This is a genomic window from Micromonospora musae (assembly GCF_003626635.1).
Classification (GTDB): domain Bacteria; phylum Actinomycetota; class Actinomycetes; order Mycobacteriales; family Micromonosporaceae; genus Micromonospora; species Micromonospora musae.
Window position 1 is genome coordinate 57,014 of sequence record NZ_RAZT01000004.1, and the last position, 112,594, is coordinate 169,607.

At 69.5% G+C, this 112,594-nt stretch carries 103 protein-coding genes, 31 tRNA genes and 4 pseudogenes (2 of these 138 cut by a window edge); 94 read left to right on the forward strand and 44 right to left on the reverse strand.

Features of this window, described 5'->3' with window-relative positions; translation table 11 throughout:
• The 6 genes and pseudogenes from D7044_RS08925 to D7044_RS08950 all read left to right on the forward strand — a co-directional run.
• On the forward strand, positions 1-361 hold the 3' portion of the coding sequence (locus D7044_RS08925) for an anchored repeat ABC transporter, substrate-binding protein (RefSeq protein WP_233564945.1). 1,193 nt of this gene lie to the left of the window's left edge; 361 of the gene's 1,554 nt are visible here — the last part of the coding sequence; the start codon falls outside the window, past its left edge; it ends in the stop codon at positions 359-361.
• A 58-nt stretch (positions 362-419) separates the two neighbouring features.
• Positions 420-1,352, forward strand: a complete 933-nt coding sequence (locus tag D7044_RS08930; protein ID WP_120688744.1) for a choice-of-anchor M domain-containing protein — start codon at positions 420-422, stop codon at positions 1,350-1,352.
• 26 nt (positions 1,353-1,378) lie between these two features.
• A complete protein-coding gene (locus D7044_RS08935; RefSeq protein ID WP_407663316.1) occupies positions 1,379-2,092 on the forward strand; it encodes an anchored repeat-type ABC transporter ATP-binding subunit in 714 nt (237 codons plus the stop codon).
• A complete protein-coding gene (locus D7044_RS08940; protein ID WP_233564908.1) occupies positions 2,092-3,030 on the forward strand; it encodes an anchored repeat-type ABC transporter permease subunit in 939 nt (312 codons plus the stop codon). The genes D7044_RS08935 and D7044_RS08940 overlap by 1 nt, the downstream gene beginning before the upstream one ends.
• Before the next feature lie 392 nt (positions 3,031-3,422).
• Positions 3,423-4,070, forward strand: a complete 648-nt coding sequence (locus D7044_RS08945; RefSeq protein ID WP_411710977.1) for a choice-of-anchor M domain-containing protein — start codon at positions 3,423-3,425, stop codon at positions 4,068-4,070.
• Positions 4,067-4,606, forward strand: a pseudogene (locus D7044_RS08950) (choice-of-anchor M domain-containing protein); the annotation flags it as partial. The gene D7044_RS08945 and the pseudogene D7044_RS08950, both read left to right, overlap by 4 nt.
• Before the next feature lie 218 nt (positions 4,607-4,824).
• Here D7044_RS08950 and D7044_RS08955 read toward each other — a convergent pair.
• Positions 4,825-6,012 (reverse strand): barstar family protein, encoded by a 1,188-nt coding sequence (locus D7044_RS08955; protein WP_147434611.1) that lies wholly within the window; start codon positions 6,010-6,012, stop codon positions 4,825-4,827.
• Between the two features lie 161 nt (positions 6,013-6,173).
• Here D7044_RS08955 and D7044_RS08960 point away from each other — a divergent pair.
• From D7044_RS08960 to D7044_RS08970, 3 genes and pseudogenes are all read left to right on the forward strand, one after another.
• A pseudogene (locus tag D7044_RS08960) lies at positions 6,174-6,274 on the forward strand (ADP-ribosylation/crystallin J1); the annotation flags it as partial.
• Positions 6,275-6,509: 235 nt separating this feature from the next.
• Positions 6,510-7,322, forward strand: a complete 813-nt coding sequence (locus D7044_RS08965) for a hypothetical protein (protein WP_120688533.1) — start codon at positions 6,510-6,512, stop codon at positions 7,320-7,322.
• A gap of 51 nt (positions 7,323-7,373) precedes the next feature.
• Positions 7,374-8,027, forward strand: coding sequence for a HEAT repeat domain-containing protein (locus D7044_RS08970; protein ID WP_120688534.1), 654 nt, complete (start codon positions 7,374-7,376; stop codon positions 8,025-8,027).
• A 77-nt stretch (positions 8,028-8,104) separates the two neighbouring features.
• Here D7044_RS08970 and D7044_RS08975 read toward each other — a convergent pair whose 3' ends face one another.
• Positions 8,105-8,491, reverse strand: a complete 387-nt coding sequence (locus D7044_RS08975) for a hypothetical protein (RefSeq protein ID WP_120688535.1) — start codon at positions 8,489-8,491, stop codon at positions 8,105-8,107.
• A gap of 229 nt (positions 8,492-8,720) precedes the next feature.
• Here D7044_RS08975 and D7044_RS32295 point away from each other — a divergent pair, with 229 nt between their 5' ends.
• The gene (locus tag D7044_RS32295; protein ID WP_158609969.1) at positions 8,721-8,897 is read left to right on the forward strand and encodes a hypothetical protein; all 177 of its coding nucleotides are present in this window, start codon (positions 8,721-8,723) and stop codon (positions 8,895-8,897) included.
• 3 nt (positions 8,898-8,900) lie between these two features.
• On the opposite strand, the gene D7044_RS08980 is transcribed toward D7044_RS32295, so the two are convergent.
• From D7044_RS08980 to D7044_RS09000, 4 genes are all read right to left on the reverse strand, one after another.
• A complete protein-coding gene (locus D7044_RS08980; RefSeq protein ID WP_120688536.1) occupies positions 8,901-9,920 on the reverse strand; it encodes a hypothetical protein in 1,020 nt (339 codons plus the stop codon).
• Positions 9,921-9,978: 58 nt separating this feature from the next.
• Positions 9,979-10,509 carry a hypothetical protein gene (locus D7044_RS08985; protein ID WP_233562942.1) on the reverse strand — a complete coding sequence of 177 codons (531 nt, stop codon included), beginning with the start codon at positions 10,507-10,509 and terminating at the stop codon, positions 9,979-9,981.
• A 223-nt stretch (positions 10,510-10,732) separates the two neighbouring features.
• Positions 10,733-11,251 (reverse strand): hypothetical protein, encoded by a 519-nt coding sequence (locus D7044_RS08990; RefSeq protein WP_199716547.1) that lies wholly within the window; start codon positions 11,249-11,251, stop codon positions 10,733-10,735.
• A gap of 1,143 nt (positions 11,252-12,394) precedes the next feature.
• On the reverse strand, positions 12,395-13,075 hold the full coding sequence (locus D7044_RS09000) for a DUF3885 domain-containing protein (RefSeq protein WP_233564909.1): 681 nt from the start codon (positions 13,073-13,075) through the stop codon (positions 12,395-12,397).
• Positions 13,076-14,920: 1,845 nt separating this feature from the next.
• Between D7044_RS09000 and D7044_RS32110 the strand changes: the two genes are divergently transcribed.
• The gene (locus D7044_RS32110) at positions 14,921-15,331 is read left to right on the forward strand and encodes a hypothetical protein (RefSeq protein ID WP_147434612.1); all 411 of its coding nucleotides are present in this window, start codon (positions 14,921-14,923) and stop codon (positions 15,329-15,331) included.
• 186 nt (positions 15,332-15,517) lie between these two features.
• Here D7044_RS32110 and D7044_RS32300 read toward each other — a convergent pair whose 3' ends face one another.
• Positions 15,518-15,931 carry a contact-dependent growth inhibition system immunity protein gene (locus D7044_RS32300; RefSeq protein ID WP_233562944.1) on the reverse strand — a complete coding sequence of 138 codons (414 nt, stop codon included), beginning with the start codon at positions 15,929-15,931 and terminating at the stop codon, positions 15,518-15,520.
• A 281-nt stretch (positions 15,932-16,212) separates the two neighbouring features.
• On the opposite strand from D7044_RS32300, the gene D7044_RS09020 reads away from it, so the two are divergent.
• Positions 16,213-16,656: a hypothetical protein gene (locus D7044_RS09020; protein WP_147434613.1), complete on the forward strand. Its 444-nt coding sequence runs from the start codon at positions 16,213-16,215 to the stop codon at positions 16,654-16,656.
• Between the two features lie 457 nt (positions 16,657-17,113).
• Here D7044_RS09020 and D7044_RS09025 read toward each other — a convergent pair whose 3' ends face one another.
• Positions 17,114-17,605, reverse strand: a complete 492-nt coding sequence (locus D7044_RS09025) for a DUF1877 domain-containing protein (RefSeq protein WP_120674180.1) — start codon at positions 17,603-17,605, stop codon at positions 17,114-17,116.
• Positions 17,606-17,881: 276 nt separating this feature from the next.
• Here D7044_RS09025 and D7044_RS09030 point away from each other — a divergent pair, with 276 nt between their 5' ends.
• Entirely contained in the window at positions 17,882-18,352 is a 471-nt protein-coding gene (locus D7044_RS09030; protein ID WP_120688541.1) for a hypothetical protein, read from the forward strand.
• A 203-nt stretch (positions 18,353-18,555) separates the two neighbouring features.
• Here the strand turns inward: D7044_RS09030 and D7044_RS09035 are convergent, their stop codons facing one another.
• Entirely contained in the window at positions 18,556-19,011 is a 456-nt protein-coding gene (locus tag D7044_RS09035; protein ID WP_147434614.1) for a hypothetical protein, read from the reverse strand.
• Positions 19,012-19,770: 759 nt separating this feature from the next.
• Here D7044_RS09035 and D7044_RS33260 point away from each other — a divergent pair.
• The 7 genes from D7044_RS33260 to D7044_RS09060 all read left to right on the forward strand — a co-directional run bounded on the left by D7044_RS33260 (position 19,771) and on the right by D7044_RS09060 (position 20,679).
• Positions 19,771-19,902 carry a hypothetical protein gene (locus tag D7044_RS33260; protein WP_267901593.1) on the forward strand — a complete coding sequence of 44 codons (132 nt, stop codon included), beginning with the start codon at positions 19,771-19,773 and terminating at the stop codon, positions 19,900-19,902.
• 73 nt (positions 19,903-19,975) lie between these two features.
• Positions 19,976-20,048, forward strand: a tRNA-Trp gene (locus D7044_RS09045).
• Positions 20,049-20,158: 110 nt separating this feature from the next.
• Positions 20,159-20,233, forward strand: a tRNA-Pro gene (locus D7044_RS32305).
• A gap of 1 nt (position 20,234) precedes the next feature.
• Positions 20,235-20,307, forward strand: a tRNA-Ala gene (locus tag D7044_RS09050).
• Positions 20,308-20,435: 128 nt separating this feature from the next.
• A tRNA-Glu gene (locus D7044_RS09055) sits at positions 20,436-20,508 on the forward strand.
• 14 nt (positions 20,509-20,522) lie between these two features.
• Positions 20,523-20,595: transfer RNA gene (locus D7044_RS32310), tRNA-Gly, on the forward strand.
• A 7-nt stretch (positions 20,596-20,602) separates the two neighbouring features.
• Positions 20,603-20,679: transfer RNA gene (locus tag D7044_RS09060), tRNA-Gln, on the forward strand.
• A 96-nt stretch (positions 20,680-20,775) separates the two neighbouring features.
• Here D7044_RS09060 and D7044_RS33520 read toward each other — a convergent pair.
• Positions 20,776-21,180, reverse strand: a pseudogene (locus D7044_RS33520) (histone-like nucleoid-structuring protein Lsr2); the annotation flags it as partial.
• A 32-nt stretch (positions 21,181-21,212) separates the two neighbouring features.
• On the opposite strand from D7044_RS33520, the gene D7044_RS09070 reads away from it, so the two are divergent.
• The 27 genes from D7044_RS09070 to D7044_RS09190 all read left to right on the forward strand — a co-directional run bounded on the left by D7044_RS09070 (position 21,213) and on the right by D7044_RS09190 (position 24,902).
• A tRNA-Leu gene (locus tag D7044_RS09070) sits at positions 21,213-21,288 on the forward strand.
• 5 nt (positions 21,289-21,293) lie between these two features.
• Positions 21,294-21,369, forward strand: a tRNA-Thr gene (locus D7044_RS09075).
• 1 nt (position 21,370) lies between these two features.
• Positions 21,371-21,443: transfer RNA gene (locus tag D7044_RS09080), tRNA-Gly, on the forward strand.
• Positions 21,444-21,479: 36 nt separating this feature from the next.
• Positions 21,480-21,923 (forward strand): HNH endonuclease, encoded by a 444-nt coding sequence (locus D7044_RS09085; protein WP_120688544.1) that lies wholly within the window; start codon positions 21,480-21,482, stop codon positions 21,921-21,923.
• A 36-nt stretch (positions 21,924-21,959) separates the two neighbouring features.
• Positions 21,960-22,035, forward strand: a tRNA-Gln gene (locus tag D7044_RS09090).
• Between the two features lie 79 nt (positions 22,036-22,114).
• Positions 22,115-22,192: transfer RNA gene (locus D7044_RS09095), tRNA-Leu, on the forward strand.
• A 1-nt stretch (position 22,193) separates the two neighbouring features.
• Positions 22,194-22,269: transfer RNA gene (locus D7044_RS09100), tRNA-Thr, on the forward strand.
• A gap of 127 nt (positions 22,270-22,396) precedes the next feature.
• A tRNA-Thr gene (locus tag D7044_RS09105) sits at positions 22,397-22,472 on the forward strand.
• 1 nt (position 22,473) lies between these two features.
• A tRNA-Met gene (locus D7044_RS09110) sits at positions 22,474-22,550 on the forward strand.
• A gap of 1 nt (position 22,551) precedes the next feature.
• Positions 22,552-22,635 (forward strand) — tRNA-Leu (locus D7044_RS09115).
• Between the two features lie 79 nt (positions 22,636-22,714).
• A tRNA-Ala gene (locus D7044_RS09120) sits at positions 22,715-22,787 on the forward strand.
• 94 nt (positions 22,788-22,881) lie between these two features.
• Positions 22,882-22,958, forward strand: a tRNA-Ile gene (locus tag D7044_RS09125).
• A gap of 1 nt (position 22,959) precedes the next feature.
• A tRNA-Arg gene (locus D7044_RS09130) sits at positions 22,960-23,032 on the forward strand.
• Between the two features lie 5 nt (positions 23,033-23,037).
• Positions 23,038-23,110: transfer RNA gene (locus tag D7044_RS09135), tRNA-Pro, on the forward strand.
• A 5-nt stretch (positions 23,111-23,115) separates the two neighbouring features.
• Positions 23,116-23,204: transfer RNA gene (locus D7044_RS32315), tRNA-Ser, on the forward strand.
• Position 23,205: 1 nt separating this feature from the next.
• A tRNA-Lys gene (locus tag D7044_RS09140) sits at positions 23,206-23,281 on the forward strand.
• A 3-nt stretch (positions 23,282-23,284) separates the two neighbouring features.
• Positions 23,285-23,358: transfer RNA gene (locus D7044_RS09145), tRNA-Arg, on the forward strand.
• A gap of 6 nt (positions 23,359-23,364) precedes the next feature.
• Positions 23,365-23,437 (forward strand) — tRNA-Lys (locus D7044_RS09150).
• A gap of 2 nt (positions 23,438-23,439) precedes the next feature.
• Positions 23,440-23,514, forward strand: a tRNA-Met gene (locus tag D7044_RS09155).
• Between the two features lie 2 nt (positions 23,515-23,516).
• Positions 23,517-23,588 (forward strand) — tRNA-Val (locus tag D7044_RS09160).
• A 6-nt stretch (positions 23,589-23,594) separates the two neighbouring features.
• A tRNA-Glu gene (locus D7044_RS09165) sits at positions 23,595-23,668 on the forward strand.
• A gap of 1 nt (position 23,669) precedes the next feature.
• Positions 23,670-23,742: transfer RNA gene (locus D7044_RS09170), tRNA-Asn, on the forward strand.
• Between the two features lie 4 nt (positions 23,743-23,746).
• Positions 23,747-23,818 (forward strand) — tRNA-Val (locus tag D7044_RS09175).
• Positions 23,819-23,838: 20 nt separating this feature from the next.
• Positions 23,839-23,912: transfer RNA gene (locus tag D7044_RS09180), tRNA-His, on the forward strand.
• A 1-nt stretch (position 23,913) separates the two neighbouring features.
• A tRNA-Tyr gene (locus D7044_RS32320) sits at positions 23,914-23,997 on the forward strand.
• Between the two features lie 86 nt (positions 23,998-24,083).
• A tRNA-Cys gene (locus D7044_RS09185) sits at positions 24,084-24,157 on the forward strand.
• 148 nt (positions 24,158-24,305) lie between these two features.
• Positions 24,306-24,902 (forward strand): hypothetical protein, encoded by a 597-nt coding sequence (locus tag D7044_RS09190; protein WP_120688545.1) that lies wholly within the window; start codon positions 24,306-24,308, stop codon positions 24,900-24,902.
• A 656-nt stretch (positions 24,903-25,558) separates the two neighbouring features.
• Here D7044_RS09190 and D7044_RS09200 read toward each other — a convergent pair.
• Positions 25,559-25,945, reverse strand: coding sequence for a hypothetical protein (locus tag D7044_RS09200; RefSeq protein ID WP_120674202.1), 387 nt, complete (start codon positions 25,943-25,945; stop codon positions 25,559-25,561).
• 360 nt (positions 25,946-26,305) lie between these two features.
• On the opposite strand from D7044_RS09200, the gene D7044_RS09205 reads away from it, so the two are divergent.
• Positions 26,306-26,917 carry a hypothetical protein gene (locus D7044_RS09205; protein WP_120674204.1) on the forward strand — a complete coding sequence of 204 codons (612 nt, stop codon included), beginning with the start codon at positions 26,306-26,308 and terminating at the stop codon, positions 26,915-26,917.
• 169 nt (positions 26,918-27,086) lie between these two features.
• Here the strand turns inward: D7044_RS09205 and D7044_RS09210 are convergent, their stop codons facing one another.
• The gene (locus D7044_RS09210) at positions 27,087-27,791 is read right to left on the reverse strand and encodes a DsbA family oxidoreductase (RefSeq protein ID WP_158609286.1); all 705 of its coding nucleotides are present in this window, start codon (positions 27,789-27,791) and stop codon (positions 27,087-27,089) included.
• A gap of 335 nt (positions 27,792-28,126) precedes the next feature.
• Here D7044_RS09210 and D7044_RS09215 point away from each other — a divergent pair, with 335 nt between their 5' ends.
• A complete protein-coding gene (locus D7044_RS09215; protein ID WP_233563015.1) occupies positions 28,127-29,191 on the forward strand; it encodes an alkene reductase in 1,065 nt (354 codons plus the stop codon).
• Between the two features lie 962 nt (positions 29,192-30,153).
• Here the strand turns inward: D7044_RS09215 and D7044_RS09225 are convergent.
• The 4 genes from D7044_RS09225 to D7044_RS09240 all read right to left on the reverse strand — a co-directional run bounded on the left by D7044_RS09225 (position 30,154) and on the right by D7044_RS09240 (position 34,029).
• Positions 30,154-31,428: a barstar family protein gene (locus D7044_RS09225; protein WP_233564910.1), complete on the reverse strand. Its 1,275-nt coding sequence runs from the start codon at positions 31,426-31,428 to the stop codon at positions 30,154-30,156.
• Positions 31,429-31,600: 172 nt separating this feature from the next.
• Complete coding sequence (locus tag D7044_RS09230) at positions 31,601-31,945, reverse strand: hypothetical protein (RefSeq protein WP_120688748.1); 345 nt, start codon at positions 31,943-31,945, stop codon at positions 31,601-31,603.
• Between the two features lie 52 nt (positions 31,946-31,997).
• Positions 31,998-32,342, reverse strand: a complete 345-nt coding sequence (locus D7044_RS09235) for a hypothetical protein (RefSeq protein ID WP_120688546.1) — start codon at positions 32,340-32,342, stop codon at positions 31,998-32,000.
• A 136-nt stretch (positions 32,343-32,478) separates the two neighbouring features.
• Entirely contained in the window at positions 32,479-34,029 is a 1,551-nt protein-coding gene (locus D7044_RS09240; RefSeq protein ID WP_147434615.1) for a hypothetical protein, read from the reverse strand.
• Positions 34,030-34,662: 633 nt separating this feature from the next.
• Between D7044_RS09240 and D7044_RS09250 the strand changes: the two genes are divergently transcribed.
• Complete coding sequence (locus tag D7044_RS09250) at positions 34,663-35,451, forward strand: hypothetical protein (RefSeq protein ID WP_120674216.1); 789 nt, start codon at positions 34,663-34,665, stop codon at positions 35,449-35,451.
• Positions 35,452-35,482: 31 nt separating this feature from the next.
• Positions 35,483-35,959: a DUF4279 domain-containing protein gene (locus D7044_RS09255; protein WP_120674218.1), complete on the forward strand. Its 477-nt coding sequence runs from the start codon at positions 35,483-35,485 to the stop codon at positions 35,957-35,959.
• Between the two features lie 466 nt (positions 35,960-36,425).
• Here D7044_RS09255 and D7044_RS09265 read toward each other — a convergent pair whose 3' ends face one another.
• From D7044_RS09265 to D7044_RS09280, 4 genes are all read right to left on the reverse strand, one after another.
• Positions 36,426-37,883, reverse strand: coding sequence for an SDR family oxidoreductase (locus tag D7044_RS09265; RefSeq protein ID WP_120674220.1), 1,458 nt, complete (start codon positions 37,881-37,883; stop codon positions 36,426-36,428).
• Positions 37,884-38,655: 772 nt separating this feature from the next.
• Positions 38,656-39,765 carry a 3-dehydroquinate synthase II gene (locus D7044_RS09270; RefSeq protein WP_120674222.1) on the reverse strand — a complete coding sequence of 370 codons (1,110 nt, stop codon included), beginning with the start codon at positions 39,763-39,765 and terminating at the stop codon, positions 38,656-38,658.
• A complete protein-coding gene (locus tag D7044_RS09275) occupies positions 39,737-40,576 on the reverse strand; it encodes a 2-amino-3,7-dideoxy-D-threo-hept-6-ulosonate synthase (RefSeq protein WP_120674223.1) in 840 nt (279 codons plus the stop codon). Before D7044_RS09275 ends, D7044_RS09270 begins: the two co-directional genes overlap by 29 nt.
• Before the next feature lie 72 nt (positions 40,577-40,648).
• Positions 40,649-42,109 carry a multicopper oxidase family protein gene (locus D7044_RS09280; protein ID WP_120688548.1) on the reverse strand — a complete coding sequence of 487 codons (1,461 nt, stop codon included), beginning with the start codon at positions 42,107-42,109 and terminating at the stop codon, positions 40,649-40,651.
• 340 nt (positions 42,110-42,449) lie between these two features.
• On the opposite strand from D7044_RS09280, the gene D7044_RS09285 reads away from it, so the two are divergent.
• Positions 42,450-43,571, forward strand: a complete 1,122-nt coding sequence (locus D7044_RS09285) for a hypothetical protein (RefSeq protein ID WP_199716548.1) — start codon at positions 42,450-42,452, stop codon at positions 43,569-43,571.
• Between the two features lie 583 nt (positions 43,572-44,154).
• Here the strand turns inward: D7044_RS09285 and D7044_RS09290 are convergent.
• The 3 genes from D7044_RS09290 to D7044_RS09300 all read right to left on the reverse strand — a co-directional run bounded on the left by D7044_RS09290 (position 44,155) and on the right by D7044_RS09300 (position 46,673).
• Positions 44,155-44,979: an ABC transporter permease gene (locus tag D7044_RS09290; protein WP_120688549.1), complete on the reverse strand. Its 825-nt coding sequence runs from the start codon at positions 44,977-44,979 to the stop codon at positions 44,155-44,157.
• A complete protein-coding gene (locus D7044_RS09295; RefSeq protein ID WP_120688550.1) occupies positions 44,976-45,938 on the reverse strand; it encodes an ABC transporter ATP-binding protein in 963 nt (320 codons plus the stop codon). Before D7044_RS09295 ends, D7044_RS09290 begins: the two co-directional genes overlap by 4 nt.
• A gap of 129 nt (positions 45,939-46,067) precedes the next feature.
• Positions 46,068-46,673, reverse strand: a complete 606-nt coding sequence (locus tag D7044_RS09300) for a response regulator transcription factor (RefSeq protein WP_120674231.1) — start codon at positions 46,671-46,673, stop codon at positions 46,068-46,070.
• Positions 46,674-46,958: 285 nt separating this feature from the next.
• Between D7044_RS09300 and D7044_RS32115 the strand changes: the two genes are divergently transcribed.
• From D7044_RS32115 to D7044_RS09315, 4 genes are all read left to right on the forward strand, one after another.
• Positions 46,959-47,147 (forward strand): hypothetical protein, encoded by a 189-nt coding sequence (locus D7044_RS32115; protein ID WP_147434616.1) that lies wholly within the window; start codon positions 46,959-46,961, stop codon positions 47,145-47,147.
• Position 47,148: 1 nt separating this feature from the next.
• Entirely contained in the window at positions 47,149-49,407 is a 2,259-nt protein-coding gene (locus D7044_RS09305) for a TOMM precursor leader peptide-binding protein (protein ID WP_120688551.1), read from the forward strand.
• A gap of 35 nt (positions 49,408-49,442) precedes the next feature.
• Positions 49,443-50,141 carry a hypothetical protein gene (locus D7044_RS09310; protein WP_147434617.1) on the forward strand — a complete coding sequence of 233 codons (699 nt, stop codon included), beginning with the start codon at positions 49,443-49,445 and terminating at the stop codon, positions 50,139-50,141.
• A gap of 167 nt (positions 50,142-50,308) precedes the next feature.
• Positions 50,309-51,457 (forward strand): sensor histidine kinase, encoded by a 1,149-nt coding sequence (locus tag D7044_RS09315; protein ID WP_158609287.1) that lies wholly within the window; start codon positions 50,309-50,311, stop codon positions 51,455-51,457.
• An 18-nt stretch (positions 51,458-51,475) separates the two neighbouring features.
• Here D7044_RS09315 and D7044_RS09320 read toward each other — a convergent pair whose 3' ends face one another.
• A complete protein-coding gene (locus D7044_RS09320) occupies positions 51,476-52,084 on the reverse strand; it encodes a response regulator transcription factor (protein WP_120688552.1) in 609 nt (202 codons plus the stop codon).
• Positions 52,085-52,201: 117 nt separating this feature from the next.
• Positions 52,202-53,722 (reverse strand): class I adenylate-forming enzyme family protein, encoded by a 1,521-nt coding sequence (locus tag D7044_RS09325; protein ID WP_120688553.1) that lies wholly within the window; start codon positions 53,720-53,722, stop codon positions 52,202-52,204.
• Positions 53,723-54,025: 303 nt separating this feature from the next.
• Between D7044_RS09325 and D7044_RS09330 the strand changes: the two genes are divergently transcribed.
• The gene (locus D7044_RS09330; protein WP_120688554.1) at positions 54,026-55,531 is read left to right on the forward strand and encodes a SagB family peptide dehydrogenase; all 1,506 of its coding nucleotides are present in this window, start codon (positions 54,026-54,028) and stop codon (positions 55,529-55,531) included.
• A gap of 232 nt (positions 55,532-55,763) precedes the next feature.
• On the forward strand, positions 55,764-55,940 hold the full coding sequence (locus tag D7044_RS09335) for a thiazolylpeptide-type bacteriocin (RefSeq protein WP_120674243.1): 177 nt from the start codon (positions 55,764-55,766) through the stop codon (positions 55,938-55,940).
• Positions 55,941-55,947: 7 nt separating this feature from the next.
• On the opposite strand, the gene D7044_RS09340 is transcribed toward D7044_RS09335, so the two are convergent.
• Together D7044_RS09340 and D7044_RS09345 are read right to left on the reverse strand one after the other, a co-directional pair.
• A complete protein-coding gene (locus D7044_RS09340) occupies positions 55,948-56,169 on the reverse strand; it encodes a hypothetical protein (RefSeq protein ID WP_120674245.1) in 222 nt (73 codons plus the stop codon).
• Positions 56,166-56,741 carry a hypothetical protein gene (locus D7044_RS09345; RefSeq protein ID WP_199716549.1) on the reverse strand — a complete coding sequence of 192 codons (576 nt, stop codon included), beginning with the start codon at positions 56,739-56,741 and terminating at the stop codon, positions 56,166-56,168. Before D7044_RS09345 ends, D7044_RS09340 begins: the two co-directional genes overlap by 4 nt.
• A 254-nt stretch (positions 56,742-56,995) precedes the next feature.
• Between D7044_RS09345 and D7044_RS09350 the strand changes: the two genes are divergently transcribed.
• From D7044_RS09350 to D7044_RS09385, 8 genes are all read left to right on the forward strand, one after another.
• The gene (locus tag D7044_RS09350) at positions 56,996-58,057 is read left to right on the forward strand and encodes a hypothetical protein (protein ID WP_199716550.1); all 1,062 of its coding nucleotides are present in this window, start codon (positions 56,996-56,998) and stop codon (positions 58,055-58,057) included.
• On the forward strand, positions 58,054-60,636 hold the full coding sequence (locus tag D7044_RS09355; protein WP_120688555.1) for a lantibiotic dehydratase: 2,583 nt from the start codon (positions 58,054-58,056) through the stop codon (positions 60,634-60,636). Before D7044_RS09350 ends, D7044_RS09355 begins: the two co-directional genes overlap by 4 nt.
• The gene (locus D7044_RS09360; protein ID WP_120688556.1) at positions 60,633-62,261 is read left to right on the forward strand and encodes a hypothetical protein; all 1,629 of its coding nucleotides are present in this window, start codon (positions 60,633-60,635) and stop codon (positions 62,259-62,261) included. Before D7044_RS09355 ends, D7044_RS09360 begins: the two co-directional genes overlap by 4 nt.
• On the forward strand, positions 62,251-64,173 hold the full coding sequence (locus D7044_RS09365) for a TOMM precursor leader peptide-binding protein (protein WP_120688557.1): 1,923 nt from the start codon (positions 62,251-62,253) through the stop codon (positions 64,171-64,173). The genes D7044_RS09360 and D7044_RS09365 overlap by 11 nt, the downstream gene beginning before the upstream one ends.
• Before the next feature lie 8 nt (positions 64,174-64,181).
• Positions 64,182-65,660 carry a hypothetical protein gene (locus D7044_RS09370; protein ID WP_199716551.1) on the forward strand — a complete coding sequence of 493 codons (1,479 nt, stop codon included), beginning with the start codon at positions 64,182-64,184 and terminating at the stop codon, positions 65,658-65,660.
• Positions 65,661-65,730: 70 nt separating this feature from the next.
• Positions 65,731-66,648 (forward strand): thiopeptide-type bacteriocin biosynthesis protein, encoded by a 918-nt coding sequence (locus D7044_RS09375; protein ID WP_120688558.1) that lies wholly within the window; start codon positions 65,731-65,733, stop codon positions 66,646-66,648.
• Positions 66,645-67,817, forward strand: a complete 1,173-nt coding sequence (locus tag D7044_RS09380) for an FAD-dependent monooxygenase (RefSeq protein WP_120688559.1) — start codon at positions 66,645-66,647, stop codon at positions 67,815-67,817. The genes D7044_RS09375 and D7044_RS09380 overlap by 4 nt, the downstream gene beginning before the upstream one ends.
• Positions 67,814-68,983 carry an FAD-dependent monooxygenase gene (locus D7044_RS09385; RefSeq protein WP_120688560.1) on the forward strand — a complete coding sequence of 390 codons (1,170 nt, stop codon included), beginning with the start codon at positions 67,814-67,816 and terminating at the stop codon, positions 68,981-68,983. Before D7044_RS09380 ends, D7044_RS09385 begins: the two co-directional genes overlap by 4 nt.
• Positions 68,984-69,114: 131 nt before the next feature.
• Here D7044_RS09385 and D7044_RS09390 read toward each other — a convergent pair.
• Positions 69,115-69,675, reverse strand: a pseudogene (locus D7044_RS09390) (transposase family protein); the annotation flags it as partial.
• A gap of 29 nt (positions 69,676-69,704) precedes the next feature.
• On the opposite strand from D7044_RS09390, the gene D7044_RS32915 reads away from it, so the two are divergent.
• The 8 genes from D7044_RS32915 (at position 69,705) to D7044_RS09420 (ending at position 82,232) form a co-directional block, all read left to right on the forward strand.
• Positions 69,705-70,184, forward strand: coding sequence for a zinc metalloprotease (locus D7044_RS32915; RefSeq protein WP_233564911.1), 480 nt, complete (start codon positions 69,705-69,707; stop codon positions 70,182-70,184).
• Positions 70,172-70,729, forward strand: coding sequence for a hypothetical protein (locus tag D7044_RS09400; RefSeq protein ID WP_120688561.1), 558 nt, complete (start codon positions 70,172-70,174; stop codon positions 70,727-70,729). Before D7044_RS32915 ends, D7044_RS09400 begins: the two co-directional genes overlap by 13 nt.
• A 200-nt stretch (positions 70,730-70,929) precedes the next feature.
• On the forward strand, positions 70,930-71,100 hold the full coding sequence (locus D7044_RS32325) for a hypothetical protein (RefSeq protein ID WP_158609288.1): 171 nt from the start codon (positions 70,930-70,932) through the stop codon (positions 71,098-71,100).
• A gap of 194 nt (positions 71,101-71,294) precedes the next feature.
• Positions 71,295-71,516, forward strand: a complete 222-nt coding sequence (locus D7044_RS09405; protein ID WP_120688562.1) for a hypothetical protein — start codon at positions 71,295-71,297, stop codon at positions 71,514-71,516.
• Positions 71,517-71,583: 67 nt separating this feature from the next.
• Complete coding sequence (locus D7044_RS09410) at positions 71,584-71,865, forward strand: hypothetical protein (RefSeq protein ID WP_233564912.1); 282 nt, start codon at positions 71,584-71,586, stop codon at positions 71,863-71,865.
• A 963-nt stretch (positions 71,866-72,828) separates the two neighbouring features.
• Positions 72,829-75,783 (forward strand): ATP-binding protein, encoded by a 2,955-nt coding sequence (locus tag D7044_RS09415; RefSeq protein ID WP_120688563.1) that lies wholly within the window; start codon positions 72,829-72,831, stop codon positions 75,781-75,783.
• A gap of 98 nt (positions 75,784-75,881) precedes the next feature.
• Positions 75,882-76,028 (forward strand): hypothetical protein, encoded by a 147-nt coding sequence (locus tag D7044_RS32330; protein ID WP_158609970.1) that lies wholly within the window; start codon positions 75,882-75,884, stop codon positions 76,026-76,028.
• A 15-nt stretch (positions 76,029-76,043) separates the two neighbouring features.
• Entirely contained in the window at positions 76,044-82,232 is a 6,189-nt protein-coding gene (locus D7044_RS09420; RefSeq protein WP_120688564.1) for a S8 family serine peptidase, read from the forward strand.
• Positions 82,233-82,357: 125 nt separating this feature from the next.
• On the opposite strand, the gene D7044_RS09425 is transcribed toward D7044_RS09420, so the two are convergent.
• The 5 genes from D7044_RS09425 to D7044_RS09445 all read right to left on the reverse strand — a co-directional run bounded on the left by D7044_RS09425 (position 82,358) and on the right by D7044_RS09445 (position 87,005).
• On the reverse strand, positions 82,358-83,227 hold the full coding sequence (locus D7044_RS09425; RefSeq protein ID WP_120688565.1) for a DUF6745 domain-containing protein: 870 nt from the start codon (positions 83,225-83,227) through the stop codon (positions 82,358-82,360).
• Between the two features lie 104 nt (positions 83,228-83,331).
• Positions 83,332-83,901, reverse strand: a complete 570-nt coding sequence (locus D7044_RS09430) for a DM13 domain-containing protein (RefSeq protein ID WP_120688566.1) — start codon at positions 83,899-83,901, stop codon at positions 83,332-83,334.
• Positions 83,902-84,071: 170 nt separating this feature from the next.
• Positions 84,072-85,253, reverse strand: a complete 1,182-nt coding sequence (locus tag D7044_RS09435) for a lactonase family protein (RefSeq protein WP_120688567.1) — start codon at positions 85,251-85,253, stop codon at positions 84,072-84,074.
• 172 nt (positions 85,254-85,425) lie between these two features.
• Positions 85,426-86,505, reverse strand: a complete 1,080-nt coding sequence (locus D7044_RS09440; protein ID WP_199716552.1) for a glycoside hydrolase 5 family protein — start codon at positions 86,503-86,505, stop codon at positions 85,426-85,428.
• A 17-nt stretch (positions 86,506-86,522) separates the two neighbouring features.
• Positions 86,523-87,005, reverse strand: coding sequence for a peroxiredoxin family protein (locus D7044_RS09445; RefSeq protein WP_120688568.1), 483 nt, complete (start codon positions 87,003-87,005; stop codon positions 86,523-86,525).
• A 225-nt stretch (positions 87,006-87,230) separates the two neighbouring features.
• On the opposite strand from D7044_RS09445, the gene D7044_RS09450 reads away from it, so the two are divergent.
• Positions 87,231-87,905, forward strand: coding sequence for a sigma-70 family RNA polymerase sigma factor (locus D7044_RS09450; protein WP_120688755.1), 675 nt, complete (start codon positions 87,231-87,233; stop codon positions 87,903-87,905).
• The gene (locus tag D7044_RS09455; protein ID WP_120688569.1) at positions 87,902-88,126 is read left to right on the forward strand and encodes a hypothetical protein; all 225 of its coding nucleotides are present in this window, start codon (positions 87,902-87,904) and stop codon (positions 88,124-88,126) included. Before D7044_RS09450 ends, D7044_RS09455 begins: the two co-directional genes overlap by 4 nt.
• Before the next feature lie 25 nt (positions 88,127-88,151).
• Here D7044_RS09455 and D7044_RS09460 read toward each other — a convergent pair whose 3' ends face one another.
• Positions 88,152-88,481 (reverse strand): hypothetical protein, encoded by a 330-nt coding sequence (locus D7044_RS09460; protein ID WP_233564914.1) that lies wholly within the window; start codon positions 88,479-88,481, stop codon positions 88,152-88,154.
• Between the two features lie 358 nt (positions 88,482-88,839).
• On the opposite strand from D7044_RS09460, the gene D7044_RS09465 reads away from it, so the two are divergent.
• The 4 genes from D7044_RS09465 to D7044_RS09480 all read left to right on the forward strand — a co-directional run bounded on the left by D7044_RS09465 (position 88,840) and on the right by D7044_RS09480 (position 91,003).
• Positions 88,840-89,436, forward strand: coding sequence for a sulfite oxidase-like oxidoreductase (locus tag D7044_RS09465; RefSeq protein WP_120674276.1), 597 nt, complete (start codon positions 88,840-88,842; stop codon positions 89,434-89,436).
• Positions 89,406-90,146 carry an FAD-binding oxidoreductase gene (locus D7044_RS09470; protein ID WP_120688570.1) on the forward strand — a complete coding sequence of 247 codons (741 nt, stop codon included), beginning with the start codon at positions 89,406-89,408 and terminating at the stop codon, positions 90,144-90,146. Before D7044_RS09465 ends, D7044_RS09470 begins: the two co-directional genes overlap by 31 nt.
• 2 nt (positions 90,147-90,148) lie before the next feature.
• On the forward strand, positions 90,149-90,442 hold the full coding sequence (locus D7044_RS09475) for a DUF6510 family protein (RefSeq protein WP_120674280.1): 294 nt from the start codon (positions 90,149-90,151) through the stop codon (positions 90,440-90,442).
• Between the two features lie 150 nt (positions 90,443-90,592).
• On the forward strand, positions 90,593-91,003 hold the full coding sequence (locus D7044_RS09480) for a GNAT family N-acetyltransferase (RefSeq protein WP_120688571.1): 411 nt from the start codon (positions 90,593-90,595) through the stop codon (positions 91,001-91,003).
• A gap of 204 nt (positions 91,004-91,207) precedes the next feature.
• Here D7044_RS09480 and D7044_RS09485 read toward each other — a convergent pair whose 3' ends face one another.
• On the reverse strand, positions 91,208-92,125 hold the full coding sequence (locus D7044_RS09485; RefSeq protein WP_120674284.1) for an NADP-dependent oxidoreductase: 918 nt from the start codon (positions 92,123-92,125) through the stop codon (positions 91,208-91,210).
• A 409-nt stretch (positions 92,126-92,534) separates the two neighbouring features.
• On the opposite strand from D7044_RS09485, the gene msrB reads away from it, so the two are divergent.
• The 7 genes from msrB to nhaA all read left to right on the forward strand — a co-directional run bounded on the left by msrB (position 92,535) and on the right by nhaA (position 98,551).
• Positions 92,535-93,086 carry a peptide-methionine (R)-S-oxide reductase MsrB gene (gene msrB, locus D7044_RS09490; protein WP_222864453.1) on the forward strand — a complete coding sequence of 184 codons (552 nt, stop codon included), beginning with the start codon at positions 92,535-92,537 and terminating at the stop codon, positions 93,084-93,086.
• Between the two features lie 9 nt (positions 93,087-93,095).
• Positions 93,096-93,602, forward strand: a complete 507-nt coding sequence (msrA, locus tag D7044_RS09495; RefSeq protein WP_120688572.1) for a peptide-methionine (S)-S-oxide reductase MsrA — start codon at positions 93,096-93,098, stop codon at positions 93,600-93,602.
• Between the two features lie 187 nt (positions 93,603-93,789).
• On the forward strand, positions 93,790-93,963 hold the full coding sequence (locus D7044_RS32335; protein WP_158609971.1) for a low temperature requirement protein A: 174 nt from the start codon (positions 93,790-93,792) through the stop codon (positions 93,961-93,963).
• 18 nt (positions 93,964-93,981) lie between these two features.
• Complete coding sequence (locus D7044_RS09505; protein WP_158609972.1) at positions 93,982-94,494, forward strand: low temperature requirement protein A; 513 nt, start codon at positions 93,982-93,984, stop codon at positions 94,492-94,494.
• A gap of 282 nt (positions 94,495-94,776) precedes the next feature.
• Positions 94,777-95,433 (forward strand): TetR/AcrR family transcriptional regulator, encoded by a 657-nt coding sequence (locus tag D7044_RS09510; protein WP_120674290.1) that lies wholly within the window; start codon positions 94,777-94,779, stop codon positions 95,431-95,433.
• A gap of 527 nt (positions 95,434-95,960) precedes the next feature.
• Positions 95,961-96,389: an OsmC family protein gene (locus tag D7044_RS09515; protein ID WP_120688575.1), complete on the forward strand. Its 429-nt coding sequence runs from the start codon at positions 95,961-95,963 to the stop codon at positions 96,387-96,389.
• A gap of 248 nt (positions 96,390-96,637) precedes the next feature.
• Positions 96,638-98,551 (forward strand): Na+/H+ antiporter NhaA, encoded by a 1,914-nt coding sequence (gene nhaA / locus D7044_RS09520; RefSeq protein ID WP_233564915.1) that lies wholly within the window; start codon positions 96,638-96,640, stop codon positions 98,549-98,551.
• Between the two features lie 54 nt (positions 98,552-98,605).
• Here the strand turns inward: nhaA and D7044_RS09525 are convergent, their stop codons facing one another.
• The gene (locus tag D7044_RS09525) at positions 98,606-99,214 is read right to left on the reverse strand and encodes a helix-turn-helix domain-containing protein (protein ID WP_120674294.1); all 609 of its coding nucleotides are present in this window, start codon (positions 99,212-99,214) and stop codon (positions 98,606-98,608) included.
• A 107-nt stretch (positions 99,215-99,321) separates the two neighbouring features.
• Here D7044_RS09525 and D7044_RS09530 point away from each other — a divergent pair, with 107 nt between their 5' ends.
• Entirely contained in the window at positions 99,322-100,755 is a 1,434-nt protein-coding gene (locus D7044_RS09530; protein ID WP_120688577.1) for an MFS transporter, read from the forward strand.
• Positions 100,756-100,908: 153 nt separating this feature from the next.
• Positions 100,909-101,646: an SDR family NAD(P)-dependent oxidoreductase gene (locus tag D7044_RS09535; RefSeq protein ID WP_120688757.1), complete on the forward strand. Its 738-nt coding sequence runs from the start codon at positions 100,909-100,911 to the stop codon at positions 101,644-101,646.
• Positions 101,647-101,670: 24 nt separating this feature from the next.
• On the opposite strand, the gene D7044_RS09540 is transcribed toward D7044_RS09535, so the two are convergent.
• The 3 genes from D7044_RS09540 to D7044_RS09550 all read right to left on the reverse strand — a co-directional run bounded on the left by D7044_RS09540 (position 101,671) and on the right by D7044_RS09550 (position 105,434).
• Positions 101,671-103,518: a glycoside hydrolase family 15 protein gene (locus D7044_RS09540; protein WP_120688578.1), complete on the reverse strand. Its 1,848-nt coding sequence runs from the start codon at positions 103,516-103,518 to the stop codon at positions 101,671-101,673.
• A gap of 168 nt (positions 103,519-103,686) precedes the next feature.
• Positions 103,687-104,319, reverse strand: a complete 633-nt coding sequence (locus tag D7044_RS09545; protein ID WP_325050885.1) for a response regulator transcription factor — start codon at positions 104,317-104,319, stop codon at positions 103,687-103,689.
• An 8-nt stretch (positions 104,320-104,327) separates the two neighbouring features.
• Positions 104,328-105,434 (reverse strand): sensor histidine kinase, encoded by a 1,107-nt coding sequence (locus tag D7044_RS09550; RefSeq protein WP_147434619.1) that lies wholly within the window; start codon positions 105,432-105,434, stop codon positions 104,328-104,330.
• Positions 105,435-105,574: 140 nt separating this feature from the next.
• Here D7044_RS09550 and D7044_RS09555 point away from each other — a divergent pair, with 140 nt between their 5' ends.
• The gene (locus D7044_RS09555; RefSeq protein ID WP_120674304.1) at positions 105,575-106,168 is read left to right on the forward strand and encodes a CDP-alcohol phosphatidyltransferase family protein; all 594 of its coding nucleotides are present in this window, start codon (positions 105,575-105,577) and stop codon (positions 106,166-106,168) included.
• Positions 106,165-106,635 (forward strand): VTT domain-containing protein, encoded by a 471-nt coding sequence (locus D7044_RS09560; protein WP_158609290.1) that lies wholly within the window; start codon positions 106,165-106,167, stop codon positions 106,633-106,635. Before D7044_RS09555 ends, D7044_RS09560 begins: the two co-directional genes overlap by 4 nt.
• A 46-nt stretch (positions 106,636-106,681) precedes the next feature.
• On the opposite strand, the gene D7044_RS09565 is transcribed toward D7044_RS09560, so the two are convergent.
• From D7044_RS09565 to D7044_RS09575, 3 genes are all read right to left on the reverse strand, one after another.
• Positions 106,682-107,218 (reverse strand): GNAT family N-acetyltransferase, encoded by a 537-nt coding sequence (locus D7044_RS09565; protein WP_120688581.1) that lies wholly within the window; start codon positions 107,216-107,218, stop codon positions 106,682-106,684.
• A 113-nt stretch (positions 107,219-107,331) separates the two neighbouring features.
• Complete coding sequence (locus tag D7044_RS09570; RefSeq protein WP_120674308.1) at positions 107,332-107,709, reverse strand: PPOX class F420-dependent oxidoreductase; 378 nt, start codon at positions 107,707-107,709, stop codon at positions 107,332-107,334.
• Positions 107,706-108,122 carry a hypothetical protein gene (locus D7044_RS09575; RefSeq protein ID WP_120688582.1) on the reverse strand — a complete coding sequence of 139 codons (417 nt, stop codon included), beginning with the start codon at positions 108,120-108,122 and terminating at the stop codon, positions 107,706-107,708. The genes D7044_RS09570 and D7044_RS09575 overlap by 4 nt, the downstream gene beginning before the upstream one ends.
• 224 nt (positions 108,123-108,346) lie before the next feature.
• Here D7044_RS09575 and D7044_RS09580 point away from each other — a divergent pair, with 224 nt between their 5' ends.
• Positions 108,347-108,898, forward strand: coding sequence for a TetR/AcrR family transcriptional regulator (locus D7044_RS09580; protein WP_120688583.1), 552 nt, complete (start codon positions 108,347-108,349; stop codon positions 108,896-108,898).
• A gap of 241 nt (positions 108,899-109,139) precedes the next feature.
• On the opposite strand, the gene D7044_RS09585 is transcribed toward D7044_RS09580, so the two are convergent.
• On the reverse strand, positions 109,140-109,697 hold the full coding sequence (locus tag D7044_RS09585; RefSeq protein ID WP_120675229.1) for a hypothetical protein: 558 nt from the start codon (positions 109,695-109,697) through the stop codon (positions 109,140-109,142).
• Positions 109,698-109,943: 246 nt separating this feature from the next.
• Between D7044_RS09585 and D7044_RS09590 the strand changes: the two genes are divergently transcribed.
• Positions 109,944-110,549, forward strand: coding sequence for a TetR/AcrR family transcriptional regulator (locus tag D7044_RS09590; protein ID WP_120674314.1), 606 nt, complete (start codon positions 109,944-109,946; stop codon positions 110,547-110,549).
• Between the two features lie 111 nt (positions 110,550-110,660).
• Here the strand turns inward: D7044_RS09590 and D7044_RS09595 are convergent, their stop codons facing one another.
• On the reverse strand, positions 110,661-111,584 hold the full coding sequence (locus D7044_RS09595) for a cupin domain-containing protein (protein WP_120674316.1): 924 nt from the start codon (positions 111,582-111,584) through the stop codon (positions 110,661-110,663).
• Between the two features lie 71 nt (positions 111,585-111,655).
• Here D7044_RS09595 and D7044_RS09600 point away from each other — a divergent pair, with 71 nt between their 5' ends.
• Positions 111,656-112,594 carry the 5' portion of an FAD-dependent oxidoreductase gene (locus tag D7044_RS09600; protein WP_120674319.1) on the forward strand. The gene runs 438 nt beyond the window's last position, so 939 of the gene's 1,377 nt are visible here — the first part of the coding sequence; the start codon lies at positions 111,656-111,658; its stop codon lies off the right edge, out of view.

Sequence of the window (112,594 nt, forward strand, 5' to 3'; positions counted from 1 at the left end):
GATCGCCCAGATCCCCCCGTCACGACGGCATCTGGTCACCACTCACGACGCGTTCGGCTATCTGGGCCAGGCGTACGGCATCCAGATCTCCGGCTTCGTCACCCCGAACCCCGCCACCGAACCGAGCCTCGCCGACCGTCGCCGGCTCACCGAGACGATCCGCAACCTGCACATCCCCGCCGTGTTCCTGGAACCGAACCTGGCGGCCCGCTCCACCACCCTGACCGAGCTGGCCGATGAGAAGGGGCTACGGGTGTGCCCGATCTACGGCGACACCTTCGACCGCAAGGTCACCAACTACCTCGACATGATGCGGTTCAACGCCGAATCGCTGCGCGACTGCCTGACCACGGCGAAGTAAGGGAGAAACAGTGACGGCAGGACAGGCGCGACCGCCCATCCGCACCACCACCGCCATCATGCGCTGCGCGCTCGCGACGCTGATCATGCTCTTGGTTGCCCAGACCCCCGCGGCAGCCCAGGAGCCGACACCCGACCTGAGCCAGTCGATCGCCGCGGACCAACCCCTCGCCACCGGCCGGGCCACGCTCACCACCGGGCATGTCGACATCGGCCCGCGCTACGTCGACGATCGGTGGGCGCTGCTGCTGCACGACGGCACCCAGGCGCAGCTGGCGTGGCGTGATCCTGACGAGACTCTGCTCCGGGTCTCCGACGCCGCGCTGCAGACCGTGCCGGACGATCCGACGTACGCGTTCCTCGGCGTCGACGCCGGCAAGCGGGTGTACGTGGTGCCGCAGACGCAGAACCAGGACGTGGTCTGGCTCGGCTGGAACACGCAGGATCCCCGGGTGATGCAGACCATCGACCGCGGCGTCACGCTGACCATGCTCCGTGTAGACGGGCCGGGAACCCTGACGACGTACCTCCAGTCGGGTAACTTCGGCGCGCCTCAGCCGCTGTGGCGATCCGCGGACTCCGCGGCTCAGCCCTTCTGGGCCGAGGTCAACACCCACACCCACGCCAACTGGGTCTTCACCGAGCCCGGCGTCTACCTGGTCGCGGTGCAGGTGTCCGCCGATCTGATCACCGGTGAGAAGGCGTCAGCGACCGGCACACTGCGCTTCGCGGTGGGCGACGCGACCAGCGCGGACGAGGCCTTCGCCGCCACGGCGGAGATTCCCGTACCCGACGGCCAGGCAGCACCCGGCCAGGACCGGGCAGATGCCGACGATTCGGCCGGTGGCTCCCAGCCGCTGCTGATCACGGCGTTGACCGGAACGGCCGTTGTGCTCGCGCTCGGTCTGATCGTCCTCGTGCTGCGCGGGCGCGGCGCGAGACGGCGGGCCGAGCAGGAACGTCGTACGTCGCCGTCAGGAGACCAATCGTGAGAGCTCTAGAAATCGAGAAGCTGGATGTGGACCTCGGCGGTCGGCCGGTCCTGCGGGATGTACAGCTGCATCTCGATCGCGGCGAACTTGTCGGGCTGCTGGGCCCCAACGGCGCCGGGAAGACCACCCTCCTGCGCGCCATCCTGGCGCTGATCCGCACGCGCGGCGGCCGAGTGCTGGTGGAGGGCAAGCCGACGCGCCCCGGCCGGGCCGGGATCGGCTACGTACCCCAGCGCCACGAGTTCAGCTGGGACTTTCCGATCTCGGTGGAACAGGCCGTGATGAGCGGTCGTACCGGTCGGATCGGTCTGCTGCGCCGTCCCGGCGTGGCTGACTGGCGGGCGGTCGGCGACGCGCTGGACCGGGTGCAGCTCACCGAGCTGCGGCGCCGGCCAGCCGGTGAACTCTCCGGTGGCCAACGCCAACGCGTCCTGGTCGCGCGCGCTCTCGCGCTCGCACCGAGCATCCTGCTGCTCGACGAGCCGTTCACCGGACTGGACATGCCCACCCAGGAACTGCTGGGCGACCTGTTCACTAGCCTCGCGCAGGAGGGTCGCGCGGTGCTGATGACCACCCACGACCTCGTCGCGGCCGTGGACTCCTGCACCCGGTTGGTCCTGCTCAATCGCCGAATCATCGCCGACGGACGCCCGGCGGACCTGCAAGACGCCGAGCTGTGGACGCAGACCTTCGGGGTGAGCGCGACCTCCCCGCTGTTGAAGCTCGTGAGGGCAGCCTGATGTCGATCACCGACTTCCTCACCGACCTGTTCAATCCCGACCTCGCGTTCCTGCCCAAGGCGCTGGCGATAGCGGTCATGTCCAGCATCGTCTGTGGCGTCGTCGGCTGCTACGTCGTCCTGCGGGGAATGGCATTCATCGGCGACGCCGTGGCGCACGCGGTCTTCCCGGGCGTCGCGGTCGCCTTCGTCCTGCAGGGCAGCCTGGTGCTCGGTGGTGCGGTCGCCGGGACCGCCACCGCGCTGCTGATCGCGATCTTCTCGCAGAACCGGCGCGTCAAGGAGGACTCACTCATCGGCGTCTTCCTCGTCGCCGCGTTCGCCCTCGGTATCGTCATCATCTCGCAGGCACCCGGCTACGCCGGATCGCTGCAGCAGTTCCTCTTCGGCTCCATCACCGGCATTCCGGATCGCGACCTTTACCTGGTCGGGGGGACCGGCCTGGTCATCCTCAGCCTCGTGCTGGCCCTGCACAAGGAATTCGTCGCGGTCTGCCTCGACCGGGAGATGTCCCGCTCCATGGGACTACCGGTCTTCTGGCTCGACATCGCCCTCTACGTCCTCGTCACCCTGGCTGTGGTGATCTCCCTGCAGACCATCGGCAACATTCTGGTCCTAGCCCTGCTGATCACCCCCGCGGCGGCCGCCCGTCTGCTCACCGACCGGCTCGCCGTGATGATGCTGCTCGCGCCGACGATCGGCGGCGTGTCCGCGCTCGTCGGGCTGTATCTGTCCTGGAGCTACGACACCCCGGTCGGGGGCACCATCGTCCTGGTCGCCACCGCCGTCTTCCTCGCCGCCTGGCTCTTCGCCCCACGACACGGCTTGGTCATTCGGCGTTGGCGACGCCCCGCCGGACATGATCTCGGCGACGACACGGATCCGGGCCGCCAACTCAGTCCCGCTCGGACGCCCGACGCGGCACCGGCCGTACGGTAGGCGGACGAGGGCGCCCCGCAAGGGCGACGGCGCTGCGCCGTCATCCGCGGATCAGGCGCGGACTTCCGCGGGTGACCGATGCCGGCGCTGAACGCCGGGTGCCGGGTGCCGGGCTGACCGGCAGGAAGCACGCCGGTCTCGGCCTCGGAGGCTCGGCCGCCACAGCCCGTTCTCCGCGGTGTTTCCGATGCCGTCGGGCGGGCTCGATCCCGGATCATCGGGGTTGACCGTCCGGCCCACCGCCCGGCCCGGGGCGGTGGGCCGGACGCCCAGTCGAAAACACATCGCGTCGTTTCCTCCCAGCTCTATCGCGAAGAATCCGAAACGACTATCGCTTCCATTAAGCGCCACTAGGGACCGCCGCCGAGAGGAGTTTCTTCGTGCATAGCACCATGCGTCATCTGCTGGCGTCGGGTGTGCTGGGCGTAGCACTGGTCGCCACTGCCCTGCCCGCGCAGGCCGCCACCACCACGTCCAGCGTGGTCTTCAAGAAGGGCCACCTCGACGTCGTCGACGTGGCCTACGAGGACGGTGCGCTGGAGATCGGTGTCCATGACGAGGAGAACGACGTCGAGTACGGCACCGACGAAGTCAACCTGATCGTCAAGCGTCAGGCCGGGGTCACCGTTCCCGCTGACCCCGCCTTCGCCTTCCTCGGCACTCCGGGCGTGTCCAAGGTATGGATCCTGCCGGAGATCCAGAACCCCGACCTGATCTGGGCGGGCATCGCCGCGGAGGAGATCGAGGCCGGCGTCTTCACCAACGACGCACTGACCCTGTCCGTGCAGTCCGTTACCGGCCCCGGCCAGTTCGCCATCTACACCGAGAACGCCGTCGGTCAGCCGGGCGTCCTGGCCGACAGTGGCGACGGCCTGCCCGACAACATCGCGCTGACCGCCGGTGACCACACCCACGCCAACTGGGCGTTCGACAAGGCCGGCACCTACCGCGTGACCGTTCGCGCCACCGGTACTCTGGCCGCCACCGGCCAGCAGGTGACCTCCGATCAGGCCACGCTCCGCTTCACGGTCAAGGGATGAGCGCGATGCGTACCCACAACCGGTTCTTCACCGGTCTCATCCTGACCGCGGCACTGCTCACCGGCACCGCTACGCCCGCCATCGCCGCACCGGTGGTGCTCTCCAGCGGCCACGTCGACGTGATCGACGTCGACTACGCCAGCGGCGCTCTTACCGTCAACGTCCTCGACGGCACCGGCACCACCGACGTCGAACGCAACCCCGCCGACGTGCTTTTCCGGGTACCCAACACTGCCAAGATCACTGTGCCTGGCGGTTCCGCGTGGTCCTTCCTCGGCACGGACGGTCAAGCCTGGGTCCTGCCCCAGGCAAGCGCCGCCGGTCTGCTCTACGCCGGCTGGAACACCACCGAAGTGCCCAACGGCGTCTTCCAGAACAACCGGGTCACGTTCAAACTCACCAGCGTCTCGGGCCCAGCCGGCTTCAGCGTCTACACCGTCTCCGGCGGCGCTCCCACCGTGCTCTTCGACAGTGGCAACGGCCTGCCCGACAGCCTCAATGTCAACCGCAACGTCCACGCCCACGTCAACTGGGGCTGATATGCAGCTGGGCGACCCGGAACTGGATGCACTTATCGCCCAAGCTGAGCAGTGGGTTGCTGCTCCGCAGTGACAGGTCGGTAGCTGGCCTCTGGGCGAGCACCTGGACTGCCGATGAGCTGTGCCGTCGAGCTGTGTGGCCGGCTTCTGCGGGTCCCTATACCTGCTGTACCGGTCAGATTGGCAGCATGCTCTGATTCACCGATGGTGTTACATCAGCGTAGTTCTAGCTGAACGCCGTCCTCGGTGAGGTAGCGGACGAGGTCGTCGAAGGTGACGGCGGGCAGCCAGCTCTTTCGGTCGTAACCGGAGACTAAGTGGGTGCGCGCGACCTCGGAGTTGTGCCAGATCAGGCGGAAGCCGGGGGTCGCGCCGCCGCCGCCGGTGGCGGCATTCTCGTGTAGCCAGAACAGGTCGCCGCCGAACCAGCCTCCTGGGCCGTTGACGGCCTCCCCGATCGCGCAGAAGAAGGCGTCAAAGTCAGTGACGTATTGTCCGTCCAGGTGATACGCCGTGTCCGCGGGCTTGTCTGGAGCATGGTTCCGATGGACCGCAGCTGCCCGTACCCAGAGGTAGCGGTCACTGCGGTTGAGCTTCGCCCACAGGTTGGGTTCAGTCGGGCCGCCGGCGCGCCACATGTCCCAGAGTGGGCGGTCATTGGTCGCCAGCGGCTCCGGGATCCGCGCATCCACCATGACATCAACAAGGTCGTCACCGAGGTTGGACGGGCGCGTGGCTATGACGCTTCCGAACACGCGTTGTCCCCAGCCCATCGTGTGAGCCGTGCCGTCGACGCGCACGTGGGCCAGCTCGGCCTGGAACGACCCGCTGAGCCGGCGACGGCAGCCCAGCAAGGTCAACGGCGGACCCGGCGGCCAGCTGTCCGGCCGCTCGTGGAACAGGCCGGCGATGCCACGGCACTCGCCGGCCGGCGTTTCCTCGCTGGATCCGTTCGCCGTCGACCACGCGAGCAGCCGGTAACCGAAGACAGCGGGCATGATGGTGCCGCCACGATTGTTGTCGCTGTCGCGGCGATGGCCTTCGAGATCGATGTCGAGCAGGCCGGACCTGTCCGCGGCGGGCCGGTGACCGACGACGCGGACATTGAGCAGCTCTTCCATGTTCTCGTAGCACTCCTGGCACGAGGCCTCGCACCTCTCGCTCGCCGGACGGCCGGGGACGTGTGCGCCCTCGAGAACGAAGTTGCCGAACCAGGTCGGCCCCGTGCCGTCGATCGCGGTGAGAAGCGGTCCGGACGGCGCGCAGCTCAACAGGGTGTAGCGCTCGTGCAGCGGCTCGTGCGGGAACACGCGGTCGACGAAGAGCCCGTCGATGTCCGTGCATTCGGTGATGGTGGCGCCGGTTTCCTCGTCGAGCAGGCGCCAGCGCATGGGGATTGACACGTGGTGACCTTAATCGGCGGGCACGCTTTGCGGCCGACGTGCAAACCGGCGGTGTACGACGCGGATCTGCAAGATGTCCGCTTCTGCCGGCCTTTGGTGTGCGACGGCAGGCGTTTGCACCATCACTCACCGCAGTGACGCCCGCGTTTGCTCAGCATCCGAACATCCTCAAGCTGTGGGTGCCGGCCGAGGAATTCGATGAGTTCAACCAGCACATCGTCGGCTGATCGACGTTGTCCAAGAGTTCTGGCCTGGCAGCTGAACGGGCTCGCGTGACCGGCGTGGACTCGTTTTGAACGGCCGGTGAGGGGTCCAGCATCCACTGGGCAGGGAAGTCGAGTGCCGGTGTCAAGTCGACTGCAGTGCGGGGTCGATGACTGGGCCGAATCTAGTTCGATCGGGATTGTCGGCTCGGGCAGGATGGCGGGGTGATCTGGGGGAGACGGGGCAGTGGGGTTCAGTCGTCGGCGGTAGCGGAAGGCACCCCTCTCGGGGCGGTGCACGTCGCGGTCGACGGTGCCGCCGCCGGCGGGTGGGAGGCGTTGAACCATCTGGTCGAGGTGCTGATCGAGGTCGATGCTGCCGGTGACGAGGTAGTGGCGCGATCGGCGTTGAAGCTGGTGGCCGGCGTTGCGGGTTTGGTGGCCCGGCTGGACCGGCACGCGCGGCAGGCGCCCTGGTACGGCCCGTACCAGGAGGGCGCGTTGCGGCGGGTCGGGGCGCGTTTCTCGGTCTCGACGTCGGGGCCTGTCGCGATGGCGCTGGCGAGCATGCACGGTGACGGGCAGATCCGGGAACGCGCGGTCACGGCGATGGTCGGTCGGCCGTGCCCGGAGGTGATGCCGTTCCTGGTGCTGCCTACCGGTGATTGGGTCAAGCCGGTACGGGATCGGGCGCGCGCCGGGCTGGCGTTGTTGCTCGCCGACGATCCGGGTGGCTATCTCCCGGCGGTGCTGCCGATGGCGTTGCGCCTCGACGCGCGCCTGCGAGGTGGCTTCGCCGTCACCCAGATACGGGCGGCGTTGCTGTCGGCAGCTGACGAGGTGTGGCGCGGGCTGCTGGGATCGGGTGGCCGCCGGCAACGCCGGTTCGTGTTCGACATCGTCCTGGCTCAGGGCTGGCTGCGTCTGCCCGACTACGTCACCTGTGCCGAGGCTGACTCGGATGTGGGGATTCGGGTCCGGGCGGCGGACGCGGCCTGCCGTGAGGCGGTCTGGACCCGCCGGCATGACGTTCTGCGTCGCCTGGCCCGGTCGGTTCGTGCCGAGGTGCGGGTGGTGGCGTTGACCGGGTTGGTCCGGGTCGGTTAGGACAGCGACGTTGTCGCGTACCTGGACGACGACGCGCCGCTGGTCCGGGCGGTGGCCCGGGACGCGGCCCGGCGGCTCGGCGTCGACGCCCGGGAGCATTACCGGACCACGGTCAGCGCCGGAGAGCCGGCGCCGGGTGCGATCGCTGGGCTTGCCGAGACCGGCTCGGCAGCGGATGCCCCGCTGCTGCGGCCGCTGCTGACCCACCCGCAAGCCAGGGTCCGCGGCCAGGCGGTACGAGCCCTGCGCCTGCTCGACGCGGTTGTGGCACGGGAGGTGCTTGCGCTGCTGCGGGATCCGTCGCCGGCGGTGGTCCGGGAGGTGACCGCCGCGCTGGGGCCCTTGCCCGGTGCCCTGCCGCCGGGCCTTCCGTGGCAGCTGCTCGGGGACGCCCGGATGGAGTTGCGTCGGGCCGGCTATCGCCTCCTGCGTGGCCACGGCGTCGACGTCCAGTTGCGCGCTGGCCTGGTCCTCACCCTCGACCCGGACTCTCGCCTGGCCCAACGTGGCAAGGCCGACGTGACCCGCCTCGCCCGTGACGGCGTACGAACCACTTGGCGCCGCAATCCACCACCGGAGCTGCCGGTCACCGCCGCGCAGCACGGCGAGCTCGCCGCGTTGGCGGCACGAGCGGCGGCGGCACTCGGCGAAGACACCAGCCTGATGCTCACCAGCTGGCTGGCGCGTACCCGCCCCGGGGCATGAGTGCACTCCCCGCCTCACAATGGTCCGTGACTCATCCCAGGCCGGCGGATCTGCTCGTGCGCCTGCGTACGGACATGTCAGGTGTTGAGGCTTGCCCATTGCGCGCAGGTCGGCAGCCCTCCGTAGTCCAGCCGGTAGGCAATCGCGCGCTCGGTGGCCGAATCCAGGGTCTCGGGCAGGTGATCGAACGAGGCGGGCCAGACATCCAGCAGCGAGAAGACTTCCTGGCCGTCCCGCATCGCCAGCAGCAGCATGCACCGCCAGTGCGGGGAAAACTCAGGCCGCCGCCCCGCCCGGTGCACGACCACGGGGCGTAGGTAGTGCACGGCCTCAAGGGCGGCGTGTTCGGCGAGCCAGCCAGCGCCGTGGTTGCGGTTGAACCCGTACGCAATCGCCTCGGCATCCAGCCGGATGAGTTCGGCGGTGTCGATCGCCTTGACGGTTCGGGGAACGCCGGACAACACACCCAGAGTCTTCCACGCGCCCGGACCAGGCTCCAAGATCCCCTGATCGGCGAGTGCGGGAGGTGCGGTCCGGCATGCTGGCCGGAGGGCGCATGAGGCCGTGCGTGGCGTGGCCTGGCCGTATCCCGACAACCGGTTCCCGCAGCACCCCGGGGCGCTCCAGCGCACTGTGCTCGAAGGCACGGAGCCGGCCAGATCAGTAGCCCATGACGCTGAGGGTGACTGGCTGGTGTCCGACGATGTGAACGATCCGTACGGCAACGCCGTCCTGGTCTGCGTGGAGCATCTGGTCGCGGCGGACGGCACGATCGCCGAACTGGCCGCGATGCCGCCAAGCATCGAGGCCTTGCGGCCCAACCCGGGCGAGCCCTGGCGTTTACAGCCGCTCACGTACGCCGACGCGTAGGCCTCATCCGGTGCCGGTGGATCCGTCATCTGATGCCGCGAGGTCGTGCATTACTGCTTCGGGAAGGGACGGATTGGCTGCCGCAGCGGCGGCAACGCTGGTGTCGTCGGCCATGGCCCGGATGAGTGCTTCGTCGATGGCCGGGTTCGCAGCTACATCGGCGCGGATGCCGGGAGTCGGATCCTGCGCGAGGGCGCGGTAGGCGCCCTGCGGCAGGTCGGTTCGGACGGCAAGCCGCCAGTGCACGTGTATCGACGGATGCGCGGTGAAGCGGCTGACGGTCTCGGCGGGCGTGCGTGGATTGAGGGTGAGCGCGTAGTCCAGGTCGTGCAGTGCGTCCTGGTGCCCGCCGTCGCAGCTCCACTGCTCTGCCAGCCGATGGCCGGAGCCGTCACATGCCGGGCACAGTTCTGCGGCCGGCGCGCGGCGCTCGGCAAGCGCGACGAGAAGGTGACTCGGTACGTGTTCGTTGCAGGCCAGTGCTCGGCGCACGCTCAGATGCGGATGGGTTGCGAGCCGCTGCGCCAAGGGGTCGCTGATCCTCGGCGATCTGGCGGCCTCGGCGACCACCTCCAGGTCCGGGTCGTCGGCGAGGGCGGCAACAACGTCGGCTGGCAGATGCGTGGTCGCGGCGAGAGCCCCACGGATGGCCGGGTCTGCGCTGGCGGCGAGCCGCCATGCCCAGTCCTCAGGGATCGGCGCGATGTCCGCCATGGCGATCACGACCGGTGGGTCGAAGCGGTCAACCTCGTCCGGCGGCAACAGCCCGCGCGACAGCAGACGAATCACAACATGGGCGTCACCGCGGCGAGCCAGGAGGCGGATCTGGTCTCCGCTGAGATCGTCTCGCTCGGCCAGCTCAAGCCACACCGACGGGTCGCCCAGCGCAGTCAGCTGTTCAACAAGGGAGGCGGGCAGGGCAGGGTTACGCGCCAAGCCGGAGCGCAACTCCCACAGTCTCTCCTCCTCGCCGAGCGCGCCTGCTGGTCGCTCGGTCCTGCGCCCCGGCGGATCGCTAGTCATCGGAGCGCCTGACGGCGAGAACCTGCACGGGCCCGCCAACTGATCAGCTGTGACCGCATCAAGCTGGCCGTTGTCTTGCCGTTCGGCGGGCCGGACCGCCGTACAGATGCACACGCTGATCGACGTCACGGTCAGCGACGGCGCTGAGGAACAGGTCCGGTCGAGGTGACGCGGATGCGACGTGCACCGTCCAGGCCTCGTAGTACCAGCGGGCGGAGCAGGCGCAACCGGTGAACCGGAAATTGGCCCGGAATCGGCCGTACTGACCAGGTCGGAGCGTGAACATCCGGTACGACGTGCGCCAAGCCGGGTACGCAGCCCCGGCGGGGAGACGCTTAATCACCACGCCGTCTGCGGTGAGGTCGACACGTAGCCCGACCGCCCGCACCGCCTGAACACCCGAACCGACGGACGACGCAGGCCGGTAGCCGTCAGCCTCGTCAGCCAGAACATCGTGCACGACGAGCGTCTCGCCCGCCGGCAGCGGCGGAAGTTCATACGCCTCCGCGACCGACCGACGTCGCACCGCGTGCGTCGCCCCGCGGGCGTGGGCACCCCAGCGGACCCGGACACGTTGCACGACGAGCACGGCGACCAGGATGCTGGACGACGCTGGGTAGCGCCACCACGTTTCGGCCGTTCGACCCCCGAACGGAGGTGCCGGCGGGCCCGAGGGGGTGAGCCCGGCCGGGCCGCGAGAATATCGGCCGTCATAGCTGCCCTACGGAGCCACGATCGCTATGGCGTGCGGGCGGCGGGGGAGAGCCGCTCGTACTCCGAGACGCACCAGTGGCTGTGATCCCGCATCACGTTCACGTCTGGTCGACGTTCCACGCCTGCGGCAGATCGCTGCCACAGACGTAACAGATGAAGTCGCCGTCCTTGACCACGCTCAGTTCCTTGCAGTCAGGGCAGCGACGGAACACGAACTCGCAGGTAAACCCGCCCGGGTTTTCAAGCCCCACCTGTTTCAGAGCCGCCGCCACCGCTGGCCAACAACGCGGTTCGGGACAGTAGCCGGTGGACTGGTTGCTGACCTCGCTGACCGACCACCCGTCCGGCCGCCGCACCAGAGCGATCTCTCCGGCTGCGAGCACCGTACCGCCACCAGCGCATGCCACGTGTTCGCTGCGTCGGGCCGCCAACCGCAAGACACCAGCGGTGTCAACCACGTACGTGAACGGCTCTGCCAACTCTCGCGCATCCACCGAGGCCACCCAGTCGGCGAACTCCTCCGCCGACCGGATCAACCGCCCCTCATCACCCTGCAGCGCGACCACAGCGATGTCCGCAGGCCCTACATAGCGGTAACGCTGCTGCTCAACAACCACCACTCGACCGTAGCGCCCTTCTGAAACACGGCCTAAGTCTGTTCCGGCAGCGTTCGTACGTGCGTCAAGGTCCACTTGACGTCGCGGGCCGGGCAGCGCTCCTCGGAGGAAGGGTCGGCGGCATGCGGAATGGCTAGCGAGCGCAGGCGAGGAGCGAACTGGTGAAGGCCATCTAGGCCAAGTCCTCGGGCTTCACCTATCCCTTCCTGAGAAGGTTCCTAGCGAGGAGCAGGCGGCCGAGGATGGCCGCGTAGACGTTGCTCATCAACACCAGGAATGCTGCGCCGAAGTCGCGCTGACCGGCCAACATCAGGGCAGGAAGACCCGCGAACAGCAGGACGGGCAACATGAAGAGCCACAGAGGGAACCGCAGGTAGTAAAGAAGGGAGGGGGCAGAGGGCTTAGACGAAGCCATTAGAACCTACAGAGACTAGGAGGCCGGAAGCCCGCCCGCGGACTGAGTGACCAGGTGGGTGACGACCGGAGCGGCCGACGCCGGTTGCCCATGGACGATGATGGAACGTTCCGCAGGTCAGCCCAACTACGCGCCCAGCTCAGTCACGCCTGATCATTCCTCCGGGACGAAGAAATCAGTGTGCGGTATCGGCGTGTGGATCGCCAAGCCACCAGACATCGTGTGTTGTCCATGCTTCGGCGACACCGGAGACGCAGAGTGTGGAGCCACCGTCGAAGTCGAGGACCAAGCCCCCATCTGGTCCCACTGTCACTACGGCGACCGTCAGGTTCAGCAGCTCAAGCAGCGCATGCAGCGGCCCGGCGGGATCGTCGGGATGCCAGGTCGAGAGTGTGCGACGGTGGTGGGCGAACCTCACAGGTCGTATCTATGGACAGACGCAGCTCCGTTGGCCTGCCGATCTCCTCGTCACTACTGAACGTGATGAAGGGCCAGGCTTGCCTAACGCCGATCTCGACGACAAGAAGGCCGGCGAGAGAGTACGGGTCGTGGGGCACGGCCTCAAGGTACCGGCCCAGGCAGGGTGACAAACCGAGTGACAACAGATGTGGACGGCGCCGGACGCCCGGGGACGTTCATGGATTGTTTCCACAGCTCCGGGTAGATGGAGCCGGAGGTGACCACGCCGTCATGGTTGCCTGGGGTCAAGGGCGATGGCTCGGCGGCATCTAGAGCCCGGACGATTGCTGGGAAAGCCATTCCGGGTGCTGTGCCTTCAGCGCGTCCCGTTGCTCGCGAGTGGGCAGAACGACATCGGCTCCACCGTCGTAGGGGTGATACAGCCATCGGAGATCGGTCGGCGCGAGGATCACGTTCGCCAACTCGTCGTCGGCGACGGCCCTCAACAGGACGTCAATCGCGCCCCGTCGCCAGGGAATCGTCTCTGCATAGAGCTGTGTATAGGTGCGGTGCTCGGGCTCTTCCTCGGGGTCTTCTAGCAGGGTCTGCCAGTGCCATGCCGACGGCGCGATTTCTGAACGCCTCGGCCAGATCTGGGGGGTGGTTGCCGGGCCCTCTGTCCATTCGCTGGTTACAACAAGAAGGACGGCACCTGGATCGAGCTCTGACAGCACCGCGTGATGTCGGTCGAGCACTATCGCGTACTCGGTCTCGTTGTCTGCGTACCGCTTCGATCCTGGCAGGCTGTGGAACCTCACCCAACGATCCGGGTATCGGCCGCGAAGCCAGTGGGCGAACGGCGGACACTCGGGCCAAACACTGTCCCACAGCTCGCTCAGGGCCGGCGGGTTCAGCTCCTGGCTCGGTGTCATCGCCTTGTTGTACCTCAGGTCTAGGAGGGGCGCTCGCCCGGGGATCAGGGGTGGACTACCGCGGATCTCGTCGCGCACGAAGGCTAGCCACTACGTCATGCACGAGGGTGTAGCGTGACCGGTGGGTGCCCGTCGGTCAATGAGTCGAGCACCGGTGTGACGACGGAGGTTGCGCGTTCGAATCCCGTCGACCGCCCACCCGTACGGTGCCGCCGTGAGCCGTGCCCGTTGCGTGCCCGACACAGCGGTCAACACCAGCCAAAGGTGGTCCGTGCACGGCTCCGAGGCGTGGCCGATGGTTTGGCGACCAGCCAGCACATCCTCTGAGACTGCAAACCAACCCGATTCCCAAGCTGACAGTTCAGTTGGGTCAGGACCAGCTCGCCGGCTCTAGCTGGTTCGGGCGGACCCGGAACCGAGTGGTTCCGTCCTCGGCTTCCACGTGGTCGAGAGCAGTGCTAACGACAAGGACCTGGTCCTCCTGTTGACCGACGACATGGCACCTCACGAACGCCGGCCGGGGCGGAGCAGCGCCAGGACGGCTGTCGTCATCCATGAAGAAGATAGGCATCATGTCCAGCTCCGACCCCGGGAGCCGGGTCCGTGGCCGGGCGAGGTTGGGTCAACTGCGCCACTGTGGCGGTGTCCGCCGTGGGTGCGGTCCGCGACACGAGAGCCGACTCGGGCTGTTCAGGCAGCGCCGTACGTGCCGTCAAGGCCCGCTTGACGTGGCGGGCCGGGCGGCTGCCTGCGCCCGCGGCGGGCCGACGGCGGAGATGAAGGTGCCTACTTGGCCGTCTGCATCGGCTGACCGGTCAAGGCGCTGTAGCAGACAGTAACTAAGATCATGGCGCCGGCGACTGCGAAAGCTACGCCCATCACCCGTCCTAGCAGGATGAAGCGCGCTAGACGCTCCCCGTGTGGAACGTCGGGGAGCCAGCGCCACGGCGGGACTCGCTGTAGCACGCTTGCCGCGGACGACGATCGCCGCACGTGCCACTCCGTTACCCCGCGAAAGTTGGAGGCCAGGGCGACGCCTACGAGGCTCACAGCCGGGCCGATGATGACAGCGGCCACGACACGCCAGGTCTCCATCTGACCCCTCCCGGTGTGGTTACTGGATCTTAGTTGGCCACCCCGGCAATTGGGGGCCAGCGAGTGTAGCCGGTGACAGCAGTGTCTCGGGCTCGGGGCACACATGGGGCGCAAGACAGCGTGAAACGTCGGCAACCAGCGACCAATGGTGTGAGCCACGGACAGGCCGTGACCAGGATGCAGAGCAGCTTGATGCAGGTCAGGCCAAGGCGGCGCTCAGTTCCGCTTCAACGTCTGATTCTCGGGCTGGGTGACCAACTGGGTGACGGCCGGGGCGGCCGACACCGGACGCCCACGGACGTCCACGGACGATGGGAGACTGTTCAGGCGGCTCACCCCGGCTACTCGCCCAGCTCATCGACGATTGACCATCCTTTCGGGACGAAGAGGTCAATCAGCCCGAAGCGTTCACGTTACTGCTTGCCGCCCCACCACACGGCCAGCAGTCCCACGAGCCCTACGAGGACGACGCAGCCAAGCCCGACGCAAATGAGCAGAGCGGCGGCGGCAAGAGGCCCAAGTTCCACCCCCGGACACTAGGCGGCTGGCAAGCCTGTGCCCGAACGGTGCCCGATGCAGTGGTTAACAGGGGCATGGGCCGACGTGGCAGATCTATGCAAGTCGACGTTGCGTAGCGTTTTTCGGTCAGACAGTTACCGAGGGTGCGGATCAACGCGCGTCCCAAGCTGACAGTCTGGGAGCCACCCCATCTCCCGGGTGCCCGACTCCCCGCTGGGTAGCCGGTCGAAGCAAATTGTGTGCCGCTAGCGTGCCATTGGGGAGAGCAGTGGGGGAAGCCGACGGCGGACATCGACACAAGGCGAGTACATGAATAAGGGAAAGACCGTGCTTGTGGCCGCTGGCCTTCTGGCAGCGCTGTTGCCAGGTGCCCTTGCCTGGCGGGCACTGTGGCCGGTCCGCATCGACACTCTGTGCGGGGTCTTCCAGTCCCGCCAGGGTGGGGTCATCCAGATCACGCCAGATCACGCCTTCACGGTGTCTGAGGCCCTGTTCGGGCCCAACGCGGACGGGTCTACGGACACGATTTCCGGTAGCGGCCAACTTGGTCCGGACGACCTCGCACCTGATGGTCAGGTAGTTCTGCGGATGAAGGATGCAAGAGCACAACTTGAATTGAACACTCAGCGCAGATGGCGGGGTGAGGTGAGCTTGTGGCAGTGGGCCGACGACCCGGGCACTGGTGAACGCGAAACCTTTGTCCAGAAGTCTGCCTGCTAGGCGCGGACGGGTCCGCCTTCAGTCCGTAAGAGGTCACGGAGGGTGGGGGAGCGGTGAGAGATGACGGAAGGCATTTCCGCTGCTCGGCCACCATGTGTCCAGATCGGCAGGGCGGGCAGTTGATCTCGTAATGCGTAGGTCGGGGAGGCTGCACGGTCTACGACTGCCCGGCGGGGAGATTCCCTCTCATCGAGCCAGAAACCGCAGGATGGCGTCCCGAAGCAGTCGGTCCGGGTCGCGAGGCCTGAGGTCAGGATCGGAGAAGGGATGGCCGGCAACGAGCTCAGCCAGAGACGACGCCAGTCGCTTCCGTTCCGCTCGTAGGCTCGACCATGCCGAGTCGGGTAGCCGCAGCACGTTGGAGAGCAGGTCGCCCGGGTAGTAGTCGCCCTCGGCCAAGGGATCTCGGAGCAGGACCTGAACTGCGAGGGGCAACAAAGCCGGCACGCCAATCTCTTGACCCAGCATGATGCGCAGGTCTTCGACCGTGAACTCAGCCAACGGCTTGCGTCGCAGCTGCGTACAGAGTGTCACGAGAGCCGAGGCGTCCGAGCCGGGGTCCGGCCAAACGTTCCGCTCAAGCTGCTCGATGGTCGTCACTGCGGTCAGGATAGTCCGCATGGCAACTCTCGGTCGCGATGAGGTTGGCGGACCATCCACGAGTCGGTAGCCACACGGCCCAGCGGGCGAGAGCGGGCACGAGGCGTAATCAGATTGGCCGCTAGCAGCAGGCGTTCCGGGCATCACGACCGGCCGCGGTGCCCTCCCAAACTGGCGGTCCTGCGGAGCAACGGAAACCAAGCCCCGCCCGCTGCGGTATGCAGGGTCTACTCCGCGACGAAGATGCCCACGCCATCTTCCAGGCAACACAGCTACTCACGGTGCGAATCAACCTGATTCCGAAGCTGACAGTACGCTCCGACAGCGACTTACAGCTTCTCGCTGGTTTGATTGAGGTGCGCGTGTCAGAGCCGTTCGGTGCTTTAGAGCCGCGCGAGTCCAGCCGCGGCCGGCGACTGGTCCTGGCTGGCATTGGTCTGGCTGTCCTGGGGCATCTGCTGGCTCTCGTCGCTGTCGTGGGCGCTGCACGATCAGCCGGAGGCGGTCGGGGCAGCGATGTCGACTTGGAGGCCGGCGGTCGCTTCGGCGTCGCTTATGCAGTGCTGTGTACGTACCTCGGCACGCAGACAGTCCTGTTGGCTGGCGTGGTCATCGCGTCCGCATACGGGGGCCAACGGTTGAAGGTAGGGCTGATCGCAGGCTGGGGTGGTGGCTTGGTGTTGACCGTCGGCGTTGTTGTCGCCTGGTTTGTACTCGGTGCGTAGCCGTCGACAGCAACGAACCTGGACGCCCGCAGCCAGCGCCACCCGCAGCCGGAAGGTCCTTCGAGGTCATGGATGCGAACGGACGCCGCTGGACGACGCGTCTAGAACTTGTAAGCGAGAGGTCGCCGGTTCGATCCCGGCCGGGGGCTCCGATTCCACCAGGCGAATCCCGGCGGGCGTCGCCGCGAGTGAGCGGGTCGACAGCAATGCGGTTCATGACAGCCGTCCGTCGAGCTGTCGAGCGCCTGACGCATCGCGTCAAGGTCGACGTTCGACCGACGGAGCCCGACCAGCTCACCTCGTCGAAGACCGATCGTGTTCAAGGTGGCCCTTGACAGGCCGTGAGTCCGCCGACGGAAGCGGATTGGCCGGCTGCCTGCCGTGTCGGGTCTCAGGACCTCCGTGACAACCCGGTCGGGATGTGGGTGACACGTCCGGCTAGACGATCTTGTAATGATCAGTCCCACCAAAGAGCAATCGCGAGCCGTTGCCGAGCGGCGTACAGGTAGAAGTCACGCACCGCGGCGAGGTGGTGGTGCAGGTATGCCCGCGGGTGTCCGTCGAACCTGGGCATTCTGAGGGTCGCCAATGCGGCCGCAGCCTCGAGAGGCACTGCGGCCAGTGCCACTCCCGGATCCATGTTGCCGAGCAACTTCGCGACGTCAGCGACGGCGTCAGGTTCGAGCGCCGTTACTGGGTGCTCCTCGCGGTAAGCCGGATTGATCTCCGCATCGCCCGTAAACGCCCGTCGCAAGGTAGTGAGGCTTGCACGGGTGACGTGGCTGATTTCGCAGGCCCGCAGGATGGGAGCCGGGGACCAGTCGAGGTCCAGGTGGTCGGACGAAGGGATCAGCTCAAACGAGCAGAGGTTGTCCAACTCCTCAGCCGACCTGCGGCACGCGGCAAGCTGGTCCGCAGAGAGTCGTGCCAGTTGCTGCGTTACGGCCACGGACGAAGTGTCTCAGGCCCGAACCCGCAGGTGTGCCCCGGCTTGATCGAAGCGACCGCCGGGCGCAGCGGGCCATCCCCGCTCGCAGCAGGCGCATCGGCCGGAAGGTGTAGCGCAGGTCTTGATACCGAGCTGCCACAGATCCCGAGACCCGACAGCCGGTTGCCGGCCTGTCTAGTCCCACCACATGGTTGACGAATCCGTCCCAGGACGTGCTTGACGTCTAGATTTTGGGTCCTGGGCTTGCGGCCACGGCAACCAACCAGAGGAGCAGGCATGGGCTACACGCTTGAGGCGGTCATCGCCTCCTCGAGTCTCTTACGAGTGGCGGTGCAGGCTCAGCCAACCGCCGTGGTTGTCGGCCTACCGCAGCCCCTGGCGATCGTGCCGATCACGGACGGGCTTTTCGATGCGGTCACCACCACGACGTCCGACCGGTCGCTGGGATTCTGGAAGCTTCCTGGCGGGTTCGATCGCGTGCTGGCGGACTGGTCGTCCACCGGCCCGGTCAGCTACGTCGAGGCGGAGTTCTTCGGCGGCGTCGGTAGACAGCGGGCAGCGCTATGGGTGAACGGAGAACTGACGGTTGGGCCTCTGTCGGTCGAGGAGGGCCAGCCGTTCGCGGAGGCCGGAAGTCCGATCTCGCAGGTCCTGAGAGAGCTCGGCGTTGATCGGGCTGGCTACCGCGACGAGTTTGAGGCGGTCGGCCTGACGCGCCGCCGAGACAAGGCGGACTGGCTGCCGTAGTCAGGACCGCTGATACCGAACGCGAAGTAGATCATGTCAAGCATTTGGTGGGACGCGAGTGTCAAGCTTGTCCCGTGACGAGACAAGGCGACTGCCGGCCGTGTTGGGTCTCAGGACCTCCGTGACAGATCAGTCTCGGGACGTGTGTGACACGTCCGGCTAGACGATCTTGGGTTGAAGGGTAGCGCTTGCGTGTGCCCTGGCTAGTCGGGGTTCGCAAGAACCTCGATGTGGATCGGCTCTTGACTGTTGAGGTAGAGGACGTAACCCGCTTCTTGATCCTCGATCGCGTCGACAGGAACGACCTCAAGCGCGTAGTCCGGCCGGGGTAGGAATCCGAAGTCGGCGGGAGGGTCGAACCTCTCGATGGAGGTAACCCGCACCTCCGTCGGTGGGATGCCGACGAAGCAAGGGTCACCGGCCTGGAGTTCTGAGGCGTCAGGCTCCAGGCGCCAGGGTGTGTTGAGCCAGCCGTACGCGTCAGGGTCACGAGGAAAGCCCACGGTGCCGTCCCATGAGTTGGTTGACTCGGGGTCGGCTTCCCACCATGGCCAGTCGATGAGCAGGCGCTGGGGCGTGGTCCTGACGATCCGCGCGTCGACCGCCTCGGCTGAGATCATGAGCAGGTCGCCGACGGTGTAGCCGAGTGCCTTCGTCAACCTGGTGCTATCCATGGTCTGATCTGCCGGCTTCGTTGCTCCAGTTCATGAGCGACAAAGCTAGGAATGGCACCGCCAGGCGTCAAGCTTCACCCCGGTGCTGCGGACTTTGAGCCGGGCGATCGGCTTGGTGGTGGCGCGGGCGACCTCGGTGACGAGTTAGTCGCGGTTGTGGACGCGGAAGGTGGTGTCGGCGGCTTCGACGGTGAGGGTCGCTCCGGCGTGCCCCTGGGGATGCCGCCCAGACGGCGGCTTCCTCGACGACGTCACTGCCCCCGGCTGCTGCGGCGCGCCGGCGTGATCGGGCCAAGACCGTGCCGGCCAGCCAGGACGTCGCTCACGCTCGCTCGGCCATCAAGTCCTCGTCGAACCCTTCCAGCTCCAACGCCCGCCTCGCGACCGCACGACTAAACCCGCCCCAAGCCGGCGTATTGAGTGTTGTACGCGGTTCTCCAGGTCGAATCGCGCGGGACCACGCGATACAAGACCTGACCCTCGCCTACCCCGAGGGTCAGGTCGTCGCCGTAGAGCTCGTGCGAGGTGACCGGCATGACCAGGGCACCACGAGGAAGCCCGGTGGCAGAGCTCACCTGGTTGCCCGTCGCGTACGCCTCGTCCTCGTCGGACGTCCACCTCAACGACTGACCGGCCGTCGCCACAAGGTACGCGAATGTGGCTTCGGAATATCCATTGCCAATCGCGGACGCCGCCCTTACCTTGAAATGGCAAGGTCATCCGGACCAACCCGAGGAGTTCCCGGTGTTGCAATACGCCTCCACCGAAACCACGCGGTTCATGCCGCGCGGCGGTGTCGTGCTGCCCTCGATCGGGCGAGCCCACGACCTCTGCGCACGCGAGCAGAACTGGGAGCCGGGGCGGCGGCACGAATAGCGTCAGCGCAAGCTGCGAAAGCCGCCCACCCCGACAGGGATAGGGCGGCTTCTTCGTTACCGAACAACTTCATAGGGGCGTAGCTCAACTGGTAGAGCACCGGTCTCCAAAACCGAAGGTTGCAGGTTCGAATCCTGTCGCCCCTGCTTCTCGTCCCGGCTTTGGCCGGGGACGTTGTCGATTCTCAACTCCACAGTGGATGGCATAAGCAAGACCCCGGCCGGCGCCAGCACGGGCCGGCCGGGGGCAACACCCTCCGGGACGAGGGAGACGGCAACCCGCCTGCTTTGGGAGCAGGAGACACGGGGTTCGACACCCCGGTCCCGGACCATGGGGATGTAGCTCAGCTGGTAGAGCGTCGGCGTGGCACGCCGAAGGCCAGGGGTTCGAGTCCCCTCTTCTCCACGTACCGACGCCCTCCTGGCGTAACTGGTAGCGCACGGGAGTGAAGTCCCCGAGGACTCCGTTCAAGTCGGGGGGAGGGCACGTTGGCGGGTTCGTGGGCGCGCGACCACGATTCCCGCCGGCTCCATGGGTCGTTGGAGCAATTGGAAGCTCGCCGCGTTCTCAGCGCGGAGGTTGCGGGTTCGAACCCCGTACGGCCTACGCACGAATGCCATGCGGTCGTGGTCAACTCGGCGGACACGTCGGTCTTCCAAACCGAAGAAGCGGGGTCGGTGCCCGCCGGCCGCTCAACCGTTCCGGGGTGCTCTGCTGGCAGGGGCGACGGGACTTTGGATCCCGGTACAGACGCAGGTTCGATTCCTGCTCCCGGAGCTCACGCGCCAGCGGAGAACGTCGCCGCTGGTACCGCTCGTTCGGCATTTCTTTGGTCGTGCCAGCAGGGGCCCGCTGCCGGTTGTTGTACGCGTCTTCAACGGCCGCCGGGATACGCCCTCGGTCGGTCACCGGCTGGCCAACCACCTTTTCGTTGGCTGCCCACCACTCGCGGATCAGCCAGCGACGTTCCCGCTTCGCGGAGGCCGACTCAACCGGCTCACTGACGGTACGCCCCACCGCGGTCCGGATCCGCCGGCCGGCAGCCATGAACGGCTCCAGCTTTCGCTGCAGAGCCGTCGCGCTCTTGTCCGCCAGGTCGACTTGGTACTCGACGCCGTCGAGGCTGAACCGCACCTCCCGGGCACCAGAATCTCCGGTCAGGTCGTCCGTGATCTCCACGATGGTGCGGAGCGCCACGGTCCCTCCCCGATCGTCGGCATTAAGCACGTTGGGGCGAGTCACAGGCACGGAACTCCGCCCCGGACCTGAGTCGATCATCAGCGAACCGGCTCCGCAACTTGCGGACCCTTGCCCCGGTAGCCCAACACGGCAGGAGGCAGCGCCTTCAAAACGCGCACAGTGCGGGTTCGAATCCCGCTCGGGGCACTCACGCCGTCGTAGCTCAGTTGGTAGAGCAGCGCCATGGTAGGGCGCAGGTCGCCGGTTCGATCCCGGCCGACGGCTCCATGCGGACGTAGCGCAGTTGGTAGCGCGGCACCTTGCCAAGGTGCAGGTCGCGGGTTCGGTCCCCGTCGTCCACTCTCACGATCATCGGCCACGACAGGAAGGAGGGCCCGGTGGACGCCGTTCTCGTCCTCAACGCCGACCTGGGACCGTTGCACCGGGTCCCGATCAAACACGCGATCCGGATGCTCATGCGTCAGGTCGCCGAGATCCACGAAGCCGAGCCCGGCCGGCACCTCGGCATCTTCCCGATGCCGAAGGTTCTCCGGCTCGTCCGGTACGTCGTTACCCGGTGGCGCTTCACGAACGGGCCCGCCTGGAGTAAGAGCGGCGTCCTGCGCCGCGACGGGCAGCGGTGCGGTTACTGCCCCGCGCTGGCGACCACGGTCGACCACATCCTTCCCCGCTCCCGTGGTGGGCCGAACACCTGGCAGAACACGATTGGCGCCTGCTACGCGTGCAACCAGCGCAAGGCCAACCTCATCCCCGCCGAGGCGGGTATGCAGCTGCTCCGGCAGCCCACGGTTCCCACCTGGTCGAGCATGATGCAGCGCTGATCACGGCCGGCGGGACCGCGGACCGCCGGCCACCCTTCCCGGGTCGTCTAGTCGGGTAAGACGTCGCACTCTGGATGCGAAGAGCTGGGCTCGAATCCTGGCCCGGGAGCCACGCCAGGGTGCGCAAGCGGGTCGGCACAGGGTGTACCCATCGGCGCCGGCGAACCGGAAGGTGACCCTGCCGCGAACATGCCCTCGTAGCCCAACGGTAGAGGCACGGTCGTGAGGCGGCCGAGAGGTGGCGCGTTCGAATCGCCCCGAGGGCACCACGCCGGCGTAGCTCAGATGGCAGAGCACGCGCCTTGTAAGCGCGAACGCGCCGGTTCGAGTCCGGCCGCCGGCTCCACACACCCCGGCGGGCCCCTCGCGGGCCGGGAGGCCAGGAAGTAGGCAGGGATGTCGCGCCCCTGCCGGTGATCCGTCGGTGGAAGGGCGGCACCGTCCCGGCCGGCGAGAGAGGCACCGGGAACCATGCCAGCGCAGCACGACGGACGGTACACCGGCTTCGTATCCCGGAGGTAGGGCGTTCGAGTCGCCCCGCTGGCCCCATGCCGACGTAGCTCAGGTGGTCAGAGCGCTCCGCTCATAACGGAGAGGCCGCGGGCTCGACTCCCGCCGTCGGCACCACGCGCTCGTGGTGGAACTCAGGTAGACCCGCACGGCTCAGACCCGTGTGCCGAAAGGCGTGGGGGTTCGACTCCCCCCGAGCGCACGCAAGGTTGAAGGCGGAGTGGAGCCGCCGCCCCGGGGCACCCGGGGAGAACCGGTTCGACTCCGGCCGGCCAAGCCATGGGGACGTGGCGCAGGTGGTAGCGCGCTGCTTTCGCAATGCAGAGGTCAGGGGTTCGACTCCCCTCGTCTCCACTTCCCGGCCGCTGGCCGGGACCATGCTGGCGTAGCTCAGAGGCCAGAACACCCGGTTGTCAGCCGGGGGTTCGAGTCCCTCACCTTCCGCCATGTCGTCGTGGCCAAGCTGGTTAAGGCACCCGGCTGATAACCGGGAGATCGTGGGTTCAACTCCCTCCGACGACACCACGCCCCCGTGGCTCAGCGGATAGAGCACCAGATAACGAATCTGAGGGTCGCGCGGTCGAATCGCGCCGGGGGCACGCATCGGGATGTGGCGCAGTTGGGAGCGCGCTCGCTTCGGGAGCGAGAAGTCGTCGGTTCAAATCCGGCCAGCCCGACTCATGGTGAGGCCACCCGATAGGTGCCGGGCGCCGTCTCGAAAACGGTCTGGGTTGAAAGGCCTTGGGGGTTCGACTCCCTCCCTCGCCGCCATGCGCCGTTAGCTCAGTTGGCAGAGCTTCCGACTCTTAATCGGAATGTCACTGGTTCGATCCCAGTACGGCGTACCAATTCCCCCGGTAGCTCAGAGGATAGAGCGCTGGTTTCCTAAACCGGGTCGTCGCAGGTTCGAGTTCTGCCCGGGGGACGTTTCGGGCCGCTAGCTCAGTGGTAGAGCCGCCGACTTTTAATCGGAGGTGTCCAGAGTTCGATTCTCTGGCGGCCCACTTGCGGGATGGCGCAGTTATGGAAGCGCGCTGGGCTCATAACCCAGAGGCCCCGGGTTCGACTCCCGGTCCCGCTCCCGCCCCGGTAGCTCAGCGGGAGAGCGTCCGCTCGACAAGCGGAAGGCCGTTGGTTCGACACCAGCTCGGGGCACGCAGACGCGCGTTCGGTTATGGGTAGGCCCCTAGCCTTTCAAGCTGGTGAAGCGGGTTCGAGTCCCGCACGCGCGACCATTCCGGCGTCGCCCAATCGGTAGGGCAGCGGACTGTTAATCCGTAAGGTACTGGTTCGAGTCCAGTCGCCGGAGCCGAGCCCGTGTAGCTCAGGGGGAGAGCGTCGCTCTTACAAAGCGAGGGTCGGGAGTTCAAATCTTTCCGCGGGCACTGGCCTAATGGCCAAAGTTGTGACTGTAGCTCAATGGTAGAGCGCCGGGTTGTGGTCCCGGATATGCGGGGTCAGTACCCGCCAGTCACCCCAAGGGAGCGCGCCACCGATGGTGAGGTGGGCCGGGCTGTAACCCCGGTGCGTCCGCGCTTAGGGAGTTCGAATCTCTCCGCTCCCACGCACGCCCGCGTAGCTCAGCGGATAGAGCACCTGCTTCCGGAGCTGGGTTGTCGGGTTCGATTTCCTCCGTGGGCGCTTAAACTTGGTCGTGTGCCCGAGTGGTCAGGGAGCGGTCTGCAAAACCGCGCAGCGGGGTTCGATTCCCCGGGCGGCCTCCATAGCCATCCACTGCGGATAGCGAGCGGAACGCCATCCCGATAGGGGAGCCGGTAGGCTATCAACCTGCGGTTGACGGCGCCGTCGCCTTGACTACCGGCCCGGTACACCTGTCGAAGATGCTCCCCCGAACACCAGGGGTTGAGCCCAATGTCGAAGTTCAACGCGACCCGCATCCGCCCGGCCGTCACCTTGCTGGTCACCACGACCGCGCTGGCCGCCAACGCCCACGGCCTCCCGGGACACGTCCGCGACGAGCGCTCCGAGCTGTTCCTGCTCGGCGTCTCCCTGCGCGACGTCAGCAAGGACACCTTCTACGAGCGCGCAGGCGCCCGCGTCGAGCGGTTCTGCGCCCTCGTCCGCGGCCTGGCCGTGAGCGGCCCGGGTTGGCTGACCGATGTCCTTCGCTGGCTGCGCGCCGATGGGAATCTGCGTACGGCGCCGCTGGTCGCCGCAGCCGAGTTCGCGGCCGCCCGCCGCAGTACGCCGGACCCGGACCAGCTCGTCGCCACGGTTGTCGACGCGGTGCTTCAGCGCGCCGACGAGCCGGGCGAGCTGGTCGCGTACTGGACCACCCCGTACGGCATGGCCCCGAAGGGCGTGAAGAAGGGCATCGCGCGGGCCGTGATCCGGCTCTACGACGAGTACTGCCTGTCGAAGTACGACCGTGACGGCTTGGGCTTCCGGTTCCCGCGCGCCGTGGAGTCAGCGGCTGTCGCAGGTCACGCACAAGGACGACGGCACTGAGGAAGACGCCTACTGTGGCTACAGCCCGCACACCGACGTCGAGCAACTGACCGACGAGACCGGAGACACCGATTCCACCTACGGCTACACCGTGTACGGCAAGAACGACGACGCCCAGTTCACCGGCGTTGACAAGCCGGACGCGGCGGATCCCACCAAGGAGCCGTATAACGCTACTGGTTCAACGCCAAGCGGTGGGACCAGAGCAGCGCGGCGCAGGGAAGCGCACGCCGGCTGAGCCGTAAGGTCCGGTTGACGTGGCGGGAAGGGCGGAGCCTGCGCGAGAGCCGCCCACCACTGTGTTGTCGCATCGCCTGACCGGTGACGTGTCCACGTGTTCTCGACGCGACCGAGAAAGGCGGACCTCACCAGCATGGGAGCGAAACGATCGGTCATCGGTGGTGTCGACACCCACCGCGACCCCCATCACGCGTCGGTCATCGGCAGCAGTGGCGGTCTCCCGGGCGACGCCGAGTTCCCCGCGACTTGAGACGGTTATGCGGACCTGCTGGCCTGGATGCGGTCCTTCGGAGCCGGCCGCGCTCGGACAGTCAGTTTGGAAGAGCGTGCTCAACCGGCCGTGATGCCCGAACGCCTGCGGCCGGCGGCGGAGCTGAACGCCGCTCGTGCCCGCTCATGACCGCAGCGCAGCCCGTTTACTGGCCCGTGGATGGCCCGGCCTGCAGCTCCTCAGGAGCGGGCCGAAGCAGACCTAGCTGCGGGTCGAAGCAGACAAGGCCGTGCTCGGCCGCAATTCGTGCAGCACCGGCCGACACCTCTTCACAGCGGCTGTACACCATCGGGAAATAAACGATGGGTCCCGATGCCTCCCTGATCAGTGGCCCGGTCGACCACGGACTCCGCTCATCCTCAGTAAGGTCGATCCATCTCTCGAGAAGGGCCTCGACGTAGGCTTGGATACGCGGGGTCGCCGGCGTTCGTCCCTCGCCGGTGTACCGCTCGCGGAGCGCCTTTAAAGTCGCCAGCGCCACGGCGTTGTCAGCGGGCCTGTCACCTTCCCACACCGCCAAGTCGTAACTCACGAGCGGAGTGTGCCAGTCAGCGCTGACCCTGTCGCGCAGTGGCTACGGGGTGAGCGATGAAGAGCGGATCTCCCGTCCGGGGAGGCTGGTAGCCCTCGTGGTGCCGGCGAGGTGATCTGCGGCGGCATCTATGAGGAGGGTCGGGGTTCGGGGCAGCGCCCGAGGCCTTCAAGCTCCTGTTGTCCGTCAACGTGGGCGGCCGGCCCGGCCGATGCCGCCCGGAGGTCGCCAGCAGCCCGGCGCCGGGCCGGCGCGGCCTGCTTTGCGGGCCGCCTTGATCCTCTGGAGGGCAATTCGGCAGTCTCACCAGCACGCAAGTTGTCGTGTCACGGGACATGCCTGACACTCGCGTCCCACCAGATGCTTGACATGATCCATATCGGTTGGTCGGGTGGCTTCCTGAGCCGGGAGACGGCTACCGCAGGGAGGGCTGAGGACATGGAGGTGCTCGACGTCCTGGCGGCGTTCGGCTCAACCGGCCGGGTCGGCCTTCTTCATCCCGGCACCCGTTTACAGGAGGTCGTCGCCGCCTACGACATGCCATGGGACATCGGGCGGATCGACAAACGCCACAGATGGCCGCACCTGTACTCCTACGGCGACGTCGAGCTCGTCGTATGCCGCTGCCGGATCATCACCTCAGTGACAGTCCAGACCTGGCGAGGGACGGTTGAGCTGCCGAGCCCGGCACAGTCTGGCGAGGTCGTCGCCGTACCCGCGCGACTGACCTTCGCTCAGGTGGCCGACGCCCTGGCCGCCGCGGACTGCCAGTGGGAACGACTCAAGCCGATCGAGGGACAGTGCGGGCTGCGCACCCTGCCTGAACGCGTCGACTTCACCTTCGTCACCGACGACGGACCCGATCCCGTGCTGCACGTTGCAGGCACCTGGGCCCACGAACACGACTGCATGGCGGCGTCAGCCGTCGACGCTGCCTTCGCCGACGACTTTCCTCCCGAGCAGGACAACTGACCACGTGATTAAGGCTTGGACCTGTTGCCCCGGCAGGATTTGAACCTGCGACACACGGTCAGGAAGTCCACTCGCAGTCAAAGGGATGGGAGCTACCGCAAAGCTAATCGTCTTGCTCCGAGCTAGTACCGGCTCGGAGCAAGACGATCTCTCTTGGTACATCTGTCACTCAGACGGCGCAGGCTCCGTCCGGTCCGCACTGCTCTCCTTCTCCAAAAGGCATGCGCAACGCGGGAGTGGGGTGGCTTTCGTCCCAGGCCCGACGCAGGGCGCGGGTGAAGGTGGCGCGGTCCACGCCGCCTCCGATGCCGTACTTCTGATCGATCACGATGAAAGGGGTGCCGTGCGCGCCCATCCGCTGGGCACGGTACTGCTCCTCCTCGACACGCGTCTTGTACCTGCGGGAGACGAGCACCTCGCGAGTCTCGTCCTGATCGAGGCCGATCTCACCGGCGAACTCGATCAGCTGCTCCATCGTCCACAGCTGTCGGTTGTATCCGAAATGTGCGTTGAACATCTCAGTCCACGCCTCGTGGTGCTTGCCCTGATCGGTGGCGTACGCGAGGAGCTCGTGGGTGAGGTCCGTCGGGCCGAGGGTGCGGTCGATGGCGTGGTACCCGCCGAAGCCCTCCTCGTCGGCGGCGATCTCCACCGGTCGCAGCACGTTGTTCATCTGCGCGATGGTCATCCCCGCGTTCAGGCTCAGCTGCGTCTGGGTGATGCCCTCAGGCGGGATGCCGGGGTGCACCTGGAACGAACGGTGGATGATCTCTACCTCGTCGCCGTGCTCGAAGTCGGCCACGGCGTTGCGCAGGCGCTGCTGGGTCATGCCGCAGATGGGGCAGATGATGTCCGACCACATCTCGATCTGCATCATGCTTCCTTTCTTGCGATTTGTGCGTGACCCCATGATGAGTCAGATTCGAAACACTTACAAAAGGCACATCCATGTGCGCGAGGAGGTCTCATGACAGGCGCTCACACCGGTGTACGCGCAGCCGTCAGGCAGGTGCCCGGCCCCTGCGCGCACTGGAACGACGATGACGCGGACGTAGGCGCAGCGCTCATTGCCGGCGACGCCTTCGCCCCACCTCGCATTACGAACATGAGTGAGTGTTTTGTAGGCACGGTGCGGTGCTGAGACGATTGGCCCCTGGCGGGCGGCTCGGGCCATACGAGCGTCCCTGGAAAAAGGAAATGATGTTGGACATGTTCTCCCCGGCGACGTTCGGATCGGTTCATCTTGAGAACCGGATCGTGCTCGCCCCGATGACGCGTCTTCGCGCCCACGCGGACGGTTCGCCGAGCCTGGACATGGCGACGTACTACGCCCAACGTGCGAGCTTCGGGCTGATTGTCACCGAGGGTGTCTTTCCCTCCCTGGAAGGACGCGCGTACTTGAATCAGCCAGGTATCGCGACGAAAAGGCACGCCCAGGGGTGGCGTCGGGTGACGGATGCGGTGCATGACCGTGGAGGCAGCATCTTCATGCAGATCATGCACGCAGGCATGGCTACACATTCAGCGGTCACCGGCGGTTCGCGGCCGGTCGGGCCAAGCGCGACATCAGCAAAAGGGCTGGCCCGCACACAGGGCGGCAAAGTGGCTATGCAAGCCGCTCGATCCTTGTCTGAAGACGAACTGCGAGGCATAGCCGCATTGTTTGCTGAAGCCGCTGAGCGTGCAGTTTTCGCAGGCTTCGATGGAGTGGAGGTTCAGGGAGCCAACGGGTACCTGCTCCATCAGTTCTTCGCGCCCAGCACCAACAACCGATCCGATAGATACGGCGATTCTCCGGTCAATCGAGCCCGTCTTGCAGTGGAGGTCGTCTCAGCAGTTTCGAGCGCGATCGGTGCTGAGCGCACCGCCCTGCGAATATCACCTCGGCACCATTCGCATGGGATCAACGAGTACAACGATGACGCCACGAACGACACCTATCACGCGGTGGTCTCGGGTATCGCCCCACTGAACATGGCCTATCTGAGCTACTTACCGGAAGTCACGTCTCCGTTCGCGCAGGAACTGCGTGAACTGTTTGGCGGTCCCTTCGTTGTTAACACCGGCCCTCGAACAGAAACGACTTACCAAGAGGCCGACCGCCTGGTGAGCGGAGGTTTCGCTGACGCTGTCGCAGTCGGCCGCGCCGGGCTCGCAAATCCTGACCTGGTTCGGCGATGGCGACACGGGCTCGAGCTGAATCGCCCTCGGATGCAGCACTTCTACGTCGGTGGCGCGAACGGGTATACGGACTATCCCGAACTGGCAACTTGATCCGCGGCTCATTCAGTTGATCGTCCGGCCCCACCAAAGACGCGTCGCACCCATGACGGAGAATCCGATGTTCCGGGTGGCGAACGGATGGGCGAGCACGATCTTCGCCGTTGTCGTCCAGCGCCAGGGGGCGAGCTTCTGCTTTGGCGAACATGTTCCGAGGCTCTGAGTGGCGCATCGAGTGGCTGTGAGGAATTCAGCAGCGCTGGCTGACCACGCTCGTGATCTCTGCCTGGCTCCGATCATTGCCGGGTGTTGCCGATCTTCGCTCCGAGTTCGAGTTCGGAGCGGGTAAGTTCTGCCGGGGCTGGCCGGGGCTGGCCGGGGCTGGCCGGGGCTGGCCGGGGCTGGCCGGGGCGGGGCTGGGCGACGGGCGACGGGTCGCCACAGGGCAACTACGGCCACAGGCGGACGGACTCGCGCGCCGGTGGTAGCGGAGAGTTAGAGGGTTCAGGGCGTTGACTTTGGCTTCGGGTGATGGGGTTGAGATGAGCGAGTGGAAGCCGGTGGTGTATCGAGGGGACGGGGCGTGGATTGGGATCATGCCTGACGGCCGTCTCGGCGTTGGTGTGGAGTCGGAGGGCCGCGCCACTCTCACAGGCTCGGGGTTTGTTCCCATGTGGCCGTACCTGGAACGCGATCTTCCTGCGGTCTTGGCTGAACTCTCCCGAGCGTGGGCGGATCTCGGGCAGGGAGGAGTGTCCTCTCCGGAGGAGCTTTTTGAGTTGACGGTCGAGTCGGCATGGAAGTCCGGTCGTTCGTACTGGATGCAGCTGGCCGCTCCATGGGCTATTGAAATGTCTCGCCGAGACGGCTTCGATCAGGATGTCGTTCTGAGACTCCTTGCCGAGATGGCGGCCTCTGATGTGTTGTCGTCCGGAGTGCGGAAGCAAGCGCAGCGTGCTTGCGAATAGACGCGCAGGGCCGACCGTTCTTCGGGCGTGGCGAGTTGTCTTGCTCTTCTAGCGCAGGTCGACGTTGACCTGGTGCTCCGCGAGCATGTCTAGTAGGTAGTCCATGGTGGTCGATGCGCTCAGCAGGTGCCGGTCGTAGCCGGTGACGAGGTGGGCGCGCGCGGTGGCCGAGTCGTGCCACACCAGCCGGAATGGTGTCCGTGCGCCGAACCCTCCAGTGAGGCAGTCGTGGAGAGCATTGAGGTTCCAGCCGAAGTATCCGCCCGGCCCGTTGATCGCCTCGCCGATGGCGCAGTAGAACCCTTCGATGTCAGTGACGAATCGGCCGTCGAGGTTGTACGTGGTGCCTGCGGGCCGGTCCGGCGTACTGGCTCGGTGGGCGAGCGCTGCTCCGGCCCAGTGGTGGCGCAGGTCGCGGTCGTAGCCGGCCCAGACGTTCTTCTCCGTGGGCGGACCGGCGTACCAGTGCTCAAGAACGCGGAGCGCCCCTGCTGGTAGTGGCTCCTGCGGGTCGCTGTCGATGGTCATGTCGAGGAGCCCGGCACCGAACCGCGATGGTTCGCTGGCCTGGATCGTTCCGGACACCCCGGCGCCGATCACCTGGCTGGTCGAACCGTCGGCGGTGACCATGCGAACGTCGGCACGGATCCGGCGTCGGCGGAGGCTCGCCTTGGTCGACTGCCCGACCGTCTCCAGCGCGGCGAGTAGCAGTGGTTCCGGTTGGCAGCCGAGCAGCCGGACCTGCGGCACCGGCGGTGCGGCTTGCTCGCGGAACACGCCTGTGACGTCTCGGCAGGACCCGTACGACCGCTCGTCCGAGCCAAGGAGGACGAATTCGGTGACGTCGCCGGGAGGCATCACTGCCTCTGTGCGGTCGTAGACGTAGACGAACCCGTCGAGGTCGATATCCACGGTCTCCGGCACCGTCATGTTCGGTCGTTGGGCGGTGACGACGACGTCGGAGAGGTACTCACCCCGCCACGGTGGTGGGATGCCTGGCGATGGGGGAGGTGCCGTTATCGAGACGTTGCCGAGCCAGGCGTGTTCGGTGCCGAGCGCCTCAGCGGGCAGCCGGTCGAGCAGCTCGGCGAGTGTGCCAGCCGCGGTGCAGCCGACGAGCGTGAACCGTTCCCGCGGCCGGGGCGGCAAGTCGACGAAGAGCCCTTCGACCTCCCGGCACAGCGCCAACGGGGTGTCGAACTCGTAGGACCAGTCGGAGCCGACCTCGCCGAGGAGCAGCCAGCGCGGACCGACGGGATGCTTCCACTCCCACCGCCGCTGCTCCGGCTGAAGGTCGGGACCGGGACCAGCACTCGTCGACACGTCGCGACCCTACAAGCCGGATGCGTCCTGGCCGACAGGCCTTTCGTCGTAAGGCGAAGCATGCATCCGTACCGCGTCCGGCTGCGACTACCGGTCGCCGGCAACGGTCGGCGATGGTCCGGACCGGATGGGTACTGCTAACGCCAGGCCGGTCGTGCCGAGCGGATATTGGCTAGGTGTGCTCCCCGTCGAACGGTTCGTCGCTCCACCGCCACCACGCCTCGTTGCCGTCGATGTGAAGCAGGAATTCAGGAACCTCGTGCCCCTCCGGAGACCGAAGCGTCACGGCGCTCCGGATTTCCTCGTACGCGCGCTCCCAGGACTCGACGTCCACATCACCAGCATCAAGCAGGCGCAGCTCCTCGGCGAAGAGCGGCCGCACCTCCGCGAGCCCTTCCCTCTGGTCGACCCGAGCGTTCAACCACGGAAAGTCGCCGCCGGTCACGACGAGATCGGCAAGTACCCGGCCGTCGTCGCGCCGGTGCAAGGTCCAAGCGCTACCGTGATGATCGCCCACGATGACGACGCTAGTCAGAGCCACCACTTCTCGTGGGTACGCCCGGGCGGCTTCAGGCCGGATCTTCGGATCGGACGCCGGCGCTGACTATGTCCCCGCTGCGAACGAGTTCTCGGATAGCTGTAGTCATGGCGGGCAGGCCCGGTTCCGGCACGATCAGCTGGTCAGCGGCCCAGAAGTAGCTGCCGTCCGCGACTTCGCCGGTCTCCTTCCATCTCGCGAGCAGGCGGCGGACCTCGTCGAGGGTGAGGATCGTCAGCGCCCAACTGGAGCCGTCAGGAAGGTCGACGAAGGTGTCTACGTTGGCTGCGGACTCCTCGGTCGTGTCGGGACCGAGAAGGAACCGGGCCACGAATGTCGGCTCCGTGATGGTCACGTACGTATCGGCTGCGCCCATGAGCGCTGATCATGCCGGCCACGGATCGGTGCGCCAACCAGAACTTTGCCCCGTGGGTTGTGGCACGGGTGGCCGTCGAGCGGTACGTGCTCAACAGTCACTCTCACGCGTTCAAGCGGCAGGTGGGCGCGGATCGCTAATCCAGCGGGCGGCCTTCCAGAGCCGCGCTCATTCGTTGCTTCACGTCCTGTTCCGGCTCGGCGCTGATCGCCTGCCGCAACCGGGACTCCGCGTCGCTGGGCCAGGCGCTTCGGGGCCAGGCAGCCAACGTCCGCACGGACATGTTCCGGTTGCGAATGACCGGGCTGGCTATTGACGCGGCGATCAGTGGCCAGCCGACACCGGGCCACTTGTCGAGATCTTGAACGAGGAAATCGAGACATTGGTGGGCAGCCCACTGCCGCCCAAGCCCGAGCTCCCCGCCGGGACCCGAGGCGATCTCCTCCAACGGGAGGACTTCGACCGCGAGATCGATCACCTCGCCGATGCTGTCTCGGTCCACCTGCCGGATGGCGCTGAACCACTTGCCCGACTCCAGGGGCTCTACCCGCAATTGCTGCAGCAACGTGTGCAACGTCGAGATCCCCAGGATGTTACAGGCTCGTTCGGCCCGCCAGAACATCACCGGATCGGCCGACTCCAGGGCCTCAAGGGCCATCGGCGGCCACCCGGCGCGGCCGATGAGTTGCTGGCACTCGGCAGCGAACTGCAGGCGGGCTGCTTCGTCCCAGCCGCCGTCGGGCCACCCCTGGCTCGGCGCGGAGTCGGAGACGAAGTCTCGGATCGCGCCGACTGCCAGCAGATGCTGCAGATCCGAAGCGCGGTCCCGCATCAGCGTCAGGTAGATGCGGGTGACCGCGGCACCGTCGGTGTAGTCGTGGATGTCCTGTGCCGGCCCGCCAGCGAACAGAGCCATCAGGAGATCACCTGTGGCACGCAGCAGTTGGTCGTCCACCTCGTCGGCACTCAACGCAGCCAGCAGATCGCCCCGGGACGCGGCCAGGTACGCCAGGTACTCGTCCATGACCGTATTGCGGAACCCCTCGCGCAGAACCCAGTCGAGAATCTCGCGCCGTTCGGTGCCGGCGAGACGTTCGACCAAGTGAATTCGCCCCCAGCCACGCACCTGCTTGGCGAGGTGCCAGAGATCGTCGTCGGCGTGGTCCTGCCCGTTGTCGAGCGCGACTGCGGCGTAGAGGGTGAACTCCTCGTGACGACCCAGCGTCAGCAGCACCTCGCGGTGCAGGTCGGCCGGAAACAACCCGAGCAGAGCGATCCCCAGCTTCACCGGTCCTCGATGTGCGGAATCCGTGGCGAGGTGCATGGCCACCTTGTGGAGACGGCCTCCGTCGATGCTGCTTTCGCGGATGCGGCCGAGCAGCGAGTCGATTGCGCTCAACAGGTCATCGGTGCTCTTCGCGCGTTCGTAGAGACGGGCAAACTGACGGCGCGCGAGCCATCCGCCCGCAGCCACAGCCTTGACCGCGGCGAACAAGCTTCCGGCGACGTCAGTCTCGCGGATGGCGACGTGGTGGCTGACCACGCCGTCCCAGGCGCCGGAGGCGAACTTCAGCTGGCCCGCGACGTGCTCCTCGTCCGGGAGCACCACGTCGTCGAGTTCGCTGCCCTCCGCCAGCTGCACCTGCAGAAATCCGTAGATAGAACGCGGATCGGGATCGTGACTCACGGCCGGGCACGATACCGGCCTGATCATGCAGCGGCCGACTCATTTCCGCCCCTGTGAGCCCGAGCGTGCCTCTTCAAGCGCCTGAACTACGCCCTGCACCCCTGCCCGATGAGATACCGGGTGTTCGCCGCGCGCGGCGCGCGCCAGATCGCACCTTGTCGTGGGCGCGGGCCAGGTCGGCGACGGCCATCGTCGAGACCTGTGCCAGGACCCGTATCCCGTGCGCCGTGCGGAGGTGTGGAATCTGTACGTTGTCGACATCGACCTCGACGTCAGCGACCGGGGACCGTTGGAGAGCCTTCCTGCCATGCGTCAACGCGTGACCAGCCGCATGCTCAGACGGTGCGGAGTGTCCGGTGATTGGCCCAATATGGTGGATGGGTCGCTCAACGCACTCCAGAATGATCGCGTGACAGCAGGGGATGTGTGTGCGGAGGACTCGAGGCTGGGAAATCATGTCCACGTATCGCCGCAGTTCGCGACACGGGTAGTCCGCCTGAGTTCCATCGAGCCACGTGCGAACGACATCAAGTTAATCGGCAGTGATGACGACGGTGTGGGGTACAGCCTCGGGTTCCGTCCAAGGGCGATGGCCCTGCGGGTTCAGTCCGCCTCCCTGCCGGACGAGGCTGCGTGAGCCGGCTCATCGCTCACGAGCTGATGACGCTCGGTACCACAAGCCCCCGGCTCGGGATCGACGGGTCCACAATGCCGAACCGCTACCTGACCGTCGACGGTGTTCCTGCCTACCAGATCGGCTATTCGTGTGGCACCTGCGGGCTGGTCCTGCGCCGCCAGTCCGGTGTTCCGAGGGGATCACTATCGGCGGCCGCCGTACGAGATCGTCTCAACGCCGGGCTGGACGGGCTCGACATGGAAGTCATCGACGCTTTCGCTGCCCGACTGCCGCGCGGTGACTACCAGGTGATGCTGGTGGACACACTGCCGACGCTCGTCGCGCCGGGCTCAACCGGTGACTACTTCGCGTTCGACGGGCCGGCCGGCTGGCGCAACGAAGAGTTCGAGGACTCCATCGACCCCGCCAACAGGAGCTACTACCGACTCGATCGTCAGGGTATCGGCGACCATGAGGAACTGTTCGAGTTCGCTGTCCCGATGGGCGACCCGGCCGCGCTGGACGCCGATGTCGTCGCACGGTACGTCCGCGCGCCCGGCCGACCGACTGCCGTCGCCTTCGGGCTGCTTGACATCGAGAGCCCCTGGTTCAGGCGGGAACGGCACTGGGGCCTGTTCCACTTCCTGCTCGACGGACATCACAAGACAGCAGCTGCAGCGTCCAGCAACGCGCCAATCAGGCTGCTCACCTTTGTCTCGGCCGGTGAGTCGCTGGCTTCCGGCGACGAACTGTTGAGTCTCCCGGAGATCATCCGCGTCGGCGGCCAGAGCAGGGCGGACCGATGACAGCCACGGACGTTTCGGATCGGGTCACTCAGTGCTGATTTCCCAGTACGCCTACTTCGCGCTGAAATCGGCAAGCGTGCCCGCATCGGAGATCGCCGCCCGCCTGGGCATCGAGTCGGACGGAGCCGTGATCCGAGGCAGCCGCCGCCCGGCTAATCCAGTGATCCCGGCCGCGCACTGCTGGCAGGTGGTCTGCCGAACGCCGGGCATGACCGTTGACGAGCAAATTTCACACATCGTTGATCGCTTGTTTGTGCACGCTCCGCAGATCGGCGTGCTCGCGGCCGAGCTCGACCGGACAGACGGTAGCGGGTCGGCCGTCCTGCAAGTCGTGCGGGTTTTCGAGCCTCCTGCGGGCGAGCCGGAAGACCTGTCTGGGCAGGTTGACGGCCTGGAGAAGCTGCCCGGACAGCATCAGCTGCTGGGCTGGCACGTTGACCGGCGGACGCTCGAGTTCCTCCGGCTCACGGGCGCCGAGCTAGACATCGACGAGTACGCCTACGGCTGACGGTGTCGAAGCACCCGGAGTTCGGAGTACAACGTTTTCCGGACATGCTTGCCGCGGCGGCCCTTGGCGGTGATGCGGAGCGACTGGTCGGCGCACCTGACCGGGCCTTGATCCAGCGGTTCCCTGTCTCGGCAACGCGGCTGTGCCTGACGGGCTATTGTGTCCGCCTGTTGAGTCCCAGAAGTTGAACAGCAGTTCGCCGACGTTAATCGGTTTCCAATAGGTGATGTGGTCCTGCTCGTGGGGGCCGAGGGCGCTCAGGTCGGCCTGTGACAGCGGGGCTCGTAACTGCATGACGTCGAGTACCTGGGCGTCTGTCAGGTTGGCGATGGCGGCAGCAAGGTCGGAGTAATCGACGAACGTGACGGTGATATCGCCGGTGCGAGCACCCTGTGTGGTGGACGGGCGACGGCGCTGACCGTGTCGGCCGGAGCCTGGGCGGCCGACGGCGGGGCGGGCGCGCTGATTACCAGGCGCAGGGCGCGTAGTCCTTCAGGAAGCAGCCGTACAGGTCTTCGCCCTGTTCGCCGCGGACGATCGGGTCGTAGACCCGGGCCGCGCCGTCGACCAGGTCCAGCGGGGCGTGGAAGCCTGCGTCCGCCAGCCGCATCTTCGTCGGGTGGGGCCGCTCGTCGGTGATCCAGCCGGTGTCGACGCTGGTCATCAGGATGCCGTCGGCCAGCATCTCCTGGGCGCTGGTGCGGGTCAGCATGTTCAGCGCGGCCTTGGCCATGTTGGTGTGCGGGTGCCCCGGTCCCTTGTAGCCGCGGGCGAACTGGCCCTCCATCGCCGATACGTTCACCACGTATTTGCGGCGGGCGGTCGCTGCGGCCATCGCTGGTCGCAGTCGGCTGACCAGCACGAACGGCGCGGTCACGTTGCACAGCTGCACTTCGAGCAGCTCGACCGGGTCCACCTCGTGCACCCGCTGCACCCAGCTGTTGACCGGGTCGAGGTCCGGGACCAGACCGCCGGCGTCGATGGCGGTGGCTGCCGCGATCCGTTCCGGCGAGGCGGAGCCGCTGGTCAGCGCCAGCGCGGTGAGCGCCTGCGGGGTGACCGGGGTCGACTGCGGCGGGGCGATCAGGCCCGCCGGGTCGCCCTGGCCGGCAGGTTTGGCGAACGTGATCAGCTCTGGCAGGGGGCCGTCCGGCAGGGCCGCGGCCTCTGCGGCGACGAGCTGCGCGTATGCCCCGGGCGTGCGGCGGACGGTCTGCGCCGCATTGTTGATTAGGATGTCGAGTGGTCCCTGGGCGCTGACCGAGTCAGCGAGGGCGATCACCTGGGCGGGGTCGCGCAGGTCGATCCCGACGATCCGCAGACGGTGCAGCCAGTCCCCGCTGTCCGGCATCGCGGCGAATCGGCGGACCGCGTCGTGCGGGAACCGCGTGGTTACCGTGGTGTGCGCGCCGTCGCGCAGCAGCCGCAGCGCGATGTACATGCCGATCTTGGCTCGGCCGCCGGTTAGCAGGGCGCGCCGGCCAGTCAGATCGGTGCGGGCGTTCCGGCGCTCCCGGTTGAGCGCGGCGCAGGGTGGGCAGAGCTGATGGTAGAAGGCGTCCACCTCGTGGTAGCGCTGCTTGCAGACGTAGCAGCCGCGCGGATTGTGCAGGAGGCCGGCCGTGGCACCTACGGTGGGCGAGGCGAGCGGGATGCCCTGGGTCTCGTCGTCGATCCGGCCCGGGGCGCCGGTGGCGGTGGCTGCCGTTACCGCGCGGTCGGCCGCCGCGATGGCATCTCGGCGTTCCTCGCGTCGCCGCTGCTTGATCATTTTGTAGAGCTTCGCGGTGGCCCGTTGCACCCGCACCACGTCGGGGTGATCGGGAGGCAGGTCCTCCAACGCCTCGAAGACGCTGAGACAGGTCTCCAGCCGTTGACGGTCGATGCCGTATTTGCCGGTTTCGGTGATGTTGTCCGCTGTCATGCCGTCGCTGTCTCGTCCCGTTCCCTGCGCCGGATCTACCCGGCCCACCCCAAGTTCGACCCGGAACTGTACGCACCGCACGGTCGCCGATGCATCCCGCATCTGTTCAACAGCCCACAGATCATGGATGCCAACCTCGCCGGTATGACGGCCACCACGGCCTGCTCCTGTCCCGGCTACTTGCCGACCAGCGCCGCCATTCCGGACCGGCTAGAGTTGTGCGAGCTTCAAGGTCATGCCGATCGTCATCGGCGGCGGGGTAATGGTTCGTGTCACCCCTTGGACACAATTTAGTACATGATCCACTTGGGGTTGCCTGAGCGGACACGATCCGGGCCGTTGGCCTATAGGTCAGCTTGAGTCCCAGCTCGCGGTAGATCAGTGTCTTGTCCGCGGGATCCGCGTCGCGGAGGACTGCGGCGATGTTTCCTAGGGCTTCGACGGCTCGGCGCCGACTTCGGAGTCATCGAGCCGCCGGAGCTTGTCGCTCACCTGAACATGCTCGCCAACCGGTGCCGACAAGCCGCTGGCGGCACATGATTCGATACCCCGTAGCCTCTCGGGGTTCACCGCCGTCCGGGTCGAGTCACGTCGTCGGCCTGCGGTGGTCGGCACCGCGATAAACGCCCTGCACCACCTACTGGCCGCGCCGACGTTGCGCGGCTGGACGCCTCTCCGCCCGTGGCGGTGGAGCGCACCGGGTCGCCGCACAGAGGCGCGCCCCGCAGGCCAGCGAACGCCTGCAGGGCGTGTATCTGCGCGGAACCGTCACTCACTGTTCGCGGCAGAACTCCTCAATGGGGTAGCCGACGTGCCGATCGGCGGTGGGAAGGTGGCCCAGGATCCGGTCCCCGGGCTGCAGTTCGGTCGAGTTGAGCACCACCGCGTCGGGCCCGAGCACCCGCACGTGCCAGTCGTCCTGAAGGATCAGGTTGACCGTCTGCCCATTCGGCGCGACCGCGTCGATGGAGATCAATGGCCGGGTCTCGATCTTGACTCGGCCGACCGTGACCAGCCGGGTCTGACCCTTGGTGGTCACCGCGAGCACTTTGCTGCCCGCCTCCAGCTCGCTCAGGTAGTGCGTCCGCCCGTCCGCCGCGACGGTGTACGAGTGGATGGCGCCAGCGTTCACCCGGAACGGCCGGGTCGGCATGTACGGCAGGGGATGCGTCTCGCTGACGCAGAGCACCATTCCCTTGGAGTGGGAACCCACCAGGATCCCCTCGTCCTGCCCGAAGTACGTGCACGTGTCCACGCAGGCGCGTTCGCCCATGCCCACGTGCCGCGTCCGGGTGACCTCCAGCTCCACCAGTGGGATCTCGCCGTGCTGGCCGGTCGCCGCGCGGCGCAGCGCGGTGGCGTCTCCCACCGACCGGGCGGCCATCAGCACCCCGTCGGAGCCGACCTCCAGCACCCCGAAGAGAATCTCGGCCTCGGGCACGTCGTGGGCCACCGTGACGATCGTTCCCTCGGACTCGGCCGCCGCGGCGAGCACGATCTCCAGCGGGATCTTGGTGGGGTCGCGGAAGTCCAGGACCGCGATCTCCTCTTCGCGGGCCGCCGTACATGCCTCGGCGAGAGTCGGCGCGTCGACGATCTCGACGTACCGACCGAAGCGCACGCCGGGGTGCGCCGCCTGTTGCGTGGCCCGCTCCGCGCTCGGGCCGGGCAGCACCACCGTGTCGGCCTCCCCGAGGTGATCCGGCAACTCGCCGCCGCGCAGCAGCAGAACCTTGCCCAGTGTCGGTGGCAGGCCCGCGAAGGCCGCCGGGTCGGACGCCACCACGGCGTCCAGACCCTGGTGTACGGCCTCTTCGAGAATGGCTGCGGTCGCCTCGCGGGCTGCCCGGATGTCAAGCCAGCACAGTCTGTTGCCCGTCATGGTGTCCTCCCTCTAGGTCGTCGATCTGTTCCATCGGGTAGCGATGCACCAGCCGCGCCACCCTGCGCGCCAGCTGCTCCGGATCATGGGCCTGGAAGAGGTTGCGACCCATCGCCACTCCGGCGGCCCCGCCGGCCAGCGCGTCGGCGACGAAGCGGAGCAGCTCGGTCTCGCTGCCCCGTCGCGGCCCGCCGGCCACCAGGACCGGGATCGGGCAGATGCTGGTGAGGTCGAGCATCCCCGCCACCGAGCCGGGATAGACCGTCTTGACCAGGTCCGCGCCGAGGTCGGCGGCGATGGTGACCGCGTGTGCGAGCAGGGCTGGATCGCGGGGATCGTCGATCCGTGGCCCGCGCGGGTACATCATCGCCATCAGCGGCAGATTCCACCGATCGCACGAGTCGGCGATCCGGGCCAGGTCCTGAATCTGCTGGTGCTCCTGCTGCGAGCCGAGGTTGACGTGCACGCTGACCCCGTCGGCACCGAGGCGGATCGCCTCCTCCACCGCCGTGACGACGTACTTGGCGTCGGGGTCGGGAGCCTGGCTGGTGCTCGCGTTGAGGTGCACGATGAGCGACATGTCGGCGAACCTGTCCGGGCCGATGTGTCGCATGCTGCCCTTGTGCACCACGACCGCGTCGACTCCGCCGCCGGCGAGCTGGCCGACGAGCCGGTCGATGGGCTGGCTTGGCGTCACCACCGGGCCGTCGGCGATGCTGTGGTCGACCGGCGCGACGACCAGACCGGCGGTGCTGTGATGGTGCAGTCGGCGTAGTCGCAACGACCGTGCCGAATGGCTGTGTAGGGGCATTTTCATCCTTCCTGTCCCGAAGGTGTGCGGCCCGGTCCGGTGGGCCGGGGGTCTCTTTCGAGCAGGTCAGGATCAGACGACTCTGAATTGGGCCATCATGCCCATCCCGCTGTGGTCGACCATGTGGCAGTGATAGGGGTAGACACCGCGCCAGGTGTTGAAGGTCGCCTGTAGGCGCACCGACTGGCCGGGAAAGATGGTCACGGTGTCCTTCAAGCCGGACTCGGTGGGGTCGGCCGGGTTGGGCCCGCGATCGAGCACCCGGAACTGCACCAGGTGCATGTGGAAGTTGTGGGGAATGGTGGTGTTCGCGTTCGTAACCGTCCATTCCTCGGTGGTGCCCCACGCGATGGTGGTGTCGATCCGAGCCGGATCGAAGACCTTTCCGTCGATGTACGCCCGGTGGCCCGTCCCCGGTTCGTCCATTCGCAACTCCACCTGCCGCCGCACCGTCGGGGTGGGCAGCGTCGGCAGCGTGCGCAGCCGGGCCGGCACCGCGCTGCGATCCCGCGCCGCTGCCGGTACGACGTCGAAGCGCATAACCTGGCCGACCTGGTCCGTCGGGCCTGGGCCCATGAGGTTCTCCAGCACCACGGAGCTGCCCGGTGCGTAGCGGGCGAAGTCGACCACCACCTCCAGCCGCTCCCCGGGGGACAGCAGCAGGTACGACGTGTCGACCGGCGCCTCCAGCAGCCCGCCGTCCGAGCCGATCACGTTGAAGATCCCGCTGTCGGCGAGCCGCAGCAGGAAGATGCGCATGTTGCTGGAGTTGATCAGGCGCAGCCGGTACCGCCGCGCCTGCACCTGGAAGCGGGGCGTCGGCCGGCCGTTGACCAGGATGGTGTTCCGGTTCTCGACGTCGTCCATGGTCCAGACCAGTTGCGCGTCGGCGTCGAAATGGGCGTCGCGCAGCACCAGCGGGACGTCGAAGGAGCCGCGCGGCAGCGGCAGGGCCTCCTCGGTGGCGTCGGTGAGCAGGTAAAGGCTGCTCAGCCCGCGATAGAGGTGCTCGGCCTCCATGTGGTGGGTGTGGTCGTGCATCCACAGCGTGGCGTGCGGCTGGTGGTTGGGGTAGGCGTAGACGCGCTCCTCGCCGGGGGCGATCGTCACACCGCCGGAACCGTCGTCGCCCGGCGTGGCCGCCCCGCCGTGCAGGTGCACCGCGGTCGGCATGTCGAGCCGGTTGCGCTGCTGGACCACCACGCGGCGACCGGAGCGGGCCCGGATGGTGGGGCCGGGCAGGTCACCGTTGTAGGTGTAGACCTCGGTGCGGGTGCCGGGCAGGATCTCCAGCCGGCGGCGGTGCATGGTGACCGAGTAGTAGTCGGTGGTGGCCGTCCGACGGACCGGCCGCAGTGTCTGAGGCACCGTGAGCGGAACGGTGAACGGCGCCGGGACGGCGGCCGGCGGCGCGACGGTGGCCGCCGCGGCGGGCGTGTCGGCCAGCCGGTCGGCGAGGCTGGCGAGGCCACCGGTCGCGCCGAGGATGCCCGACGCCGCACCGAGGCGCAGTAACTGACGACGAGTGGACACGGTGGTCCCTTCCAATAACGGGGTGGTGCGAATTCCGGTGCGTCCGGCGGCCCGGTCCGGGCCATTGCGCCACGCCTAGATGATGAGGCGCAAAACGCCTTCCGTAAGGTGTCGGCGGGTTGGTCGGGGACACTTGTCATCGTCCCGCTGACGTTCCGTCATGTGCGTTTTTTCACGGCCGTGCACAAAGCGGGGTGACACTTGTCAGTGGATCGTTTCCAGCACTTTCCCGCAGTGCTCCGAGGCCCGGATGATCCGAGGCGGAACGGCCGCCGGTAGTCGGCGGAACCGCTCATCCGAACCGGCACCAGTGGACGGTTTCCGATGCCAATGGGAGGTCATGGAGATGCTGGCTGACGCCGTGCCACCGCACACCGTGGAACTGGACACGACCGGCGTGACCGGTCTGCGCCTGTACACGCGTGGGCCGGTGAGCCTGCCATGGCTCGCCGACCACGTCGTACCGGTCGCGCGGGCCCTTGCCGAGGGTAGTGGACGCATCGTCTATCTCAGGCGGGGCTGGTTGCACGGCCCACACGTGGACATCATCGCCCGGCGCGCCTTCGGCCCGCCGCCGCCATGGCACTCCATCGCGGCCCAGCTCGACGCCGGGCCGCTGGACCCCGCCACCGCACTCACCGATGATGTGTACCTGGCTCAGGCAGAGGAGTTCGGCCGGCTGGAGGGGTTGCCACAACCGTACGGCGCCTTGCGGACGCACGGCCTGGTGGAGTTCCTCTGGGCCGCCGGCATGGAGGAGTCAGCGCCGGCGTTCAACCAGCTCAAGGATGTGGTGCGCGGCATGCTCGGCCGGCCGCTGATGCGCCTGGTCGACGAGCTGTCCGCCCACCCGGAACGGGCGACCGTACGCCTCGCCGAGGCGTTCGTCGCGCTCGCCGACACGCACGCCCTCGGCACCGCGTACGGGGCCCTCTCGTTGCGCTGGCACGCGGAGGCCTTCCTGGCCTGGGCGAAGCCGGCCGGCAAGGTCCGGACCACCTTCGCCAACCGTCTCGCCAAGGAGGGCGACCAGATCCGGCAGGTGGTCGCCGACCGGCTCGCCGACGCGGCGTCACCGGCCGCGTCGGGCTGGCGGGCCTCGCTCGGCTACTGCGCCGGCGCACTCGACAACGCGGCTGCGAACGGGGTGCTAACCCCGGACCTGGTCGACTCGGTGGGCCCGGACGGCGGGCCGCGGCGGCGCCTCGCCGGTGAACCGGACAGCGACTTCCACCGGGCGGTGGGGGAGTCGGGCGTGGCCGAGTCGCCGTCGCCGTTCTTCGCCTCGTACAGCTTGCTGACGAACCTGTTCTACCAGCAGCTGCCGCTGTTGACCGTGTCCCCGCTACAGCGCTACTACATGTGCCACGCGATCGCGGAGACCGTCGACGACGTGCTGGGAGAGCCCTGGCAGGAGCGACTGCGCAGCCAGCGCTGGAACCTCACCGCCTTCGCCCACTGACGCCCGGCGTCCGCAGCGTCCGATCCACTGCGCCCGATCCACGGCCTCGGCCGAGGGTCGGGCGCCGTCGCCTGTGCCGGACGATGCACCGCCGTGCCGGACGATGCACCGCCGTGCCGGACGATGCACCGCCGTGCCGGACGACGCAGCGCCATGCCGGTCTCACCGCCGTGCCGGCCCTGCCCGCCGCCTGGCCGTGCCGGCCCTGCCCGCCGCGCGGCCATGCCGGTCGGGCCGGTCCCGTCGCCCATCGATTAGCGCGACCCGCACGCAGGCCCGGGAGGGCCCGACCCTGCCCACCATCCAGGAGCTCCGGATGCCAGGCGGCCGTACGGCCCCTCGCGGACCCGGGAGGGTCACCGAGGGGCGCGTTCCACCGTGAGCGATCCAGCTGCGTGAGCACGTCCCTGCCCCGCTGACTGGGCGCCTGCGTCCACACCGTGCCCCCTGCATCGGACAGGGTGCCGTAGCCGTAGCCGCAGCCGCAAACGAGCGCGGCGACGTCCGGGCGGCGAGCTCCGGAACCAGGGCCGGAACTCACCGTCCGGACGCCGCCGTGCTGGCGGGCCGGTACGGCCGCGGATCACTCCGGGCGCGGGTCCCAGCGGAATCGGCGGACAGCGATCAGGGTGCCCAGCACACCCCAGGCGAGCAGGATGCCGTGCTGCTTCCAGTGCAGGCCGTCGCCGGTGGTGAACGCCGACAACAGGGCGTCGTTGAACGGCTTCACGGGCAGCAACCCAGCCAGGGTGTTCAACGTGTCGGAGTGGATGGGGAAATAGCTTCCCGAGATGAAGACGAGCGGAAACTGCACGAACTGCACCACCGCGGGGGCCGCCTCGGAGTTGCTGACCAGAGAGGCGACCGCCGCACCCAGGGCGCAGTAGCAGACCGAACCCAGCAGCAGCGTGACACCGACCGAGGCCCAGTCGGCGGGCACCGGCGCGTCGTACAGCGCGCCCACACTCACTACCAGGACGACGTCGATGACGCTGACCATCAGGCAGTGTGCGAGGAGCCCGGCGAAGTAGATCCAGGCCGGCAGCGGGGTGGCGTGCAGTCGCTTGAGAACGCCGGTCTGCCGTCGGGCGGCGAGCGCGATGGCGAGCTGGCCGTAGCAGGCCCCGAGCACCGACACGGCGGCGATCGTCGCCGTGTAGTACTGCATGCCGGTACGGCCGTAGAAGAAGTCGCTGGCCTCCCCGCCACCGAAGACCGCACCGATGATGGCGATGAACGCGATCGGGAAGACGAACGTGAAGATCATGGCCTGTGGGTTGCGCCAGAACGACAGCTGCTCGTACCGAATCTGGTGGAGCAGCACGGCCAGGTCGCTGCGGCGGCGGCGGGACGGGCGGTCGGTGGTCTCGTCGGTGGGGCCGACGGCGACGGGATTCAACGTGGTCATGCTGCCCTCCGGTTCCTGCGGCGCTGCCGACGTGACGTGGGCGCGGCTTCGGGCCGGCCGGCGGCGTCGCCGGTCAGGCTCAGGTAGACGTCCTCGAGGGTGGGCTGCTCCACCGCCAGTCGGTGCAGCGACGTCCCGCGTGCCAGCGCCCAGCCGGTCAGCCGGTGCAACGCCTCGGTGGCGTCGTCCACCTCGAGGGTCACGTTCGTCTCGTCGATCTCGGTGGGGACGACGGGCAGCTCCTCCGGTGCCACGCCGTCGGGCCGGGCGAAGCGGATCCGGGTACGGGCGGTGTCTCGGCCGCCGATCGTCTCCGGGGTGCCCTGTGCCACCACGCGGCCCGCGTTGAGCACCACGATCTGGTCGGCGAGCGCCTGCGCCTCGTCCATGTAGTGGGTGGTCAGCACGACGGTGGTGCCGAGATCGCGCAGGCTGCGGACGACCTCCCAGGCGCCGCGGCGGGCGGTCGGGTCGAAACCCGTGGTGGGCTCGTCGAGGAAGAGCAGCTTCGGGTCGCCGATCACGCCGAGGGCGAGGTCCAGCCGGCGCTTCTGCCCGCCGGAGAGGTCCTTCACCTTGGCGTCGCGCTTCTCGGCGAGTCCGACGAGCTCGACCACCTCGTCCACGTCACGCGGGGCCGGGTAGTAGCCGGCGCTGCGGGCGACCGTCTCCCGCACACGCAGGTGCGGTTCCACCGCGATGTCCTGGAGCACCAGGCCGACCCGCTCCCGCAGCCAGCGTTGCTCGGCCCGGTCGCCCGGGTCACGGCCCAGCACCTCCACGCGGCCGGCGTCGCGGCTGCGGAAGCCCTCCAGGATCTCCAGTGTGGTGGTCTTGCCCGCGCCGTTCGGGCCGAGGAGGGCGACGATCTCCCCCTGCTCGACGGTGAAGCCGATGCCGGCCACGGCCTCGTGGTCTCGGTACCGCTTGCGCAGTCCGTCCACGACCAGGGCGCTCATCGGGGGTGCTCCGGTGCTGTCACGGTCTTTCCCTTTCGATTGGTTTTCCCGGACGCTAGGGCGTCCGGCGGCCGGAGAGCGGCGTCGCTTACCGACATCACCGCAGGCCGGGACAGATGTCACCGGCGGTCAGAGCCAGCCCTGCTCGTAGGCGATGCGGGCGGCGTCGAAACGGTTGCGCCCCTTGAGCTTGCGCATCGCCGAGGAGGAGAGGTTGCGGACCGTCCCGGCGGAGAGGAAGAGCTCCTTCGCGATCTCCTTCACCGAGGCGCCGCCGACGGTGAGGCTGAGGATCTCCCTCTCGCGGTGGGACAGGGCCTGCGCCCGCGCCCCGGGCGGCCCGATCAGGGCCGGGTCGATGGTGAGACAGCCGGCAGCCACCCCGCGGACCGCGCCGACCAGGTGGGACAGGCGCGCGTGTTTCGGGATCACGCTGAGAACGCCCGCCTCCACCGCGCGATCCACCAGGGCTCGCGTGGGCGAGGCGGCGATCAGCGCGACGCCGCAGGAGGGGAGTGCCTCGCGTACCTGACGGGCGAGTTGAAGGCAGTCCGTGCCGGCCATCCCCATGCTCAGGATCACGATGGAGGGACGCAGCTGCCGGACCGTGGCGACCACGTGCTGGCCACCGTTGACGAGACCGACGATCTCGAAGCCCGAAACCGTCCGCAGAGTCTCCGCGAACGCGTCCAGGACCAGAGCGTGGTCGTCGCAGACGACAATTCGAATGCTCATTGGGCCACCCCGCTGGTGAGAGGATTCGTCGGTGGCCGGCGTTGCGGAGGCCAATCCGACGTTGCCCAAAAGCATGGCGACGCGGCCGTGATCGGAACAGTGCACCGATCCCGAGGCAAACATGAAATTGCACAGCCGGCGAACCTGAAATTTTCATGCCGCGCCGACGTGTGTTTTTCACATCGGGTCGGTGACGTCGGCACTGGTGGGGCCGCCCCCGCGACGACACCATTTTCCCAACACAGGGCGAACATGATCCCTGCCCCACCTGAAACGAGGATCACCATGACGCACTCATCCGCACCCAACCGCGACTCCCGTGTGGCGGGCACCGCCAACGCCTTCGGCCCCGCCGGTGCGAACTCCGGCCTGCGGATCAGCCAGCACGATGCGTGGACGACGTCCGACACCCCGGCCACCACCTTCACCTGGATCTGCCTGGCGGACGCCGCCCACGACGAGCGGGCCGCCTGAGATGACCGGGGTCGCGGAGCCGTCGCTGGTGGGCTTCCGGCGGCACCTGCGCCCGGAGGTGATCGCCGGCGAGGCGACGTACCTCTTCTCGGAGCACGGTGTGACGGCCGTCCAGGCGGCCCGGATGGAACACCTCACCCCGCTGCTCGACGGCACCCGCGACGTGGCGACCGTGCTGCGGGAGGCCCCGGAGGAATGCGCGGGCCTGGTCCGTGACCTGGCCGACGCCGGGCTGCTCGTCGCCCGTACGCCCGGTGTCGGACAGCACGACCCGCGGGCCGTGGCGTACTGGGAGTCGGCCGGGCTGGACAGCGGTGCAGCGACCTCCGCCCTGACCGGTGCCGCCGTCCGGGTCCAGGCCGTGGGCGGGGTCGACGACACGGCGGTACGCGAGGCCTGCGCCACCGCCGGCCTCACCCTGATGACCGGCGAGGGTACCGCCGACCTCGACGTGGTGCTCTGCGCCGACTACCTCGACGCCGAGCTGGCCGCGGTGAACCGGCGGCAGCGCGAGACCGCCCGGCCCTGGCTGCTGGCTCGCCCGGTCGGCACCCAGCTCTGGATCGGCCCGGTGCTGCGACCGGGTCAGGCCTGCTGGCACTGCCTGGCGCACCGGCTCTGGTTGCACCGGCGGGCCGAGGCGTACGTGCAGCGCGTCCTCGGACGGAACGGACCGGTGCCCCGTCCCGTCGCCGCCGTGCCGCCGTCGGCCGCCGTCGCCGCCCAACTCGTCGCCCTCGAAGCGACGAAGTGGCTGGCCGGCCACCGCTACGCCGGTCAGCAGGCGGTGTGGACGGTGGACACCCTCACCCTGCAAGGGCGGCATCATGAGCTGCGGGCCCGCCCACAGTGCCCCTCCTGCGGCGACCCGCAGCTGGTCCGTGAGCGCACCCGCCGGCCGGTCACTCCGGTCAGCCGGCCCAAGGCGTCGACCGACGGCGGCGGCCACCGGGCGCTCTCACCGGAGCAGGTGTGGCAGCGGTACGAGCACCTCGTCAGCCCGGTCACCGGGCTGGTCCGGGAGATCCGCCGGGACACGCGCGGGCCGGAGTTCCTGCACTCCTACCGTGCGGGCGCCAACCTGGCCCTGGACGTGCGCGGCCTGGACGACCTGCGCCGCGGTCTCCGCAGCGAGCACGGCGGCAAGGGCGCCACCGCCGAGCAGGCTCGGGTGAGCGCGCTCTGTGAGGCGCTGGAGCGCCAGTCGGGCACCTTCCACGGCGACGAGTTGCGCATCCGGGCCCGCTTCTCCGAGCTGGGCGACGAGGCCGTCCACCCCAACTCGGTGCAGTTGTTCGACGATCGCCAGTACGCCGACCGTGCCGCCTGGAACGCCCGGCACTCGGCGTTCCAATACATCGGTCCGCGCTTCGACGAGCAGGCCGAGCTGGACTGGACGCCGGTGTGGTCGCTGACCGCCGGGCGGCAACGCCTGCTCCCCACCGCCCTGCTCTACTACGGCACCCCGGCGGAGGCCAGCCAGCGCTGCCTGCGGGCCGACTCGAACGGCAACGCCGCCGGAGCCAGCCTGGAGGACGCGATCTGCCAGGGCTTCTTCGAGCTGGTGGAGCGGGACGCGGTGGCGCTGTGGTGGTACAACCGCACCCGGCAGCCGGGGGTGGACCTCGACGCCTTCGCCGACGGGTGGATGGTCGAGCTGCGGCAGGTACACCGCCGGCTGCACCGGGAGGTATGGGCCCTGGACCTGACCGCCGACCTGGGCGTGCCGACGTTTGTGGCGCTGTCCCGGCGGACGGACAAGCCGGCGGAGGACATCGTCTTCGGCTTCGGTGCGCATCTCGACCCGGCGGTGGCGCTGCGCCGGGCACTGACGGAGGTCAACCAGCTGCTGCCCGCCGTGGTGGAGGTGGACGCAAAGGGGCGTGGGTACGCCTGCGACGACCCGGAGGCCCGCCGCTGGTGGGCCAGCGCGACCGTGGCCAACCAACCCTGGCTGAGGCCGAACGCCGAGGTGTCGGCCCGCACGCCCGCCGACTATGGCTACGTCCCGGGCACCGACCTGCGCGACGACATCCATACAGTGCAGAGAGCGGTGACGGCGCGCGGCCTGGAGCTGCTGGTGCTCGACCAGACGCGGCCGGACATCGGCCTGCCGGTGGTGAAGGTGCTCGTACCGGGACTGCGGCACTTCTGGGCCAGGTTCGCGCCGGGGCGCCTCTACGACCTGCCGGTCCAACTCGGGCGGATCGTGCGTGCCACCCGGTACGAGGACCTGAACCCGATCCCGATCTTTGTCTGATCCATCAGCGCGTCGCCGGAGTGAGGAGGGCCCACGTGAGCAGCCACATGTCGTGGCGGCAGCCCGGCCGGCAGGTCAGGACGGTCGCTCTCTGGTCGTTCCCCGAGGACGTGCTCGTGGAGACCGGCGCCCCGGACGGCAGCGTGCTGCTGCTGACCCGGTGGGGTGAGATCCGGGTGACCGATCCGGATCCGACGACGGTGGAGTCGCTGCGCCGGATGAGCTTCGGCCCGGTGTCCCTGGAGAACGTTCTCCGGGGTGTCGCGGACGACAGCGTCGAGGACCGGCGTCGCCGGCTCTCCGCGCTGCTGGACCGCCTTCAGCACGTGGTGGTCCGGTCGGTGGGCCTGGCCGACGGCCTCGGTCCGTGGCTCTCGGCTCTGCCGCTGACCCCGAGGGCGGTGTTCCGCTTGGCGCCGCCGCCCGCGGACGGCCTGGTGTGGCTCTCCCCGGCGGTCCAGACGCGCCGCGAGTCGGGTGGCCTGGTGCTGGAGGTGCCCGGCGGCGCATACCGGGTGGTCCTGCACCGCCCGGACGGCGGCCGGCTGGTCGACGCGTTGGCCGCGCCGAGCACCGTGGCGGCGCTGGCGGTGGCCGTCGGACTGCCGGCGGCGCTGGTCGGCGAGGCGGTGGCGCATCTGCTCGCGACGGGCGTGGCGGTCACTGGCACGCATGCCGAGCGCGCTGCGGCGACCAGTGTGGACACGCAGTCCGCGAGGCGGGCGCACGAGTGACGCCGCCCCCCCGCTCGGGTGACGCAGACCTTAACATCGAAGTCCGCCGTCATCGCGGATCCGCCGCGAGGGCCTGAACGCGTAGGCTCGCGCGGGAGGATCGGCGCTCGGGGGGCGTGCACATGGACCAGACACCGTCAGACGATTCAAACCGGATCAACGACGACGTGCGCACCGGTCCCACGGCGTCGCGACTTGCCCGGGTCGTGGTCGCCACCGTCGTCACCGGGCTCAGCCTGGTCGCGCTGCTCAACATCATCGAGACGGCGCAGGGGCCCCGCGCGGTCGTGCTCGCCCTGGTGGCGATGAGCGGCCTCCTGTCACTTCAGCTGTTCTTCCTGACCGATCGGGCCCGTCGGCTCCCCGGGTCGGCCCGTCTGGGGCTGCTCGTCGCCCAGTCGCTACTCGGTTTCCTACCGTTCCTCGTCTTCGGCCAGTCCTGGGTCGGGATGCCGGGCTTCGTCGCGGGCAGCTTCCTGCTGATGCTGGCGCCTCCCCGCTCCGTCGTGGCCTTCGCGGCGACGGTGTTCGGCACCCTTGTGATTCAGTCGGCGATGACCACAGAGGTCCTGCTCGTCGCGTACACGACGGTGTCCACGGTGCTGACCGGTCTTATCGTCTACGGGTTGTCCCAGATGTCCATCCTGGTCCGTGAGCTGCACGCGACCCGCACCGAACTGGCCCGGTTGGCGGTGATCCGGGAACGGCTCCGTTTCTCCCGTGACCTGCACGACCTGCTCGGCTACAGCCTCTCCGCGGTCACCCTCAAGAGCGAGTTGACCCGGCGCCTGATGGTCCGCAACCCGACCCGAGCGCTCGCCGAATTGGACGACATCCTGGGCATCTCACGACAGGCGCTGGCTGACGTACGGCAGCTCGCCAGCGGCTACCGCGACATGTCGCTGGGCGACGAGGCCCGCTCGGCGCGGTCGGTGCTGGCCGCCGCCGACATCCAGGTACGGATGGAGATCGATCATCCCGCGCTTCCGCAGGCGGTCAGCACCGTGCTCGCCACCGTGCTCCGCGAGGGGATCACCAATCTGCTGCGGCACAGCAGGGCGCGCAACTGCGAGGTGCTGGTCACCGAGCAGGGCGGGCGCGTGCTGCTCACCATCGCCAACGACGGCGCCGACCAGGGGCCCGGCCTACCGTCCGAGCACGGGGGCAGCGGGCTGCGCAACCTCTCCGACCGGGCCGGGGCGCTCGGCGGCCGCCTGGTCACCTGCTGCTCACCGGACGGCTGGTTCCGGCTCCGGGCGGAGCTGCCGGTCAGCCTGCCCGCCGCCCTGGAGGCGCCCGCCCAGCTCGCGTCCTGACCGGGCCGGGAGGCCGGGTCAGAGCCAGCCGGCGTCGCGGGCGATCCGGATCGCGTCGATCCGGTTTCGGGCGTTGAGCTTGGTCACCGCGGTGGTCAGGTAGTTGCGGACGGTGCCGGGGGACAGGAACAGCCGCGTGGCGATCTCGGTCGGCTCGGCGCCCTTCTCGGTGAGCCGGAGCACTTCGGCCTCGCGGGTGGTCAGCGGGCATTCGGCGCTGTCCCAGGCGGCGAGCGCCAGCTGCGGGTCGACCACCCGGCGGCCCGCCGCAACTCCCCGGATCGCGTCGGCCAGGATCTCCGGCGGGGCGTCCTTGAGGATGAAGCCGGCGACGTGCGCCGCCATCGCCCGGCGCAGGTTGCCTGGCCGGCCGAGGCTGGTCAGCATCAGGCAGCGGCAGCTCGGCAACTGCTCGCGCAGCAGACCTGCCGCGGTCAGCCCGTTGATTCCCGGCAGGTCGATGTCGAGCACCGCGACGTCCGGCCGTTGCGCCAGCGCCGCTGGCAGGATGTCGTCACCGGACGCCACCTCGGCGACGACGTCGATGTCGGGCTCCAGGGCGAGGAGTGCCAGGAGGGCGCCGCGGACCATGTTCATGTCCTCGGCGAGCAGAACCCTGATCGTCACCCGGCCAGCTTCGCATCAACGCGACGTCAGGGGACACTCGTCCTACCAGCACGACTCTCCGGCCGAACGTCGTCACGCGGCGACCCATCCGGATGTGCCATCCCGACTGAACGGAGGTTAATCGGCGGCGGCGCGGAGGGCGACGCGGTCGGGTTTGCCCGACACGGTCAGCGGCAGCGCGTCGAGGAACGAGAAGCCGGCCGGCACGTGCGCCGGGGAAAGACCGGCGGCGATGTGGTCGCGCAGCTGGGCAGCACCACACCGGACCCCTGGACGCAACTGCACCGCGGCGTGGGCGGTCTCGCCGTGGCGCGGGTCGCGTCGGTCGTACACGACGGCGTCGGCCACCGCCGGGTGGGCAAGGAGAACCCGCTCCACGGTGGACGGATGAATCTTCAAGCCGTTCGCCTTGATCACGCTGCCGATGCGTCCGACGAGGTGGAGGTAGCCGTAGCGGTCGAAGCGAGCCAGGTCGCCGGTGCGCATCCAACCGTCGTGCATCGTCTGCGCGGTCAAGGCCGGGTCGCCGAGGTAGCCGGCCATGGTGGTCGCCGCGCGTACCCAGACCTCACCGGTGACTCCGCGAGGCGTTGCGGTCCGGCCGTCGGCCTCGCGGATCTCCAGATCGACCCACGAGAAGGGTCGGCCGACGCTGGGCAGGAGCTCCGGCTCGGTGTGATCGAGCGGGGTGAGGGTACACATGCCGCCGGCCTCGGTGCTGCCGTACAGCTGGGTCAGCCGTTCGCCGAAGAGCTTCACCGCCTGGGCGACCCGGGTCGGAGCGGCGTAGGTACCGCTATAGAGCACCTGGCGGAGCGAGGGCAGCGCTCGCCGGGCGGCCTCCGGCCGGTCTACCAGTTGGTAGAGGTGCGGCACCGCCAGGTAGACGTCCGTTACCCGGTGCCGGACGATGGTGTCGACCACTTCGTCCAGGTCGAAGCCGTCGCGGAGCACCACCGCGCCCCCGCCGATCAGGACCGCGTCGACCATGGTCGCCGTGGCGTGGCTGACCGGAGTCACTGACAGCATGGTCACCGGCCAGTCCGGCGAGCCGTCCCCGGCGGACACCCGGATCCGGTTGTCGCGGGCGCCGAACGTTTGCTGCACCAGCTTCGGGTCACCGGAGCTGCCGCTCGTCAGGTCGACCACCGCGATGTCGTTCGGGTGCCAGGCGGCGGTCGGAAGGAGATTCGACCGGTGCTGGCGCAGCTCGTCGGCGGCCAGCACCGTCAGCGAGGGCGCCGCGGCGGCCAACTCCCGACCCCGCCCGGCGTTCGCCGCGTCGACCACGAGGGTGCGGGCGCCGGTGGCGTTCAGCACCCGCCGGCGGGCGACTGTCGAAAGATGTTCACCGTCGGCGCGGGCGTTCATCGAGCGCACGTGCGTGACGGTGGCGCCGAGCAGGTGCGCGGCGTACCGGGTGACCAGCATGGCCGGCACGTTCGGCTCGGTCAGCACGGCCACCGTCTCCCCGCGGGCCACACCGGCGCGGGTCAGTCCGATGGCGGTCGCCAGGATCGCTGCGGCGAGCTCGCCGCCGGTCGTCGCGCCCTCCGGCCGGTACAGGACGGGCCGTCCGGGTCGCCGTTGCAGGGCGTCCAGCAGCCGCCGTACGTAGTGCGCCTCGCCGGTCTCCACCGTGACCTCCCCGTCCGCAGCCTCCGCCCGCCGCCGAGCAGGGCGGGGACCCGGCCAGCCTCTGCCCGGACCGTTCGCCGGGCCAGCGCCACCACGATGTCCGTCACGGATGCCGGTACGGGTGTCACGAACCCGGCATGACCGGTGTCACCGGAGTGAGGTGCGAGCGTCATCCGTCGATGACGGCGGCCGGGGTGGCCGGGGACAGTGGCGGCGGCGCCTCGTTGCGTCGTGTCCGGCGAGGTCCGGAATCCGTGGCGGCGAGACCCGAGGCCCAGTCCCGCGACGGAAACGGAGTGCACCATGCAGACGACAACCCCCACCGACGGCACGGTCGTCAGGTTCCGCGACGACGCCCGGGCGGAGTTCCAAGCCGACCGGGTCGTCCTCACCAGCCCCGCCGGGGTGGTCGCGATGCGGCAGGTCGGCAGCGGGCTCGGCGCGGCGCTACGCCGGCTCGCCGACGGGCCGGTCGACCCCGCCGTCCTGCTCAGCGGGTTGACCGGGCGGGAGGCCGCCCAGCTGCGCGGGTTTCTCGACCGGGCGCCCCACCTGCTCGCCTGGGGCGTCGTCGCGGGTGGCCACGAAATGCTGCGGCTTGAGCGGACCTCGCCGGGAACGCAGTACGCGCCGGTCACCGTGGCGCCGGCCGTCCGGGTGCGGCTGTCCCGCTTCGCCTTCTGCCGCACTCGGGAAGGCGCGCTGGTGCTGGAGTCGCCGTTGGCCCGGCACCGGGTGCTCCTGGTGCACCCGGTGGCCCGACGCCTGGTGGCTGAGCTGGGCACCCCGCGTACCCCGACGGAGTTGGCCGGCGACGACCTCGACGTCGCGGCGGTCGGCACGCTCCTGGGTCATCTCGTCGGTGCGGGCCTGGTCGACGCGGCGGACAGCGCCGGCGGCTTCGAGTCCGAGGTGGATCTGACGCTGCGCCAGTGGTCCTTCCACGACCTGCTTTTCCACTCGCGCACCCGCCCCGGTCGCTACGACGACCCGATCGGCGGGATCTACCCGCACCGGGGGGAGATCCCGCCGCTGCCAGCCGTCAAGGAGCCGCCGGCGGGCCGCACAGTGGAGCTGTACCGGCCCGAGCTCGACGAGGTGCTGGCCCGGGACCCGGCGTTCACCGTGGCGCTGGAGGGCCGCCGGTCCATCCGCTCCTACGGCGAGGAGCCGCTCACCTTGCGCCAGCTCGGCGAGTTCCTCTACCGGGTGGGTCGGGTGCGGGTGCTGCGCGGTGCCGAGGGCGACCCGACCGGCAACGAGATCGTGGGGCGGCCCTATCCGACCGGCGGGTCGGCGTACGAGATCGAGCTGTACCTGACCGTGCGCCGCTGCGCGGGCCTGGACGCGGGGATCTGGTTCTACGACTCCGCGGCGCACCGGTTGGTGCTGGTCAACGACGAGCCGGCGGACCAGGCGGCGATGTTGGACATCGCCGCGGGAGCCACCGGCGGCGAGGCGGACGGTGACGTGCTGATCACCCTGACCTCCCGCTTCCAGCGGTTGTCCTGGAAGTACGCGGGCATCGCCTACGGGATGACGCTGCGGCACTGCGGGGTGGTCTACCAGACGATGTACCTGGTGGCGACGGCGATGGGGCTGGCGCCGTGCGGGCTGGGGATCGGCGACGCCGACCTGACCGCGCGGGTGCTGCGGCTTGACTGGCTGCGAGAGACGTCGGTGGGGGACTTCCTGCTCGGCAGCCGGCCGGCGGGTGAGCTGGGCACGTGGCGCACCGAGGACGGCTGGCAGCTGCTCAACGGTGCGGACTGGGCGCTGCGCGCCGGCGAGGAGCTGGGGCTGGGATGACCTGCCGAAGCTTCGTTCCACGGGCCGTCCGGGCCTGGTGTGCGCCTTCTCCGACAGGCACTCATCTCGACCCGGGCGGCCCTTTCGCGATTACGGCCGGCGCCGGTGTAATTGCCACCGTGATATGTGTCAGCAGGCGCTGACAAAGCATGGACACGGTCGTTGGGCGGGGCCAGAATTGATTTCACCGGAAGGGTTGAAGGAAAGCCCTTAAAACAGAAGGAGAAATGACATGAGCATCGACGAGACCACCGCGGCCCAGGACGACAAGACCTTCGACTCGTTCGAGATCGCCGACCTGGAGGTCCTCGAGGTCGCCCAGGGCGTGGCTCTGCCGGAGCTGGGCGCGTCGAGCGGCAGCATCGGCACCTCGTCCTCCTCCTCGACCTGCTCGTCCAGCACCTGCTGAACGACCGTCACGGTCGGACCGAGACCAGCCGGACCGGCGACGGGACACAGTGGATGAACGATGGCGAGAGCCAGCCGGCGTCGGGCGCATCGAGCGGCCACCCCGGGGCGCCATCGCCCTCGCCCACCCGCTCGTCCAGCACCTGCTGACGCGGCTGACGTCGGCTGTGCTCGTCCAAGTCGAAGTTGGACGAGTGCAGCCGACGTCGGTGCGCCTGGCCCTCGCTCACCCGCGCCGGGACACGTCCAGCGCGGTGGACCAGAGCGCGACGGCGGCCGGCAGGCCGACCACCGCGCGTACGGTTCCGTTACCCGTATCAAGACCGTACGCTGTCGCGCCGGCCGCGGCCACCAGGATCAGCAGTGCGCCGGTCCACCAGTAGCCGGGGACGTCGAAGATCCGGGCCAGTGGCAGGAAGTGCAAGCCGACGACCAGGCAGACGGCCACGACGATCAGCCCTGGTGAACCGGCCCGAAGCAGCCCGAAGACGGCGGCCAGGATCAACGCGGTCTGGGCCAGGTTGACCAGGTGGAACCACCGCATCGAATGCGGGTGGACGCGGCGGACCCGGGACGGACCGCGCGCCCGCAGCCGCCGGCCCGCCATCAGGAGAGCGCCGGCGCCGACCACGGCGGCCAGGTCGAGGGCGAGCCGGACGCCGGTGGGCACCGGTAGGCCGGTCACACCCACGATCAGCCAGAGCAACCCATAGATGACCATCGTGACGACGCCCATGGCGAGCGGGTCTCGGCGATTCACGGACTCGCCGCCCAATTGACGCGCGCCGGTGTCAGCTGACATGGGCAGACCTTAGCGTAGATCGCTCAAAAGGCGCAAACCACCCGCCGGGACGAGCCGTCAGCGAATTGCTGACAGTTGTCAGGAACATTGTTGTTCGCCCGCCGCGCGGGTCGAGAATCGAATTCCCAGTGAATTTCCTGCTCGTCGAGACAATTCCGGAAAGGTGCGTCGACATGACGACCGAGGCGTATGAGCCGGCCACCGACGTGATTGGTGTGCGGCTCCACACCAGAGGGCCCGTGACGCTTCCCTGGTTGGCACGATCCGTGGTGCCGGTGGCCCGCGCACTGCACGACGACGGCAACGCCGTCGTCCACCTCCACCGGGGCTGGCGGCACGGTCCCCACGTCGACATCGTCGCGTACGGCGGCGCCGGGGGCGCGGCGGACTGGGCCACCGTCGCCGCACAGCTGGACGCCGGCCCACTGGACCCGGCCCGTGCCCTCAGCGAGGAGGACTACCTCACGCAGGCCCGCGAGTTCGGACGGTTGGAGGCGGTGCCCCCGCCGTACCTGCCGATGGCCGAACATGGCGCGGTGCAACTGCTCCGCCGGGAGGACAGCGGCCCCCGGCAACCGGCGCTGCGCGCCCTGGCCGGCTGGGAGGTGGCGCAGAGCGTCCTGACCACGCCGCTGCTGGACACGGTGGACGAGCTGGCGCGGCGGCCCGAGCAGGGCACGGTACGCCTCGGCGAGGCCTTCGCGGCGCTCGCCGACTCGTACTTCCTGGGGCTGGCGCACGGCGTCTACTCGTTCCGGTCGCACGTCGAGGCCTTCCTGGCCTGGGTACGGCCCACCCGGGACGTACGCCCGGCATTCGCACAGCGGCTGGCGCGGGAGGCGACGGTGCTGCGCCCGGTAATCGAGCAACGGCTCGCCGGCACCCCCAGCGGCCCGGCGGCGGCCTGGCGGACGGCGTTCGCCTACTGCGCCGGCACCTTCGACGCGGCCGTGACCGACGGCACGCTCAGCCTCGACCTCCTGGACGAGATCACCGGCAGTGTGGACACCGCCGCGATGGGCCCGCCCAGCGCCCCCGACGTGGTGCCGACCGGCGACCAGCCGGACACCGAGTTCCACCGCAGGGTCGCCGCATCGGGCGCCTACGACCGGACCACCCAGTGGTTCGCCGCATACCGCGTGCTGATCAACCTCTTCTACCAGCAGCTTCCGCTGCTCACCGTGTCGCCGATGCAGCGCTACTACATGTGCTACGCGATCAGCGAGCTGGTCGACGAGGTGCTCGGTGAGAGCTGGCAGGACCGGCTAACCCGTGACCGGGTCCGGGTCGTCGCGACCGCGGGGAGGGCGGCATGACCCTCGCCCCCGCCGCCCCGGCGCCTCTCGCCCCGATCAGCACCACCTCGCCAGCGGAGCCCCTCTGGCAGTTGCGGATCAACCCGCTGCGCCGGGCCCGCCTCGCCGACCCGACGCTGCGGGCGCTCCTGGCCGACCTGACCGACGTGGACCGGGCGCTGTCCGACAGTGCCGCCCGCTGCGCCGACGATCTCTACCGGCTGATCGGTGCCAGCTCCGACGAGGCCGAACGCAAGCGCCTGGTGGAGGCCCGCCGCGCCATCTCCCGGGACCGGGAGCCCCGCACGGACCTCACGCATCTGCCCGCCGTGGCCGCCTGGGTCGCCGCCCGGCATCGCCGCGACGAGCTGCGGGCCCGGCTCATCGCCGAGCATCCGGCGGCGGCCGAGCGGGAACGGGGGACCCTCGCCGGGCTGTTGAGCGACGAGGACCTGCGCCGTTCGCTGGCTCTGCTCGCTCCCGAGGTGCACGAGGAGGCCGAGCGCTACCGGGCCGCCGTGGCCACCGGCCAACCGGTCGCCGCCCGAGGCCGCAAGTCCGAGCGCGGCCTGATCCAGTACGTCACCCGGGCCATGGTCCGGACCAGCCCGCTGGCCCGGTTCACCGCTGTCGGCATCGCGGTGCCCGGCCCCGAGGGGGTCGACCCGCGCAGCGTGCCGTTCACCGAGGCGCACTCGTTCCCCAGCCTGGACCGCGTCATGATCGCCTATGTGCTGGGCGGGCTGAACCCACCGGCGGGCGCGGCGCGGCTCGGTGCCTGGGTGGGGCTCTCGCCAACCTCCGCGGTGGAGCCGGAGCAGGGCGCGCTGTTCTTCCTGCGCCCCACCGAGGGCGGCTACCAGCGCCTCTCCGCACCGCTGCGGGGCCCGATCAAGCTGCTGATGGACGCGATCGCCATGGGCCCGCGTCCGGCCCGGGCGGTGGCCGGATACGTCGCCACGCACGCCGGCTGCCCACTGCCCGACGCCGAGCAGATCGTGCTGCGGGCGCTGGACAGCGGCATCCTGTGCACCTTCAACGAGGCCGAGAACGGCGACGCCGACCTGGCCGAACAGCTGGACCGGCCGGACACCCTGGCCGCCGACGCCCTCGCCGACGTGCGTGCCGGGTTGTCTCGGCTGGCCGACGGGCCGGTGATGGAGCGGGGCGCCGACCTGGCGACCCTGCGCGCCGACCTGGCCCGGGTCAGCGGGCTGGCGCAGCGGCCGGCCCAGGTGATGGTGGAGGAGGACTACCTCCTCCCGCCGGCCACCGTGGACACCGAGCCGGTGCGGGGCAACCTGGCCGACCTGGGCGCGGCGGTGGAGCTGCTGTCGGTCTTCGACTGGCTGCACGACGTGCGCATGATGACCACCCGGGCCTTCGTCCGGCGGTTCGGCGCCGGCGCCGGCGTCCCGCTCGCCGACCACGCCGACGAACTCGTCGAGGCGGTGTCCGCACAGGCTGTGGCGGCCGGGGAGTACGCCGCGACGCTCACCGACGACAGCCCGGTCGGCGACGACCCGCTGCTGCGCCTCTACGCGCTGCGCCGCCGGATCATGGCCTGGACCCGGGCGGAGATCACTCGAGCCGCCGAGGCGGGCGAGCCCGAGGTGCGGTGGTCCGCCGAGCAGGCGTACGAGCTCGTCGCCGAGCTGCCCGAGGAGTTCCGGCGTGACCCACTCAGCTACGGGGTGCTCGCGCAGTGGGCGGGGGACCGGCTGGTCGTCAACGACGGGCTGCCGGGGCACGGCATGCTCTACTCCCGCTTCCTCGACGGCGACCGGCGGCTCGGCGGGCGGGCGCTGCCGTACCTCGCCGACCGGCTCGCCGAGCGCTTCGGCTGGGACGGCGCACGGGTCGTGGAGGACCTGGGGCTGCACCGACTCAACGTCAACGCCCATCCCCGCGTGCTGCCGGACGGGTTGGGCCCGGACGACTGGTACGCGCTGCGTCTGGTGCACGATCCGGACACCGACACGCTCGCGGTCACCGATGCCGACGGGCAGCGGCTGCGGGTGCTGCCGCTGGGCACCGGGCACCCGGGGCTGTTCCCGCCGCCACTGTCGGTGGCGTCCTGCCTGGCGACCGGCGGCCGACTCAACAACTACCTGCTGGACCTCTGGCACGGCGGCAACCCGTGGGACCGAGCCCGTACCCGGATCGCCCCGCGGATCGCCGTCGGCGATGTGGTGCTGAGCCGCCGCCGCTGGTACGGCGGCGCCGAGCTGGACGGGGCGCTGGCCGCGCCGGAGGGCCCCGAGCGGTTGCTCGCGCTCACCGGCTGGCGCGGCCGGTACGGCGTACCGGAGGAGGTGGTGGTCAAGACCGCCTTCGACGACGAGGCGCCCCGGTCACTGCGCCCGGCCGACATCATGCCCCGCCGGCAGAAGCAGAAGCCGCAGTACGTCGACCTGACCTCCGCCCTCGGCACCCGGGTGCTGCCGCGGATGCTCGAGCGTCGGGCCGACGGGAAAGCCGTGGACTACCTGGAGGAGGCGCTTCCCGGGGTGGTCGACGGCACGCACGCCTACGAGTGGGTGGTCGAGATCGGCAGGCGCCCCGGCGGCCTGTTCCAGTACGGAGGGAAGAAGTCATGAGACTGCGCGCGCGACCGTACCTGCACTACGCGCCGACGCCCGACGGCGTCTACCTCGCCGGGGGCCGCGACCAGCTCGTCCTGCGGGGCTCAACGCTGCTGTTCCGGGTCGCCGACACCTGTGTGCCGCTGCTGGACGTCGGCACCACCGAGGACGAGATGGTGACCGCGCTGGGCGAGCGGGCCAGGCCGGTCGTCCGCCACCTGGTCGACCAGCTACGGGGGCACAACCTGCTCCTGGATTTCGCGGCGCACACCGTCGCCGAGCCGGACGAGGCCGAGCGGCAGCGGTGGGCCGGGCCACTGGCGTACCTGGAGGCGGTCTCCGCGGATCCGTACGCCGCCTTCGCGGCGGTGCGGGCAGCGCGGGTGGCGGTGGTGGGCCCCGTCGAGGTCACCGGGCCGGCGGTGCGGGGGCTGCTCCGGGCCGGGATCGGTGCGGCGGAGGCGCGGGATGCGGCCGGCGACCTCAGCGGATTCGACGCGGTGATCCGCTGCCTCGCCGCCGGCGAGGCGCCCGAGCCGGCCGCGGCGCCGGTGCTGCCGGTGCTGCTGGACGGCCGGGTGCTGGTGGCCGGACCGGTGGTGACCGACACCGCGACCGCCGCCAGGTGGCCGGCGTGGCGGGACCGGGTCCTGGACCAGGCTGCGGCGGAGTCCGTGCCGCCGCCCGCTCGTCCGGTCGCGGACGCGCTGGCCGGTGCGCTCGCCGCGCACCTGCTGTTCACGGTCATCGCCGGTCAGGACACCCGCCGGGACGCATACGTCGTGCATTCCGACGCGCTCACAGCTGACCGGGTGGTGCTCGGAGCGCCGCTGGCCGACGACGAGCGCTGGCACCTGCTGGACGACGCCCAACGCGTTCCGCTGCCCACGATCGACGACCTGACCCCGGCCGTCTCCGCCCTCACCAGCCGCTGGACCGGCCCGTACACCCGGGGTGACCGGGAATCGGAGCTGCCCCAGCTACCGCTGTCACAGCGCGAGCTGGCGTACCGCGACGGCCGGACCGGCTCGGTCTTCGCCGGTGGGCCCGACCTCCAGACCGCGTACGTCGCGGCGGCCATCGAGGGGATGCGGCGGGCGCCCGACGGCGGCGCGGCCGGATTGACCGAGGAGACCTGGCTGCTCGACGGCGCACTGCGGCTGCTCGCCGCGGAAGCCGAGCCGGCCCCCACGTTGGACCCGGCCGAGCTGGACCCGGAGACGCACCGGATCCGGCAGAGCCTGGCTGCCCAGCCGCACGTCGTCGACCTGCGCGCGGTACCCGGCCTGGACTGGCGGCTGGCCCGGGTGCGCACCCCGGACGGGGAGACGCTCGGCGTGGCATGGGGGCCGGACACGGACACCGCCGTCCGGGCCGCCGTGGGGGTGGCTGTCACCGCCGGACAGGTCGAGGCAGCTGGCGGCGAGCCGGCACCCGCCCTGCACACCGACGCCCTGCTGCTCGCCGATGACGGCGTGGTGCACGCGCTGCGCAAGCAGGTCACCGCGCTGGCCGCGGCGACCGGCCGCCGGTTCCGCGGCCGCGCCCGGCACGCCGATCCCGTCCTGGGTGAGCTTCCGTTCTGGTACGGCCCGGTCGAGGTTACCGGCGACATCGAGGAGCAGACCGATGGGCACTGACACCGACCGGCCCAACCTCGGGCCGGGGTTCGCCGCAGACGCCGCCGACGAGTGGCTCACCGCGCTGGCCCCCCTGCTCGCGGTCGACGCCACCGTGACGCTCGACCGCGGATTCGACCTGAACTGGCAGACCGGGCAGTGGCGCCGCAGCGCCGCCGACGGCCGCGAGCACCTGTCGGTGCGGGTGTACGACGACGAGGTGCAGATTGGCCCGCGCTGGGTACCGGGCACCGACGCCGGCTGCCCGGTCTGCGCCGAGTCCCGCGAGCGTTCGGTGCTGGAGCACCCGTTGCAGGCCCGCCTGGACCTCAACCGCTGGCGGACCGGCACCGGCGACCCACTGCTGCCGGACCTGCTGGCGGCGGCTGCCCGGAACCTGGCGGACGTGCCGCTGGCTCCTGGCGAGCTCGCTGTGGTCGGCCCGGCCGGCGTGCGGCGGCACCGGATCCCGCGGCACTTCTACTGCTCGTCCTGCGCACCGCGCTTCCACCCGGACCTGGACTGGCGACCGGAGTTGCTGACCCTGCGCAGCCACCCGGCCGCACCGGGCGACCCCACCCGGGCCGCGGACGGTGCCCGCCTGGTCGTTCCGGGGGCGCTGCGGGACCGGGTCGTCGACGAGCGCTTCGGCCCGGTCCAGAAGATCATTCTGGAGTCGGCCGCGCCCTTTGCCATGAGCATGTCGATCATGCCGGACGCGCCGGCGTGGGGACACGGCCGGGCGATGAACTTCCGGGAGGCCGAACCGGTCGGCCTCATCGAGCTCTACGAGCGCCTCGGCGGCTTCCCGTTCGACGCGCCAGTGCTCCAGGGGCTGACCTACCGTCAGGTCGCCGACCACGCCCTCGACCCGGCCACCCTCGGCGGGCACACCGACGAGCAGCTCGCCCACCCCACCGCCCGGGTGCTCCCGGTACACCCGGACAGCCCGATGGACTGGGTGTGGGGCCACGACCTCAGCACCGGGCGGCCGGTGCTGGTACCCGCCGAGATCGGCTTCTACCAGTACGAGTACCGGTACAAGTTGAACCGCCGGGCCGCCCGCGCCGCGCGCCGGGCCAACCCGCGGGAGAACCGCAAGCACTTCTACGACTCCTCCAGCGGCTGTGCCGCCGGCTCCTGCCTGGAGGAGGCGGCCCTGCACTCGCTGCTCGAGCTCGCCGAGCGGGACGCCTTCCTGATCGCCTGGCACCGGGCCACCCCGCTGCCGGTGATCCCCACCTCGACGATCACCGACCCGGACAGCAAGGCCCTCATCGACCTCATCCACGCTCGCGGCTTCGACGTCCACATCCTCGTCGCCACCCAGGACGTGGCCCTGCCGATCGTGTGGACCCTCGCCGTCAACCGGACCGGCGGATTTCCGGCCACCTTCCACTCCGGAGGGTCCGGCGCCAACCCGGCCACCGCCATCAGGGGCGCCCTACGGGAGGTCGCCCAGCTCGTCACCGACCCGCAGGACCCGGACACCTCCGACATCGAGCCGATGCTGGCCGACCCGTGGAACATGGAGGAACTGGTCCACCACCCCCGCTACTACATGCATCCGGCCACACTGGCCCGTGCCACCGCCGTGCTGGGCGGCCCGGAGACCACGATCGCCGAGGCGTTCGGCGACTGGCCCGGCCAGCTCGAGCGGGCCGCCGCTGGTGACGTTCGGGGCGCCCTGGACCACGTCCGGGAACTCTACGCAGCAGCCGGCATGGACCGGATGGTGCTGGTCGACCAGAGCACCCGGGAGCACCGGGACGTCGGCATCTCGGTGGTCAAGATGGTCGTACCCGGCATCCTGCCGATGTGTTTCGGCCACGCCCAGCAGCGGCTGCTGGGCCAGCCCCGGCTCGCCGCCGCGCTCGCCGGCACCGCCCAGGCCGGACGACCGCTGCCCTACGACCCCCACCCGTTCCCGTGAGCGCCGGGATGCGGGTTCCCGCCCCGTACACCGACCACACCATCGGCCGGGAGTCGCTCTGGTACGCGTACGCCGCCGGGGCCGACGAGACCGTGATCCCACCCTGGCTGTCCGAGCCGGTGCCTCCGATGGAGACGCACGTCCACCCGCCCACCCCGGCCGCCGCCGTCGGAGGCACCCGCCGGCCACTGCCGTACGGGACGGCGGAGCTGCTGGGGCGGACCGCGTACCCGCACGGGCAGGTGGCGGGGGAGGTGGCTGACCCGCTCGGGCACGCCCTGGTCGCCGCGTACGGGCCGCAGTGGTACGACCCGGACAACGTCTACAACCCCCACCGCGGCTACGCCTCGCCGCGCTGCCTGTACCCGGTGCAGGTCTTCGCCGACGACGGAGAGCACTGGACGCTGCTGGATCCCGACCGGCACGCGCTGACCACCCTGTCGGTACCCGGGCATCCGCCCCGGGCCCGGCAGCTCGCGCTGACCGGTCGCTACACCCGCATCCCGCGCGGCTACCGCTGGTTCCGCGGCTCACTGGTCGCCATCGAGACCGGCTACGCGCTGCGCGCCCTCGCCATCGGCCTGCACCACTTCCGGGTGCCAGCGTGGGTGCGGCTGCCCGACGCCGGGGCCGGCGCGGTCCTCGCCGAGGTGGGGCTCGACCCCGCCTGGGAGTGGTCGCTGCCGGTCACCGTCGGGTTGGGTGCGCCCCCTCTGGTGCCCGGCCCGACGCCCGCCGACCCGCCCGCCGAGTCACCCGATCCGGTCCTCGCCGAGGTGGCGGCGGTGAACCGGGCGCAGGCGTTCACTGACCCACCCACCCGGCTCGGCTCCGGTGTGCCGGCGGACGCGGCTGCCGCACCGACTGCGCCGGACTGGGCGGAGCTGACCTGGCGTCGGAACTCGGGACGGATGCCGGCGGGCCGGCCCGGCTTCGACTCCCGCCGTCGGCGGCTGCCGGCGGCGGTCGTGCACGACATCACACGCTGGCTGGCTGTACCGGCACCCGGGCCCACCCTGGCCGCCGTCCGCGACCGGATCACCGTCTCGGTCGCCCTGCGCGACATCGACGGGTACGCCGACGGCGTGCACCGGGTCGGGCCGGACGGCGAACTCGTCCTGCACCGAGCCGACCGGGAGATCACCACGAAGCTGGAGGCGACGTACGGCTACCCGCTCACCCCGACCGACGGCTGCGGCGTCCGGCACGCCTCCATGGTGTGGTTCCTGTCGGTCCGCCCCCGGGAGCTGCACGCCGCCTACGGGCCGACCGCCTGGACGGCCACCCAGTACGCCGTCGGCTGGGCCGCGCACGGCCTCTCCCTCGCGGCCAGCGCGGCCGACCTGTACGCCCGGCCGGTCCGGGCGTTCGTGGAGAACGCGACACGGAACCTGCTCGGTCTGGCCGGCGACGAGATGATCGCGCTCGCCGTGGTGGTGGGCACCCCGCGGCACGCCAGCGGCGGGCTGCTCGACATCAGGTTGTGAGGAGAGGTGCCGTGAGCGCGAGCAGTTACCCAGGTTCGCGAGCCCCGCAATCGAGAACAAAGGAGATGCCGTGACCCAGACCGTGCTCCGCCCCGACCACGCCGCGACCCGGCCCACCGAGTGGAGTTCGTGGCACCTGCACCTCGCCTCCGACGCCCGCTCGGTGCAGGACCGGGTGATCCAGGAGGTGATCCGGCCGGTGGCCGCCGAACTCGACGGTCGGCCCTGGTTCTTCATGCGTTTCTGGCAGGCCGGCACTCACCTGCGGTTCCGGGTCGGCGACCTGGGCTCCGAGGCGTACCACCGGGTGGAGGAGGCGTTGCGCGACCGGCTGGCCGAGGCTGGCCGGCTGGCCGACGACGAGGAACCCCTCGACGAGGCCGGCTACCGGGCCGGCGCGGTGACCTTCGCCGCCACCGAACGCGGTGCCGACCGGCAGGTGCTCGACCTGCTGCCGCCGGGCGTGCATCGAGCCGTTTACGAGCCGGAGCACCTGCGCTACGGCGGTCGGTCGCTGATGCCCGCCACCGAGCGGCTGTTCCAGCTGTCCAGCGAGCTCGTCGTCGCCATGCTGCCCAACCGGCCCTCCGAGGGGCTGCGCACCGGGCTGGGACTGCGAGGCACCATCGCCGCCGCGGCCGCCCTCGGCGGCCCCGAGCGGCAGGCCGAGTTCTACCGCCGCAGCATGGACGCCTGGCGGGTCTGGGCCGGCCACTCCGGCACCACGCCTGAGCAGCTGGTCGCCCTCTGCGCCGTCGACGCCACCGGCCCGGTCCCCGACCCGGACGCACATGGCCCGTTCCGCCCTTGGCACGCCGCGATCGCGGAGCTGGCCGAGCAGATCGCCGCCAGCGGCGACACGCCGCCGGCCCAAATCCTCTTCTCCCACGTCCACATGCTGCACAACCGACTCGGCCGCAGCCTCTTTGAGGAGCTGCGCACCTACGCCTGGCTCGCTGCGGCGTACCCGGACGGAAACCCGTCATGAGTAGCCCGCGGGTGGCGGTCGTCGGCGCCGGCATCGGCGGGCTAGCCCTGGCCGCGGCCCTCGACGCGGCCGGCATGGCCTACGAGGTGTTCGAGCGGGCCGACCGGCTCACCGAGGTCGGCGCCGGCGTCCAGCTCTCCCCGAACGCGGTCCGGCCCCTGCACCGGCTCGGCCTGCGGCCCACGCTGGACTCCCGGGCAGTCCGACTCGCCGCGGCGCAGATCCACGGCTGGTCTGGCCGTCCGGTGGCCCGCACCGAACTCGGCGCAGCCTGTGAGGTGCGCTTCGGCGCGCCGTACCTGGGGATGCACCGGGCCGACCTGCGCGACGCCCTGCACGCGCGGGTGGACCCCACCCGGCTGCATCTGGGCCGGCCGTTGACCAGGGTGGATCGTGACGGCGAGGAGGTGGTGCTCACCTTCGCCGACGGCCGCACCCATCGGGCCGACGTGGTGGTCGGCGCGGACGGGCTGCGGTCGGCGGTCCGCGCGGCGCTCGTCCCGGACACGCCGGTCTTCTCCGGCCTCGGCGTGTTCCGTGGGCTGGTGCCGATGGACCGGCTGCCGGCGGGCGCCCGTGCGCCGGTGGCCCGGATGTGGCTCGGTCCGGGCAGGCACTTCGTCTGCTACCCGGTCAGCGGCGGCCGGGCACTCGGCTTCGCCGCCATCGCACCCCTGCGCCAGCCGCCCGTGGAATCGTGGTCCGCCACGGTGGATCCGGCCGAACTGGTCGCCGCCTTCGACGGCTGGCACGCCCCGGTCGCCGCCGTCGCGCAAGCCGCCCGCGAGGTCCGCTACTGGGCGCTGTGGGACCGGGAACCGTTGACCGCCTTGTCGGTCGGGCGGGTCACCCTGCTCGGCGACGCCGCCCACCCGATGCTGCCCTTCCTTGCTCAGGGCGCCAACCAGGCCGTCGAGGACGCCGTCGAGCTGGCCTCCTGCCTCACCGGCGCCTCCCGCGCCGACGCCCCTGACCGGCTGCTGCGCTACCAGCGGCAGCGCATGCCCCGGACCACCGCCGTGCAGAGCGCCTCTCGCGCGCAGGCTCGGCACATGCACCTCGCCGACGGCCCCGAACAGGCCGCCCGAGACGTGGCGCTGCGCCAGGCCGCCGACCTGGACGCCCGTGCCTGGCTGTACGGGTACGAGCCGGGCGGGGTGGCGGCGTGACACGGGTCGCGATCGTGGGCGGCGGAGTGGCCGGCCTGGCCGTCGCCGCGCTGCTGCGCCAGCACGGGGTGCCGTACCGCATCTACGAACAGGCGACCCGGTTCACCGCCGTCGGCGCCGGCATCCAGCTCTCCCCGAACGGGGTGCGGATCCTGCGCCGGCTCGGTGTGGGCCCGACGCTGCGCGAGCACGGCGTCGCCGCCGAATCGATCGACATCCGACGCTGGGACGACGGCCGGCTCCTCTGCGCCCTCCCACACGGCGACGCGTGCGTGACCGCCTACGGCGCCCCGTACGTGCTTATCCACCGTGCCGACCTGCAGCGCGGCCTGGTCGGGCTCCTGCCGGCTGCCGACCTCGGGCTCGGCCGGCGCGTCGTCCGCGTCAGCGAGGACGACGAGCAGGCCACGCTGCACCTCGCCGACGGCACCAGTGACACCGCCGACCTGGTCATCGGCGCCGACGGTGTGCACTCCGTGGTGCGTCCCGCGCTGATCGACGACACCCCGCGCTACTCCGGCTACGCCGTCTGGCGCGGCCTGCTCCCGGTGGACGAGGTGCCCGCGCTGGGTCGCGTACCCCGGGTGCTCTTCTGGTTCGGGCCCGACGCCCACGTCACGTACTACCCGATCGCCGCCCGACAAGCGGTGCACGTCAGCGCGGTCTGCGCGCAGAGCGCGGAGACCGGCGACCCTGCCGTCGAGGAGCTGACCGCCGCACTGGACGGCTGGCATCCCGAGGTGCTCCGGGTCATCGGCGCGGCCCGTGGGGTCAGCCGCTGGGGACTGTACGACCGGGAGATCGCCGGGCCCTGGCACAGCCGTCGGCTGGTGCTGCTCGGCGACGCCGCCCACCCGACCCTGCCGTACCTGTCGCAGGGCGCCAACCAGGCGCTGGAGGACGCCCTGCTCGTCGCCGACCTACTCGCCGCGGACCCGGCCACCGCCCTCTATCGGTACGAGCGGGCGCGCCGCCCCCGGGTGGCGGAGGTGCACCGGCAGGCCCGGCGTCGGGCCGCCCTCTTCCACCTGCCCGACGGGCCAGCGCAGCGCGCCCGCGACGAGGAACTGGCCCGGCAGGTCGACCTGAGCCACCTCCGGTGGCTCTACGGCCACGACCCCGACGCGGAGCTGGCGCACGGCGCGTCGACCGGCGGGAGCGGATAGATCGACCCACGAACCTGTGCGGAAAGCGGCGCTGACTTCGGCGCCCACACGGATCGGCAGGCCCGGGCAATCGAGGGCCAGCGCCCTGGCCGCGATGCCGCCAAGCACCGAGGCCTGGCGGCCCGACCCGGGCGAGCCCTGGCGTTCAGAGCCGGGTAGCCCTTGTCCGCGAACGTCATCACCTCGGCGCTGCTCAGCGCGTCGACGATGCCGTGAACGCGGGCGGCGCTCAGGTCATGAATGGCACCGGGCAGCGCCGCCGATGCCCAGACCAGGCGACCCGCAGCGTCCCCGATGACCTGCACGTTCACACCGTGCCGCTTGTGTTTGCCCACGTAGTAGGGCCCCTGGTCGGCGACCGGGTCGATCGGGATCAGCGTGCCGTCGAGGATCGTGTATGCCAGCTTGCGGATGCGGTCCATCGTGGCAGCCAGATCGTCGGCCGCTGCGGCGAGCAGGTCGACAGCTTCGTGGACGTAGCGCCAGACGGTGGTGACGCCAATGCCGAACCCAGCTGCGAGGCGGGTGTAGGTATCGCCGTTGCGCAGGTGGGCGAGGGTGAGCAGGGCTTGCCGACCGGGGTCCAGACGCCGCCACCGGGATCGGCGCTGCCGACGGTGGCCGCGGATGCGCTCGGCGAGGTGGCTCAGGGTTCGACTGGACAGCGGAATCGTGGCGGGGTAAGACAGCACGGCGAGGCTCCCGGTCGGGGCATCGGATCTTGGTCGACTGCTGTCTTACCTGGAGCCTCGCCCTCATCGATCTCCGGGTTAGCCGCACCCGCCGTGACCAGCACGATCACGATGAAAAGGGCTCATTGGGCAGCGCTGAGCAAGGAAACCAAGCCGCGCCCGCTGCGGTATGGAACTCGCTGAACCCGATCAACGTCAAAGCTGATACAGCTTCAACCTACGCGGACGTCGACGTGTCCGACTACACCTCTTCGAGCGACAGTCGGGCGGGCTGGTTCGACTGCAGCGCGGGCGCGGACGACATCAAACTGAACACACACTGGATGGACGGCTACAACGACTCGCAGAAGCACGCGGTCGTGACCCACGAGTTCGGGCACTCTCTCAAGCTCGCCCACGGGCCGGAGATCGCGGTGATGGACACGTGCCCGGCCTGTTACAACCCGAACATGAACAACAACCTGCAATCGTGGGACATCAACTCGTATCCCAACGTATGGGGGTACTGAGCATGAACCGCCGCCTTGTTCGACCGCTGGTCGCAGGCGCCGCCGCCGTCGCGGTGGCCTCCGGCGGATGGTTGGCCTACGACTCGCTGCGGGCGGGTGACATGCACACGGTGCACTCGTCCTACGCGTTCGATGTCACCGACGAGACGAAGGTCGCCGGGTTTGCCGACTACGTCGTCGTCGCGACGGTAAACCGCGTCGCGGAGGTGCAGGAGCGCGACGGCGCGCCCTACACCGTCTTCGACGTGACGGTGGACAAGACCCTCAAGGGCGAGCCGGTCAAGACGCTGCGCGTAGTCCAGCTGGGTGGAACCCTTGGCAAGGACACCTGGCAGGTGGAGGGCGAGTCTCTGCTACGGCCCGGCACGACCTACGTGCTCGCGGCGAAGACGGAGCAGGGGCGTGGGACGCATCAGCTGGTGGGCGGGGCGGATTTCCCGGTCGTTGACCGGTCCGCGACGCGTGCTGGCGGTGGCCCAGTGGTCGAGTGGCAGGACAGCGTCGCCCGCCAACGATGGCCCGAGGAACTCCCGAAGAGCTCCTGACCGCCGTCCTTCGACCGAACACCCCTGGCCTGTCGCCCCGATCCCGGGCGACAGGCCAGGGGTGTTGTGAGGTAACCGGGCCGCGGGCACTCCTCGACGAGCTGCTCGTTCTTCGTCGCCGTCGACCATTGATCGCGGCTGAGGGTCCCCACCTCATATGGAGGTAAGGACCCTCAGCGCGGCTCGAAAGGAGTGAAGCCATGCCGGCCGTCGTTGATGCTGTCATTCCCAGCGACAACGGACTGTTCCTGGTCCGAGACGTCAATGCCGAAAGCTTCGAAGCTCGACTGGCGGCCTTTCAGGCATCCCGCATCATCGTCGGCGGCGACAAGAGCCTGGTCGACAGCCGACGACGACGGCGCCGCAGGTGACGCGACTGGCTCGGTGACTGTTGTGGGCGGACTCTTCGACTGGCTCAGCTGCTGATCGGTGAACAGATGGCTATGGACAAGACCCTGCTGTTGGGGGCCACAGATCCTGATTGGGATCCACGGATGAGCGAGGTCGTGGCGGACCTCGAGGTGGTGTTCGGTTTCAAGCTTCCCCGGAGCCGGCGGGAAAGGAGATGTTCCTCGGGGGCGACGATCGGAGTCACGCGTGGTTGACGCTGGAGGGGGAGGATTGGGAGCCGTTCCGCAGCCATCCCTGCAACCTCGACGTCGCGACCGGTGAGCCGGAGTTGCTGTACGTGACCTCTTTGTTCGAGCGGTCGGCCGGCTTCGCCCGGTATCGCGTGCTGGACGACGCCTGCGTCCGGTCGACGCACTTTCCATGCGAGGAGTGGTGACTCGACCAGGCGGCCGCTGGCGCGCGCCACCACCGACGGCGTCGCCGTCTGCGTCTACCCTTACCGGGTGAGCCTTCCACCCGACCGGTACGCCTCAGCCGGCGAACCGGGGCCCGACCAAGCGCCCCGGCCGGCACCGACACCGGAGGCTCTGGAACTGCCCGACGACGTGAAGGATCTGGAAGGCTGGATCGTCGCCGTGCTGCGGGCCGCACCCGTCGACCAGATCTTCAGCGCGTCCGCCCGTGCTGAACGGCTGGCCACAGAGCGCTTCGGAGCGAAGGCGACGGTGGCAGCCCTGCGACGGGTGCTGCCGATGGAGTTGGCTGCCCGCTTACCCCCGCCGTGACCGGCTCCCGGCCGATCAAAGACGGCAGTCCGGCGAGGCTCACCGCTCTTGCCGCAGATAACAGGGCCGCGCCATGTAGCCGCCAGAGGACGTCACCGTAGGCGACCCGTGCTGGTGTTGGGCGTGACCAGGGTCATGAGTGTCGTCCCGGGTCAGGGCCCCGGCAAAGTCGCGTGACGGGGTCTGGCTTGTGGAAGTTGGAGGGGAAGCGCCGCTGTTGGTGGCAGCAAGACGGGCATGACCCGACCGGAAGATCATCAAAGGCAACCAGCCCCACCTGCACCGCCAACTCACCGGCCTGCCCTGGCGGACAGTCCCGGACGCCACCCGCGACTGCGACCGCGGGCACGGCCGCCGCGAGATCCGCAGCCTGAGGATCCTGACGACCTCCACCGGCATCGACTTCCCGCACGCCGCCCAAGCCATTCAGATCCGCCGCCGTAGACGCCGCCTGGACCAGCCGAAACGCTTCACCACCGAGACCGTCCACGCCATCGCCGACCTCCGCGTCGACCAGGCGAGACCGGCACAACTGGCGGAGCGGATCCGCGGCCACTGGTAAAGACAAGATCCACTGGGTCCCCGACGTCACGTACGACGAAGACCGCAGCCAGAGCCGCACCGGCACCGGCCCCGAAGTCATGGCCCGCCCTACGCAACGCCGCCATCGGCGCCCTACGCCTGACCGGGGTCACCAACATCGCCGCCGCCAACCGACAGCACGCCCGTGACAGCACCCGCCCACTGGCACTACTCGGCATTACCTGACGAATTTGCCGGGGCCCTGGCGTCTCGCGGCCCATCGGGGCGCTCGGCCATGCACCTTGTCGCCGACGAAGTTGTCCCGGAGGCGGCGGGCCTGCCATCGCTCGACGGCGTCAGCTCGAGGTCGGGCTGAGCGTCCCGCGAGGCGAGTCGTGGGATGCTCTTGCGCCCGAGCAGCGAAGAGGGAGATCATCACGCATGCTCGACCCCTCGCCGGAGGACAACACAACTTCACCGACAGTTTCCACGCCGCACTTCGTTGGTCGTGATCGGGAGATGGCGGCGCTCCGGGACGCCTTGGCCCGGCCGCCGGCGATCGTGCTGGTGGAGGGCGAGGCAGGGATCGGGAAGAGTCGACTGCTGCGAGAGTGGTTGGCCGCGCCGGACCAGCGCACCGCCCTGGTCTCGGTGTGCCCCCCGCTTCGCGAGTCGCTCACGTTGGGGCCGGTCGTCGACGCGTTCCGGGGGATCGACGGGCCGGTGTCGCGGTTGCCGCTCACCGACCTCGCGGGTGCGTTACGGCCGCTGTTCCCTGAGTGGTCCGCTGACCTGCCGCCCGCACTTCAGCCTTTGGACGACGCGAAGGCGGCGCGGCATCGCCTGTTCCGCGCCTTGGACGAGCTGCTCCGGGCGCTGCGTGTCGACGTTCTCGTGCTCGAGGACGCGCACTGGGCCGACGAGGTGACTCTGGAGTTCCTGCTCTTCGTCACCTCCCGGCAGCAGTCGGACGGGCCGAGCCTCGTGATCTCCTATCGGCCGGAGGAGGTGGACGTCGGATCGCTGTTGCTGCGGCTGACGTCCCGGTTGCCTGCCGGCGTGACCCAGCTGAGGATCGCCCTGGCGCCGATGGGACCCCCCGACACGGCGGCGCTGATCTCCTCGATGCTGGACGGCAACCCGATATCGCAGGAGTTCACGACGTTCATGCACGAGCGGACCGGCGGTGTTCCGCTGGCGCTGGAGGAGTCGGTTCGCCTCATGTGCGACCGCGCCGACCTCGTCTTCCGCGACGGGCAGTGGGTGCGGCTGAAGCTGCGTGAGCTGCAGGTGCCGCCGACGGTGCGTGACTCCACCCGGGAGCGGGTGGGACGTCTGTCGCCGGGGGCGCAGCAGGTGTTGCGAGCCGCGGCCACGTTGGCCGAGCGCGCGTCGGTGGCCACGATCGCGGTGACCGCCGGTCTGTCACCAGCTGCGTGTCGCGGCGCTATCGCGGAGGCGGCCGATGCCGGCGTCCTGGACGGGGACGACCGCGGCCAGTGGCGGTTCCGGCATGTGCTGGCCGCCACGGCCGTCTACGAAGCGATCCCGTTGACCGACCGCAGGCACTTGCACCTACTGGCCGGCCGGGCGTTGGAGGAGATCCATCCGCCGCGGGTGGCCCGTCTTGCCCGTCACTTCCGTGAGGCGGGTGAGACGCGGTCCTGGGCGCGGTACGCCGAGCAGGGCGCCGAGCTGGCCATGGCCTCGGGTGACCACACGAAGGCGGTCGACCTGCTGGTCGATCTGTTGTCGTCGTCCGAGCTGCCGCCGGGGGATCGGGCCCGGGTCGCGCGCATCGCCGGGGTGGCCGCACTGGGCCGGCGTGAACCGGTCGACGAGGTCTACCACCGGGTGATCCGTACCCTGCGCTCGGTGCTGGAGACCCCCGGTCTCTCGGCCCGCCAGCAGGCCGAGATCCGCAACCCCCTGGGTCGGCTGTTGATCACCGGGGGCGAGGCGCAGGCCGCCCTCGGCGAGCTCGAACAGGCGGTGGCCAACCTCGACCATGACCCGGTCGAGGCGGCTCGGGCCATGACCTATCTCGGCTGGGCCTATGCGGGGCCGTGGCCGGCGTCGACTCATCGGCGTTGGCTGGATCGCGCCGCCGAGCTCACCGCCGGATTCGACTCTCCCGCCGAGCGGTTGAACCTGGCCGGCAACCGAGCCGCCGCGCTGCTCATGCTCGGCGAGGAGGAGGCCTGGGACGTCGTCGCCGACCTGCCTGTCGACGGCGCGACCTCGGCGGAGCGGCTCGACGTGGCCCGCATCCACGCGAACGTCGGGACCGGGGCACTGATCTGGGGTCGGTACGCCGACGCGGAGGAGCACCTCGCCGTGGCCATGCGCCTCGCCGAGGCCGAGCAGGCGTCCCGGTTGCAGTACAACGTCCGGCTCGAACAGGCCAACCTGGCGTGGCTCACCGGCCGGTGGGAGGGCCTCGCGGAGCGGAGCGCGGCACTCGCCGACGCCGACCGAGACCGTCCGGCGCACTACCTGGGCAGCATTCGGCTCGCGGCCCGGCTGGCCGCCGCAGCCGGACGGCGGCGCGCCGCGGAGGAGCAGTTCCGGCTGGTCCTCGAGGAGTCCGCCCGGCTCGGCGCGGTCGACGACACGATGGAGGCCGCCGCCGCGCTGGCCCGACTGTGGCTGACGGACGGAAACAGCGGACGGGCGCTGCAGATCACGGACGAGCCGATGGAGACGGTTCGGAGCAAAGGCATCTGGGTCTGGGCGACGGACCTCGTCCCCGCCCGGATCGAGGCGCACCTCGCCGCGGGCGACCTCAAGTCCGCGACCCGCCTGGGCGACCAGTTCGCCAGGGGACTGCGTGACCGTACGGCGCCCGCGCCGCGCGCCGCGCTCACCGTGTGTCGTGCCCTGCTGCTCGCCGCGGCCGGAGACCACGCCCGGGCGGCGACGGCGTACGACCGGGCGGCGTGCGCCTGGGGCGCGCTGCCGCGTCCCTACGACGCGATGCTCGCCCGCGAGCGTCAAGCCGAGTCACTCATCGCGCAGGGCCAGAGCGACAAAGGCCGGGAGCTGCTGGCCGCACAGTACGAGCAGCTGTTCCGGCTCGGCGCCCGCGGCGACGCGGACCGGGTCGCCCAGCGGCTTCGCGAGCACGGCGCCGAGGTCCCGCGGCTGTGGCGCGGCGGGCGACGAGGGTACGGCGACCAGCTCTCGCCTCGCGAGCTCGACGTGGTCCAACTGGTTGTCGCCGGCAAGACGAACCGGGAGATCAGCCGGATCCTGGCCAAGTCCCCGGCCACTGTGGATCAGCAGCTGCGTGCGGCGATGCGCAAGTTGAAGGTGACCTCGCGGACCGCGCTCGCGGTCAAGGCGGTGGAGGCCGGAGTCTTCGCCGAAGAAGATCCTCTCGATGAACCGTCGTGAAAATTGACGTATCCACTGGATAGCGACGGGCACTCGGCGCGCCGAGCATGACTCCATGATTCATAGCCCTTGGGCAGTGCATGCCTGAGCGACCTGTCGTGCGGAACGACTCGGCCATCGAGCACCAGCCACCACCCGAGCTGCCGCGCGAGCCGCACCCCGGCGGCACCCTCGACGCCCGCGACCCCGACGGTACGGATGGTGCCGGCGACCACCAGAGCCACGACCCCTACCAGCCCCTGTAGGCCGAAGGACCCCCCATGAGACTCAAAGCCCTCGCGGCAACACTTGCCGTAGCGGTCGGCCTGAGCGCGATCCAGGCGCCACCGGCGTCGGCCGCCGAGCCGGATCCCGGCGCGGCCGCCAACAAGATCGCGTCGAACCTGAAGGACCGCTTCCGCACGCAGCCGGCCTCCGACTTCTGGATCACCTTCGACACCAAGGCCGACCTCGGGCCGGCGAAGAAGATCACCGACTGGACCGCTCGTGGTCAGTTCGTCTACGACGCCTTGAAAGCAGCAGCGAAAAGCTCCGCGGCGTCCGTCACCGCCGAGCTCGACGAGGCGGGCGTGAAGTACACGTCCTACCCGCTCGTCAACGCCGTGCTCGTCAAGGGCGGCACGCAGCAGCTCGCGCTCGACGTCGCCTCGGTCGGGCAGGTCGCCGAGATCCACGCGACGCCGCAGGTGGCGCTGGTCGACCCCGTGGAGGAGGAGACCCCGGCCGACCGGGCGGCCCGCCCGGCCAGCCCGAAGGCCGCCGCCGACGACGGCACGGTCACGTGGGGTCTGGACGCCATCCACGCCCCGCAGGCGTGGGCCATGGGCGCCACCGGTGCCGGCATCACCGTCTCCAACCTCGACTCGGGGGTCCAGTTCGACCACCCCGCCCTGGTGCACCAGTACCGCGGCACGAAGGCCGACGGCACGGTCGACCACAACTACAACTGGATGGCCACCCGGGGCACGTGCACGGGCGCGCCGTGTGACGACAACGGACACGGCACGCACACCATGGGCACCATGGTCGGCGTCGACGGCACCAACCACGTCGGTGTCGCCCCGGACGCGCAGTGGATCGCGACGAACGGCTGCTGCGACAGCAGCGGCGTCGAGTCGCTGCTGGCGTCCGGCTGGTGGCTGCTCGCCCCGACCGACCTCCAGGGGAACAACCCCGACCCGTCCAAGCGCCCGCACGTCGTCAACAACTCGTGGGGCCAGACCGTCGAGCACGCCTTCGACGACTTCTTCCAGGCCATCGACGAGGCCTGGAGCGCCGCGGGCATCTTCAGCGTCTGGTCCTCGGGCAACACCACGCCGTACGCGGCCTGCGACACCGTCTCCTCGCCCGGCTCGGCCACGAGCGCCTACTCCGTCGGCGCCTACGACTCGGACGGCAACCTCGCGTCCTTCTCCCGCAAGGGCGAGGGCGAAGGTGACCGGATCAAGCCCGAGATCTCCGCTCCGGGCGTCGCCGTCCTCTCGTCGTACCCGAACAACAGCTACACCGAGATGGCCGGCACCTCGATGGCGGCTCCCCACGTCGCCGGCGCCGTCGCCGACCTGTGGAGCTACGACCCGACCCTCATCGGGCAGGTCGAGGAGACCCGACGCCTGCTCGCCGATTCGGCCGTCGACGTCGACGACACCGAGTGCGGCGGCACCGCCGACTTCAACAACAAGTACGGCGAAGGCCGACTCGACCTCGTCCGCCTGCTCGAGCTCGCGCCCCGGCAGGGCGGCACCCTCACCGGTGTCGTCACCGCCGACGGCAAGCCGGTCCCCGCTGCCGAGGTGACGATCAGCGGACCGTTCAGCCGGTCGATCGGAACCGACGAGGACGGCCGGTTCACGACGAACCTGCCGGTCGGCGACTACCGGCTCAGCACCAAGGTCTTCGGCTACCTGACCGCGACCGCCGACGTCACGATCTCCCTCGGCCAGGACAGCTCGGTCAAGCTGCCGCTCACGGCCGCCGCGAAGCACGACATCAGCGGCCGGGTCGTCGACGACAAGAAGCAGCCCGTCCCGAACGCCGACGTGACCGTCAAGGAGACGCCGCTGAAGGCGGTACGCACGGACGCCAACGGCGCGTTCACGGTCGCCGGTGTTCCGGAGGGCGGGTACACGCTGAACGTCAAGCCCAACGCCTGTTTCTCGCCCACCACCGTCCCGCTGAACGTCGGCGCGCAGAACGAGTCGCTCGAGATCTCCGTCGGGCTCGTCGTCGACAAGGGCGGCTACAGCTGCGCCGTCTCCGAGGGCGAGTACCTGCGCGGTACCGACCCGGTCGAGTTCCCGAGCGGCGTGTGGGCGACGGTGAAGCTGCCGTTCCCGATCGCGCTCTACAACGGCAGCCACGACACCCTCGGTGTGAGCCTGCGCGGCGTCATCTCCCCGGACACCTCCACCGGACCCGGCAGCGGCGGTGCGGGCGTCTTCCCGTTCTGGCTCCAGACCCCCGTGGAGTTCGCGCCCGGTGGGGGAGTCTTCACCGCAGCCACCAAGGTCAACGGCGAGGACGCGTTCGTCGTCGAGTTCCGCAACGCCAAGCTCTGGGCCTATCCGACCCGGACGGAGTACACGGAGCCGGTCAGCTACTCGGCCACGCTCACCCGCTCCGGCACCGTGATCTTCGGGTACGGCGACGGCGTCGGGACCGACGACCCGGTGACCGCCGGCGCCACCGCCACCACCGGCATCCAGGGCTGGGCTGGCGTCGACGGCATCCGGTTCTCCGAGAGCGCCCCGGTGCTGCACGACGGGATGGTCGTCACCTACGACCTGCCTGACTTCGGTTACCTCGACGCGACGGTCGTCGACCAGAACGACGGACAGCCGGTGGCCGGGGCCGAGGTCTCCTTCTCGAACAAGTCCGGGCTCGTCGAGACCGTCACGACCGACGGCACGGGCGTCGTGCATCGCCAGCTTCCGGTCGGCGACTACACCATGACGGTGGACGCGCCGAACTACCAGATCGGGACGTACCCCTTCTCCCTCGACAAGCTCTACGCGAAGGCCAAGGTCGACGCGCGGCTGACCACGGGTGTCGCCGGGCTGAAGGCCGACGGCCTCGACGCGCTGCTCGGCACCGACCAGAACGGTGTGGGCTCGCTGACGCTGACCAACAACGGCTCCGCCCCGCTCACGTACACCTTGGGCGAGGCCGCGCGCCACCCCGAGCTCGACGCCACGGGCGCCACCGCGCGCACCGGGACGGGTGCGGACAGCACGATCGACCTCACCGCGTGGAGGGCCGGCGCGAGCGGCATGAAGCCGTCGAACGCCGACGGCAAGGCCGCGACGGCGAAGGCCGCGGAGGCACAGGCGGCCGGCAAGGTCGGCCCGACCTCCGGCGGCGACGTCATCACCCGGATCCCCATCCCGGGCACGATCGCCGAGAAGGAGCCCTCGGGCGTCGGGTACGACGGCGACGTCTGGGTCCACGACTACAACAAGCGGACCAACACCGCCTACACGGTGACGGGCAAGCCGACCGGGAAGGTCTTCGACGCGTCGTGGAACCCCGCGTACCGGGCCTTCGACATGGCGCTCGACACCAAGACCGGTGACATGTGCCAGATGGAGGACAGCCCGGCCAGCTTCATCCACTGCTTCGACCGGAAGACCGGGAAGGAGACCCGGCAGGTCAAGGGTGACTGGTCCACCCTGCAGCTGACCGGACTCGCCTACAACCCGACGGAGGACGTGTTCTACGTCGGTGGCCGGGCGAACGGCATGATCGGAACCGTCGCCGGGACGTCGCACGACAACGCGGGCGCGCTGCTCTCCTTCTGCGCCCCGCCGCTGCCCGAGGTGATGGGTCTGGCCTACAACCAGGCCTCCGACACCATCTGGTACACCGACCTCACCACGAACCGGCCCACCCGCCTGCTGCAGGTCGACCCGGACGACTGCTCGCTCGTCAACGCGTGGTGGTTCCCGGGTCAGAAGGCGACGCAGGGCGGCGGCCTCGAGACCGACTCGACCGGGGCGCTGTGGGCGGCGGACCAGGTCGCCGACGACGTCGTACTGGTCGACGTCGAGGACGACCTGCTCACCGACCTGCCGTGGCTGTCGCTCTCCTCGGCCGGCGGCACCCTCGCCCCGGGCGCGTCGACGACCGTCAAGGTCTCGATCTCCTCGAAGGACGCCAAGCCGGGAGTCCTCGGCGCGAACATCGTGGTGCGGTCCGACTCCGGACGCCAGTCCAAGACGTACGTCCCGGTGACGCTCACCACCACGAAGTACCAGGTCGGCATCAACGCCGGCGGCGCGAAGCTCACCGACGGCTCCGGCTACACCTGGTCCGCCGACCAACCCGCCAGCAAGAAGGCGTGGGGCTACGAGGGGAAGACGAAGGTCACCTCCACGAAGGCCGGGATCGAGGGCACGACGGACGACATCCTGTTCCAGTCGCAGCGCACCACGAACGACAAGCAGTTGTTCTACCGCTTCCCCGACGCGCCCAAGGGCACCTACGCGATCGATCTCGGGTTCGCCGAGATCGAGAAGGTGGCCAAGGGTAAGCGGGTCTTCGACGTCGTCGTGGACGGGTCGCTGACGGAGTACGCGTACGACCCGGCCGCGGCAGTGGGGCAGAACACCGCCGACTGGCGCACCGCCGTCGTGAAGCACGAGGGTGGTCCGCTGACGGTGGAGCTGCGGGGCTCGAAGGGTCTGAAGCCCCCGACCGTCGCCGCGCTGCGGGTGACGCTCGACCCGCGGGCTGACGTGGCGGAGCCGGATCCCCAGCCCGAGCAGCCGGATCCGGGCCCCGTGCCGGTGGCCCCGGCCGGTCGCTCGTACTCGATGAAGGTGACCGACGGGCTCTACCGCCAGGGCACTGAGGAGTCCGGGTGGCACGGCGACGACAGCTGCGGCGTGCTGTGGTTCGACTCCAGCTTCCTGTTCCCGTTCTACGACACGGCCTGGGACGGCGTGTGCGTGACGACGAACGGCCAGCTGATCTTCGACCGGGCCAGCGCCGTGGGGAGCAACACGGAGCTGCCGTCGCCGTACACGTTCGACGCGATCTATCCGTTCTGGGACGACCTGGTCGTCGACGACGAGGCGAACATCTACTTCGGCAGAACCGAGGTGGACGGCCTGGCCGCTGAGGTCATCGAGTGGCGCAACGCCACCTTCTACGGCGAGCCGGCGGCCCGGGTGAGCTTCTCGGTCACCCTGATCGCGGACGGCCGGATCCAGATCGGGTACGGCGACGGCGTCGGCGGCGACAACCCCCTCACCCGGGGGTCGTCGGCGACGGTCGGCGTGGAGAGCCTGACCCGCAACCCCGCGGGTCAGTACTCCTTCGACCAGCCCATCCTCAAGGCCGGCCTGGGGCTGGAGTACACCCTCCCGGCCGCGGGCACGATCGAGGGCACGGTCACCGACAAGAACGACGGTAAGCCGATGGCGGGCGCGATCATCACGCTCAAGGGGCCGAACGGTGAACGGGTCATCACGACCGACGCGAAGGGTCGGTGGAAGGCCCAGGCGCTGGTCGGCGAGAACACCGTGGAGGTGTCGTCGCCGAACTACGTCACCGCCAGCCACCCCGTGACCATCGCCAAGAAGGACCAGGCCGAGGTCGTCGACACGGCGTTGACCACGGGCATCGCCACCGTCACCGGAGCTGACCTCGACTGGCTCCTCGACAAGGGCCAGAAGGCGACGGCCGACGTGACCGTCACCAACACCGGCTCCGCCCCGCTCCAGGTGCGGATCAGCGAGCAGCAGCGCACCAGCGACGGCGGGCACGAGGCCGCCGACCTTCCGTGGCTGAGCCTCAAGGGCGCGGCCACGACCGGCACGGTCACGCTGGCGGCCGGGGCGTCCACCACGGTCACGGCGACGGCCGACAACGCCGGCGTCAAGCCCGGCGTACTCGTCGGGGACGTGCTCGTGGCGACGAACGCCGGCAAGGGCGAGACCCAGCTCAAGCCGGTCCGCCTGGCGACCTCGGCCTACTGGAGGGGCGTCGACGTGGGCGGATCAGGGTACGTCGATGCAGCCGGCTTCTTCTGGTCGCCCGACCAGGCGCTCGGTTCGCGGCCGTGGGGCTACGTCGGCGGCAAGGCGCGTACCACCAAGGCCGACATCGCCGGCACCGAGGACGACGCGCTGCTCCGCACCCAGCGGACCGGCAAGACGTTCAGCTACGTGTTCAAGAACGCCCCCGCCGGGACGTACCGGATCGGCCTCGACTTCGCGGAGATCGAGAAGGTCAAGGCCGGCGAGCGTGCCTTCGACGTCCTGGTCGACGGCAAGGTCGTGCTCTACGACCACGACGTCCAGGCGAGGGCGGGTGCGCTGACCGCGGAGCTGAACACGGTCACCGTCGCGCACACCGGCGGCGATCTGAAGATCGAGCTCAGTCGCGAGAAGGGCGAGGGCGACCCGATCCTCAACGCCCTGAAGGTCCAGGAGGACCCGCGCCCGTGAGTTAGCCGAACCGGTTCGCAAGCAGTGGTCAGAGCCTCCACGGAGAAGGATTGCCGTGGAGGCTCTGACCGTTCCTACCGACTTTGCGGCGGCCGTCGTTCGCGCACCTGCGCTGGCGACTCAGGTCACCTGGTCAGGAGTGGCTCCCAGCCGTCGCGGTGGCGCAGGCCGCGAGGTTGGAGCCGGATCTGGTCGTGCGCTGTTCGGGAGACCGGCTCGGTTCGTATCGTTTCGGGCCGGTCCACCACGACGCAGACGTCCTCGCCGGGCCACCACCAGCCGCAGGAGCGGGCCAGGCCGGCCCAGGCGTCGAGGTGTTCGGCTTCGTCCGGCCCGTACCGGGCGAGGCCGAGTCGCCGCAGCACGTCGTAGTAGGCGATCCATGACGCGTCCTGCTGCCCGTACCAGCACACCGGCAGCGCAGCGTCACCGGCGAGGGCCGCGCGTACGGGCAGGTAGTACCCGTGCGCGAGGCTGCGGTGCAGTGCCGTGCGTACGCCTTGGTGCAGCACGACAGCGAGCGGAACTCCATTGTCGAGCGCGCGTAGCGGCGCCAGCTCGGGCCACGGCTCCTTGGTCTTGCTCCTGCGCACCGGCGACAGTTCGGGATCGGTGTGGGTGACGCCCGCGCTGAGCGCGCCACGCAGCTGGGAGGCGATCATGGCGATGCTGCCGGCCAGCGGTGGTGTTCCGCGCGGCCGGGGGTCCCTGATCCGCTCGTAGAGCTGGTCGAGGGTGGGCCAGCCGGTGATCAGGGGGCGTGCCTTCTCCGGCGAGTCGACCCATTCGAACCGAGGTCGGGGCCGTGCTGCCCTGGCGTAGATGGCGGTCAGGCACCGCTCGGCGGTCGACCTGTCAGCCGGTTGGGTGGAGAGAGCGTGGTCCAGCCACTCCTGGCGAATTCGGATGGCCTGCTGCCACAGGTCGTGAGGGCTGCCGCTGCGAACGGCCTGTGGAGGATTCGCGGCGTCGCTGCGCCGCGCGGGGGCGCTCACAGCGCCAGGGCGTCGCCGCCCTTCCGGTACGAGATCATGGAACGACTATGGCCCACCGCGCGACGCCGACGCAAGGCGATTCCGCGCCTGCGCGACCGGCCGGATCAGGTGGTTCTCAGGTCGGCGGCCCCAAAGGAGACACTGAAGCGCTTGCACCAGATGGAGACGCTCCGGAAGTCCGCCGGATCCACGGCGGCCGGGAGTTCGTACACCTGGTCGCCGCGGTTGCCCTTGAGGCGGGCCACCTCGATCCAGCTGCCGTCGTCGAACACCCGCCAGCCGGCCGGCCCGCTCTTCACCGGCTGGTCGGTCAGCCAGACCCGTAGGTCCGGCCCGTTGGACGTGTCGAGATCGCGAAGGACGAGCTGGTGCCGGCCGTCGGCGAGCCGGACGATCTCCGCACTGCCGGTCGTTTCATGCTCGTGAGTGATGAAGTCACCGGCGGAGACGATTCGATTCGCGCCCGGCCTCGTGGCGGCCGGGCGGGACGTAGCGTCGGCGGACGCGGAGCCGGTCGGTGTGGGAGCCCTCTCGGCGACCGGTAGCGCCTCGTCGACGCGAGTGTCGGTGAACAGTTTCCACGGCTGAAACCAGAAGAGTCCGAAGGCCGCGATGATTACGACCACGGTCACGCTTGCCCAGATCAGCGGCGGCCGTACTCGCTTCGTCCACATGCTCGCCAGAGTACGTCGCACCGGTCGTCGAATCGGCGGCCATCCATTTCCAGATTCTTACGGCTGTTCCGCTCACGAGATGCGGTGCGACGGCGGCCGCTTCCGGCAGTTTCACGCACAAACGCTGGTCCCGGTCGCGTCTGCGGCCGGGACCAGCGGTGGAGCTGAGCTCAGGAGGCGGCGATGCCTTCCATCCCGATGCCGTTCTCGAACTTCGGCAGCCCCTTCACCTCGGTGACGAGTTTGAGGGAGCCGTCCTTGCCCACCTCGTAGCCCTGCACGTTGCCGGCGGCGGCGTTCTGGACGTACAGGAAGCCGTCGCTGGCGGTCATGTCGATCGAGCCACCGCCGGTGTCGGCGGCGACGGCCTTGACGAGGACGAGCTTGCCGTCGCGGTCGACCTTGTAGGAGCTGATGGTGGAGCTGCCGGCGTTGGCGACGAAGAAGAAGTCGCCGACGCGCTGGATCCAGCACGGCGCCTGCTGGCCGTTGGGCACCGACGGTCCGATCTGGTCGAGTCCGCCGTCCTTCTCCAGCTCGAACCGGCTGAGCTCGTTGCTGCCGGATTCGGTGACCAGCAGTGTGTCCTCGGTGTCGAAGGTGAAGCCGAACGGGGTGTTGCCGGCGTCGCTGATCACGGGGTGTCGGGACAGCTCGCCGTGGCGGCCGATCTCGTAGCTGAACATCACGTTGGCGGCCTTCGTGCTCACCAGCACGAACTCGCCTTCGGGATCGATCTCGACCTGGGCCGGGGCGGTCATGAAGGCGGGCGGGTTCCCGTTGTGCAGCCCGAGTGACCGGTGCGCGCCCTCGATCGGCGACAGCCGGTCCTTGTGCAGGCGGAAGCCCTGAACGGAGCCTTCGCCGCCGGCGTTGAGCACGTAGACCAGGTTGCCCCGAACCGCCACGCTGACCGGCAGCAGGCCGTGCGACCAGACGACCTGGAGCTTGTCGAGCTTGGTGCCGTCGACCCGGAACACCGTCACGGTGTTGCTGCCGGCGTTGACCGCGAACAGCAGCCCGTCGTGATAGATCAGCGACCCTTGCGACGCCAGCGCGTCGCCCGGCGCGCCGACGGTGAATCCGCCGAGGCCGCCCGTCTCGAACTCGCCCTTCGGGGAGAGGCGGCCGTCGTCGTCGCGGTCGTAGACCTTGACCGTGTTGCCCTCCGCCTTGTTCGTCTGGACGAACAGCGCACCCTCGTCGCCGTCCTCGTGGTGCTGTCCGTGGCCACCACGGTCGTCGTGCCGGTACTCCGGTCCTCCGCCGTCGGCGAGAGCGAGCCCCGGGAGCGCCCCGACGCCGGTGAGCCCGGCGAGGAGCGCGGCAGTGGCGAGCGTTTTGCGCTTCATGATCTACCTTCCGGTCGTGACAGCCGCAAACGGGAAGAACTTTCCTGTTTGCAGGCTATGGCGGCTGAAGGTCATGTACGCGCCGTTTACCCGAAAGGCGGATATTAAGCGTATTCGTGCCCGGATCCTGCCGGATTCCCGTGCTGCTGGTCTCACCGACGATGCCGGCCCGTCACGGTCCGAGTCGTCCGAGCCTCGAGTTCGTCTCGGTCACCACGTCGGTGAGGTCCCGGTACGGCTCGTCCCACGGGTCCTTGAGCCCGAAGCCCCGGTGCGGATTCTCCAACCAACTGCACCAGTGCCAGCCCAGGCACCAGGGCCGCTCGGCGAAGGCGTCGGCGGAGGCCGCGTAAGCCAGGCCGCGTTCCCGTTGGTTGAGGAAGGAACCGGTACGACCCGGGCTCATCACGGTCGGACACCAGTTGCCGGTGTCGGCGATGAGGACCGGCCTGCCGGTTCGTTCGTGCCACCGATCGACCATGTCCAGGGCCGCCTCCAAGCGCCCGGCCTCTGGTCCGGGAAACAGCTGTACGGAGAGAACGTCGACGTACGACGCCATGGCATCGAGCACCGGCTCGGGCGCGCCGACCCGACCGCCGTAGCGGTCGCCCAGGATCAGGTGGTGTGGGTCGTGCCGCCGGATCGCCTCACTGGCAACCCGGTAGTACGCCTCGGCGATGGCCGCCAGCTCTGCCGCTGGGTAGCCGGCACCGGTCGGGTGCCGGCCCCAGCAGGGGACGTCGACCAGGAAGTAGCCGAGCAGGTTCGGGTCGTCGGGCCGGCACAGCGTACGGGCCAGGTGGTCGCACCACTGTGCGAAGGCGGGCTCACGCGGATCCCGGTACGCCGGCACGCCGTTCCAGTGCTCGATCTCGGCGACCCGCAGCGAGAGCGTATACGGCACACCGGTGCCGGCGAGTTCGTCGGGCGGTAGCCCCTCCGAGTGACCCAGGTCGACGACCCGCCCCTCCGTGGACAGTCCGCTGCCGCTGACGTACTCGGAGGTCCAGCCCACGGTGTTGAATCCCCACGACGTCATCTCCGGGATCAGGCCCTCGCGGAGCCAACGTCGGCGCGAGCCGCCGTACCGGGACCGGTGAATATCGAGGTTGTGGGGGTAGCGCAGGTTGGTGTCGTCGGCGTGCACGATCCCGATGGAGCGGAACGGCTCACCGCCGGGCGTACGCAACCGCCAGCCGTCGCGGTGCTCCACAGTGAGGGCGGGCGGATTGCTGGTCATCTCCTGGGTCACTTCCTCGGTGGTCGACGCTACGCGGCCTGATGCTCGCGCAGGTAACGGACCAGGCCGGCGACATCCTCGGGGACGAGGCGCCCGATCGCCCCGCTGGAGTAGACGCTCACCACGACCTTGCCCTCCGGATCGAGCACGAACCCGGTCGACTGGAGATACCGCGGGTCGTCGTTGACGAACGCACCGGTCGCCTCGGCGAAGGCGTCCGGGTCGGCGCTGTGACCCACCGGGAACTCCAGGCCGTGCTCGGCGATCGTCTGCTTCGTCGTGGGCTCGTCATCGACCGATACCGCGACCACCTTGACGCCGAGTTCGGCGAGCTTCCCCAGCGACCGCTGGAAGGCGCGCAGCTGCGCGTTGCAGTACGGGCACCACGAGCCGCGGTAGAAGAGCACCACACCGAAGCCACCGGCGAGGGCGTCGGGCACTCGCAGGGTCTCCCCGTCGGGTAGGGACAGCGTCAGCGCGGGAAAGCGCTCACCAGGCTGTAGCAGGGTCATTCTGAATCTCCTCGTTCGGTTCGCGCCGGGCACCAGAGCGGTCCTGCCGCGAACGGATCGGTCATGTCACGTTGGCGACGAGTTCCGAGCGAGTTCTTACCGCCGGGAGACCGCCGTCACATCGCGGGCCGCGAAGGCTTCCACGGCCCGCCCGACCCGGTCCGGTCCGCCGTCGATGATTCCGGCGGACGCCCCGGGTCGGCCGTGGCTACAGTTCGGTGCGTGATGCCGGCAGACCCGACGACGTTGGACGACAGTCCGGACACCTCAGGCCGACTCGACCCGGAGTCGGCCGAATGGGTGCGCACGCTCGGTGGTCGCGGCGCGGAGCGGGAGGCGGCTGTCGTGCGGCTGCACGAGCTCCTGCTGCGGGTCGCGCGCGGCGAGGTACGGCGCCGTAGCGGGTTGCTGCGCGTCGACGGCCCGGAGCTCGACGACCTGGCGCACCAGGCGGCGGCCGACGCGCTGCTGGCGATCACCAGCAAGATCGGCCAGTTTCGGGGGGAGAGCCGCTTCAGCACCTGGGCCTACAAGTTCGTGATCTTCGAGGTGTCGAGCAAGATCGGCCGCCACTTCTGGCGCCGGCCGCAGGTGCCGTTGGAGGCCGAGGAGTGGGAGCGGTTGCCGGACCGGTTCGGCCTCGACCCGGCCCGGGAGTCCGAGTGGCGCGAACTGATCACCGCGCTGCGCCGGGCGGTGGAGACGGAGCTGACCGAGCGTCAGCGCCAGGTCTTCGTCGAGATCGTGCTGAACGGCGTACCGTTGGATGCCCTGGTCGCGCGGCTCGGCTCGAACCGGAACGCGATCTACAAAATCATGTTCGATGCCCGGCGTAAGCTGCGGACCGCTCTCGCCGCTAATGGGTATCCGCATGGCAACACCTCGGAGCCGCAGCGATGAACGACATGTCCGCACTCGACCGTTTCCTGCACACCGATCCCGAAGACGTGGGCTGCGGCCAGGCGATGGAGGTGCTGCACCTGTACGCCGAACTGGCCGCCACGAACGCCGAGGCGGCGGCAGAGCGCTACCGAGGAGTCGCCGCCCACCTGCGCGCCTGCGGCCCATGCCAGGAGGACCTCGAAGGTCTGCTGGCCGCGATAACCGATCCCAGGCAGTGAGCCGCGACCCCTCGTCTTCTCCCAGTCAGCGGTACCGGCCGTCGTAGCGGACTCCGCTGCGGGCATCCGTGAAGCTGACGCCGACAGGTACGCCCTCCTCGACGATCCACCGGATCGTGTACGACGCCCGGTACGTCGGCGGCCAGAACGAGGCGAAGGTGCCGTCCCCCGTGACAGACCACTCCCCGGCGGACGGTGTGCCCCTCTCGACGTAGGTCGTCCGACCCTCCGCCGTGAACGATTGAGTCGCTCCGTCGGAGAACACGAGCTGTGCGGCGGTCAGGGCAGCGATCATGTCCACCGCGGCGACCGGCTGGCCGTCGACCACGTTTCCGCCGGAGGGAACCGGGTTCATCGAACTCTCCTAGCAATCATCTGTGGACCTTATCGTCCGTTTTATGTTCTGCGGGGGAGGCGCCTGTCGGATCCGGGAGGACGCCTCCTCAGGGTTGTCATATGTACTGCTGCTGGCGTCAGCGGTAGCTTTCCGCTGCGGTTTGCCGGGCAACGTGGGGCCAGCCTATCCTGGACGTGATAGTCCAGATAATATGCCTGGGACCACGGACGGCCCGGTCCCCGCCATGGAGAACCTCGTCATCCGGGCACTCGCTGGCGATGGCGCCGTGGGCAGGTGTCACATCGGCACCAATCGACTGCATGGAAGCGCGGGCGGCAGCGGGAACGTGGCCGCCCGGCCACCTGGAGGGGGACGTATGGCAGTGATCACACGCGGCTTCGGCGGCCGCAGACGCGACGACACCGACCTCCCGCCCGGCCAGTACCGCACGGACGATTTCCCGGTGCTGTCGGCGGGGCCGACGCCGCGCATCAGCCTCGACGACTGGGAACTCGCCGTCGTCACCGAGACCGGCGAGCGGAGCACGTGGTCGTGGGCGGAGTTCACCGCCCTTCCTGCCGACGAGCCGACCGTCGACATCCACTGCGTCACCCACTGGTCGAAGTTCGGCACGAGCTGGCGGGGCGTCTCGCTGGACACGCTGCTGGCCGACGTCGAGACCGCGGCCGAGTACGTCGTCGCCCACTCCTACGGCGGCTACACCACGAACATTCCGATCGAGGACCTCCTCGACGGTCAGGCCTGGGTGGCGTACGAGTTCGACGGTGAGCCGCTGGTTCCGGTGCACGGCGGGCCGGCTCGTCTCCTCGTTCCGCACCTCTACTTCTGGAAGAGCGCGAAATGGCTACGGACTCTGGAACTGCGTCTCGACGACGAGCCCGGGTTCTGGGAGACGGCCGGCTACCACAACTACGGGGACCCGTGGCGCGAGCAGCGGTACCGGGCAGACTGACCTGGCAGTCGGCTACCGTCGCCGCCACCCGGGCGGAGACCGCGACGGCGCGGACGCTGATCCTCGACGTCGACGGCTGGACAGGTCACCTGCCGGGCCAGCACATCGACGTCCGGTTGACGGCCCCCGACGGCTACACGGCGCAGCGCAGCTACTCGATCTCGTCCGCCCCGGGGCCCGACCGGCTCGAAGTGACGGTCCAGGTGGTGACCGACGGTGAGGTCTCGCCGTACCTCGTCGAGGTTGCGGAGCCGGGCGACCAGCTCGAGATCCGCGGGCCGCTCGGCGGCTGGTTCGTACGCCGACCCGCCGACCCGCGCCCGGCGTTGCTGATCGGCGGCGGGTCCGGTGTGGCGCCGCTGATGTCGATGGTGCGTGCGGCGACGAGCCCCACCCGGCTGCTCTACTCGACCCGGTCGCCGTCCGACGCGCTCTTCACCGCGGAGCTCGCCACTGCGGGAGCCGCAGCCGATGGGCTCGTCGCAGTCAGGCACGTCTACACCCGGGTCGCGCCCGCAGGCTCTCCGGTCCCACCCCGGCGGTTGGACGCGGACGCCCTCGCCCGGGTCGTCTGGCCCCGCGATGCCGACTCGGTGGCGTTCGTCTGCGGGCCCACCGGATTCGTCGAGACCGTTGCCGACCTGCTCGTCGGCGTCGGTCACGATCCCGCGAACATCCGCGCTGAACGTTTCGGACCGACCGGAGGATGACCATGTCGACCATCAACGGCGGAGGCGACGACGCGGCCTGGGTGGACGGCAACGCCCTCGCCGGACCGCTCGGCGAGATCATGGGGACCGACCTCACCGTCGCCGAACTCACCTGCGCAGGGTGCCGGACGACCCGCCCGCTGGCCGCGATGCGGGTGTTCGACCGAGCGCCCGGCCTCGTCGCCCGATGCCCCGGCTGCGAGGCAGTCGTCCTGCGCCTGGTGCGTACGGCCGACCGCGCGCTGGTCGACCTGCGTGGGGCGCTGCTCCTCAGCCTCCCGATGCCGACCGCCTGAGCGTCGAGAATTCGGTCAATCGCGCTCCTCCTGACGACGTCGGGGTCTCCGACGTCGGTTCGTATTGTCCGAGGCGAGATACTTTGCACTGTCAGCGACCTGACCGAGCGCGCTCAGGCCGCTGATCAGACAACGAGATCAGGAGAAGATATGCCGGGCAACGCCGAGAACATGGTCACGTTGACCAGTCCGGAGCATGATTCGGGTGGCTCGAACCTGTCCGGAGCCACCGGGCACGACGCGGAAGACCTCGTCATCACCGACAACAGCGAGCTCGGCATCTACGAGGCCGCGATAGGGGGCCGGACGGCCGCCGGCCTCGTCTACAGCATGGTCGGGAACCGCGTCGTCCTGTCGGCGACGTCCGTGTTCCCCGAGTTCCGAGGCAGGGGAGTGGCGGGGAGGCTCGTCGCGGGCGTCCTCGACGAGCTGCGCGTCCAGGGCAAGACCGCCACCGTCACGTGTCCGTTCACGGCGGCGTTCGTCAATTCTCATCCCGAGTATGCCGACGTTCTCGACCCGGTCTTCCCTGGGCCGCACGTGGTCGGGCACGGGAGTTGAACACACGCCGTCGCGTCTGACGTCGCGCTCATCGCTGGAGCAGCGCGGTCGGCCGGGGTGCGCAGGGACTACGCGCGCTAGGGGCAGGGCTGGCTGCGGACGTGTACGGGCACGTCCGCAGCCCCGCAAGTGACGAGTCGCCCGAACCGGCCTACCCGGTCGGCGCGGGTCGACAAGGCGGGCAGGACCCCTGTCCCTGGCGCCCTACGGACGAACGCGGACGACGGTCTTGCCGGTGGTCCGCTTGGTCGAGTTGAAGGTGGCGACGGCGTCGTCGAGGGTCGTGACGTTGCCAATGTTCGTCCGCAGCCGGCCGTCGCGCACCCGCTGGACGATCTCCCCGAGCTGGGCGCGGTCGGCCTCGACGACGAAGTCGACCGCCAGGCCGTCCGCGGGCCGCGTCTCGACCGGCCCGACGACGGAGACCAGCGTGCCTCCGGCTCGGACCAGGCCTGCGGAGCGCCTCCCGATCTCGCCGCCGATGACGTCGAAGACCAGCTCGACTCCGCCGATGTCTTCGAGGGCGTCGTTCTCGAGGTCGACGAACTCCTGCGCGCCGAAGTCGAGCGCCTTCTGCCGGTCGGCAGCGCGCCCGGTGCCGATGACGTAGGCGCCCGCCTCGCGTGCGAGCTGCGTCACCGTCGAGCCGACCGCGCCGGCCGCTCCGTGCACGAGGACGCTCTGCCCCGCCCGAAGGCGGCCGTGGTCGAACAGCCCCTGCCACGCGGTCAGGCCCGAGATCGGCAGGCTCGCGGCCACCGTGAAGTCGACGTCACCGGGCAGCGGCGCGAGGTTGCGGGCCTCGACGGCCACGTACTCCGCCAGGGTGCCGTCGCGCGTCCAGTCGGTGAGGCCGAACACCCGCTGTCCCACGGAGAGTCCCGTGGTGCCGTAGCCGAGCGCGGTGACCACTCCGGCCAGTTCGTGCCCGGGGATCGACGGCGTCCGGTCCCGGCCGAGGCGATCGGTCCAGGTCGAGGGCCACGACAGCTCCGTCGGTACGAATCCGGACGCGTGAACCTGAACGACGACGTCGTTCAGCGCCGGCTCCGGCTCGGGCCGCTCCACCAGCGTCATCCCAGCCGTTCCTGCCGCCTGGTCCGTCACCACGATCGCTTTCATGCGAATTGTCTCCTTGCTCGTTGTCTCCAGCCGGCCGCCCTGGACCCCGCCGGTTCGCTCCGTGCACTGATCAACGCGTGCCGGGCAGGTCGTTCCTTTCCCACCGAATCGCGAACTGTGCTCGTGGCACCCGGTTTTCCGAAAGTGGCGCAGCGGTCCTAGCTCGGAGCCGGTGGGCAGGCCGGATACTTCGCCGCCAGCGGGGCACCCAGTAGGGCGCCCCGAACCTAGTCGGGGCATAACTGGTCGGTCAAGTCCACTTTCGGAGCCCGGCGGAGGCCGCGTTGAGTGCAACCCATCCCAGGCTGAAGCGCCCAATGATGGTGCTGGCCGGCCGCCTCTGGGCTCCGTCTCTGGACGCTATAGTCCATGGAAGGCGAGGGCTGCGGGAATAGAGTCGGCCCGCGAGGTGTCTGTACCTCTGCGTGCCCAGGCGCGCTTCGCCTGGTTCCTCAGCTTCGCACCGAAAGACGGGGAGGGGAGAGCTGTGCCCGAGCAGGCCCAGTACCACAAGAACCCGGAGGCCGTTTCGCGGCTCAACCCGGAGCAGTACCGCGTTACCCAGCAGGACGGCACCGAGCGCCCGTTCGCCAACGCCTACTGGGACAACCACGAGCCCGGCATCTACGTCGACGTCGTGTCCGGCGAGCCGCTGTTCGCATCGGTCGACAAGTACGACAGCCGCTCCGGCTGGCCGAGCTTCACGAAGCCGATCAGCAAGACCAACGTCGTCGAGCTCCAAGACTCCAGTCTCGGGATGATCCGGACCGAGGCCCGCTCGCTGTACGGGGACAGTCACCTCGGCCACATCTTCGACGACGGTCCCGCCGACAAGGGTGGACTGCGCTACTGCATCAACTCCGCGTCGTTGCGCTTCGTCCACCTCGACGACCTGGAGAAGGCCGGGTACGGCGAGTACCGCAAGCTGTTCACCAGTGACAAGAACACCGACGACAAGTAAGGGGACGACGTGACCACCGAAAAGGCGATCCTCGCCGGCGGCTGCTTCTGGGGTATGGAGGAGCTGTTCCGCCACCAGCCCGGCATCGTGTCGACGCGCGTCGGCTACAGCGGCGGCGACGTCCCGAACGCCACCTACCGCAACCACGGCACCCACGCGGAGACGATCGAGGTCGTCTACGACACCGAGAAGACCGACTTCCGCGCGCTGCTCGAGTTCTTCTTCCAGATTCACGACCCGTCGACGAAGAACCGCCAGGGCAACGACATCGGCCTCAGCTACCGCTCGGCGATCTTCTACACGAACGACGAGCAGAAGCGGGTCGCCGAGGACACGATCGCCGACGTCGACGCCTCGGGCCTGTGGCCCGGCAAGGTCGTCACCGAGGTCACCCCGGCGGGCGACTTCTGGGAGGCCGAGCCCGAGCACCAGAACTACCTGCAGACCTACCCCAACGGTTACACCTGCCACTTCCCCCGCCCCGGCTGGAAGCTGCCGAAGCGGGCATCGGCCTGACACCTCCGGCGCGCGGACCTCGGGTCCGCGCGCCGGCTCGGGCTGAGGTGGTCGGGCGGAGCGAGGAGTGGACTTCACCCTCGTCCGTCCGGGTAACGAGGTCGCTCGATCCGGTCCAGGACGGCACGTCCGCGGTTCCCGCCGCTGCCGTATGCCAGCTATGCCCCAGAAATGGGGCATAGCTGGCATGGCGGGCGAGTCGATGGCGAGGGGCAACGCGGCCGAGCTGATACGGAAAGCCGGTGATCCGCAGCAGGCCACGTTCCTGGAACTCTTCTTCGACCTGGTGTTCGTCCTCGCGCTCACGCAGCTCTCGCGCGATCTCGCAGCCGATCTCCGGATGATCCTCCGGCCGTTTTGATCGAGGATCACCGCGCACGTGGCCGAGCGCCACCAGCAGTTCTTCATCGTCGCGCTCGGCGACATGATCCTGGTGACCGGCCTGGCGCTGGGCAACGGCGGCTTCACGCCGGACGGGGTCGCCGCGTTCGCGGTGTCGATCGCGACCACCGTGCTGCTGTGGCGGATCTACATCTACCGCGCCGGGCAGGTCCTGGCGGAGGCGATCGCCGTCTCCGCCGACCCGGTCCGCCTGGCCGGATCGGCGTCCTACGCCCACCTGACCATGGTCGCCGGCGTGGTCGCCGCCTCCGTCGGCGCCGAACTTGTCATCGCGAATCCACTCGGGCGCACCCCGCCGGCCTGGATCGCCGTCATCCTCGGCGGACCCGCGCTGTACCTGGCCGGACGGGCTCGCTTCGAGCACGCGGTGTTCGGTCGGGTGTCCCAGTCCGACCGATCGGCATCCTCGCGCTGGCCGCGCTCGCGCCGGCGATGTTCCTCCTGCCGCCGGTCGCGGTCGCGGTCGCCGCCGCTGCTGCCCTCGTCCTGACCGGGATCGCCGGAGCCGACGCGGCCCGCGCCCGCCGAAACCCGTCCGAGCCGCCGTCACCACCCGGCCAGCGGTGGGGACGTCTTGTCTGCCGGGCCTATATACGGGACTAAATAGTCCAAAATGAGACTCGCTCAATGATGTTCCGTGGATGCAACGCCCATTAACGATGCTGGTGCGCACCCTTCTTCTATCTTGATGTGGTCGAATGCGAAATAAGATTGAACGGACTCCACGGTCCAATTCTCAGTGGATTCCTCGGCGCGTCGATACACTTGACCAATGGGCGACGAGCAGGGGTCTGCGCCGACGAAGCCGCGGAGGATCAGTCAACGGGGCATCGCGACGCGAGAGCGGATCCTCGAGGCCGCGAACCGGCTGATGTTCGTACGCGGAGTGAACGCGACCACCCTTGACGACGTCCGTGAGGCGAGTCAGACGAGCAAGTCCCAGCTATACCACCACTTCGCCGACAAGCAGGAGCTCGTACGCGCGTTGGTCCGATATCGGGGCGCGCTCGTGCTCCAGCGCGAACGCGGAGGGCTGGAACGGCTCAGATCGTTCTCCGGGCTGGTCCGGTGGCGTAACGCGCTGGTCCAGGCCAACTCCCTGAACAACGGCAAATACGGGTGTGGCCTCGGGTCGATGGCTGTCGAGCTGTCCGATCAAGATGAGCAGGCCCGATCGATGCTGTCGGAGACGTTCGCGGCATGGGAAAAGCTGATCAGCGATGGTCTGCACCGGATGCGCGACAGCGGCGCGCTGCGTCAGGAAGCCGAACCGGAGAAGCTGGCCACCGGGTTGATGGCGGCTCTGCAGGGTGGCTACCTGCTGGCGAATACCGCGCACGACGTCGGACCCATGGAAGTCGCTCTGGACATGGCGCTGGAGCACATCAAGTCGTTCCTCACGGAGCCGTCCGGCGAGTCGACCCGCTGATCGAGCCTTCTCGTCGTGATCGTGCTGGTCGCGGCGGGTGCGGACAGTCCGGAGGTCGTTGCGGGTGATGCCGCCGTAAGCAACCTCGGCGGCGTCGATCCCGGTGGCGACGACTCGACTCGGCCGGCAGGCCCTCGACTCGGCCGGTAGGCCTACGCGGCAGCATTCCGGCGAAACTGCCCTCGCCTGGTTGGGCGGCGACGGTCGCCGCCCCGACGCGGGTACGACCGTACACCGCGCACCTGCTGGACCGATGGGTCCATCCCTGGGTTCGGCGTCGGCCGGGTGCAGCCGAGGGGTCTTGGGTCTGTACGCCGCCAGATGCAGCTAGAGACGCCGGATGGCGACGTCTGAGTGGTTCTGGTGGCTGGCGAGTAATTGGACTATCCAGTCCGCGAAGGCTAGCCTGCTGAGGCGCCCGGTCATGGGTAATGCCTGGCCGCGGCCCCCGCTCGGACTGCGGCCCGGCTGCTGCCGGATCCGCGTACCGGACTGTCACTACCGAGATCAAGAGGAAGGCGCGGCTGATGGAAACCGATCGGGACCGTGTCGTCGCATCCGCCCGAGCTGTCCTTCCGCTCAATGAGCGCCGGCGCACGGAGCTGACCAGCCGCGGCTTCACGTTCGTCGCCGACGAGCCGCACAACGGCACGCTCGGCGAAGGCCCGACGCCGACGGAGTACCTGTTGATGGCGCTCGCGTCGTGCACCGCTCAGACGCTGCGGCAGTACGTCGACTACAAGTACGACAACGCCGGTGACATCACCGTCGAGATCGACTACCACGAGCCCGAGCAGGAAGGCGCAGAGCGCTACCTGAAGCGCACGATCACGCTGAGCGAGGAGCCCGATCCCGACGACCTGAAGGTGATGCACGACATCGCCGAGAGGTCGCCGGTGACCCTGCTGATTCAGTTCGCGTGGAGCGTGCGGACCGAGTTCGTCGGGCCGCGCTGAAATCAGGCCGCCTGCTGCTCGGCGATCGTGGCCGAGCAGCGGGCGCCCGTCTTTCCTCCCCAAGCGGCGACGGGGTTCCGTCGACCGCGACAGCCTGTTACGCCATGCGGCGACGTGCCCGCGGCGCGGGCTGTGGCGACCGCGAACCGATCCAGGTCGCGGCCCGGCCGCACCGATCCTGCTGAACGACCGCTACCGGGCGGCCGGCGCTGCCTCGTGGCCGTCGCCGGCGCCCCGGAAGGTGACGTGTGACCGAAAGCAAGATGAGCGACCGAACGATCTGGATGCGGAGTCTGGCGACACCGCTGCGAGCCTTCCTGCGAACCGAGGCCGGGAGCGCCGGCGTGCTCGTGGCCGCCATCGTCGCCGCACTGCTCTGGGTCAACCTCGACCTCGGCTCCTACGAAGCCGTCTGGCGCACCCAGTTGGCCCTGCGGCTCGGGAACCTCGAACTCTCCCGCGACCTGCACACCTGGATCAACAGCGGCTTGATGACGCTCTTCTTCCTGGTCGTCGGCCTTGAGACGCGGCGCGAGTTCGACCTCGGCGACCTACGCGACCGGCGACGCTTCGTGCTGCCCAGCCTGGCCGGCGTGATCGGCATGCTGATCCCGGTGCTGATCTTCCTGGCGGTCAACCACGGAGGCCCGGGCGCGCACGGCTGGGGCGTGGCCATGTCGACCGACACCGCCCTCGCGCTGGGCCTGCTGGCACTGCTCGGCCGGGGCGTGCCCGACCGGGTCCGAATCTTCCTGCTCACCGTGTTCGTGGTCGACGACCTGATCGCACTCGTCGTCATCGCCCTGGTCTACAGCGACGACATCAAGATGATGCCGATCATGGTGGCCGTGGCGGCGTTCGCGATCATGCTGGCGATTCGGGCGGCCGGCGTACGGCGTGGCTCGGCGTACGTGCCGTTCGCCGTCGTGATGTGGGGCGCGCTGCTGGTCAGCGGAGTCGACCCGGTGGTGGCCGGACTGGCCATCGGGTTGACCGCCTTCGCCTACTCTCCGGGCCGAGCTGAGCTCGAGCAGGTCAGCGGGCTGTTCCGGTCGTTCCGTGAGCAGCCGACGCCCAAGCTCGCGCGTACCGCTTCGATCGGCCTCGCGAACACGCTCTCGCCCAACGACCGCCTTCAGCGCATCTACCACCCGTGGTCCAGCTACGTCATCGTGCCGCTGTTCGGCCTGGCCAACGCCGGCATCGGCATCGACGGTCCGTTCCTGGCTCGGGCGTTCACGTCGCCTGTCACCTGGGGCGTGCTGCTCGGATTCGTCGTCGGCAAGCCCCTCGCCGTGATCGGCACCTCGGCCGGGCTCACCTGGATCTCGCGTGGCCGCGTCCGCCCGGCCGTGGGCTGGGCGGGCGTGCTCGGTAGCGGCACGATCGCCGGTGTCAGCTTCACGGTGTCGCTGCTGATCGCCAGCCTGGCCTTCACCGGCGACCAACTCGCCGAGGCCAAGGTCGGGGTGCTCAGCGCCGCGATCGTATCCTCGGCACTGACCTGGACGGTGTTCCGCGTCACCAACCTGCTGTCCAAGGAGAAGCGCACCCGGGCGCTCTTCGGCGACGTGACGGAGCTGATCGACCTCATTCCGGAGGTCGACGAGAAGTACGACCACGTCCGCGGCCCCGCCGATGCTTCGGTGACGCTGGTGCAGTACGGCGACTTCGAGTGCCCGTACTGCGGAAAGGCCGAGCCGGTCATCCGGCAGTTGCTGGGCCACGCCGATCTGCGCTTCGTGTGGCGTCACCTGCCCCTGTCGGACGTGCACCCCCAGGCCCAGTTGGCCGCCGAGGCCGCCGAGGCGGCGGCCGCGCAGGGCAGGTTCTGGCAGATGCACGACCTGCTCCTCGACCACCAGGAGAAGCTGAACATCCCGGATCTGATCAAGTACGCCGGCGACCTGGGCCTGGACCAGAACCGGTTCCACGACGATCTGATCAGCCATGCCCACGCCGCCCGCATCGACAGTGACATCGACTCGGCCGACAACAGCGGAGTGTCCGGTACTCCGACGTTCTTCATCAACGGCCGCCGCCACTACGGCGCCTACGACATCACCACCTTGACGGCCGCCATTCGGATGGCCCGAGCCCGGGCCCGCCTCGGCCGCGAGGCGCCAGCGACGATCCGAGAGCAAGAGGCTCAGCGCCGGTAGCGATGCCGGCGAACCAGCTCCCGCGTAGGGCCCCTCGCCCTCAGGTGGCGTGGGTCAGCCTCGGCCTGTCGCGGCGCTCCCGCCCCGTACGGTCCGGATCCGGAGGTGCGCGCGCTCGCCCTGGACGCCCAGGAGGCTGAGGATCTCCACGGGGTGCTCGTCGGCGTTGCCGAACCAGTGCGGGGTGTGGGTGTCGAATTCGGCCGCCTCACCGGGACCCATGACCAGATCCTTGTCCCCGAGGACCAGGCGCAGGCGGCCGTCGAGGACGTAGAGCCACTCGTAGCCCTCGTGGCTGGACTGCTCGGGCTCCGGTGAGCGCATCTTGGGCGAGATGATCAGTTTGTAGGCCTGCAGGCTTCCGGCCCGCCGGGTCAGGGGCAGCATGGTCATGCCGTGCCGGGTGACCGGCTTGAGGTGCAAACGGGGATCGCCGGTCTGCGGCGCCCCGATGATCTCGCTGATGTCGACGCGCAGCTCGCGCGCCAGGGGGAGCAGGAGTTCGAGGGTGGGGCGGCGCTGGCCCGCCTCCAGGCGGGAGAGCGTGCTCAGGGAGATCCCGGTGGCCTGCGCGAGGTGGGTCAGCGACAGGTTGCGCCGCGTACGCAGCCCTCGCAGGCGGGGCCCGACGGCTGCCATCGTCGACGCGGTCTCGTCATCCATGCCCCCAATATTGCCACCGCAGCAAGGAACTTTGCCTCTTCGTCCGAACGGTCCGACTGTGTCAGCAGGCACCCCGACCAGGGGTGACGCCGGACAGGAGAGGTGCGATGACCCGAGGCAGCTTGCTCACCGCCCCCGCGGGTGGGCACGACAGCGAGTCGACATCAGGGGCCGGTGCGACGCTGGCCGTGGTGATCCTGGTGCTGACACAGTTGATGTTCGTCGTGGACACCTCGATCGTGAACGTGGCCCTACCCGACATCGGACGTGAACTGGGCTTCTCCGACACCGGGCTGTCCTGGGTCGTGACCGCCTACGCGTTGACCTTCGGCGGGCTGATCCTGCTGAGCGGCAAGGTCGGCTCCATGATCGGCCCCCGCCGTGCCCTTCTCCTCGGCGTGTCGGTCTTCGTGATCGCCTCGATCACCGGAGGTCTCGCCACCTCGGCGGAGATCCTGGTTGCCGCCCGCGCCCTGCAAGGCGCCGGCGCTGCTCTCGCCGCGCCCAGCGTCATGGTGCTGATCATGGGCATCACCGACCCCGGCCCGCAGCGCTCGCGCGCGATGGCGATGTTCGTACTCGCCGTCGGCGCCGGAGCGGCGGTCGGTCTGCTCGCGGGCGGGGTACTCACCCAGACCCTGGGCTGGGAGTGGGTGATGTTCGTCAACGCACCGATCGGTCTCCTGGTCCTGCTCGGCGCCCTGCGCAACCTGCCGGAGCTGCCGCGCCGACGCACGCCCCTGGACGTCGGTGGCGCCGCCGCCTCGATCGTGTTGATGGTGGCCCTGGTCTTCGCCTTCACCTCCGCCGCCGACCAAGGCTGGACCAACCCCGTAGTGCTGGGCGCATTCGCCGTCGCCGTGCTCTCCCTGCTGCTGCTCGTGGTGGGTGAGCGCAGGCATCCGCACCCGGTGATGCCGCTGGCTTTCTTCGCCTCCATGCGCAGCGCGGGACCGCTCCTGTCCATGCTGGTCGTACCGGCCGGTCAGGTCGGCTTCCTGTTCTTCACCACGTTGCTCACCCAGCAGGTCCTCGGCTTCACCCCGATCCAGACCGGACTCGCGCTGGTGCCGTTCACGCTCGGCCTGATCGCCACCAACCAGCTCACCCCACGGCTGCTGCCGCGCCTGGGGGAGCGCGCCATCGGCGGTACCGGCCTGGCCGGCCTCGTGCTGGGCATCACCTGGATGGCGTCAGTGGCCGCCGACGCCGGCCCACACACCTCGATCGTCACGGTGCTGCTGCCTTCGGTCCTGCTCGGCGCGGGCGCGGGCGCGACGTTCGCGCCCGTCACCGCCGTCATCATGCACCAGGCCCCCGCCGAGCACATCGGCGCCGCGGCCGGCCTCAACCAGGGCCTGCAGCAACTCGGCGGCGCGATGGGCCTGGCCATCCTCACCAGCGTCCTGGCCACCGCCGGTGGCCTGGACCACGGCCTGGAGGCGACCCTGCTGGCCACCGCGGCCTTTCCGCTGGCCGGCCTGATCCTCTTCGGCGGGTGGGCGCGCCGGATCCCCGCCCCCGAGCCCACCCACGCCTGACCGGCCAGGCGCGACCTCGCCACGGGCTCCCGCAAACGGGTGCAGCGGCGCGCCGCGCGCTGCCACCGCGCCCGGTGACCGCCACGACACCCGTGCGCACCGCCCGACAGACCCGCTGACACCACCCGCACGATCAGAGGAAGAAGCACCATGATGAGCAAGGACCTCGCCCACCGGACCGCCCTGGTCACCGGAGCGACCGCAGGCATCGGCCGCGCCACCGCCCTGGCCCTCGCCGCGCGCGGCGCCGACATCATCGTCCACGGCCGCGACCGGGAGCGCGCCGCCGACACCCTCCGGCGGATCGAGGCGATGGGAGCCACCGCCCGCTTCGAGCCCGCCGACCTCTCCAACCCCGCACAGGTGATCGCGCTGGCCGGACGCGCCGGCGACGTCGACATCCTCGTCAACAACGCGGGCATCTTCCAGTTCGCCCGCACCGCCGACACCGACCCGGCCACCTTCGAGGCCCACATCGCCGTCAACCTGCGCGCCCCGTACCTCCTCGTCCAGGCCCTCGCCCCGGGCATGACCGCACGCGGCCACGGCGCCATCATCAACATCAGCAGCGGCGCCGCCAGCACCCCCGGCCACGGCAGCGGCATCTACGGCGCCACCAAGGCCGCCCTCGAATCCCTCACCCGCGTCTGGGCCTCCGAATACGGCCCCGACGGGGTGCGCGTCAACGCCGTCGCCGCCGGCCCCACCCGCACCGAAGGCACCGCCGCGTACGGCCCCGCCTTCGAATCCGCCGGACAGGCCGTCGCCCTCAAGCGTCTCGCCGACCCCGAAGAGATCGCCGGCACCATCGCCTTCATGGCCTCCCCGGAGGCCAGCTACGTCAACGGCGCCACCCTCAGCGCCATGGGCGGGCAACCTGCCCTCGGGTAGGGCCCGCTGATCGAGGGAGCCGCGCTAATGGCGGCGTCGGGCGTCGGCCTCGGCGTCGAGCAGGTCGTTCAGCGTCAGCGCCGAGTTGATCAGAGACAGGTGGCTGAACGCCTGTGGGTAGTTGCCGATCTGCTCACCGGTCGCCGCGATCTCCTCGGCGTAGAGGCCGAGGTGGTTGCTGAAGGTGGACATCTTCTCGAGGGTGAGCCGGGCGTCGTCCAGGCGGCCGGAGCGAGCCAGCGCCTCGACGTACCAGAACGTGCACATGTTGAAGGTGCCCTCGTGCCCGGGGAGGCCGTCGGGGGAGTGCACCGGGTCGTACCGGTGGACCAGGCTGTCGGAGACCAGCTCCCGCTCGATCGCGTTCAAGGTGGACCGCCAGAGGGGGTCGCTCGGCGTCACGAAGCCGACCGCCGGCATGGCGAGCAGCGCCGCATCCAGCATGTTCTCGTCGTACGCCTGCACGAAGCTGCCGCGTCCCCGGTGGTACCCGCGGGCCATGACCTGGTCGTAGATCAGGTTGCGTTGCTCGGCCCAGCGGGTGGTGTCGCCGGGGCGGCCGGTGCGGGTGGCGAGGCGGATGGCCCGGTCCAGCGCGACCCAGGACATCACCCGGCCGAAGGTGTAGTTGCGCGGGTGGTGACGGCTCTCCCAGATGCCGGCGTCGGGCCGGTCCCAGTGCTGGCAGAGCCAGTCGACGAGCCGGACGGTGCTCTTCCACACCTGGTGCGAGACGCGGATGCCCTGCTCGTCGGCGAGATGCATGGCGTAGAGGGCCTCGCCGTGGATGTCGAGTTGAAGCTGGTCGGCGGCGCCGTTGCCGATCCGCACCGGGCTGGACCCCCGGTACCCCTCCAGATGGTCGAGCACCTCCTCGTGCAGGTCCGAGGAGCCGTCCACCCGATACATGATCTTCAGCGGGTCCTGGTGGTCACCGGCCTCACGGATCCGCTCGTCGAGCCAGTTCATGTACCGGCTGACCTCCTCGGTGAAGCCGAGGCCGAGCAGCGCGTGCACCGAGAACGACGTGTCGCGTACCCAGGTGTAGCGGTAGTCCCAGTTACGGGTGCCGCCGACCAGCTCGGGCAGCGCGGCGGTGGGCGCGGCGATCATCGCGCCGGTCGGCGCGTACGTCATGAGCTTCAACGTGATGGCCGAGCGCTCGACCATCTCCCGCCACCGCCCGGTGTAGCGGGAGCGCTCGACCCAGCGCCGCCAGTAGTCCCGGGTCCACTCGAACATCCCCTGGACCTCTGCCGCGGAGATGGTCCGTGGCTCCGTGCTGGCCGTCTCCAGCACGATCCCGCCGGTGTCACCCTCGTTGAGCGTGCCGTACGCGATCAGGTCGCCGTCCTCCAGGCGGACCTCCCCGGTCTGCGCCCAGAGCTGCCGTACCGGGTCGACCGGATTGAAGGTGAGCGTCGCCGACGGGCTGCGGAACAGGTACCCGTTCGGGTGGCGCTCCAGGTCGTGCCTCTCCCGGGCGTAGTCGAACCGGGGCCGGCACTCCACCCGGAAGCGCATGCTGCCCCGGACCATGGTGACGATGCGGACCAGGCGGTGCGAGTCGGTGGCCAGATCACCGGTGACCGGCATGAAGTCCATCACCTCGGCGACGCCGTCCGCGCTGATGAACCGGGTGATCAGGATCGGGGTGCCGGGCAGGTAGAGCTGCTTGGTGACGTACCGGACGTCGTGCGGGGCGATGCGGAAGTAGCCACCGCGTTCCCGGTCCAGCAGCGCGGCGAAGATGCTCGGCGAGTCGAAGCGCGGCGCGCAGAACCAGTCGACGGTTCCGTCGCACGTCACCAGAGCGGCGGTCTGCAGGTCGCCGATGAGCCCGTGGTCCTCGATCGCCGGATAGCTCTCCACGCCGCCTCCCGGTCTCGACAGCCTCCTGCGCAGTAACCTAAGGGACGAATTGTCCGGGTCGGCTCGATTCGTGGTCAGCCACCCGCGCGTGCTCGATGCGCCTCGACTACTCCGGAGGGCGCAGACCCGCATCCGCGAACCACCGCCACGCCCCCGTCCGGGCAGGAATCATGCGAGGCCGGCCTGGATGGCCAGGATGGCGGCTCGCACCCGGTCGCGGCTGCCGGTCTTCGCCAACACGTTCGCGACGTGGGTCTTGACCGTACTCATCGACAGATGAAGACTCCGCGCGATCTCGTCGTTGTTGAGCCCGGCGCCGATCAACGTGAGCACGTCGGTCTCGCGCGCGGTCAGTTGATAGGCGGCGAGGTCCACGCGGGTGGCCGGGCCGGTCGACCGCACACGTTCCAGAACCGCGCCGGTGATCTCGGCCGAGAGGATCGCGCCGCCGGCCGCGACCGTGCGCACGGCGGACAGGAGGTCCTGGGCGCTACTGCGTTTGAGGAGGAACCCACGCGCCCCCGAGGCGATGGCGTCCAGGACGTAGGCGTCATCGTCGAAGGTGGTGACGATGATGACGGCCGGGGCATGAGGAATCGCGGCCAGCTCCCGGGTGGCCTGCAGGCCGTCCAGTACCGGCATGCGGATGTCGACGAGAGCGACGTCGACGCGGGGATCGCGGCGGACGGCATCGAGAAGCTGCCGCCCGTCCGCGGCTTCGGCCGCGACGTGGATGTCCGGCTGGGAGCGCAGGATCTGGCTGAAGCCGTCGCGGACCAACTGCTGGTCGTCGGCGATCACGACACGGATCATGGCCTGGCCACCGGCAGGACGGCCTCCAGCACCGTACCGCCGCCGGGACGCCGGTCGACGTGTGAGCTGCCGCCGAGCGCCCGCGCGCGTTCCTCGATGCCGAGCAGCCCCGAGCCGCGCGTCACGGCCCGGGGCGGACCGATCCCGTCGTCGCTCACCCGCAGCCTGGCATGGTCGCCGACGCGGATCAGCTCGACCCAGGCGGTCGCGGCATTCGCGTGCCGGGCGATGTTGGTGACGGCCTCCTGAACGATGCGGTAGGCCGCCAGGACACCCACCTCGTCGAGTCCCGGCTCGGCGTCGAGCCGGACGTGCACCGCCACACCCTGCTGGCGCAGCGGCTCGGCGAGCAGTTCGTCGATATCGGAGAGGCGGGGCGGGGCGCTCACGGCCACCGGTGCGTCCGGGTTGCGGAGATGTACGACGAGCGTGTCGAGCTCGCGCAGAGCGGTGCGGCCGCTGTTCGCGATCGTCCGCAGCGCCACCGCCGGGTCGCTGCTGAACTGTCCGGCCTCGGCCTGGACCACCATCGCGGTGACGTGGTGACCGACCACGTCGTGCAGTTCGCGGGCCAGATTCGTGCGCTGCGCGAGCCAGGCGGCCTGGTCACGTAGCTCGGCCGTCTCCCGGGTGAGCGCGTTGCCGCGGGACCACGAGCGCATCAGGACAGCGAGGAGATAGCCGGCCGCCACGAAGGCGAAGGGCTGTTCGTAGAGCCCGCGATGGTTCAGCAGGGCGACGGTGAGGGCACCGGCGGCGCCGGCCAGACCGGCCGCCCAGCCCAGCCACGGTCGACGGGCCGGATCCTCGCAGGTCGAGACGAACACGAGAGCGGCCGCCGCCAGACCCAGCTGGACCGACTCACCGGTGCTCACTATCGCCACGAACCCGGCGCAGGCCGCGAAGACCAGGGCCCGAGCGCCGGGCGGCAGGGCCATGGCCGTGAGGGCGGCGGGCAGCACCAACCACACCCAGCCCGTCGGTACGAGCACGTCCTGGTCGACCGTCGTGACCACGACTGTGACGATCACACCGGCCGCGCCGTAGGTGAGCCGGCGCGCGCCTCTGAGGCTGCGGACCCATTGCCCGATCGCGGTAACCACCTGCACAGTCTCGATGATCCGCCCTGGGCCGGCCAGGTACCCAGGTACCGGTCCGGTCGGTACCCCGGTACCGCGGCCGCGCCGAGGGTCGGCACCCCGGTACGTTCCGCCGGAAGGGCCAAGAACCGGAGCCTGCAGGTGTGACTCTCGTCGACTCCCGGCCCGTCCTGCAGGTCGGCCCGCTGCTCACCATCCCCAACTGCATCACCATCATCCGGACCCTCGCGGCCGTGACGCTCGGCATCGTCGCTCTCGCCTCCGGTTCGGTCGCCTTGATCGCGGTGGCGTACGGCATCTACTGGCTCGGTGACATGCTCGACGGCCTCGCCGCGCGGTGGCTCGGTCAGGAGACCCGAGCCGGCGCCGTCCTCGACATCGTGAGCGACCGGGCCTGCACTGCGGTGCTCTGTGTCGCCCTGGTCGCCCTGGTTCCCGATGTCTCGCTGGTCGCCATGGTGTTTCTGCCGTCGTTCATGGTCCTGGACACCATGCTGTCGCTGGTGTTCCTGTGCTGGCCTGTGCTCAGCCCGAACCATTTCCATGTCGTCGACCGGCGCGTATGGGCATTGAACTGGTCGCCGCTGGCGAAGGCGGTCAACACCGCCGGGGTCATCGGTGCTGTGGCCCTCGGGCAGTACTCGGTGGCGGTGACTGTGGCATTGGCCGTCCTCGCGGTCAAGGCGTGGTCCGCCGTGGCGGTGGCCAGGCTGCTGAGGCGGGACGGCCGGGCGTGAACGGTCTCGTGGAGGCTGCGGTCGCGCTCGGGTACGGGTTCGTCTCGGCCCTCGTCCCGGTCGTCAACGCGGAGGCCTACGCCGTGGTCGCCGGGCGTCCGGGCGGGTACGCCGTGATCGCCGTGGTCGCCCTGGCGGTCGGGCAGACCGCGGGAAAGCTGCTGCTGTTCGAGGCCGCTCGTCGCGGAACCGGCCGGCTGGCCCGGAGGCTCGCACGACGCAACAGATCGGGGCGCGCGGCCGCCCGGACCGCCCGCTGGACCGAGCCCGTCCAGCGCTGGCTCTCCGGCCGCCGCACCGGTCTGCCGACGGTGCTGCTCTCCGCCTCCGTCGGCGTCCCACCACTCGTCCTGGTCAGCGTCGCCGCCGGAACCGCCGGCCTGCGCCGCTGGGAGTTCGCCGTCGCATGCCTGCTCGGACGGGTACTCCGCTTCGCCGTCCTCGCCCTGCCCGCGACCCTCGCGTGACCCCGAACAGAGCCGCGGCGGCTCAGTCGTCTTCGTGCTGACGGAGTCAGCCGAGCTTCTTGACCAGTGTCTCGAAGGCCAGGTCGCGACGGCGGGGCAGGCCGAACCGCTCGTCGCCGTAGGGGAACGGGGTGATTTCTCCGGTGCGGACGTAGCCCCGCCGCTCGTACCAGGCGATCAGTTCGTCCCGTTGGGTGATGACCGTCATCCGCATCTCCCCGGCGCCCCACTCCTGCTCGGCGTGGCGCTCGGCCACGTCGAGCAGCTCGCGCCCCAGCCCGCCGCCCTGCTGCGAGGGTGCGACGGCGAACATGCCGAAGTAGGCGTGGTCATCGCGGCGCTCCAGCTGGCAGCAGGCGACGAGCCGGGTCCCCTCCTCGACGACGAGCACCGAGCTGTCCGGGCCGGTCACCGCGGCGGTCACCATGTCGCGGTCGGTGCGCTGGCCGTCGAGCAGGTCCGCCTCGTGGGTCCAGCCGGCCCGGCTGCTATCCCCCCGGTACGCCGACTCGACCAGGTCGACGAGGGCGTCGACGTCGGCGAGGCCGGCGATCCGGACGGTACGGTGCGTGGTGCTGGTCATCGGCGGAACTCCAGGAGTAGCGGCAGTCGGTGAACCATCGTATGCGGCCGACCAGGACGTCTACTCGCACCGGACCGCGATGAAGAGGAGGTGGAGGAGATGAGGAAGGGCGGTCATAGGCGGATGGCAATGCCGATCCTGCGGTCACGTCGCCCGAGGAGCAGGTCGAACCCGAACACCAGCCGGGCGATGGGGTAGCGGCGGGCCATGAGCCGGCGTACCCGTGCCGTCTCGGTCCGGTCCAGTAGTCGGGCCTGGCCCCGTACCGTCGGCGCGCCGGCGGCGACCCGGCCGTTCGGGTCGCACGGTGTCACGGTCACCGTGGCGTTGTTGCGGATCCTTCTGACTTTTCCGCTCTTGCGCTGGGTGAGCACGAAGAGCTCGCCTGCGTCAGCGACGAGCCCAACGGGGGTGGGGACCGGTCGTCCGTCCCGGCGGTAGGTGGTCACGGTGGCGTACCGGGTGTGGGCGATCTCGGCGGGCACGCTCATGCGGGGCTCGCGTCGGTTCGCCGGTCCAGCCAGGACGCCCCCGCGATGGCCGCGGCACCGAGCGCCTCCCAGCCCGCCGCGTTGAGAAACGCCCGGGGCGCGCGACCCGTGGCCGCGAGCCCGGTGAGGCCGGCCGCCATCAACAAGCGGCGGGCCATGACGTACCTGGGAAAGCCGGGCCAGCCCTGCGCCGCCCCCAGCAGATAGGCCCCGCCCTCGCCGATCGCGGCGAAGGAGCTGCTGCCCAGCACGGCTGTCGTGTGGTCACCCGGTCCCCGCTCGGCGGGGCGCTCGAATCCGGAGAGGCGCTGTTGGCGGTCGGGGCTGACCACGCCCAGGGTCCCGAGGGCGGCACCGACCGCCCCCAGGCACGTCAGGGTCCAGAAGGTGGCTCTACCTCGTCCAGCGTTCATCTCTTCACTTCCTTGCATGTCTCGTTCGGTCGCCGGGCACGCCGGTGGCGGGACGCCGGCTCTGCCAGATCGACCAGGGTCGGGCGCCGAGCCTCGGACCCGCGCCGAGCCGGACCGCCGGATTCCAGGGCACGACATTCTCCACCGAAGTGGTAGTGACATCACCGTTTTAACGGTAGCGCTAAAGTGGTGGTGTTGCCACCACTTCGATCGGAGGTCCGAAGATGCGGGCACCCCGCCGGGACCAGCTCCGCAACCGGCAACGGTTGATCACGGCTGCCCGCGAGGCCTTCACCGAGCACGGCCCGGAGGTCGCCCTCGACGAGATCGCACGCCGGGCCGGCGTCGGGACCACCACGCTCTACCGGCACTTTCCGGAGAAGGAAGGGCTGATCGAGGCGGTCCTCGATGACCTCGCCGCGGCGGTACGGGACAACGCGGAGCGCGCCATGCAGAACAGCGATCCGGTCGGCGCCTTCCGGGCGGTGTTCAGCCAGAGCTGCGACATGTCCGAGCAGGAGGTGGCGACGTTCGCCCAACTGGCTGGCGCCGGCAACCGTGCCGACAAGCACGCGCAGCGTCTGATTACATCCGTCGTCGGCCCGGCCACGGATCGGTTACGATCCGCCGGCCGGCTGCGCGCCGGCATAACCGCCGATGACATCGCGACCTTCGTCCGCATGACCCTCAGCGGGGACAGCGACGAGGCTCGCGGTAAGGCGATCCAGGTCATGCTCGACGGCCTCGTCAGTCCGCAAGACGCCACGGCGACCTGACGTGGCCGCGTCCGGCCTGCCCCGAAGACGGCGTCCGGCGTGGCGGCTCACCACTTCCCGAGCGCAGTGCGGCCGGTCGGGAAGTTGCTCCAGCGCCTTGCTGGACAGCGGAATCTGGCGGGACGGAACAGTGCAGGCGAGGCTCCCGGCCGTGGCAGCGGACCTTGATCGACTGCTGCCTGGCCGGGAGCCTCGCCGTCATCTGTTTCGGGCTCAACTGACCCCGCCCTGAGCTACAGGGTCAGTCGCCCTTCGCGGCGCGGCCGAGGCGGATCGCCGAGATGAGGAAGAAGATGGCGCCGGGGATGGCGTAGCCGATCGCGTTGGTCAGCGTCGGGTTGTCCGCGGCGGCGCCCGCGATGAACGCCCCACCGGCGAGTACGGAGATGCCACCGCTGATGATCATCGGCCACTGGCCCCCCATCCTGCGCCGGGTGACCCCCACGAGCAGCTGGATCAGCCCGGCCACGATCGCCCACGCACCCCAGACCCCCAGCACCGCCGGAATGCCGGAGGTGCTCGCGACGGCGAGACCGACGGCGGCGAGCAGACTGACCGTGACGTTCGCGTAGAGCAGGGCGGGGGATCCGGTGGCGCGCGACGCGCGGGCGTCGATGATCGCGGCTGCCACGTCGAAGAGCGGGTAGAGCACGAGCAGCGTCACCGCGAGTGGGCCGAGGTGCTCGGCGGTCGTGAACGCCACGAGGGCCCAGACGATGGCGAACGCGAAGCGGACGAGGTACAGCCGCCGCAGGGCGGCTGCCGTCGTCGAGATGCCGGGCGCGGCAACGGTGGTCATGGTGATCCTCTCGGGGTTCCCTGTCGGAGCGGCGGTCGATCGGCGGGTGCCGGTGAGCTGGTCGATCAAGGGGTGTGGCTGGCTCGGCAATCAGGTAGAACGAACGTTCTGTCTCGGCCAATCATGAACGGCTCACTACGTACTGTCAAGACGGAACGTTCTGTCTACCGGTGGCACCGAGGTCGGAGCGCGGCCGCGACGCGGCGCGAGGAGTGAGACGGAACGTTCTGTCGCTACCATGGAGTCATGGCGAGCAGCGAAACCGACGTCCGGCCGTCCGAGGCGCGCCTGCGGCTACTCGGCGCGGCTTCCCGGATCTTCTATGCGGAGGGAATCCACTCGGTCGGCGTCGACCGGATCGTCGCCGAGGCGAGTGTGACCCGGGCCACCTTCTATCGACACTTCCCGGGCAAGGAAGATCTCGTCCTCGCCTATCTGCGCGGGGCCGACCAGGCCATCCGTGGCCAGGTGGAGGAGGCCGTCACGGCCGTCGCGGCCGGCCTGCCGGCGAGTGACGCGCTGCGGGCCATCGCGGCGTCGATCGCCGAGGGCATCCGGTCCTCCGGCTTCCGCGGCTGTGCCTTCCTGAACGCCGTGGCCGAGTACCCCGACCCCGACCACCCCGTACATCAGGCGGTCCTCGCGCACCGGCAATGGTTCCTCGACACCGTCACCACCCTGATGGCGCGCATCGAGCAGACCTCGGCCGAGTCCGCCGCGCAGCACTTCGTCATGCTGCGCGACGGCGCCATGGCGGCCGGCTGTCTCTTCGACCCCGAGTTGATCTGCGAGACCTTCCTCCGCGGCGTCGACGGACTCGTCCAGACGCATGCCGCACGGCAGCCGTCCTGACCGCTTGAGCGGTGGGGTTGGTCGGCGCGGCTCGATGACCCGGCGGCTCCGTGCGCACGCTCGGTCGGCGATCGCCGCGCGAACCGGCGGATCCTCGACGCAGGGCGGCGGTCAGCGGGCGTTCGCCGCGGCGTGCCGGCGTAGGCGCGACGGTGTGGTGCCGGTGATGGTCCGGAAGGCTTTGCCGAAGGCGGAGGGCGAGTGGTAGCCCACGGCGGCGGCGATGTCATCCAGGCCGCGGCCGGTGGTGGTCAGCAGGTCGGCTGCGATGATCATTCGGGTCCGCGTCAGGAAATCCGCGACGCCCATTCCCGTCGTCGCGGAGAAGCGCCGGACCAGCGTGGCCCGGGAGACCCCGGCGACACGCGCGAGGCTCGCGATCGTCCACCGTCGCTGCGGCTCGTTCACCACGGCGTCGACGACGGCCCGCAGGCTCGCGTCCGTCACGGCGGTCCATGGCGTGAGCAGGTTCGCGGTCGACGGAGCGCCGCGTTCGTCGCCGCGCAGGACGAGCACCAGCAGCGCCTCGCAGAGCGACGCGAGCAGGGCGCCGGTGCCCTGGGCGTCGAGTGCGGCCTCGCTGCGCATGAGCTCGCCGAGCGGGTGCAGTGGCGAGCCGGCTCCGAGGCCGAAGGAGGCGTGCACGATGTCGGGCAGGCCGGCGAAGAGGAGTTCTCCCGCCCCCGGCTGGTAGGTGTAGTGGCCGCAGAAGAGGTCGACGGCGGGGGCGTCCTCGCCGCGCAGGGTGGTCACCGAGTCGCCGGTGTGCCGCCTGGAGGGCAGCGGTGGCCCGTCCGCGACGACCCGTATCCGGTGCCGCCCGGCGCGCGGAAGGATGAGGACGTCTCCGGCGTGCAGCTCGACCACCCGATCGTCGATCTCGGCCACGCAGTCGCCGTCGAGCAGCAGGTGGAAAGGCACCTGCCCGGCCGCGCCGGGCGGATTGTCCAGGACGTGGGTGCCGGCCAGCAGGCAGCGCACATCGACGGCGCCCTCCAGGCGAGCCGAGCGGATGATTCTGCTGATCGAGTCCATGAGCCGATCACGATAATACTTGAGCCTCTTCCGTCTTGTCGGATCGCTCGCTCCGGTGAAGTCTGGGACCCATGACTTCACTGCACGCGGATCTGCTCGTGATCGGCTTCGGCAAGGGCGGGAAGACCCTCGCCGCGACCATGGGCCGCCAGGGTCGCCGAGTGATCATGGTGGAGCAGTCCGCGCTGATGTACGGGGGGACGTGCATCAACATCGGCTGCGTGCCGACCAAGGCGCTCATCCATCGCGCGTCGGTCCGGCCGCAGGACGCCGACCCGAGGTCATGGTTCGCCGACTCGGTGGCGTGGACGGCCTCGCTGACCTCGATGCTGCGGAAGAAGAACTTCGAGATGCTGGACACCCTCGACTCCGTGACGGTCGTGACCGGCACCGCCGCCTTCCTCGACGAGAAGCGGGTCGAGGTCACCGCCGGCGACGACCGGATGGAGATCACGGCGGACACCATCGTCATCAACACCGGCGCCCAGACGGTGGTTCCGGAGATTCCCGGCCTGCGCGACAGCGCCCACCTGATCACCGGTACCGACCTGATCGGCTCGCCCGACCTGCCGCGCCGGGTCGCCGTCGTCGGCGGGGGCTATCAGGGGATCGAGTTCGCCGCGACGCTGAGCCACTACGGCGCCGAAGCGACAGTGCTGGAACGCGGCGGCCGCATCCTGCGCCGCGAGGACGACGACGTCGCCGAGGCGGCCGAGAAGATCCTCACGGACCAGGGCGTCACCTTCGTCACCGGAGCGAAGGTCACCCAGGTCACCGACTCCGGTGCCGCCGCGGTCGTCCACTACGAGGCGAACGGCACGGCGGGCCGGATCGAGGTGGACGCCGTACTCGCCGCCGCGGGGCGGGCACCGCGTACGGCGGAACTGCGACTGGACGCCGCGGGCGTACGCACCACCGACAGCGGCGCGATCGAGGTGGATGAGTACCTCCGGACGAGCCAACCGCACATCTTCGCGGTGGGCGACGTCAACGGCGGGCCCCAGTTCACC

Excerpts from the sequence above, each read along its gene's own strand:
- D7044_RS09515 (WP_120688575.1), top strand. The coding sequence starts at position 95,961 with ATGGAAACCGATCGGGACCGTGTCGTCGCATCCGCCCGAGCTGTCCTT.
- D7044_RS09360 (WP_120688556.1), top strand. The coding sequence starts at position 60,633 with ATGAGACTGCGCGCGCGACCGTACCTGCACTACGCGCCGACGCCCGAC.
- D7044_RS09430 (WP_120688566.1), bottom strand. The coding sequence starts at position 83,901 with ATGTGGACGAAGCGAGTACGGCCGCCGCTGATCTGGGCAAGCGTGACC.
- D7044_RS09455 (WP_120688569.1), top strand. The coding sequence starts at position 87,902 with ATGAACGACATGTCCGCACTCGACCGTTTCCTGCACACCGATCCCGAA.
- D7044_RS09270 (WP_120674222.1), bottom strand. The coding sequence starts at position 39,765 with ATGACGGGCAACAGACTGTGCTGGCTTGACATCCGGGCAGCCCGCGAG.
- D7044_RS09535 (WP_120688757.1), top strand. The coding sequence starts at position 100,909 with ATGAGCAAGGACCTCGCCCACCGGACCGCCCTGGTCACCGGAGCGACC.
- D7044_RS09530 (WP_120688577.1), top strand. The coding sequence starts at position 99,322 with ATGACCCGAGGCAGCTTGCTCACCGCCCCCGCGGGTGGGCACGACAGC.
- D7044_RS32325 (WP_158609288.1), top strand. The coding sequence starts at position 70,930 with ATGCCGGCCGTCGTTGATGCTGTCATTCCCAGCGACAACGGACTGTTC.
- D7044_RS32115 (WP_147434616.1), top strand. The coding sequence starts at position 46,959 with ATGACGCACTCATCCGCACCCAACCGCGACTCCCGTGTGGCGGGCACC.
- D7044_RS09335 (WP_120674243.1), top strand. The coding sequence starts at position 55,764 with ATGAGCATCGACGAGACCACCGCGGCCCAGGACGACAAGACCTTCGAC.
- D7044_RS09285 (WP_199716548.1), top strand. The coding sequence starts at position 42,450 with ATGGAGATGCTGGCTGACGCCGTGCCACCGCACACCGTGGAACTGGAC.
- D7044_RS09030 (WP_120688541.1), top strand. The coding sequence starts at position 17,882 with ATGGGCTACACGCTTGAGGCGGTCATCGCCTCCTCGAGTCTCTTACGA.
- D7044_RS09345 (WP_199716549.1), bottom strand. The coding sequence starts at position 56,741 with ATGTCAGCTGACACCGGCGCGCGTCAATTGGGCGGCGAGTCCGTGAAT.
- D7044_RS09590 (WP_120674314.1), top strand. The coding sequence starts at position 109,944 with ATGGCGAGCAGCGAAACCGACGTCCGGCCGTCCGAGGCGCGCCTGCGG.
- D7044_RS09475 (WP_120674280.1), top strand. The coding sequence starts at position 90,149 with ATGTCGACCATCAACGGCGGAGGCGACGACGCGGCCTGGGTGGACGGC.
- D7044_RS09435 (WP_120688567.1), bottom strand. The coding sequence starts at position 85,253 with ATGAAGCGCAAAACGCTCGCCACTGCCGCGCTCCTCGCCGGGCTCACC.
- D7044_RS09290 (WP_120688549.1), bottom strand. The coding sequence starts at position 44,979 with ATGACCACGTTGAATCCCGTCGCCGTCGGCCCCACCGACGAGACCACC.
- D7044_RS09235 (WP_120688546.1), bottom strand. The coding sequence starts at position 32,342 with ATGGGCGCAGCCGATACGTACGTGACCATCACGGAGCCGACATTCGTG.
- D7044_RS09525 (WP_120674294.1), bottom strand. The coding sequence starts at position 99,214 with ATGGATGACGAGACCGCGTCGACGATGGCAGCCGTCGGGCCCCGCCTG.
- D7044_RS09510 (WP_120674290.1), top strand. The coding sequence starts at position 94,777 with ATGGGCGACGAGCAGGGGTCTGCGCCGACGAAGCCGCGGAGGATCAGT.
- D7044_RS09580 (WP_120688583.1), top strand. The coding sequence starts at position 108,347 with ATGCGGGCACCCCGCCGGGACCAGCTCCGCAACCGGCAACGGTTGATC.
- D7044_RS09465 (WP_120674276.1), top strand. The coding sequence starts at position 88,840 with ATGGCAGTGATCACACGCGGCTTCGGCGGCCGCAGACGCGACGACACC.
- D7044_RS09215 (WP_233563015.1), top strand. The coding sequence starts at position 28,127 with ATGTTCTCCCCGGCGACGTTCGGATCGGTTCATCTTGAGAACCGGATC.
- D7044_RS09485 (WP_120674284.1), bottom strand. The coding sequence starts at position 92,125 with ATGAAAGCGATCGTGGTGACGGACCAGGCGGCAGGAACGGCTGGGATG.
- D7044_RS32110 (WP_147434612.1), top strand. The coding sequence starts at position 14,921 with ATGAATAAGGGAAAGACCGTGCTTGTGGCCGCTGGCCTTCTGGCAGCG.
- D7044_RS09265 (WP_120674220.1), bottom strand. The coding sequence starts at position 37,883 with ATGACAGCGGACAACATCACCGAAACCGGCAAATACGGCATCGACCGT.
- D7044_RS09190 (WP_120688545.1), top strand. The coding sequence starts at position 24,306 with ATGTCGAAGTTCAACGCGACCCGCATCCGCCCGGCCGTCACCTTGCTG.
- D7044_RS09365 (WP_120688557.1), top strand. The coding sequence starts at position 62,251 with ATGGGCACTGACACCGACCGGCCCAACCTCGGGCCGGGGTTCGCCGCA.
- D7044_RS09205 (WP_120674204.1), top strand. The coding sequence starts at position 26,306 with ATGCTTGACATGATCCATATCGGTTGGTCGGGTGGCTTCCTGAGCCGG.
- D7044_RS09480 (WP_120688571.1), top strand. The coding sequence starts at position 90,593 with ATGCCGGGCAACGCCGAGAACATGGTCACGTTGACCAGTCCGGAGCAT.
- D7044_RS09450 (WP_120688755.1), top strand. The coding sequence starts at position 87,231 with ATGCCGGCAGACCCGACGACGTTGGACGACAGTCCGGACACCTCAGGC.
- D7044_RS09415 (WP_120688563.1), top strand. The coding sequence starts at position 72,829 with ATGCTCGACCCCTCGCCGGAGGACAACACAACTTCACCGACAGTTTCC.
- D7044_RS09460 (WP_233564914.1), bottom strand. The coding sequence starts at position 88,481 with ATGAACCCGGTTCCCTCCGGCGGAAACGTGGTCGACGGCCAGCCGGTC.
- D7044_RS09405 (WP_120688562.1), top strand. The coding sequence starts at position 71,295 with ATGTTCCTCGGGGGCGACGATCGGAGTCACGCGTGGTTGACGCTGGAG.
- D7044_RS09355 (WP_120688555.1), top strand. The coding sequence starts at position 58,054 with ATGACCCTCGCCCCCGCCGCCCCGGCGCCTCTCGCCCCGATCAGCACC.
- D7044_RS09380 (WP_120688559.1), top strand. The coding sequence starts at position 66,645 with ATGAGTAGCCCGCGGGTGGCGGTCGTCGGCGCCGGCATCGGCGGGCTA.
- D7044_RS08940 (WP_233564908.1), top strand. The coding sequence starts at position 2,092 with ATGTCGATCACCGACTTCCTCACCGACCTGTTCAATCCCGACCTCGCG.
- D7044_RS09420 (WP_120688564.1), top strand. The coding sequence starts at position 76,044 with ATGAGACTCAAAGCCCTCGCGGCAACACTTGCCGTAGCGGTCGGCCTG.
- D7044_RS32335 (WP_158609971.1), top strand. The coding sequence starts at position 93,790 with ATGGCGGGCGAGTCGATGGCGAGGGGCAACGCGGCCGAGCTGATACGG.
- D7044_RS09305 (WP_120688551.1), top strand. The coding sequence starts at position 47,149 with ATGACCGGGGTCGCGGAGCCGTCGCTGGTGGGCTTCCGGCGGCACCTG.
- D7044_RS09210 (WP_158609286.1), bottom strand. The coding sequence starts at position 27,791 with ATGCAGATCGAGATGTGGTCGGACATCATCTGCCCCATCTGCGGCATG.
- D7044_RS08930 (WP_120688744.1), top strand. The coding sequence starts at position 420 with ATGCGCTGCGCGCTCGCGACGCTGATCATGCTCTTGGTTGCCCAGACC.
- D7044_RS09300 (WP_120674231.1), bottom strand. The coding sequence starts at position 46,673 with ATGAGCATTCGAATTGTCGTCTGCGACGACCACGCTCTGGTCCTGGAC.
- D7044_RS08945 (WP_411710977.1), top strand. The coding sequence starts at position 3,423 with ATGCGTCATCTGCTGGCGTCGGGTGTGCTGGGCGTAGCACTGGTCGCC.
- D7044_RS09570 (WP_120674308.1), bottom strand. The coding sequence starts at position 107,709 with ATGAGCGTGCCCGCCGAGATCGCCCACACCCGGTACGCCACCGTGACC.
- D7044_RS09330 (WP_120688554.1), top strand. The coding sequence starts at position 54,026 with ATGCAGACGACAACCCCCACCGACGGCACGGTCGTCAGGTTCCGCGAC.
- D7044_RS09400 (WP_120688561.1), top strand. The coding sequence starts at position 70,172 with ATGGGGGTACTGAGCATGAACCGCCGCCTTGTTCGACCGCTGGTCGCA.
- D7044_RS09295 (WP_120688550.1), bottom strand. The coding sequence starts at position 45,938 with ATGAGCGCCCTGGTCGTGGACGGACTGCGCAAGCGGTACCGAGACCAC.
- D7044_RS09445 (WP_120688568.1), bottom strand. The coding sequence starts at position 87,005 with ATGACCCTGCTACAGCCTGGTGAGCGCTTTCCCGCGCTGACGCTGTCC.
- D7044_RS09595 (WP_120674316.1), bottom strand. The coding sequence starts at position 111,584 with ATGGACTCGATCAGCAGAATCATCCGCTCGGCTCGCCTGGAGGGCGCC.
- D7044_RS09585 (WP_120675229.1), bottom strand. The coding sequence starts at position 109,697 with ATGACCACCGTTGCCGCGCCCGGCATCTCGACGACGGCAGCCGCCCTG.
- D7044_RS08980 (WP_120688536.1), bottom strand. The coding sequence starts at position 9,920 with ATGACTAGCGATCCGCCGGGGCGCAGGACCGAGCGACCAGCAGGCGCG.
- D7044_RS09575 (WP_120688582.1), bottom strand. The coding sequence starts at position 108,122 with ATGAACGCTGGACGAGGTAGAGCCACCTTCTGGACCCTGACGTGCCTG.
- D7044_RS09275 (WP_120674223.1), bottom strand. The coding sequence starts at position 40,576 with ATGCCCCTACACAGCCATTCGGCACGGTCGTTGCGACTACGCCGACTG.
- D7044_RS09565 (WP_120688581.1), bottom strand. The coding sequence starts at position 107,218 with ATGACCAGCACCACGCACCGTACCGTCCGGATCGCCGGCCTCGCCGAC.
- D7044_RS09370 (WP_199716551.1), top strand. The coding sequence starts at position 64,182 with ATGCGGGTTCCCGCCCCGTACACCGACCACACCATCGGCCGGGAGTCG.